This is a genomic window from Curtobacterium sp. 'Ferrero', assembly GCF_002412165.1.
In the GTDB taxonomy this organism is placed as follows: Bacteria; Actinomycetota; Actinomycetes; order Actinomycetales; family Microbacteriaceae; genus Curtobacterium.
Genome location: NZ_NXIA01000002.1, coordinates 336653 through 417749, shown reverse-complemented (window position 1 = coordinate 417749; position 81097 = coordinate 336653). Strand labels below are relative to the sequence as shown.

The window sequence follows — 81097 nt, the reverse complement described above, 5'->3', positions numbered from 1 at the left end:
ATAAATTGGCATTGACAATGTGCACGCTGTTGAGTTCTCAAGGACCAGACGCACTCCCCACTCGACCCCGAACACGAGGTTCCGCCAGAGAGGCACTTCCTTCCACCCCGAACACGGCACCTTGCGGTGGCGCTTCATCGGGGTGAGGTTGCTGCGAGCGGGACCCCGTCCGGACTGCATCGCCAGGTCTGTGACCCGGTGACCGTCTCGGCCGTTCCGTTCTCCGCCTCAGCGGCAACGAGTGATTACTCTACACACGCGTCGGGGGCCCCGCCAACCGTTGTCCATCCCGGGCGTGTCGCGGTGGCGGCCGCTGGCTGCGGCTCCGGGCGGATCGGCTCGGGAACGGCGAACGGCCCGCCCCTGGTACGGGTGCGGGCCGTTCGGCGGAGCGGGTCAGTGCTTCGCGATGACCGGGTTCGTCAGGGAGCCCAGGCCGGAGATCGTCACCTCGACGACCTCGCCGTCGCGGATCTCCCCGACGCCGGCGGGCGTGCCGGTGAGGATGACGTCGCCGGGCAGGAGCGTCCAGATCGACGAGACGAACTCGACGAGCGAGGGGATGTCGTGGATCATCTCGCTCGTCGAGGCCGCCTGACGGAGCTCGCCGTCGACGCGCGTCTCGAGGCGGATGTCCGACGGGTCGATCTCGGTCTCGATCGCCGGACCGAGCGGACAGAACGTGTCGAAGCCCTTCGCACGGGTCCACTGGCCGTCGCGCGCCTGCAGATCGCGGGCGGTGACGTCGTTCGCGATCGTGTAGCCGAGGATCACGCTGGCGAAGTCCTCGCGGGTGACGTTCTTCGCGAGCGACCCGATCACGATGGCGAGCTCGCCCTCGTGGTCGACGCGCCCGACCCCGGCCGGCAGCCGGATGGGGTCGTCCGGTCCGATCACGGTCGTGTTCGGCTTGAGGAACACCACGGGGTCGTCCCCGGAGCGTTCGTCCATCTCGGACGCGTGCTCGGCGTAGTTGAGCCCGACACCGATGACCTTCGAGCGCGGGATCACCGGGGCGAGGAGCTTCGCCTCGGCGAGGGGCACCCGCTCCCCCGTCGTCTCGAACCCCTGGTACATCGGGTCCCCCGCGAGCACGACGAGGTCGCGCTCGTCGAGGATGCCGTAGCGGGGGTCTTCACCCTTGCTGCTGAACCGTGCGATCTTCACCGTTCGACCCTACCGACGCCCGTGCCGCGATCAGGACGCGTCGGTCAGCTTGGTCATCCAGCCGTGCGGGTCCGCACGGCGGCCGTACTGGATGTCGGTGAGTTCCTCGCGGAGCGACATCGTGAGCTCGCCAGCGCCCTCGGTGGGCGAGCCGATCGTGAACCCGTCGCCGCGGAGCTCCGCGATCGGGGTGACGACCGCGGCCGTGCCGCACGCGAACGCCTCGGTGATCGAGCCGTCGGCGACACCGTCGCGCCACTCGTCGAGGGTGACCCGACGACGCTCGACGCGCAGGCCACGGTCCTCCGCGAGCTGCAGGATCGAGTCGCGCGTGATGCCCTCGAGGATCGAGTCCGAGTCGGGGGTGACGAGCGTGCCGTCCGACTTCACCAGGACGACGTTCATGCCGCCGAGCTCCTCGAGGTACTTGCCCTCCTGGGAGTCGAGGAACATCACCTGCTGGCAGCCGTGCTCGTACGCCTCCTGCTGGGGCAGCAGCGAGGACGCGTAGTTGCCCCCGGTCTTCGCCGCGCCGGTCCCGCCCTTGCCGGCACGGGCGTAGGTCGTGGAGAGCCAGATCGAGACCGGCTTCGGACCCGACGTGAAGTAGGCGCCCGCCGGGCTCGCGATGCAGTGGTACGCCACCGCCTGTGCCGCGCGGACGCCGAGGAAGGACTCCGTCGCGATCATGAACGGCCGGAGGTACAGGCTCGTCTCGGGCGCGGACGGCACCCAGTCGACGTCGGTCCGGACCAGCTGCCGGATGGACTCGACGAACGTCTCGACGGGGAGTTCGGGGAGCGCCAGCCGCCGCGCGGACCGCTGGAAGCGTCGCGCGTTGGCGTCCGGGCGGAAGCTCCACACCGAGCCGTCGGCGTGCCGGTAGGCCTTGAGCCCCTCGAAGATCTCCTGCGCGTAGTGCAGGACGCTCGCGCTCGGGTCGAGGGACAGCGGGCCGTACGGGTGGATCGAGGCGCCGTGCCATCCGTCGTCGAGCGTCCACTCGACGGTGGCCATGTGGTCGGTGAAGTGCTTGCCGAAACCCGGGTCCGCCAGGATCGCCTCACGCTCGGCCGCTGCACGACGCTCGGGGGACGGGGTGGTGGAGAACTCGAGCCCGAAGGCGGTGTCGGTCGACATGGGGGGTGACTCCTGTCAGGCGGTGGTGGTGCGTGCCGTGACCGCGGCGGCGATCGCGTCGCCGATCTCGGCCGTGCGACGCTGCGTGGTGCCCCGGTCGGCGAGGTCCTTCTCGACCGCCCGGGTGACCGCCGACGCGAGATCGCTCCGACCGAGGTGGTCGAGCAGCAGGGCGACGGAGAGGATGGCGGCCGTGGGATCGGCCTTCTGCTGACCCGCGATGTCCGGCGCGGAGCCGTGGACCGGCTCGAACATGCTGGGGAAGGTGCCGTCCGGGTTGATGTTGCCCGAGGCCGCCAGACCGATGCCGCCGCTGATCGCGCCGGCCAGGTCGGTGATGATGTCTCCGAAGAGGTTGTCGGTGACGATGACGTCGAACTTACCAGGGTCCTGCACCATGTGGATGGTGACGGCGTCGACGTGCTGGTAGTCCACCGTGACGTCCGGGTGCTCGGCGCCGACGGCCGCGACGGTGCGCTGCCAGAGCGCACCGGCGTTGACGAGCACGTTGCTCTTGTGCACGAGCGTCAGGTGCTTCCGGGGACGGCGCTCCGCGAGGTCGAAGGCGTACCGGACCACCCGCTCGACACCGTGGGCGGTGTTGAGCGAGACCTCGGTCGCGATCTCGTGCGGGGTGCCCACGCGGATGGCACCGCCGTTGCCGACGTAGGGTCCCTCGGTGCCCTCGCGGACGACCACGAAGTCGACCGCGCCCGGGGCGGCGAGGGGCGTGGACACGGCGTCGTACACCTTCGTCGGGCGGAGGTTGACGTAGTGGTCGAACGCGAAGCGGAGCTTCAGCAGCAGCCCGCGCTCGATGATCCCGCCGGCGAGCCGCGGGTCGCGCGGGTCTCCCCCGACGGCGCCGAGCAGGATCGCGTCGTGCGTCGCGATCGCCGCGAGGTCCTCGTCGGTCAGGATGTCGCCGGTGGCGAGGAACCGGTCGGCACCGAGGGAGAACGGGGTCTCCTCGACGACGAGGTCGTCCGACAGGACGGCGTGCAGCACCTTGAGCGCCTCGTCGACGACCTCGGGTCCGATGCCGTCGCCGCGGACGACGGCGAGCTTCACGGTCTGCGTCATCTGCCCGCTCCCCTACAGCGTGATGTCGATCTCGCGGAGCGAGGTCGCGTCGATGGTCGAGCGCACGTGCTCGAGGATCTCCGCGGGCACCGGCGAGTCGACCGTCAGGACGCTGAGCGCCTGACCGCCCGCGGCCTCGCGCGAGATCTGCATCGCGGCGATGTTGATGCCGGCGTCGCCGAACTCCTTGCCGTAGACCGCGACGATGCCCGGACGGTCGACGTACTCCATGACGACGTGGTGCCGGTCGAGCGGGACCTCGACGTCGTGGCCGTTGATCTCGACGAGCTTCTCGACCTGCTTCGGGCCGGTGAGCGTCCCGGAGACGCTGATCGCCGGGCCGTCGGACTGGGCACCGCGGATCGTGAGCACGTTGCGGTACTCGGGGCTGTCGGCGTCGGTGATGAGCCGCACGGTGACGCCGCGCTGCTCCGCGATGAGCGGCGCGTTGACGTAGGACACCTGGTCGCTGACCACGTCGGTGAACACGCCCTTGAGCGCGGCGAGCTTCAGCACGCTGACGTCGTACCCGGCGAGCTCGCCGTGGACCTCGACGTCGACGCTCGTGACCGGCGAGGTCGCGAGCGCGGTGAACACCTGGCCGAGCTTCTCGACGAGCGGGATGCCCGGGCGCACGTACGGGTCGATGACCCCACCGGCCACGTTCACGGCGTCCGGCACGAGCTCGCCGCCGAGCGCGAGCCGCACCGACTTGGCGACGGAGACGCCCGCCTTCTCCTGGGCTTCGTCCGTCGAGGCCCCGAGGTGCGGCGTCACGACGACGTTCGGGAGCGAGGTCAGTGCGTCGTCCTGCGGCGGCTCGGACACGAAGACGTCCAGCCCGGCACCGGCGATCGTCCCCGAGGTGAGGGCGCGGCGGAGCGCGTCCTCGTCGATGAGGCCACCGCGGGCGACGTTGACCACGAACGCGGTCGGCTTCATGAGCGCGAACTGCTCGTCGGAGATCATGCCGACCGTCTCCGGGGTCTTCGGCATGTGGATCGTCGTGAAGTCCGCGCGGCGGAGCAGGTCCTCGAGCGAGACGAGCTCGACGCCGAGCTGCTGCGCCCTGGCGGTCGTGATGTACGGGTCGTACGCGATCACGGAGACGCCGAACGCCTGCAGACGCTGCGTGATGAGCGCACCGATGCGACCGAGGCCGATGATGCCGACGGTCTTCTCGTAGAGCTCGACGCCGGTGTAGGCCGAGCGCTTCCATGCCCCGCCCGCCAGCGACGCGTGGGCCGCGGGGATGTGCCGCGCGAGGGAGAGGATGTGGCCGACCGTCAGCTCGGCCGCGGAGATGATGTTCGACGTCGGGGCGTTGACGACCATCACCCCGGCAGCGGTCGCCGCCTTGATGTCGACGTTGTCGAGGCCGACGCCGGCGCGGGCGACGACCTGCAGGTTGGGGGCCGCGGCGATCGCCTCGGCGTCGACCTTGGTGGCGGAGCGCACCAGGATCGCGTTCGCGTCGGCGAGCGCGGACAGGAGCGCCGGGCGGTCGGTACCGTCCACGTTCCGGATCTCGAAGTCGGGCCCGAGGGCGTCGACGGTGGCGGGCGAGAGTTCTTCGGCGATCAGGACGACCGGCTTCGGCACGACTGCTGTTTCCTCACACGAGACGGGCGGTATCCCACCATGCTAGCGAGGCGCGGGGGACGTTACGACCGCGCGACCGACGGGAGGCACGGTGCGGGCCCGCACCGTGCCTCCCGTCCGACCGCTGGTCGGGTCCGTCAGGACCCCACGCTCAACGTCGCGGTGACGTACTGCAGCAGGGTGAACCAGAGTGCGCTCACCGCGCAGAGCGCGGTGGCGAAGACCACCACGGTCCGACCGAGCGGCATCCGGCGGGACACCACGAGCGCGACGACGAACCCGATCGGTGCAATGAGCACGTCGAGCACGAGCGCCGGCCACGGGACCGACGTCTGCAGCGCGTCGGCGCCGTTCTTGGCGAGGAAGGCGTTGTTCTCCTGCAGGGTGCGGGAGACGCCGACGAAGTTGCCGACGGCTTGCCAGGTCACGTAGGCGAGCAGCAGCGCGGCGACCACCCAGACGACGATCCGACCGACCGAGAGGACACGGGGCACCGGCATCGTGTCGGCGCTCACCCGAAGCTCCTGGTCAGGATGAAGGGCCACGGGACGAGCACGACGGCGCCCACGAGCAGCCAGACGAACTTGGTGCGGTTCCGGCTGCGCTGCCCGAGCCACAGCGTCGCGACGAACCACAGCGCGGGTGCCGTGATCGCGAGCGCGCGCATGATCTCCGAGGCGACGTCGCCGACGGCGAGCACGCTCGCGCTGATGAGCCAGGCCACCGTGTAGAGCAGGTACAGCCCGCCGAGGACCCCGAACCCGATGAGTGGACCGGAGCCGAGCGGGGCGTCGTCGTCGCGCGCCGCACGCTCGCGGACCGCGACCGGGTTGTGCGCGGCGTCGACGTGGGTGGCGTCGTCGGCGTCACCCCACTGCAGGGCCTCGTCGTCCTCGTGGTCGACGGAGCCGTCCGGTGGTGATGCTGCCGTGGTCATGCCCCCGATTCTACGAGGCGTCGAGGCACCTCGCCGCCACCTGTGGACGAGCGTGGTCAGACGTCGGCGGACTCGGTCGCGAGCACGGCGGACACGACGTCGCGCACCGCCGGGAACAGCGGGTGGCTCTCCATGAGGCCGGTGAGGATCTCGGTCAGCGCGTGCGCGGTGGCCCCGGAGCGCAGCAGCGCGTGCAGCTCGATCGACTCGGGGTCGTCCTGGTCATCGAAGGCCAGTGCCGCCCGGACCGCCCCGAGCAGGTGGTCGACGGGGAGGCCGCGTTCGGCGAGCTGTGACGCCGGGCCGATGAAGCGCTCGCGCCGTCCGAGCTTGCGGAGCGGGTTGCGCCCGACCCGGATGGTCGTGTCCGGCAGGTGCGGGTTGGCGATCCGGGAGAGGTTCGCCGCGACGTAGCGGGCGTGCTCCCCCGGGTCGAAGCCGTGTTTGTCGACGAGGAGTGCGGTGGTCTCGGCGAGGACGCCGTCGACCTCGGCGCGGACCTCGCGGTCCTCGAGCGCCTCGCGGATGAGCCGGATCCCCCGGACCGACCCGTGGTACGCGGCGGTCGCGTGCGCCGTGTTGACCGTGTAGAGCTTGCGCTCGACGAACGGTTGGAGGTCGTCGACCCAGGTCACGCCGTCGATGACGGGCGGTTCGCTGTCGGAGGCGGCGAAGGGCGTCCGTTCGATGACCCACTCGTAGAACGGCTCGAGCACGACGTCGAGGCCGCCGGACTGCCCGAGGACGCCGGACTGGTCGGGGACGATGCGGTCGATCGCGCAGTTCGCGAAGACCGCCGCGACGTCGCGGTCCTCGAGCACGGGCGCCCGCCGGATGCTGGCGTGCAGCGAGTCCGTGGCGTTGAAGGCGTTCTCGCAGGCGACGATCGTGACGTCGCCGCGGTCGCTGCCCCGTGCGGCGAGGCCCTCCGCGATCACCGGGGCGACGAGGGGCAGCGTGCGTGCGCCGACCGCGGTCGTGACGACGTCGGCCTCGGCGATCGCCTGGACGACCCGCTCACGGTCGGTCTTGCTGTTCAGGGCGCGGAATCCGTAGACGAGGTGCTCGACCGGCATCTCGCCGACCTCGTGCACGACGAAGCGTCCGGCTTCGTTGAGGGCCGAAACGACGCGCTCGTCGACGTCGACGAAGGTGAGCTCGTAGCCGCTCGCCACGAGGAACTGGCCCACGAAGCCGCGCCCGATCTTGCCGGCGCCGATGTGGACCGCTCGTCTCGTCACCGCCATCGGACGATCATCCCATGCCGGTCGGTCCGGTTCTGACCACGGACGGCCGCCGACGTCGACGGCTGTCGCGGAACTGGCACGACGGCCGCGCGGGCGCGCCGATCCGCGGGACGGGGGCTGGTGAGGAGCTGCTGCATAACGTTCGGGTCACATCGAGAGGCGGCGGTGCAGGGTGCACCGCCGCCTCGTCATCGAGTGGTGTTGCGAAGACTACCGCGCGGCCGAGCCGTCGACGTAGTCGGCGTCGTTCGACTTCCACGCGAACAGCGCGCGGAGCTCGCGGCCGGTCGCCTCGATCGGGTGGCCCTCGCCCTTCGCGCGGAGCGCCTTGAACTCCGGCGCGCCGGCGTCCTGGTCCTCGATGAAGCGCTTGGCGAAGGTGCCGTCCTGGATGTCCTTGAGGACGGCCTTCATGTTCTCCTTGACCTCGGGCGAGATCACGCGCGGGCCGGAGACGTAGTCGCCGAACTCGGCCGTGTCGGAGATCGACCAGCGCTGCTTGGTGAGGCCGCCCTCCCAGATGAGGTCGACGATGAGCTTGAGCTCGTGCAGGACCTCGAAGTACGCGATCTGCGGCTGGTAGCCCGCCTCGGTCAGGGTCTCGAAGCCGTACTGGATGAGCTGCGAGGTGCCACCGCAGAGGACGGCCTGCTCGCCGAACAGGTCGGTCTCGGTCTCCTCGGTGAAGGTCGTCTTGATGCCGCCGGAGCGCAGGCCGCCGATGGCCTTCGAGTAGCTCCACGCGAGGTCCCAGGCGGAACCGGAGGCGTCGACCTCGACCGCGACGATCACCGGCACGCCGCGGCCCGCCTCGTACTCACGGCGGACGGTGTGACCCGGGCCCTTCGGCGCGACGAGCGACACGTCGACGCCCTCGGGGGCCTCGATGTAGCCGTAGCGGATGTTGAAGCCGTGGCCGAAGACGAGGGTGGCGCCGTCCTTGAGGTTCGGCTTGATGTCCTCGGCGTAGACGATGCGCTGCACCTGGTCGGGAGCGAGGATGACGACGACGTCGGCCCAGGCGGTCGCGTCGGCCGGGGTCAGGACCTCGAAGCCGGCCTCCTCCGCCTTCTGGCGGCTCTTCGAGCCCTCCTTGAGGCCGATCTTCACCTCGACGCCGCTGTCGCGGAGGTTGAGGGCGTGGGCGTGGCCCTGCGAGCCGTAGCCGATGACGGCGACCTTCTTGCCCTGGATGAGCGTCAGGTCGGCGTCGGCGTCGTACACGATGTCAGTCACGAGGGTGTGTCTCCTTGGTTCTGGTGGTCTGGTGGTGCGGCCGGGAGGCGCATGGCGGGCGGGCCACGTGCCTCCAGCCCGGAAGTCGGGTGCGCCTCAGCGCACGCGGTCGGTGATGCTCTTCGGCCCGCGGCCCATGCCGAGGAGGCCGGCGCGGGCCAGCTCCTTGATGCCGTAGGGCTCGAGCACGCGGAGGATCGCCTGGATCTTGCCCGGGTCGCCGGTCACCTCGACCACGAGCGAGTCGGTCGCCACGTCGACGACCTGCGCACGGAAGAGCGTGACGGCCTCGAGCACGGCCGACCGGGTCTGGTTGTCGACCCGGACCTTGACGAGCATGTGCTCGCGCTGGACCGACTGCGAGAAGTCGAGCTCGACGATCTTGATGACGTTGACGAGCTTGTTGAGCTGCTTGGTCACCTGTTCGAGCGGCAGGTCCTCGACGTCCACCACGACGGTGATGCGGGACAGGCCCTCGACCTCGGTGTTGCCGACGGCGAGCGACTCGATGTTGAAGCCGCGGCGGGCGAACAGACCGGCGACGCGCGTCAGCAGACCCGGCTTGTCCTCGACGAGCAGGGAGAGGACGTGGCTCATGCGGGGTCTCCGGTCATGTCGGCGTCCTCGACGTCCCAGCTGGGCGCGTGGTCGCGGGCGTACTCGATCGAGGAGTTGCCGACGCCCTGCGGGACCATCGGCCAGACCATCGAGTCGCGGCTCACGACGAAGTCGATCACCACGGGGCGGTCGTTCGTCTCGAGCGCGAGCTTGATGGCGTCGTCGACCTGGTCGGCGCGCTCGACGCGGATGCCGAGGGCACCGTACGCGTCGGCGAGCTTCACGAAGTCGGGCACCCGACGGGTCTGGTGGCCGGTCTCGAGGTCGGTGAAGGAGTGGCGGCCGTCGTAGAACAGCGTCTGCCACTGCCGGACCATGCCGAGCGACGAGTTGTTGATGACGGCGACCTTGATCGGGATGTCGTTGATGACGCAGGTCGCGAGTTCCTGGTTCGTCATCTGGAAGCAGCCGTCACCGTCGATCGCCCAGACCACGCGGTCCGGCTCGGCGACCTTCGCGCCCATGGCCGCGGGCACCGAGTAGCCCATGGTGCCGGCGCCGCCCGAGTTCAACCAGGCGTGCGGACGCTCGTACTGGATGAACTGTGCGGACCACATCTGGTGCTGCCCGACGCCCGAGGCGTAGATCGCCTCCGGGCCGGTCAGTTCGCCGATGCGGCGGATGATCGCCTGCGGCGCGAGGAGGCCGTCGGTCGGCTCCGCGAAGCCGAGCGGGAAGTCCTTCCGGAGCTGCTCGAGCTTCTGCCACCACGCGGACGTGTCGGCGCGGTCGGCGGCGGGGATGCCGTCCCACGCGTCGAGGAGGTCGGCCAGCACCTCCTTCGCGTCGCCCACGATCGGCACGTCGGCGAAGCGGATCTTCGAGATCTCGGCGGGGTCGATGTCGACGTGCACGACCTTGGCGTGGGGCGCGAACTCGTCGGCCTTGCCCGTCACGCGGTCGTCGAACCGGGCACCCAGGGCGATGATGAGGTCGCTGTCCTGCAGGCCGAGCACCGCCGGGACGGTGCCGTGCATCCCCGGCATGCCGAGGTGCTGCTGGTGCGAGTCGGGGAACGCGCCGCGCGCCATGAGCGTCGTGACGACGGGCGCGCCGGTCGCCTCGGCGAAGCGGAGCAGTTCGGCGGTGGCCCCGGAGCGGACCACACCGCCGCCGACGTAGAGCACGGGACGCTCGGACGCGGCGAGCAGCTGCGCGGCGGCCGCGATCTGCTTGCCGTGCGCCTTCGTCACCGGTCGGTAGCCGGGCAGGTCGATCTTCGGCGGCCACACGTAGGGCGCCGACTTCTGCTGCGCGTCCTTGGTGATGTCGACGAGCACCGGGCCGGGACGGCCGGTCGTGGCGATCTGGTACGCCGCCGCGAGGGTCGCCGGGATGTCGGCCGGGTCGGTCACGAGGAACGAGTGCTTCGTGATCGGCATCGTGATGCCGACGATGTCGGCCTCCTGGAAGGCGTCCGTGCCCATGAGGGTCGAGAACACCTGGCCGGTGATGGCGATGAACGGCACCGAGTCCATGTAGGCGTCGGCGATGGCGGTGACGAGGTTCGTCGCGCCGGGGCCGGAGGTGGCGATCGCGACGCCGACCTTGCCGGACGCCGAGGCGTAGCCCTCGGCGGCGTGGCCGGCGCCCTGCTCGTGGCGCACGAGGACGTGGCGGATCGTCGTGGACGCCATGAGCTCGTCGTAGAAGGGGATGATCGCGCCGCCCGGCAGGCCGAAGACGTCGGTGATCCCGAGGTGCTCGAGCGTCCGGAGGACGGCTCCCGAGCCGGTCAGGACCTCCGGCGTCCGGCGCGTGCCGGCGGCCGCGGACAGCGGGGTTGCTTCCGTGGGCATGAGGTGTTCCTTGCCTGGAGAGATGGCGGTGGTGCGGGTGTCGACGCTAGCCCGTGACCGCGCCCTTGGCGGCGGACTGGACGAGCTTCGCGAACTTCGCGAGGACTCCGCGGGTGTAACGCGGGGGCAGCGGGGCCCAGCCTTCGCGGCGGGCCTCCAGCTCGGCTTCGTCGACCAGTAGGTCGAGGGAGCGAGCCGCGATGTCGACACGGATGCGGTCGCCATCGCGCACGAACGCGACTGGACCTCCGTCCACCGCCTCCGGTGCGATGTGGCCGATGCACAGGCCGGTTGTGCCGCCTGAGAATCGTCCGTCCGTCAACAGTAGTACATCCTTGCCGAGGCCAGCGCCCTTGATGGCGGCGGTGATCGCCAGCATCTCGCGCATGCCCGGGCCGCCCTTCGGGCCCTCGTAGCGGATGACGACGACGTCGCCCTTCTGGATCCGCCCCTCCGTCAGGGCGTCCATCGCTGCACGCTCGCGGTCGAACACGCGCGCCGGGCCCTCGAAGACCGCGGCGTCGAAGCCCGCCGTCTTCACGACGGCACCCTCGGGGGCGAAGGAGCCCTGGAGGATCGTCAGGCCGCCGGTGGCGTGGATCGGCTGGTCGAGCGGGCGGAACACCTTGCCGTCGACCGCCGGCGGGTCGATCTCCGCGAGGTTCTCGGCCATGGTCTTACCCGTGACGGTCATCACGTCGCCGTGCAGCAGCCCGGCGTCGAGGAGCGCCTTCATGACGACGGGGATGCCGCCGTTCTTGTCGACGTCGTTCATGACGTACTGACCGAACGGCTTCATGTCCGCGATGTGCGGGACCTTCGAGCCGATGCGGTTGAAGTCGTCGAGGGTGAGCTCGACCTCGGCCTCGTGCGCGATCGCGAGGAGGTGCAGGACGACGTTGGTCGAGCCTCCGAGGGCCATGGCGACGGCGATGGCGTTCTCGAACGCCTCCTTCGTCAGGATCTGCCGTGCCGTGATGCCCTTGCGGAGCATGTTCACGACGGCCTCTCCCGAGCGGTGCGCGTAGTAGTCGCGGCGGCGGTCGGCCGACGGCGGCGCGGCGGAGCCCGGCAGCGACATGCCGAGGGCCTCGGCGACCGACGCCATCGTGTTGGCGGTGTACATGCCACCGCAGGCACCCTCGCCCGGGACGATGGCGCACTCGATCTCCTTGAGCTCGGCCTCGGTGATCTTGCCGGCCTTGCACGCACCGACGCCTTCGAAGGAGTCGATGATCGTGACCTCCTTGAAGGAGCCGTCGGCCTGCTTGACGTAGCCCGGCATCACGGAGCCCGCGTAGAGGAAGACACTCGCGAGGTCGAGGCGTGCCGCGGCCATGAGCATGCCCGGGAGCGACTTGTCGCAGCCGGCGAGCAGCACGGTGCCGTCGAGGCGCTCGGCCATCACGACGGTCTCGACGCTGTCGGCGATGACCTCGCGCGAGACGAGGGAGAAGTGCATGCCCTCGTGGCCCATCGAGATGCCGTCCGAGACGGAGACGGTGCCGAACTGGAGCGGGTACCCGCCGCCGGAGTGGACGCCCTCCTTGGCCCCCTGCGCGAGGCGGTCGAGGGAGAGGTTGCACGGGGTGATCTCGTTCCAGGAGGACGCGATCCCGATCTGCGGCTTCTCCCAGTCCTCGTCGCCCATGCCGACGGCCCGGAGCATGCCACGCGAGGTGGTTGCTTCGATCCCGTCGGTGACGACCCGGCTGCGCGGCTTCACGTCGATGTCAGGCATGGGGTGAGTCTAGGCGCAGTTGGGATACCACCGGGGCAACAACATGCGTCCGCATGCTGTCGGGAGGCCCGGATCGCGTCGGTCAGCGCACCGCGCGCGAGCGGGCGAGCTGCTTGAGCACCTCGGTCAGGGCGGCCGGGTCGGCGACCCGGTAGCGGGCGAGTGTGTCGCCCTCCCCCACCTTCACGCCGACGTCGCCGTCGCGCAGGACGCGGAAGCCGTCCTCGTCGGTGACGTCGTCCCCGGCGAAGAACACGGCGTCCGCGCCCCGGAGCTCACGGAGCCGGTCGATCGCGTCGCCCTTCGTGACGTGCCGGACGGCGAACTCGAGGATGTCCTTCCCGCCGCGCTCGAGCACGGCGTCGTCGACCTCGTGGGCGACACTGCTGGCCTCGGCATCGACCGCCGCTGCGGTCTCGGCGTCGACCCCCCGGGTGTGGACGCCGACGCCGGCGGGCTTGTGCTCGATCCGAACGCCCGGGTAGCGGGTCGCGACCTCGTCGATCGCCGCGCCGAGTCGCTGCACGCGGGCGGACTCGTCCTCGGTGAGGGCGTCCTCGTCGTGACCGTCGACCCGCCACTCGACACCGTGCGACCCCACGAGCGCCATGCCCTCGGGTGCCTGCGTGACCCGGGCGAGTCCGTCCAGGGAGCGCCCCGACACGAGGACGACCTCGGTGTCCCGGGCCCGCTGCAGGGTGAGGACGGCAGCCCAGGACCCGGGCAGCGCGCCGACCTTCGCGGGGTCGTCGGCGAAGGGCGCGAGCGTGCCGTCGAAGTCGAGGGCGACGAGCAGTCGCGGCGCAGCCGCGAGCGTCTCGAGGGCCGCCGACAGGGCGGACGGGTCGCTGCTCGTGTCAGGCACCACGGGCCTCCCGGGTGTCCTCGGCCGCACGCGCGGTCTGGGCGTCCTGGTCGAAGATCGACGTCGTGTCCTGCAGGTCCTCGACGTGCTCGTCACCCGGGTCGGCTGCGGCCGGGTCGAGCTTGGCGCGGCTCGGCGCGTGCCGGTCGAGCGCTTCGAGGAAGGAGCGCGACCAGCGCGCGACGTCGTTCTCGCGGACGCGCTTGCGGAGCGCGCGCATGCGCGTGGACCGCTCGCGGCGCGGCATCTCGATGGCGCGCTGGATCGAGTCCTTGAGCGCGCCGATGTCGTGCGGGTTGACGATCACGGCCTGCTTGAGCTCGTCGGCGGCACCGGTGAACTCGGAGAGGATCAGGACGCCGTCGTTGTCGAAGCGGGTGGCGATGTACTCCTTCGCCACGAGGTTCATGCCGTCGCGGAGCGCCGTGACGAGCATCACGTCGGCGGCGAGGTAGAGCGCCACCATCTCCTCGCGCGGGTAGCCGTGGTGCAGGTACGCGATCGGCTGGTGCCCGATGACCCCGAGGTCGCCGTTGATCCGACCGACCGTCAGCTCGATCTCGTCGCGCAGGGCTGCGTACGTGTCGACGCGCTCCCGGCTCGGGCTGGCGACCTGGATGAGGGTGGCGTCCTCGACCGCGACGCGTCCGTCCTCGACGAGTTCGCCGAACGCCTTGATCCGGTGCCGGATGCCCTTCGTGTAGTCGAGCCGATCGACGCCGAGCAGGACGGTCTTCGGGTTCCCGAGGCTGGCGCGGATCTCGCGGGCGCGCTCCTGCACCTCGGGACGGTGCGCGATCTCCTCGAACCCGGCGGCGTCGATCGAGATCGGGAAGTGCCGGGCCTCGACGTGGCGGACCGTGATGCCCTTGCGGCTCCGGGGCGCCGCGGGGTCGTCGACCGGGACGTCGATCGTCGAGCCCTTCGTCGTGTAGCCCTTGATGTGCCGGACGGCACGGAGGAAGTCGCTCGCGTCGTCGTGGCGCTGGAACCCGATGACGTCGGCGCCGAGCAGGCCGTCGAGGATCTGTGCGCGCCACGGCAACTGCGCGTAGATGCCGACCGGCGGGAACGGGATGTGGTTGAAGAAGCCGATCGTCAGGTCGGGGCGGGCCTCGCGCAGGAGTGCCGGCACGAGCTGCAGCTGGTAGTCCTGCACCCACACCACGCCGTCCTGCTCGGCGATCTCGGCGACCTGGTCCGCGAACCGCTGGTTCACGCGCTTGTAGGCGTTCCACCAGTCGCGGTGGTAGCTCGGGTGCTCGATGACGTCGTGGTAGAGCGGCCAGAGCGTGTCGTTGCTGAAGCCCTCGTAGTACTCTTCGACGTCGCCGGCGCTGAGCGGGACCGGCACGATGTGGATGCCGTCGTTGTCGAACGGGTCGACCTCGACATCGGGCTGACCGACCCAGCCGACCCAGGCGCCGTCGTTGGCCCGCATGACCGGCTCGAGCGCGGTGACGAGTCCGCCGGGCGAGTGCCGCCAGCCCTCGTTGCCGTCCTCGTCGACGACGCGGTCGACCGGCAGACGGTTCGACGCGACGACGAAGGCGTAGCGGGTGCGGTCGGTTCGGTCAGCAGCCATGGGGTGGTGGTGTCTCCGTTCGCCCGGGTCGGTGCACACCGGTGGCGGTGCACCGGGACGCCCCCGAAACTACCAGCGCCGCGCCAGCCGGTTCTCGGGAGCGGCGCTTCGTCCTGGGGAACGGGGTGGCCCGGCACAGTACGGTGGCGGGGTGGTGATGACGAGGGCGTGGCGGAACGGCACCGCGGCGGAGCGCGACTTCCCGGTCGCACGGGTCTCGGACCTCGTCGCCGGACCCGACACGTTCGTGTGGGTGGACCACACCGACCCGCGGCCGGAGGACCTCGCCGACCTCGAGGACGAGCTGGGGGTCCACGCGCTCGCGGTGGAGGACGCGCTCGAGGCCGGCCAGCGACCGAAGCTCGACCGGTACCGCGAGAGCCTGTTCCTCGTCGTCTACGACGTCACCGGGCGCACCGACGAGGGCGACCTCGTCACGCACGAGGTGAAGGCCTTCGTGACGAAGCGGGCGCTGGTCACCATCCACGGCGCCGACGTCGACCTCCACGACGTCGAGCACCGGCTCGAGGCGAACGCCGACATCGCGGACCACGGCGTCCCGTGGCTCATGTGGGCGCTCCTCGACACCGTGGTCGACCACGCGTCGGACGTCGTCGAAGCCCTCGACCAGCAGGTGAGCGCCCTCGAGGACGACCTGTTCGAGCACGGCAGCAGTCGCGAGCGGCAGATCCAGCGACGGTCGTTCGCGCTCCGGAAGCAGCTCGGTGTGCTCCGTCGCCTCGTGGTGCCCACCCGCGACAGCGTGACGTCGGTGCTCCACGGGGACGCCGACCTCGTCGTCGACGGCATCCGGCCGTACTTCCGCGACGTCCAGGACCACCTCGTGACGATCGCGGACTCCGTGGAGCAGCTGCGCGAAGCCGTCAGCAGCGTGCTCGACACGAACCTCGGCATCGCGTCGAACCACCAGAACGACGTCATGAAGAAGGTGACGAGCTGGGCGGCGATCATCGCGATCCCGACCGCCATCACGGGGTTCTTCGGGCAGAACGTGCCGTTCCCCGGCAACGGGACCTGGGGCGGGGTGGTCGCCTCGGTGGGGTTGATCGTGGCGTCGTCGCTCGTGCTCTACCGGGTGTTCAAGACCAAGGACTGGCTGTAGCTCCACCCGGTCTGCACGACCGAGGACCGGCCGGAGCCGCTCAGATCCGCAGCGCGAGCACGCCGGCCACCACCGTGAGCGGGGCGACGACGCACCCGAGCGCCATGTAGCGCCCCCACGACAGGTGCACACCCTCGGAGGACAGCCGGGCGTGCCAGAGCAGCGTGGCGAGCGAGGCCCACGGCGTGATCAGGCAGCCGGCGTTCACCCCGACGAGGAGCGCCGCGTACCGGAGCGCCTCGTGTCCGGCGGCGGGCTCGAGCACCAGGTAGGCGGGCAGGTTGTCGATCGCGTTCGCCGCGACCGCTCCGGCGCCGCCGAGCGCGAGCAGGGAGCCCGTGCCGGTGCCGCCGGGCAGGGCGTCGACGATCGGGTCGGTGAGCCCGGTGGTGTGCAGGGTCTCCACGACGACGAAGAGTCCGGCCGCGAAGAGCAGCGTCGACCACGGCACGCGCGAGATCCGGAGCTCCGACGGCGCCCGGAAGGCCGCCACGACGACGAGCAGCACCGCGGCGACGACCGCGGCGATCCACACCGTGACCCCGGCGGTGAGCGCGACGACGAGCGCGACGAGCACCGCCGACGCCGACCAGAAGAACACCGGGTCGGATGCCCGGCGGACCGGGACCGGCGTGTACCGGCCGAAGAGCTTCCCACGGAACACCACGAGCAGCACCGCGCACGGGATGACCACCCCGGCGAGCGCCGCCCACACCATGAGGCCCGCGAACGGGATCGGCCCGTCGAGCCCGATCCGGTCGACGGCGAGCAGGTTCGTGAGGTTCGACACGGGCAGCAGGAGCGACGCGGTGTTCGCGAGCCAGACGGTGGTCAGGGCGAACGGCATCGGCGGCAGTCCGACACGCCGCGCGAGCGTGATGACGATCGGGGTGAGGAGCACGGCGGTCGTGTCGATCGACAGGAACACCGTGCAGACCACGGCGAGCACGACGACCGCGGCCCAGAGGCCGATCGTCCGCCCGCCGCCGACCCGTGCGGCGAGGTCGGCGAGTCGGTCGAACACGCCGGCGTCCGCGGCGAGCTCGGCGACGATCGTGAGACCGAGCACGAAGCCCAGCACCGGCACGACGCGGTCGGCCAGCTCGACGAGGTCGGGCAGGGGCAGGAGCCCGAGGGCGACGCACACGGCACCGACCACGAGCAGGACTCCGCCGATGACGGCCTGACGCACGCTGACTCCTCACGAGCACGCCGGCAGGGTGACCGGCGGCGCTCCAATGTAGCGGCCGGTAGCGTGGCGGGGACGACGACAGGAGGAACCGGTGCGGAAGTTCATGTTCAGCGGTGCGGTGTGGAGCTCGATCATCAGCGGCTACAGCGTGTTGCAGACCACTCGACAGGGCCCGCGCGACTGGCGCCTGGCACTGACCTGGGTGGCGTGGCTCGCGACGACCATCGTGGCGATCGGCACGGTCGTCGAGGACGACCGCGCCGTCAAGGCGCGGCAGCCGTAGGTCGGGCACGCGACCAGCGGACGGACGGGAGGCCCGTGGCGACACCGCCACGGGCCTCCCGTCCGTCACACGGTCGCGCGGGTCAGCGCTCCGACGGCGGTTCCGCCGTGCGCAGCGGGCCCGTGAACATCGCCGAGCGCTCGTCGCCCTCGCGGAACAGCTGCGAGTCCCCCTCGGACGACCGTGACCCGCGACGCTGGCGTGTGGCGGCGCCCTCGGTGAGCTGGACGCGCTGCAGCGGGAGGGCGTCCGGGTGGGTGCGCTGGATCCAGGACACCATCTCCTCGCGGACGTAGCAGCGCAGGTCGAACAGCCCGCCCGCGTCCGGGGCGGAGACGAGGATGCGGACCCGCACCGTCCCGCCGACGGCGTCCGTGATCTGCAGCACCTTCGTGCGACCGTCCCAGATCGTGGAGGTCCCGAGGATGCGGTCGAGCTCCTTCCGCATGTCGCTCGGGCTGACCCGCCAGTCGAGGTCGAACTCGACGGCGCCGAGCAGTTCGCTGCCGGTCCTGGTCCAGTTCTCGAACGGGTTGTTCGTGAAGTAGGTGGACGGGAGCACGAACCGTCGGTCGTCCCAGAGGTGCACGACGACGTAGGTGAGGGTGATCGCCTCGATCCGCCCCCACTGCTGCTCGACGACCACGACGTCGTCGACGCGGATCGACCCGGAGAACGCGAGCTGCATCCCGGCGAAGACGTTCCCGAGCGTCGACTGCGCGGCGAGGCCGGCGATGACCGAGATGAGGCCGGCGCTCGCGAGGACGCTCGCCCCGGCGGCCTCGACGCCCTTGAAGGTGAGGAGGATCGCGCCGATGGCGATGATGACGAGGACCGCGACCGTGAGCCGCCGGATGATGAGCACCTGCGTCCGGATCTGCCGTGCCTGCCGGTTGTCCGGGACGTCGACGCGGAACCGGTGGAGGCCGAGGTCCTCGAGGAAGATCGCGAGCTCGCAGGCCAGCCAGCAGCCGAGCGCGATGGTGGCGATGAGGAACGCATGGGACACGTCCGCCCGCCACGACAGGTCGGAGCGGTTCGGCACGCTGGACGCGAAGGCGGCCCAGAGGAGCGCGACGAGGAGCACCCACCGGAACGGGTGCTTCACGCGCCGGGACAGCACGCTCGCCCAGCGTTCACGGCGGGCGAGGGAGCGGAGCGCGAGGTGCGTCACGAGGGCGGCGGCCGCGGTGATGAGCAGGGCGAACCCGATCGCGACCAGGAGTCGGAGGAGGATGTCCATCCCTCCATGCAACCAACGTCGCGTCGGTCACGCCTGGGTCCGGGACGGACGCAAGGCCCGTGGCGGTGTCGCCACGGGCCTCCCGTCCGTCGTCCGGTCGCGTCAGCGGACCGCGTCAGCTCACTTCGTGAGGGAGTCGACGTAGTCCTGGTGCTCGCCGGCCCACTGCTCGACGATGCCCTGGTACTCGGACTGGTCGGCGCCGGAGTTCACGAGGGCGTCCTCGAGCGAGTACAGCGTGTCGGAGTCCATCTTGAACGCCGCGAGCCACTTCTCAGCCTGCGGGAAGTCGTCGCCGAAGTCCTTCTTGACGACCGTGTGGATCGTCTCGTTGTCACCGAGGGCGCCCTTCGGGTCCTCCAGGTCCTTCACGTCGAAGGCGTTGTACGCCCAGTGCGGGCGCCACAGGGTCACGACGATGTCACTGCCGTCCTGCTCGGACTTCTTCAGCTCGGACAGCATCGCCGGGGTGGAGCTGGTGACCAGGTCCCAGTCCTCGAGGCCGTACGCGGACATGACCTTGTCCTTGACCACCGAGGTCAGGCCGGCGCCGGGCTCGATGCCGACGATGCGACCGCCGAAGTCGTCCTCGTGGGCCGCGAGGTCGGCGAGCGAGTCGATCGGGGCGTCCGCGTTGACCGTCACCTCGAGCGAGGCCTGGTCGTTCCAGGCACCGAGGTCGTCGAGGTCGTCGCCGTACTTCTCCATGTACGACTTGTGCGTGTTCGGCAGCCAGGTGTCGAGCACCGCGTCGTAGTCGCCCTGCGACAGGCCCTGGTAGGCGGGGGCGACGTCGGCGTAGTCGAGCGTGACGTCGTAGCCCTTCTGGTCGAGGACGTACTTCCACAGCTCGCTGGCCGCCGTGTCCTCGTCCCAGCCGTTGAAGACGACCATCTTCATGGCCTTCTGGTCGCCGTTGTCGACCGTGGCGGAGCCGCTCGTGGTGCCCGGGGGCGAGCAGGCGCTCAGGGCGAGCGCTGCGGCGGCGCCGAGGCCGATGGCGGACAGGATCTTGGTGCGGTTCTTCATGGGTTCCTTCCTGGTTCGGCGGGTGCTCCGGTCGTGCCGGGGCGGCCCGCCTGCGTCACGGTGTGCTGGCACCGAGGGCTGGGTGGGTCGGACGGGTGGGGTGTGCGGCAGGAGCACGTCAGGCGCCGACGGGTTCCGCCGGCTGCGGCGTGGACGCTCCGGCAGCCGCCTCGGGATGGCGACGGCGCACGATCCGGCGCGTCGTGCCACTGCGGTCGCCGCCGAACGCGGCGGTGACCCGGTCGAGCACGATCGCGAGGACGACGACCGAGACACCGGCCTCGGCGCCGAGGCCGACGTCGATGCGGTTCAGCGCGTTGACGACCTGCCCGCCGAGCCCCCCGGCTCCGACGAGCCCGGCGAACACGACCATCGAGAGCGACAGCATGATCACCTGGTTGACGCCCGCCATGATGCTCGGGCGGGCGAGCGGCAGCTGGATCTGCCGGAGGATCCGCCACGGGCTGGAGCCGAAGGCCGCGCCGGCTTCGACGACCTCGGCGCTGACACCCCGGATGCCGAGCTCGGTGAGCCGGACGCCGGGGGCGATCGCGAAGATCACCGTCGCGATGATCCCCGGCACCGCGCCGAGCCCGAAGAAGATGAGCGCCGGGATGAGGTAGACGAACGCCGGCGTGGTCTGCATGAAGTCGAGCACGGGCTTGATGACCCGGCTCGCCGCGTCCGACCGTGCGGCCCAGATGCCGAGCGGGATGCTCAGCACCACGGCCACGGCCGCGGCGACGAGCACGAGGGCGAGGGTCTGCATCGCGTACGGCCACATCCCGACCGCGGCGATGAAGGCGAGCCCGAGGAGGGTCCCGAGCGCGAGCTTCCAGCCCTTCGCCCAGAACGCGACACCGACCACGACGAGGGCGACCACCCAGGAGGGCGGCGCGGTGAGGAGGTACTCCATCCAGGCGTAGCAGAAGGACAGTGCGGCTGCGATGACGTCGAACAGGCCGCCGAAGTGGGCGGTGATCCAGGAGACGACGGCGTCGACGGCGTCGCCGAACGGCAGGCGGAACCCGAAGAGGCTGGTCATGCGTGTGCTCCCGTCTGGTCGTCGGCGGTGGTCGGGGCCGGATCGGGGGCGCCCGCCTCGGCGAGGGTGGCCTCGATGTCGGAGGCGATCTGCGTGACCGGTTCGAGCACCGGGATGGGCGTGGTCGTCGCCGGCACGTTCCCGAGCGCGGCGAGGAGCGTGACGCGCGGCACGACGCCGAGGAGCCGCCCCTCGTCGTCGACCACGGCGATCGGCAGCGGCGACTCGACCGCGAGCTCGAACAGGTCGGTGAGCGGCGCGTCCGGGGCGACCCGGGCGTACTCGGGGTTGACGATCGCGTCGAGCCCGCTGTCGCCGGCCTTGACCTGGCGCATCACGTGGCGGTCGCGGACCCAGCCCTCGAGCGTCCGTCCGCGCCCGGTGACGAAGACCGCCGCGGTCTGCAGGTCCCGCATGGTGCGCAGGGCTCCTCGGGGTCCGGCGGTGAGGGGGACGACCGCGCGGGCCGGTTCCATCACGCTCGCCGCGGTGAGGACACGGGCCCGGTCGACGTCCTGCACGAACTGGGCGACGTAGTCGTTGGCGGGGTCGGTGAGGATGTCCTCGGGCGTCCCGATCTGCACGATCCGGCCGTCGCGCATCACCGCGATGCGGTCGCCGAGGAACATCGCCTCGTTGAGGTCGTGGGTGATGAAGACGATCGTCTTGCCGAGCCGCTGCTGGAGGTCGACGAGCTGCTCCTGCATCTCCCGTCGGATGAGCGGGTCGAGCGCGCTGAACGCCTCGTCCATGAGCAGGACGTCGGTCTCCGCGGCGAGTGCGCGGGCGATCCCGACGCGCTGCTGCATGCCGCCCGACAGCTCGTCGGGCTTCGCGTCGGCCCAGCCGTCGAGGCCGACGAGGTCGATGACCTCGCGGGCCTTCGCGGTCCGGGTGGCGCGGTCCACGCCGTTCACCTCGAGGCCGTACGCGACGTTCTCGAGGACCGTGCGGTGCGGCAGGAGCGCGAAGTGCTGGAACACCATCGACACCCCGGTCCGTCGGACGGCCCGGACCTGCTTCGCGCTGGCGCCGGTGACCCGCTGGCCGCCGATCTCGACATCGCCGGCGGTCGGCTCGAGCAGGCCGTTCAGCATGCGGATGAGCGTCGACTTGCCGGAGCCGGACAGACCCATGACGACGAAGATCTCGCCGGGACGGACGTCGAACGAGGCGTCGATGACGGCGGCGGAGCCGAGCTCGCGGACCTCGTCACGGGACGCGCCCCCGTCCAGTCGGCGGACCGCTTCGGCGGCTCGGCGCCCGAACACCTTGTGCACGCCGCGGACGCTGACCGCCGCGGTGCCTCCGTCCGGTTCGGGCTGGTGCCGGGCGTCGACGGCCCGGTCCTCTGGTGGTGCGATGGACAACTGTGGGACTCCTCGCACGACCGCGGCGCAGGGCGCACACCGGTCGCGTCGTGATTGCGAACGGGTCGTCCGGCACGTCGCGGCACGACCACGTCGAGCCCGCGCAGGTGGCACAGGGCGAGCGGTCGCACGCAGGGACCACGCTCGGGGCGGTCCCGGTCCGGCCGACCGTACGGCCGCGGCGAGTGCTGTCCGCCGGGACGCGTTCTGGTCGTCGTGCCCTCCACCGTCGGCTGCGAGGCCACTGGCTGAAGGGACGCTCAACCGTAGCGACCCCGTGTCCCCCGATGCCACCCGCGACCCGGCCGGATCGGGGACCCGGTTGTCCCCCGGTCACGGCGTGTCGCCCACGCACATGGGGATCGACATCGTGATGCGGTCGTTACAGTCCAGGCGGCGCGCAGGGTCGGGTGCCGCCCCTGCGCGCCCGCACATGTAGCGTGGCGCGCATGACAGCGCAGAACGACACGGGCGCCCGACGCGCCCCCGCGCAGGACTTCTCGCACGAGCAGGAGGGCTACCAGCACGGTCTGAAGCCCCGGCAGTTGCAGATGATCGCGATCGGTGGAGCCATCGGCACGGGGCTCTTCCTCGGAGCCGGCGGACGGCTCAACTCGGCCGGCCCGGCACTCGCGATCACCTACCTGGTGGCGGGCGTCTTCGCGTTCTTCATCCTCCGGGCGCTCGGCGAACTCGTGCTGCACCGTCCGTCGTCTGGGTCCTTCATCTCGTACGCGCGCGAGTTCTACGGTGAGAAGTTCGCGTACGCGGCCGGCTGGATGTACTTCCTCAACTGGGCGATGACCTCGATCGTGGACACCACGGCAGTGGCCCTCTACATGCAGTACTGGAAGCCGTTCACCGCGGCACCGCAGTGGCTCATGGCGCTCATCGCCCTGGTCGTCGTGCTCGCCGCGAACCTCGTCGCGGTGAAGGTGTTCGGGGAGCTCGAGTTCTGGTTCGCGCTCATCAAGGTCGCGGCACTCGTGGCCTTCCTGGTCGTCGCGCTCGTCTGGCTGATCTTCGCGTTCCCGGTCGAGACCGGGGGCGAGGCGGTCCGCACCGGGTTCTCGATCCTGCAGGACAACGGCGGGGTGTTCCCGAACGGGCTGCTGCCCGCGGTGCTGGTGATCCAGGGCGTCGTCTTCGCCTACGCCGCCATCGAGCTGGTCGGCACCGCCTCCGGCGAGACGCAGGACACCGAGAAGGTCATCCCGCGGGCGATCAACTCGGTCGTGTTCCGCATCGCGGTGTTCTACGTCGGTTCGGTCGTGCTGCTGTCGCTGCTGCTGCCGTACACGTCGTACAAGGAGGGCGAGAGCCCCTTCGTCACGTTCTTCTCGTCGATCGGGAACCCGCAGGTCGGCCAGGTCGTCGGCTCGATCATGAACTTCGTCGTGCTCACGGCCGCACTGTCGTCGCTGAACGCCGGGCTCTACTCGACCGGGCGGGCGCTGCACTCGATGGGCATGAACGGTTCCGCGCCGCGGTGGACCACGAAGATGTCGCGTGGCGGCGTCCCGTACGCGGGCATCCTGCTCACGGCGGGCTTCACCGTCGTCGGCGTCGTGCTCAACTACTTCGTCCCGTCGCAGGCCTTCGAGATCGCGCTGAACGTCGCGAGCCTCGGCATCATCACCGCGTGGGGGACGATCATCCTGTGCCAGATGAAGCTCCGGAGCTGGGCGAAGCAGGGCCTCGCGAAGGAGCCGACGTTCCGGCTCCCCGGTGCCCCGGTGACCGCGTGGCTGACCCTGGCGTTCCTCGCCTCGGTCATCGTGCTCATGGCCATCGACTGGCCCGTCGGCACGTTCACGATCGCGTCGCTGGTGATCATCATCCCGCTGCTCGTCGTCGGCTGGTTCGTGCAGCGCGACCGGATCCTGCGCATCGCAGCGCTCCGGCAGGGCGTGACCGGACCGTACCCGGTGACCGGGCGCGACCCGGCGAACCAGGTCCGCCGGGCGTCGGAGGACCGACACGACGGCGACTGAGTCTGTCCGCTCGGCGCTCACCCGCCCGACGGCCCCGTGACGGGTCCGGCGCCCACCGATAGCATCGGCGAGTGCCGGACCCGTCGCTCGTTCCCTCCCTCGACCTGCAGCTGACCTGGCGCGGCACGTTCGGACGCATCCGGTTCTTCGACCACCGGGTGACCGCCGAGACGAGCTTCGAGCGGGACGCCCTGACGACCGTGCCGATGGCGTCGGTCCGCGGCTGGCGCATCGAGCCGTGCGACTTCGACGCGGTGTGCGTCGAGTTCGTCACCGACGACGACACCTACCGCGTCCTGCTCGACACGATCGACGAGCGCCTCGCCGACCACGCGCTCCGACGGGTGCTCGGCGCCCCGCTGCCGTCCGCGTCCTGACCGCCCCGGTCCCCGGTCACCGCCCCCGTCCGCCCGGTCGTCGCCACGTCTGTCCGCGACACGCCGGTCCGGCCTGCCGGGCACAGCAGGAGTCTGCTGGTGGACTGCTCGACGCCGCTCCCCCACGGCCCCGACGTCGACCGTGCCGTCGGACCGCGGGCCGGAGGGCCGAGCACCACCGGCACCGTCGTCGCCGGGCTCCGGGACGGATTCGGGTTCCGGCCCGCGGACCGGCGACGACGGACCGTCCCGCTGCGTGCACTCCCCACGGTCGCCACGCCGGCGGTTCGTGGCCGCACCGGACAGCGTGATCGCACGCGGTCACACCGTCGACGTGCGGGCACGTCCCGACGCGGCCAGGAGACGGACGGGAGGCACGCGCCGGCGCCGGCACGTGCCTCCCGTCCGGTGGACGGCGAGGCGTCAGACGAGCAGCAGGATGCCCGCGACGACCGACGCGGCGGCGATCGCGAGCGCGATCAGCAGGAGGACGAAGTGCACCCGCCAGAAGGTGGTGGGTCGTCCGGCTGCGTCCCGGGCGCGCGTGTCCGCGGCGACCCGCCGGAAGAAGCGGGGCCAGGCCACGACGTTGAAGAGGGCTCCGATGAACAGGACGACGGCAGCGAAGACGAGCACCGTCCAACTGTAGCCAGCTCGACCGCGGCCAGCCGACGACCCCTGCACGGCAAGGACGCACCGGGCCCGGCGGTGCTCGGCCGCCCCCAACGCGGCCGAGTCCCACCGACCTGTAGCACGTGCTACAGCACCCTACACGGTCGGTGGGGTCGGGTCGACCTCAGACGGTGTCGAGTGCTCGCTCCGCATCGGCGAGGGCACCCTGCTCGGACGGCGAGAGCGTGGACGAGGACGAGCGCAGACCGTCGTTGATCTCCACGATGACCCGGGTCAACTCGGTCGCCGGGTCGTCCGTCTCCGGGTACGCGTTGTCCGTGCCCACCCGCTCGTGCACCGACCGCAGCCGACGGAGGGCCCGACGGACGGCGCGCGCACGACGTGCCCGCCGGAGCCGGTGACCGATGACCAGCAGGAGCATCCCGCACGCAACGCACAGGACTGCGCTCGGCGTGGTGACGTCGTAGGGCGGCGCGAGCGCTCGGGTCACGTCGAGGTGACCGCGGACGTGCGCCACGTCCATCACGACGACGACCACCATGCGGACGAGACCGGCGACCCCGCCGAGCACGAGGACCGCGAGGCCGACGCTCTCGACCGGCCCCCGCGCCTCCCGGAAGCGCAGCACGCAGATCGTCCCCGTCGCGCCGAGGGCGACCCCGAGGTACGTGGTCTGCGCGATCGAGTACACCGCCGCGGCCGGTCGCGCTCCGGCGTCGAGCATGAACGTCGTGGTGGTCGGGGGCTTGTCGAGCACCGTGAACGCCACCACGACGACGGCGAGCACGACCAGGAAGACGGCGGTGATCGTGGTCCGCAGCCAACGGGGTGCCGACCCGACGGCCTTCGCGACGCCCCAGAGCAGCGTGCTCGTGCCGGCCACCATCAGGCAGTCCCCCACGAGCGTCACGACGTTGACGCCGCCGAGGAGCGGGTCGAGCCAGCGGTACAGGGGATCGACGTTCGTGACGATCGTCGCGGTGAACAGCAGGAACGTGACGGCGAGCGTGCGGTCCTGGCCGCGTTGGAGGACGAAGAGGGTGACCGTGCCGCCGACGAGGACGACGGCCTGGAGCACCGCCAGGATCACCCGAAGACCCCGCGGAAGGCGCTGGGCCGGTCACGGTGGGCACGGATCACGCCGGCGAGCCGGTCGGCGAAGAGCTCGGCCTCGTGCTCGTACGCGTTCTCGAACAGCCCGCGGGCCATCGCGCGTTCGACCTTGTAGCCGGGCAGGTCCGGGATGACGTCGCGGATGTAGGCGGACTGCGCCTGCGACTCCTGGTGGCGGTGCAGGACGTGTCCGAGTTCGTGGCCGACGACGAAGGCCCGGAAGGTCGGTGACGGGGTCGGCGAGATCATGACGAGGTGCTGGTGCTCGAGGGTCGCCACGAAGCCGCACACCGGCTCGCTCGCGAGGAAGTCCTCCTCGCGCACCACGATCGGCTTGCCGAGGATCTCGGCCGCAGCGGTCACGGCCGCGTCGACGTCGGTCCAGGTCGCGGCCTCCGCGCGCGCCCAGAACGCGTCGACGGGATCGGTGCTCACGCGACGCTCCCGCGCTGTGACTCCTCCTCGAGCACGGCCGCGATGCGCCGCAACGCGTCCGCGGAGAGCTCTCCCGGGAAGGTCCTGGCGGCGAACCCGCTCACCCGGGCCGAGCGCAGCGACCGGACGAGGGCGAGCTGCGCACTGATGCGGGCGGGGACCTCGCTGTCCTCGAGCAGGAACCGCTCGTCCACCTCGAAGAAGCCCGCGAGCAGCCGGAGGAGGCCCGTGTCGCGGTTGCGCCGACCGTCCCCGGAGAGCATGTAGGTCCACTTCGCCCGAGAGAGTGAGCCGCCGTGCTCGGCCACGTACTCCTCCACCGCCGCGAACGGCACCGGCACCCCTCGCTGCGACTCCTCGAAGTCGAGCAGCAGGTTCAGTCGGCGCGCGAGTTCCGCGGCGTCGAGCGCGCCACCCCGCTCCTCCACCATGTCGATCGGACTCCTCCCCGGTCAGCGGTGCACGACATGCTAGCGCCGGTAGCCTCGATCCGGTGACCCGTCAGCTGCCCGCGACCATCGCCGCACCACTCGAGCACGAGATCGTGGTCACGCGGTCGCGGTTCCTCACCACCGTCGCGCCGGTCGAGGACGTGGCGGACGCGGACCGGGTGATCGCAGCCGTCCGGAAGCGGCACTGGGACGCGCGCCACCACTGCACCGCGATGGTGACCGGTGTCCTCGGCGACCAGGCGCGGTCGTCCGACGACGGCGAGCCGAGCGGCACGGCGGGGGTACCCATGCTCGAGGTCCTCCGCCGTCGCGAGCTCACCGACCTCGTGGTGGTCGTCACGCGCTGGTTCGGCGGCGTCAAGCTCGGAGCCGGCGGACTCGTCCGGGCCTACTCGACCTCGGTGTCCGAGGCGCTCGACCGCGCGGAGCTCGTCGAGCGTCGCACGCTGACCCGGGCGGTCGTCTCGGTCCCGCACGTCGACGCCGGTCGGATCGACAACGTGCTGCGCGACTGGGTCCGGCACCACGATGCCGTGCTCGGGGACACGACCTACGGCGCCGGGGCCGCGTTCGAGCTCTGGGTGCCTGCGACCGGGCACGACCGACTGCGGACCGACCTCGCGGCGGCGTCGGCGGGCTCCCTCCGGCCGGTGTTCGGCGAGGACCGGGTCGTCGACGTCCGCCGAGCCTGACCCGACGCCTCCGACGCCTCCGTCCCGACGCGGCCGACCCGGCACCCCCGTCGGGATCCGTGCGGACGACCTGTCCACCCCCATGTAGCGTGTGGAACGTGAAACACCAGGACGCTCCCTCTCCACGACGACGCCGCACGGTCGCGGCGTCCACGGTCACCACCGTCGCGCTCGCGCTGGTCACGGCGCTGACGGGCCCGGCGAGCGCCGGGGCCGCCGAGCTCCCGAGCACCGCGGACGACGCGGCGAGCACGACAGCCACGGCACCGGCTGCGGCCCCGGCCACGGCACCGGCACCGGCACCGGTCACCGCACCAGCCATCGCACCAGCCACCGCTCCGGCGACAGCTCCGGCCTCGCCGGTGCCGCCACCCCCGACCAGCGCTGACCCGCACGCACGCGACGACGCTGCGGTCGCAGCCACCCTCGGCCTGGCCGTCGAGGTCGCGAAGGACGGCAACGGTCCCTTCACGACGACCGACGGCCCGGGCGGGGACACCGGCGACACGAACGGGATCGTGCGGACGCTCGACACCGTCACCTACCGGATCACCGTCAGCAGCAACGGTGGCACCAGCACCGACGAGCGCTTCACCGTCACCGCTCCCGCCGGCACGGCCTGGTCCGCCCTCCCGAGCTCCTGCACCGGTCCGGGCAGCGGCATCGTCGGCCAGGTGCTCACGTGCAACCTCGGCTCGGTGACCGAGGGCAGCACCGTCGCGACCCCCGTGGCGCTCACGGTGTCGGCGGACCTCCGGGCCGGCGACACGGTGGCGGTGCAGGCCGAGGTCACCGCTGACGACAGCGAGACCGTCCGGGCGACCTCGCCGTCGACGACCGTCTCGGCCGTGGCCCGGTACAACCTCAGCAAGGACCTCGTCGGCAGCCAGCTGAAGGCCGACGTGCTCGGACCCGACGGTCGGACGCGGGGGTTCCAGCTCGTCTACCCGATCTCGGTCGACTGGCTCCCCGTCGAACCGGGCGCGGGTCTGCTCGGCTTCGAGGGGAGCGCGGGGCCGATGCACTTCGTCGACGACGTCTCCCGGATCACCGGAGACCTGCCGTCCGGTGCCGTGCTCTTCGCCCCGAACCGGACCGCCTGCGGCATCAACGAGGTGAACGAGGTGCGCTTCTCCGGGATCCCGGGCGGACGCGGCGGCGGGGACGGCAACGTCGTCGACTCGGGGCGGATCACCTGCACGCAGTCGGCGCCGGGGCAGGACGTCGACGTCACGATCACCGACACCGTCACCGACCCCGCGCGGATCCCGACGAAGGGCCTGAACGGCAGCCCGCTGAGCGGTGGCCGGAAGAACTACGTCGTCACCGGGTACCTGAGCCTCTGGGTCCCCGACCTGCCGGCCGGCTCGTCGGTCACCTCGCAGAACACCTACCGTCCGCTCACGACCACGTCGGTCAGCGGCGCACCGAACTTCCCCGGCGGCACCGAGCCCACAGCGGACAACGTCGCGCGGCGCTCCCTCGTCGAACTCGCTCCGGGCAACGGCGGCAAGACGATCACCCAGGTCGGAGCCGACGGCGCGATCACCGCCGGTTCCGCCAAGGAGGGCGACCCGTGGGTCACACCCGGGCAGACGATCCGGAGCAGCGTCTCCGCGTCGAACCCGGGCCTCCGGTCACAGAACGCCGTGGTGTGCGACACCTTCGACCGCGCCACCCAGCGGCTGACGCGGGTCGCCGGCCGGTACACGGCGGTGACCTCGTCCTCCCCTGCGACGGTGCAGTACGCCGCGTACGACATGGCCGACCCCGCCGCCGGTCGCTCCGCCGACTGCGACGACGCATCCGGTCCCTGGTACGACGATCCGGCGCTGGTCCCGGGCGGCCCGGACGCCGTCGGGGCCGTCCGGGCGACGACGACCCTCACCGGTGGGACGAGCCTGTCGCTGTACACCTACACCCGGGTGCTCCCCGTGGCCGGCGGGACGCGCGTGTACGACTTCGGGCACCTGCGGTTCGGGACGGCCGCGTGGCGACACGACAGCGCCGACCCCGTCCTCGGCGCCGGGCCGCTCGCGGACAGTGTGCTCGTGACCGAGAACCGGGTCCGGATCGCGAAGAAGGTCGTCGACGACGGGTACGGCGCGGACGACACCCCGGACGAGACCTCCGTGGTCTCCGGAGGCGACCGGGTCGACTTCGCGCTGTACCCGAGCATCGCGAACGCCGGCGGGGACGGCAGCCCGACCACCCTGACGGTCGAGGACCTCCTCCCTGCCGGCACCGAGTACGTCCCCGGCAGCGCCTCCCCGTCGCCGACGGTGGACTCCGTGGACGACGACGGCGTGACCCGGCAGCGTCTGACCTGGGACCTGGAGGGCGTCACGCCGAACGGCGCGCTCGCGCCGATCACCTACACGGTGTCCGTCTCGCGGCTGACCCCCGCGGGCACGCTGACGAACGAGGTTGAGGTCGCGTCGCCGACGGACCGGTCGCCCGAGGCGGACCGGACGGCACAGCGATCCGTGCGCCTGGTCTCCCCCGGCGGGATCGCCGTCGAGAAGTCGGCCGTGCACCCCGTGGTCGTGACGGGAGACGACCTCGAGTGGACCCTCGGCTGGACCAACCAGGGTTCGACGGACGTCCACGACGTCGCGCTGGTCGACGTCCTCCCCACCGACGGCGACGGGCTCGGGTCGTCCTTCCACGGCAGCCGCTCACTCGCCGCCCCGGTGTCGGTCGATGCGGCAGCCGGGGAAGCCGTGCGGTACACAGCGGCGGATCCGTCCTCCGTCTCGCTCGACCCCGCAGATCCCTCGAACCGGGACGGCGGCGCGACCGTGTGGTGCACCGCCGACGCGTTCGGGAGCGCCGGCTGCCCGGCCGACCTCGCCGAGGCGTCGGCTTTCCGCATCGACCGGTCCGCCCCGGTCGCACCCGGCGCCACGGTCGTGCACCAGGTGGCGCTGTCGACGACGGGCCAGCAGCAGGACGACCGCTACACGAACCGCTTCGGACTCCGCGCGGCCGACCTCGCGCTCCCCGTGGTCTCGAACCGGGCGACCGTCCGGATCGTGGCGGGCTCCGTCGGCGACACCGTGTGGGTCGACGACGACCGCGACGGGCTGCAGGACGACGACCACCCGGCCGCCGGGGTCCGGGCCGAGCTCTCCGGGACGGACGACCGCGGGGCGCAGGTCACGCGTTCGACCGACACCGACGCCGCCGGGCACTACCGGTTCGACGACCTGCGCCCCGGCGACTACCGCGTCAGGTGGTCGGCGCCGGACGGCTTCGGCTTCACCACGGCAGGCGTCGGGGCCGACCCCGGGAGCGACGCCGACGCCGAGCCGACGACGGGCCGCTCGGACGTCGTGCACCTCGCCGTGACGACGGACGAGTCGGGCGCGACCGACGGCGTCAGCACCGACGACGACGTCGACGCCGGGCTCGTGGCCACGGCCGGCGGGTCGACCGGCACGCCGGGCGGATCGACGGGGACCCCGGGTGGGACGCCGGGACCGGGCAGCGCCGCAGGACCGGGCGCCGACGCAGGACCGGGCGCCGCCGCAGGACCGGCCACGGCCGACGAACCCCGGCGGCCGCACGGGAACGCGGACACCGACCGGACGACCGGTCTCGCCTTCACGGGAGCGGCAGGGCTCCTCCCGCTCGCGATGGCGGCAGCCCTGGCGCTCGCGCTGGGCGGTACGGTCCTCGTCCGCCGACGCCGACCCTCCCGGCCCGGAGCACGCGACCGGCGGGCCTGAGACCGGCCGACGGCACTGCGACCGGCGGCGGCACTGCGACCAGCCGAAGGCACTGCGATCCGGGCGGGGACGGGAGACCGACCCGGCACCGACCGACAGCGCCGACGCCCGAGCGCGGGCGGGGACCACCCCGCCCGCGCTCTCGTCGGTGCGGCACGACCCACTGCCGTCCGATCCGACGCCCTCGCGCACGTCGGGCGTGTCGAGTCGGCGGGGCGGGATCACCGGGGAACGACGAAGGCCCCGGTCCGTACGGACCGGGGCCTTGCTGGTGCGCCCCCTGGGACTTGAACCCAGAACCCACTGATTAAGAGTCAGTTGCTCTGCCAATTGAGCTAGAGGCGCATGGTGTGCAGTTGTTCATCGCCGCCGCACTTCCGTGCTGCAACGGGAAACAACAATAGCATGGCTTTCGCGTGCTCGAGACCACTCGGGCACCGGAACGAACAGGAGCACCATGACGGACCGTCTCGCGGCCGGCGACACCGCCCCCGACTTCACCCTCCCCGACCAGGACGGCGTGCAGCACGCACTGCACGACCTACGCGGGAAGAAGGTCATCGTGTACTTCTACCCGGCGGCCTCCACCCCGGGGTGCACCACCGAGGCGTGCGACTTCCGCGACAACATGTCGTCGCTGCAGGCGGCCGGCTACGAGGTCCTCGGCGTCTCGAAGGACGACCTGCCGGCGCTGAAGACGTTCCAGCACGAGCAGGCCCTCACGTTCCCGCTGCTCAGCGACCCGGACCTCGCCGTGCACAAGGCGTACGGCGCCTGGGGCGAGAAGAACAACTACGGGAAGATCGTCACCGGCACGATCCGCTCGACGATCGTCGTCGACGAGGACGGCACCGTGCAGCTCCCCCTCTACAACGTGAAGGCCACGGGGCACGTCGCCAGCCTGCGGAAGAAGCTCGGGCTGGTCTGATCGCCGGAGCGCACGCACTGGAGGCCCGAAGCCGGTCCACGGGACCGGCACCGGGCCTCCAGGCCGTCGCGTGCACGCGCGTCAGTCGTCGTCGCCGTCCTGCCGCACCAGGGCGGCCGTGACCGGCCGCGAGACCACCAGCGTGATGGCGAGCAGCGCGGGGACGAGCAGCAGCCAACCGAACCAGGCGACACGGAACACGCCCTGGAAGGCCCCGATCGCGAGGGCACCCTGCAGGACCTGCCAGACGATGATCCCGGAGCGCACCCACGGCCGTCGGTTCCGCAGCCCGACGAACAGCGAACCGAGCCACAGGGCGGCGATCGCGGTGAGGATCGTCAGGGCGATGCCGGACGCCAGGCTCGTCGCCGGCGAGGTGACGAGTTCGACGATCAGCCAGACGGTGACGCCGACCAGCGCGAGGAACTCGAGGCCGAGCAGCACCTGCAGCACCGTGATCGCGGGCGAGGGTCGTCCGGGGTCCGCGGACCCAGCGGGTGTGGTGTCGTGCACAGCGATCCTCCAGCGTCCGAACCCTTGATTTGCCCCTACCAGTATGGAACGATATTCGAGGTCGTTTGGACGGCACGATGTGGTGTGCGTCTCCCGTGGTTCGACGCTCCTCCCCCGAGCGTTCTGCGGGCGTCAGACTCGCTTCCAGCGGATCCCTCCCCCACGGGTGTCCCCTCATGCTCAGCATGCCCAGCGTTCCGATCCCCGAACCACGTCCACGGCTGCCGTTCGAGCATCGACATCAAGGAGCACCACACATGGACTGGCGTGACCAGGCAGCTTGCCTCACCGCGGACCCCGAGCTCTTCTTCCCGGTCGGGAACACCGGCCCCGCAGTGGACCAGATCGAGAAGGCGAAGTCCGTCTGCGCCCGCTGCACCGTCACCGAGATGTGCCTGCAGTACGCACTGGAGAACAACCAGGACTCCGGCGTCTGGGGTGGCCTCAGCGAGGACGAGCGTCGTGCGCTGAAGCGCCGCGCCGCCCGTGCTCGCCGCGCCTCCTGACGCATCGCTGACGAAGCCCGCTGCCCTCCGGGGCGGCGGGCTTCGTCGTGCCCGGGGCGCCGGTGGAGTCTCGCTCGCGGAACCAGGTTCCGGACACCGAACCGCGATTTTCCACGGTGTCGTGTCCGGAACCTGGTTCCCGGAGTGGGGCCGGCGCCTACGCCGCGGGCGCAGCCGTCAACCAGCGGAACGGGATCGAGATGCCGACCTCGGTGCCGCTGCCCGTGAGGGTGTGCCAGTCGATCGTGCCGCCGAGCTCACCCTGGATCAGCGTCCGGACGATCTGCGTGCCGAGTCCGGAGCCGACCTTGCCCTCGGGCAGGCCCCGACCGTTGTCGCGGACCTGGATCTCGAGGTGGTCGTCGTACCGGTCCGCGACGATCTCCACCTCGCCGTCGCGACCGTCGAGGCCGTGCTCCACCGCGTTCGTCACGAGCTCGGTGAGACCGAGGGCGAGCGGGGTCGCGGCCTCGGACGGCAGGACACCGAACTCGCCGGTCTTCTTCGGGTGCACGGTCGTGTTGTGCGACGCGGCGACCTCGGTGACGAGCTTGAGCACGGAGTCGAAGACCTCGTCGAAGTCGACGTTCTGGCTGAGCCCCGTCGAGAGGGTGTCGTGCACGACCGCGATCGCCGCGACGCGCCGCATGGCGTTCTGGAGCGACGTCCGGGCCTCGTCGGAGTGCGTCCGCCGGGCCTGGATGCGCAGGAGCGACGCCACCGTCTGCAGGTTGTTCTTCACCCGGTGGTGGATCTCCCGGATCGTGGCGTCCTTCGTGATGAGCTCGCGCTCCTGGTGCCGCATCTCGGTCACGTCGCGGCAGAGCACGACCGCGCCGATCCGCTCGCCGTGGTCGCGCAGCGGGATCGAGCGGAGGGACACCGTGACGCCCTTCGCCTCGATGTCCGCACGCCACGGCGCGCGCCCGGTGACGACGAGCGGGAGTGACTCGTCGACGTCGAGCTTGGCGCCGATGAGCTCGGTCGTCACCTCGGCCAGCGACTTGCGCTCGAGCTCCCCCTCGAACCCCATGCGGTTGAACGCGCTCAGGCCGTTCGGGCTCGCGAACGTGACCACGCCGTTGGTGTCGAGGCGGAGCAGACCGTCACTCGCACGGGGAGCGCCGCGGCGGGGCCCGGCCGGGGCGCCGAGGTCCGGGAAGTCCCCGGTGGCGATCATGCCGAAGAGGTCGTTCGCGCTCGCGGTGAAGTTGAGCTCCTGGCGGCTCGGCGTCCGCATCTCGTCCTGGTTCGAGTGTCGGGTGACGACGGCGATCGGACGGTCGGTGGTCTCGGCGCTCTTCGGGCTGAGGCGGCGGAGCACCGGGATCGCCCGCACCCGGGTCGGGGTGTCCTCGTACCAGTCGGGCTCGGCGGAGTCCACCACACGCGACGCGGCGAAGCACTCGGTGACCTGTTCGCGCCACTCCTCGCGGATCTCCTGGCCGACGATGTCGCGGTAGAAGAGCGTCGCGGCCGAGCTCGGCCGGGCGTGTGCGACGGCGACGAACGAGCCGTCCTCGGCGGTCGGCACCCAGAGCACCATGTCGGCGAAGGACAGGTCGGCGAGCAGCTGCCAGTCCCCCACGAGGAGGTGGAGCCACTCCACGTCCGCTTCGGAGGAACGGCCTTGTGCGAGGACGAGGTCACTGAGGGTCGACACGCGCCCAAGTCTAGGTGGCGCGGGGTGTGGACAGATCCGCGTTGTCCACAGGGCTCTCGAGTCGGAATGTCAGATGTTGCACACGCCCTACGCTCACCCGGACAGGAAAGGGGACGGGGTGGCGTGGGAAGCGATCCGACCGGACGTCGAGAGCGACGAGGGGCACGACGAGGGGCAGGGGGCCGGGCCGGCGACGGTCGGTGGAGATGACCGGGTCCGGTCGGCGGAACGGGTGTTGCACGCGGTCCCGGTCGTTCCGATGGACCCGGCACCGACCGCGGAACCACTGCCCGACCCCGAGGAGACCGCGCGCGCATTGGCCCTGTGCGTGGTCGAGATCCTCAGCGGCGCACGCGAGGTCGACAGCATCGCGCGGTGGGTCACCGACGACGTGCACCGGCACCTCCAGCAGCGGGCGGCCCTGACGGCGCGCAACCGCTCGGGACTCCGTCGGGCGGTCCGGCGGCCCTCCCTGCGGGCGGGCAGTGTGGTGGCGTGCAGTCCGGCGGACGGCATCGTGGAGGCGACGGTGGTCGTCCACGGTCGCAGTCACGCCCGGGCCGTGGCGATCAGGCTCGAGACGCGGAACGGCCGGTGGCGGGCGACGGCGGTCGGCGTGCTGTGAGGCGTTGACGGCTCCGGCGCACCGCGCCAGCGGGGTGCCGGCCGAGACGGGAGGTGGGCCCCACCCGCCGGTACCGGCGCACCGCGCCAGCGGGGTGCCGGCCGAGACGGGAGGTGGGCCCCACCCGCCGATACCGGCGCACCGCGCCAGCGGGGTGCCGGCCGAGACGGGAGGGACGGTGCCACCTGGCACCGTCCCTCCCGTCCGTCTGCGTCTGCGTCCGGTCAGCTCCGCTTCGCGGCGCGCCGCTCGGCGCGGTTGTTCGCCGCCGCCTGGCCGGAGGCCGTCGCCGCCGACCCGAACGCGGAGCCCTGCTCGGGGCCCTGCTCGGCTTCCGCCTCGGCCTGCGCACGCTGCGCGCGAGCCGTGGCGGCCTGCTCGAGTCGGCCCTGCTCGTCGCGGACCTCGACCTCGCCGTCGATGGACGGTGCGGAGTACTCGAGGCCCGCGGTCTCCTCCTCACCGAGGCCCTTCGCCTCGATGACCGCGTTCTCGCCGTCCGACTGGACCTGCACCTCGAGGTTGAAGAGGTACCCGACGGACTCCTCGCGGATCTGGCCCATCATGCTCTGGAAGAGTGCGTAGCCCTCGCGCTGGTACTCGACGAGCGGGTCGCGCTGCGCCATCGCACGGAGGCCGATGCCGTCCTTGAGGTAGTCCATCTCGTACAGGTGGTCGCGCCAACGACGGTCGATCACCGAAAGCACCACGCGGCGCTCGAGCTCGCGCATCGCCTCGTCGCCGAGGAGCTCCTCGCGCTTCTGGTAGGCCAGCTGCGCGTCGGAGAGGATCTCGCGGCCGAGGAACTCCCGCGTCGCCTTGCCCTTCGAGCCGGCCTCCGTGATGACCTCGTCGATGGAGATCGAGATCGGGAAGAGCGTGCCGAGCTCGGTCCACATGGCGTCGAGGTCCCAGTCGTCCGGGGATCCCTCGCCGGTGTGCGAGTCGATGACGTCGTCGATGACGCTCTTCAGGAAGGACTGCGCGCGGTCGTGGATGTCGTCGCCCTCGAGGATGTGGCGGCGGTCGCTGTAGATCGCCTCGCGCTGCCGGTTCAGGACGTCGTCGTACTTGAGGACGTTCTTGCGGATCTCGGCGTTGCGGCCCTCGACCTGCGCCTGGGCGGAGCGGATCGCACGCCCGACCAGCTTGTTCTCGATCGCGAGGTCGTCGGGGACGTTCGACCGCCCCATGAGGCTCTCGGCAGCACCCGAGTTGAACAGGCGCATGAGGTCGTCGGTCAGCGAGAGGTAGAAGCGGCTCTCGCCGGGGTCGCCCTGACGACCGGAACGACCACGGAGCTGGTTGTCGATGCGGCGGGACTCGTGGCGCTCGGTGCCGAGGACGTACAGGCCACCGGCGTCACGGACCTTGTCGGCCTCGTCCTTGATCTCGGCCTTGACGCGCTCGAACACGGCGTCCCACTCGGCCTCGTACTCCTCCGGAGTCTCGGTCGGCGAGAGGCCCTTGGCGTGCATCTCCTGCACGGCGAGGAACTCCGCGTTGCCGCCGAGCATGATGTCGGTTCCGCGACCGGCCATGTTCGTGGCCACCGTCACCGCACCGAGCCGACCGGCCTGGGCGACGATCGCCGCCTCGCGGGCGTGGTTCTTCGCGTTGAGGACTTCGTGCTTGACGCCCTTCTTGGCGAGGAGCTTCGACAGGTACTCCGACTTCTCGACGCTCGTCGTGCCCACCAGGACCGGCTGGCCCTTCTCGTGGCGCTCGGCGATGTCGACCGCGACCTGCTCGAACTTCGCCTTCTCGTTCTTGTAGACGAGGTCGGTCTGGTCGATGCGCTGCATCGGCTTGTTCGTCGGGATCGGGACCACGCCGAGCTTGTAGGTCGACATGAACTCCGCCGCCTCGGTCTCGGCGGTGCCGGTCATGCCGGACAGCTTCTGGTAGAGGCGGAAGTAGTTCTGGAGCGTGACGGTGGCGAGGGTCTGGTTCTCGGCCTTGACCTCGACGCCCTCCTTCGCCTCGATCGCCTGGTGGATGCCCTCGTTGTAACGGCGCCCCATGAGGATGCGGCCGGTGTGCTCGTCGACGATGAGCACCTCGCCGTTCATGACGACGTAGTCCTTGTCCTTCTTGAACAGCGCGACGGCCTTGATCGAGTTGTTCAGGAACGAGATCAGCGGGGTGTTCGCGGACTCGTACAGGTTGTCGATGCCGAGGTAGTCCTCGACCTTCTCGATGCCGGGCTCGAGCACGCCGACGGTGCGCTTCTTCTCGTCGACCTCGTAGTCCTCGCCGGGGGTGAGGCGCTTGGCGATCGACGCGAACTCGGTGAACCAGCGGTTGGCCTCACCCGAGGACGGGCCGGAGATGATGAGCGGGGTCCGCGCCTCGTCGATGAGGATCGAGTCGACCTCGTCCACGATCGCGAAGTAGTGGCCGCGCTGGACCATGTCGGACGCCTGCCACGCCATGTTGTCGCGCAGGTAGTCGAAGCCGAACTCGTTGTTCGTGCCGTACGTGATGTCGGCGGCGTACTGCTCGCGACGCTCGGCCGGCGACTGGTTCGCGATGATGCAGCCCGTCGTCATGCCGAGGGCACGGAAGACGCGGCCCATGAGCTCGGACTGGTACGACGCGAGGAAGTCGTTGACGGTGATGACGTGCACGCCGCGCGACGGGATCGCGTTGAGGTAGGCAGCGGTCGTCGCGACGAGGGTCTTGCCCTCACCGGTCTTCATCTCGGCGATGTTGCCGAGGTGGAGCGCCGCGCCGCCCATGAGCTGCACGTCGAAGTGGCGCATGCCGAGGGTCCGCTTCGACGCCTCGCGCACGGCGGCGAACGCCTCGGGCAGCAGGTCGTCGAGGGACTCGCCGTTGGCGTAGCGCCCGCGCAGCTCCCCGGTCTCGCCCTGGAGTTCCTCGTCGGTGAGGGTCGCGAAGTCGTCTTCGAGGTCGTTGATCGCCGAGGCGTACGCCTTCAGCCGACGGAGGGTTCGTCCTTCGCCGATGCGGAGGACCTTCTCCAGCACGTTTGCCACGTGAGCTCCTTACGAGGTCGTCTCGCGCCGTCTGCGCGATGCGATCAGCCAGTCATGCTAGCAACCCGGCGAACGGCGACGCTGGGAGCGGCACGGCCGTGCGCGGCCCGCGAACGGGCCGCGCACGGGTGGACGACGGTGGGACGCGGTCAGGCCGACGCGACCGCCGGTTCCGCTCCGGCACGCACGCCGGAGGCGGTGTCCTCGACCGCGATGACGCCGTAGTCCCAGCCCTTGCGGCGGTACACGACGCTCGGACGACCGGAGGCCGAATCGACGAACAGGTAGAAGTCGTGGCCGACGAGCTCCATGTGGTACAGCGCGTCGTCGACCGTCATCGGCGCGGCCTCGAAGACCTTCTCGCGGATGACCACGGGGCAGTACGCCTCGTCCTCGGGCTCCTGGTCCGCGTCCGGCTCGACGACCGGGACGGCCCCCGTCGCGACGGTCTGCAGGAGCTTGCCGTCCGCGGGGACGACGCCGAGGTGCTCGAAAGCGGCGCCAGACGCCTCACCCACCGAGGTCGGGCGGTGACGACCGCGGTGCACCTTGCGGCGGTCCCGCGCCCGACGGAGCCGTTCGGCCAACCGGGCGAACGCCAGGTCGAAGGCCGCGTACTTGTCCGACGCGGCCGACTCGGCCCGGACGAGCGGCCCGGGGCCGATCAGGGTCAGCTCGACGCGGTCCTCGCCGCCGCTGCCGCCGGACTTCTCGTTGTGACGGCTGATGCGCACCTCGAACGCGAGGGCACGGTCGGCGAGCGCGTCGATCTTCTCGGACTTCTGTTCGACGTAGGTGCGGAATCGGTCGGTGACCCCGACGTTCCGGCCCGTGATCGTCACGTCCATGTGGCGGCTCCCATCCACGCTCGGCGCGTCGCCTCCGTCCGGCGATCTCTGACGCCTTGTCGCGAGGCTAGACCCGCACCGCGCCCGTCGTCACGACATTTCCCGGTTCCCTGCACGACACCCACGAGACACTCAGCGCTCACCCGGCGTGCACCGGGGCGACACGGTCCTCGACGCTCGCGACCGCGACGCAGCGGACGACGGATCCGCCGGCCGCCCGGACCGCGCGGACGGCCTCGGCCATGGTGACGCCCGTGGTCACGACGTCGTCGACGAGCACGACGGTGCGGCCCGCGACGTCCCTGGCCACGAGCGAGCCGACCGTTGCCCGGACCCGTTCGGTGGCGGACCGCTCCTTCTGCCCGGTCCCGCCCCGGTCCCGACGTGCCCGTACGAGCGGTCGGCCGCGCGGGGCTCCCCCTCGACGCAGGAGCAGCACGACCGGGTCGAACCCCCGCCGACGGCGACCGCGAGCCGACGGCGGGACCCGCAGCAGCACGGTGCCCGGGGGCGCCTCCGCCAGGGCCCGGTGCACCAGTGCGGCGAACCGTCCGGCGAGCGGCCCGGCGACGTCGACCCGCGACCGGAGCTTGAGCTCGAGGAGCAGGACCCGCACGAGCCCCTCGTACTCGAACGCGACGTCGGTGCGGACCCCGCCGACCAGCCGGACCCGACGGGGCCGGTCCGCCAGGGCGCGCCGACAGTCCGCGCACACCGCGCGGTCCGGTGCCCCGCAGCCGACGCAGTCGACGGGAAGGAGGAGCCCGAGCGCGGCCCGCAGGGCCGCCGCCCAACGCTGCTCCGGATCGGTGCTCGCTGCCATCACACCAGGGTGGACCGGGCACCCACCCGACCGGCGGCCGACGTCGCGACCTGGGGACGAGCCTCCCGTCCGGGTCCCCTGTGCAGGAACGGACGCTGCCGGTGCGGACCGGAGACCGGACCGCGCGCCGGGCGGGGTCAGCGCTGTGTGCCGAGCACCGCGCACTCCACACCGGTCGACTCCCAGCCGCCGCCGGTGGACTGCAGGACGGCGCCGTCAGCGAGCCGGAGGAGCAGCGAGCCCCCGCTCCCGCCGACGATCGTCGTCGCGGTGCCGTCCGGCTTCGGCAGGGTCGAGGACTTTCCGCCGATCGTCGTCCGGACGATCTCCGGGCCGTCCTCCGTCTGCCCCACGGACGCGATGTCCGTGTCGCTGATCCACGCCGCGGACACGGCGTCGCCCGAGGCGGCCTGCACCCGGACCGGTGCTCCGAACGCCGTCGGGACCCGGTCCTGGTCGCGGATGATCGCCATGACGTACAGGGCCGGACCGTCCGACGTCTGCAGGAGCGCGAGCGCCCGGGTGGAGTCGCGCGACACCTCGAACGACACGAGCTGTCCCTTCGGCAGGGTGGTCGCGACCTGGTGCGGCTGCCCGGCGACCGAGTAGGACGTCACCTCGCTCGGGTCACCGCGGTCCGCCACCCACACCGACCCGGACCCGAGGTCGTCGACGGCGGGCGGGACCGTGTCGGTCCTGGTGTCGACCCGCAGCCGCGGCCGGCCCGACCGGACCACCCACACGCCGTCGGCGTTCTGCACGGCCGCCAGGGTGCCCGAAGCGCTCAGCGACAACGCCGTCGGGTCGAGGTCGGCGACCTGCGCACCGATGCCGCCGCCGAGCGAGGACACCGAGTCGCCGGAGGCGTACCCGGCCTTCGCGTTCGCGACCACGAGCGGCCGGGGGTCGACGTCCGGGTTCTGCTGCGCGTCCACCCCGCCCGACGAGCCGGTCTCCGGGAGGGTGATCGCGGCGCCCTCGATCGTCATCGTCACCGAGGAAACCGAGGCCACCGACGCCAGCGACTTCGTCAGCTGCGCGCGCATCCGCAGCTTGTCGGACGTGCTCGCCCGGAGCGCGTCGCTCGACAGGTCCACCTGCGCGGTGCCGTTGTCGATCGTCACGGCGTTCAGCGACAGCTGCGTCCCCTCCGGGAACGCGGTGACCACGGCGCCCTTCAGCCAGTCGGCGGGACCGGCGAGCAGTGCGCTGACGATCCTCGTGCTGACCGAGGAGCGCGCGAGGAACCAGCGCACGTCCGGGACGAAGAAGTCGTACGAGGGGTCGTAGAAGTAGAGCTCGTGCTGCTGGAACACCGACTCGAAGCGGACCGGCGACAGGATGATGCCGTCCGGGGCGTACGCGATCCGCCACTCGCCGTCCTCGCGGACGAACTGGTAGGTCAGTGTCGAGGTCGTCGGGCGGACGGCCTGCGTGTACTCCCCGTCCGAGTCGACCGTCGCGCTCGCCGTCAGCGTGTAGGTGAGCTCCCGTCCGCCGACGCGTTCGACCGAGCCCGACCCGTCGCTGATCGTCACGCCCTGGCGGGGGTTCCACTTCTGCGAGAACCCGGACGCCAGGAACTCCCGGGCGATGGCGTAGTTGTTCTGCGCACCGGTGGCGGCGGCGATGAACCCGCGCAGGATCGTCGTCTGGTCCGCGCCGTCGCTCGGCCCGTCCGGCCGGAAGTCGACGCCGGAGACCGATTCGTCCTTGATCGTCTGCCCGGACCGGACGTCGCCCGAGACGGGGATCGCGGCGCAGGCCGACACGGCGACGAGCGTGAGGGCGGCCAGGGCGACCGCGAGCAGCCGGCGCGGCCGACGCCTCGGGGCACGAGTGCGTGCGGGGGTCATGCGTCCTCCTCACGGACGGCGCGCGGACCTCGGTACGGCTCGTCGAGGTCCGGCAGCGGGATCGCCGACGTCGCCGTCGACGCCTGCTCGGAGCGGGGCAGGGTGAGCACGAACGCCGACCCCTCGCCCGGACGGGACCACACGTCGATCCGGCCGCCGTGCAGGTTCGCGTCGCCGAGACTGATCGCGAGCCCGAGCCCGGTGCCGCCGATCGTGCGCTTCCGGCTCGGGTCGGCGCGCCAGAACCGGTCGAACACCCGTGCGGCGTCCTCCGGCGGCATGCCGACACCGTGGTCCCGCACCTCGATCGCCACGGTGCGGGCGTCGCTGTCGACCACGACCTGCACGGGCTTCGCCTCACCGTGTTCGATCGCGTTCCCGACGAGGTTCCGCATGATGCGCCGGATGCGCTTGGCGTCGAGCTGCATGGTCGTGTGGCCGCCCGGCGTCTCGAGGACGAGCTCGACGCCCGCGCGGTCGGCGAGCGGACGGAACTCCTCGACGATGTCCGCGGCGAGCGCCGCCGGCACGACGGGCTCGGTGTCGAGCTGGACGGCCTGGGCGTCGTAGCGGGAGATCTCGAGCAGGTCGGCCAGCAGGAGCTCGAACCGCTCGACCTGCGCGTGCAGGAGTTCCGCCGACCGTCCGACCGAGGGCTCGAAGGCGTGTCGGGAGTCGTAGAGCATGTCGCCGGCGAGCCGGATGGTGGTGAGCGGCGTCCGGAGTTCGTGCGACACGTCGGACACGAAGCGCTGCTGCACCCGGGAGAGCTCGGCGAGCTGCGTGATCTGCCGGCTCACCGCGTCCGCCATCCCGTTGAAGCTCCTGGCGAGGGTGGCGATGTCGTCGTTGCCGCGCACCGGGATGCGTTCGTCGAGCCGGCCGGCCGCGATCTTCCGGCTCGTCTCGGCGGCTCCGCGGATCGGCACGATGACGAGCCGGACCACGAGCGAGGTGACGAGCGCGATGAGCACCATGAGGGCCACGCCGCCGATGGACAGCGTCTGGGACACGAAGTCGAGGGTCTGCTGCGCGTCGGAGAGGTCGTAGACGAGGTACAGCTCGTACTGCCCGGCGCTCGGGATCTGGAGTGTCGACCCGACGGCGAGCCCGGGCGACCGGCGCCCCTCGTCGTCGAGCTGTACGGGCTGCAGACTGAGCCGGCCGGTGTTCTTGCCGACCTCGCGCCGCAGGGCGTCGCTGATGACCGCGTCGGGGAACCCCGGCGTCACGATGGTCTGCAGGGTCTGCGACGTGGTCTGGTCCGGACTGCGCTCGATCGCGACCGCGGTCCCTCCCGGGCTGGTCGTGTTCGACAGGATCGCCTGCTGCGCCTCGTTCTGCAGCGTCTCGAGTTCGGACTGGTTGTTGTCCTCGCCCGCGGTCGCCGCGTCGAAGATGTTCTGCGCGACGATCGTGGCGCGCGCCGACTCGGACTCGATCTGGTCGCGGCGCTGGGCGTACACGTTGGACGAGATGCTCACCATGACGGCCGTGCCGATGACCGCGACCGCGAGGCCGGTGGTGAGGACGGTGATCGCCACCGACCGGAACATGAGGGACCGGCTCCACAGGTACCCGATGCCGCGCCAGCCGCGACGGACCCACCGGCGCAGCCGACGTCCGCTGCGGCCGAGGGGGCTCCTCGCCGCGGGGCGGGCTGCCGGTGGCACGGTGCTCAGGCTCCTCCGGCCCGGTAGCCGACGCCACGGACGGTGGTGACGATCTTCGGGTTGTCGGGATCGTGCTCGATCTTGGCGCGCAGCCGCTGGACGTGGACGTTCACGAGCCGGGTGTCGGCCTTGTAGTGGTAGCCCCACACCTGCTCGAGCAGCATCTCCCGCGTGAACACCTGGTTCGGCTTCTCGGCGAGGGCACGGAGGAGGTCGAACTCGAGCGGCGTGAGCGCGATCACGGCGTCGCCGCGGCGGACCTCGTGACCGGGGACGTCGACCGTCAGGTCGCCGACGTGCAGCACCGTGGAGTCGGACGACGTCGGTCGCAGCCGCGTCCGGATGCGGGCGACGAGCTCCTTCGGGTTGAAGGGCTTGACGACGTAGTCGTCGGCGCCGTTCTCGAGCCCGGCCACGACGTCGGCGGTGTCGCTCTTCGCCGTCAGCATGATGATCGGTGTGCCGCTCTCGGCCCGGATCCGCTTGCACACCTCGATCCCGTCGATGCCGGGGAGCATGACGTCGAGGAGCACCAGGTCCGGCTCGGTGGCGCGGAACGCGTCCATCGCCCCGGTGCCGTCGGCGCTGAAGTCGGGTTCGAACCCCTCGGAGCGGAGCACGATGCCGATCATCTCGGCGAGGGCCTGGTCGTCGTCGACGACGAGGATGCGCGGTGTCATGTGATGGGACTTCCGTACCTGTGGAGCGGGCGGTGCCGGTCCGACACCGCACCTCACGATAGCCGAGGCCCCGTCATGCGGGCTTTTCCGCCAGGATGGTGTCGACCGCGTGTCCGCTCGCGTGGTCGGAGCGAGGGGGTGCGGCATGACCGGCTGGCAGGTACCGGGGTCCGGTGGCGAGCAGCCGTCGGGCGCGGATCGGGACGGACGGCCTGGAGGCACGGACCGGCAGTGGACGCCGCCGCCGTCCCCGACGTGGCCGGGTCGCGGCGACGGCGCGTGGCCGGGTCCGCAGGGCGGCCCGCCGCAGGGCCCACCGCAGGGCGCACGGCCGGGAGCGCGTCCGGCGGTGCCGCTGCGCCCGCTCGGGCTCGGCGACGTCCTGTCGGGTGCGTTCACGGTGTTCCGGCGCAACGCCCGGGTCCTGCTGCTCTGGAGCTTCCTGCTCTCCGGGATCGTCGGCCTGCTCACCCAGCTCGTCAGCTCGCTCACGCGTGCGAGCCTGCAGACGCGGTTGTTCTCCGCGCTCGACGGCGGGCGCGACGCCGCGACGGTGGCGGCCGGGGCGGTGACGCTGTTCGCGCTCGTGTCGATCGGGCTGCCGTTCCTGTCGGGACTCCTCCGCGGGTTCCTCGTGGCACCGATCGCGGTCGACACCGGCCAGCGGGTGCTCGGTCGGCGCGCCACCTTCCGCGGGACCTGGTCGCTCCTCGCCGGACGACGCTGGTCGGTCGTCGGCTGGGTGCTCCTGCAGGCGCTCGCGGGCGTGGTGTTCGGCGGCGGACTGCTGGCACTGGGGGTCGGGTTCGTGGCGGCCCTCGCGGCCAGCCGGGCGAGCTGGGGCTGGTTCCTGCTCGCGATCCTCGTGCTCGGGCTCGGCGGCGGCGTCGTGGTGGTGTGGCTGACGACGCGCTTCGCGTTCACGGTCCCGACCATCGCGCTCGAGGGCCGGTCGGTCTTCTCGGCAGCGGCGCAGTCGTGGCGGCTCACCCGTGGTGCGTTCTGGCGCACGTTCGGGATCATGCTCCTGGTGAACGCGGCGTTCGCGGTCGCCGCCGGGATCGCGTCCTTCCCGCTCAGCGCCGGTTCGGCCCTGGTCGGCGGGGTGTTCGACCCGCTCGGGCAGACGTCCGCGTCGTCGGGCGTCGGCGCCGGTGCCGTGGTGCTGCTCGTGGTGGGCGCGCTCCTGGTGATCGCCGTCCAGTGCACCGCGGACGTGCTGACGGGTGCCGTCGTGACGCTCCTCGCGGTGGACCGACGGATCCGGACCGAGGGGCTCGACCAGCGGATCGCGGCGCACCTCGACACGGGAGACCCGGCCGACCCGTTCGCGCCGGCGACTCCGCTCCCGGCCGCACGGGGTCCGTGGGGTCCGTCGCCGCAGGGGTGGGTCGCGGGCCCGCAGTGGGGGGCGCCACAGCAGTGGGGACCGCCGCAGCAGTGGGGACCGCCCGCTCCGGAGCCGCCCCGGTGGAACGGACCGGACGGCACGCCGTGACGGCCGTCGACCCGGACCAGGCGCGGCGGCTGCTCGAGCGCGAACTCGAGCGCTCCGCTTACCAGGGGGCGCAGCCGACGTGGTGGGACCGGGCGTCGAAGGCCTTCCTGGACTGGTTGGCCTCGCTCCGTGCCGACGGGCTGGACTCGCCCGGCGTCGGCCACACGCTGCTCGTGGTCGCGATCGTGGTGCTCGTCGCCGTGGCGGTGCTCGTCGTGGTCGCCCGGGGGGTCCCGCGGCGACGCCTCCGGGTCACGGACGACGCCGTCCGCGGCGTGTTCGACGACGACGACACCCGATCGGCCGACGAGCTCCTGCGCTCCGCGGACGCGGCCGCGCGGAACGGTGACTGGAGCGCCGCGGTCCTCGACGGCTACCGGGCCACCGCCCGCGGCCTCGGCGAGCGCGACCTCGTCCCGGACGTCCCCGGGGCGACGGCCCGGGCGATCGCAGCCGCGGCCGCGCGGCCGTTCCCGGCACTCGCCGACGAGCTCGACACCGCCGCGCGCACCTTCGACGCGGTCCGCTACCTCGACACGCCGGCCGACCGCTCCGCCGCCGAGGCCGTGGTCGCGTCCGCCAGGACGATCGCCCGCACCCGCCCCGCGGCCGACCGGTCCGTGACGACCACGGCGGTGCCGTCGTGAGCACCGGGACCGTTCCCCGTGCCGGATCGACAGGGACCGGTGAGGGCACCGTCGTCCCCGGTCGCGTCCCCGGTCGTCGGGGTCGGGCCGCCGTCTGGGCCGGGATCGCCGTGGTCGGGCTCGTGCTGGCCGTGCTGACGGTCGCCGTCCGCGGGACCCCGGGGCCGTCCGAGCACGAGCTCGACCCGGCATCGACGACCGCGAGCGGGTCCCGGGCGCTCGTCCGGGTCCTCGAGCAGCGGGGCACGGCCGTGGACGTCGTGCGGGACGCCGACCGGACCGGCACGGGGACGGTGTTCGTCGACGACGGGGACGGCGTGCTCTCGGCCGCCGTCGCCGGGCGGCTCGTCCGGACCGCCCGGCACGTGGTCCTCGTGACGACGCAGCCGGCCGTGCTGCAGGCCGTCGGACTCGACGTCCGGGACACCCGCGCCGTGGACGACGCCGTGTCGTCCACCGGATCGTGCCCGATCCCCGCGGTGCGTGCCGCCGGGTCCGTGACCGCGACGGGGACCGGCTACCGCGTCGGCGCCGACGGGGACGGCGGTGCGCGGGTCGAGCGGTGCGCCCCGAGCGGCGACGGTGCCGACCGGGTGTGGGGCATCGTGCGGACCACCACCGCGGGGGGTGACGTCACGGTCCTCGGCACCACCGCCGCCCTCCGGAACGACACGATCACGACCGCCGGCAACGCGGGGCTGGCGCTCGGGCTGCTCGGTGGGGACGACCGCCTGGCCTGGTACGTGCCGACCCCCGGCAGCGCCGATGCCGCGACGACGCTCGGCGAGCTCGCACCGCCCTGGGTGCCGTCCGTCCTGCTCCTGCTCGCGCTCGTCGCGGTCGCTGGGGCGGTCTGGCGCGGCCGCCGCCTCGGGCCGCTCGTCGTGGAGCCGCTCCCCGTCGTCGTCCGTGCCGCGGAGACGACCGAGGGACGGGCGCGGCTCTACGCCAGGACCCGCGACCGCACCCACGCCCTCGACACCCTGCGGACGGCGGCCCTCTTCCGGATCGGCCGTCGCCTCGGACTCCCCCGCTCCGCGCACGTCGACGACGTCGTCCGTGCCGCGGCCCGCGCCACCGGACGTCCGGACCACGAGGTCGGCGCCGTGCTCGTCGGCGGCCCGACCGGCACCGATGCCGCCCTCCTCGACGGGGTGCACGCCCTCGACGACCTCGAACGCGCCGTCCACGCGGCGACGACCGGCACCGACCACCACGACCGACCAGGAGCACGACCGTGACCGACCTGCCACCGAACGACCACCAGCAGCACGCGCGGCCCGTCGCGACGACCGATCCGCTCCGCGAGGCGTTCGGACGTGTCCGCGCCGAGGTCGCCAAGGCCGTCGTGGGCCAGGAGGGCGCCGTGTCCGGCATGATCGTCGGGCTGCTCGCCCAGGGCCACGTGCTCCTCGAGGGCGTCCCCGGTGTCGCGAAGACCCTGCTGGTCCGGAGCCTCGCCGCCGCGATGTCGCTCGACACGAAGCGCATCCAGTTCACACCCGACCTCATGCCGGGCGACGTCACCGGATCGCTCGTGTACGACGCGTCCACCGGCACGTTCCCGTTCCGCGCCGGACCCGTGTTCACGAACGTGCTGCTCGCGGACGAGGTGAACCGGACGCCGCCGAAGACGCAGTCCGCCCTGCTCGAGGCGATGGAGGAGCGGCAGGTCAGTGTCGACGGGTCCGCCCGGGCGCTGCCGGACCCCTTCTTCGTCGCCGCGACCATGAACCCGATCGAGTTCGAGGGCACCTACACCCTGCCCGAGGCACAGCTCGACCGCTTCCTGGTGAAGCTCACGCTCGACGTGCCCCCGCGCGACGTCGAGTGGCAGGTCCTCCGTCGGCACGCGGACGGGTTCGTCCCCCGTGACGTCGCCTCCGCCGGGATCGCCCCCGTGGTCGGCCGGGACGAGGTCCTCGCCGCACAGCTCGCGGTCCGCGGGGTCGGTGCCCGCGACGACGTCCTCGCCTACGTCGTCGACCTGGCACGGGCGACCCGCCAGGCACCGTCCGTCCGGGTGGGGGTCAGCCCCCGCGGCGCGACCGCCCTGCTCGCGGCGGCGAAGGCGTGGGCGTGGCTCACCGGCTACGACGCGATCACGCCGGACCACGTCCAGGCCATGGTCCTGCCGGTCTGGCGGCACCGGCTCCGGGTCGCCGCCGACGCGGAGCTCGAGGGCGTGGGTGCCGACGGGGTGCTGCAGCAGGTCCTCGAGCAGGTCCGGGTGCCGATCTAGTGGCGCTGTCCGGTCGGTTCGTGGCGTTCCTCGCCGTCGCCGTCGTGCCCGTCGTGCTGCTCGGCACGGGGTGGGCGGGCGTCGCGTGGACGGTCGTGGTGCTCGCCGCCGCCGCGCTCGACCTGGTCCTCGCCGCCGACCTCCGGCGTGTGCGTGTCGACCGTCGGATGCCGCGGGTCGCCCGTCGGGGCACGGTCGCCGAGGGCACGCTCGTGCTCGCGAACGACGGCGGCCGGCCGCTCCGCGCCGTGGTGCGGGACCTCTGGGAGCCCTCCGCCGGTCACGGGCCGTCGCGGGCCCGGCTGACGGTGCCCGCGGGGGAACGCCGGACCGCGCGGGTCCGGTTCGCTCCGTTCCGGCGCGGCCGTCGTCGGAGCGCCGGCGTCGCGGTCCGCGCGTGGGGGCCGCTCGGGCTCGCTGCTCGGCAGCGGGTCCTCGCCGCACCTGCCGAACTCGTCGTGACCCCGCCGTTCCGGTCGCGCCGGCACCTGCCCTCACGGCTCGCACGACTCCGCGAGCTCGACGGCGAGACGACCCTGCAGCTCCGCGGACACGGCACCGAGTTCGACTCGCTCCGGGACTACGTCCGCGGTGACGACGTCCGGTCGATCGACTGGCGTGCCACCGCACGCCGACAGGACCTCGTGGTCCGCACCTGGCGGCCGGAGCGCGACCGCCGGGTGGTGGTCGTCGTCGACGCGGGTCGTGCCGGGGCCGGCCGTGTCGAGGACGAGCCGCGCCTGGACACCTTCATCGAGTCGGCCCTGCTCCTCGGTGCGCTCGCGGCGGCCGCCGGTGACCGCGTCGACCTGGTCGTGCTGGCCGACACGGTCCGCGAGCGGGTGGTCGGCGCGACCCGGTCGGACGTCGTGCGCCGGTTCGGCGAGGCGCTCGCGACGGCGGAGCCCGACCTCGCCGCCACCGACTGGGACGCCGTGCCCGCCGCCGTCGATGCGGTGACGACCTCGCGCGCCTTCGTCGTCCTGCTGTCGAGCCTCGACTCCCCCGGGGCGTCCGGTGACCTGGCGGCGGTGCTCCCCCGGCTGACGAAACGGCACACCGTGGTGGTCACGAGCATCACCGACCCCGCCGTGACGGCGACCGCTCGCGGTGGTGCCGAGCCGGTCACGCGCCCGGAGCGGGCCGCGCGCGCTCGCACCACGGGCCTCCCGTCCGCCGCGCAGCGGGACGTCTACCGCCGTGCCGCTGCCGAGCGCTCCCTGCTCGACGCCGACGGCATCGCGGACGTCGCACGACGGGCCGGCGCCGAGGTCGTGAGCGGTTCCCCCGCCGACGTGCCGCCCCTCGTCGCGGACGCCTACATCCGGGCGAAGGCCGCCGGCCGCCTCTGAGGCGTCCCGCGCCGCCCGACCGTCAGCCGGCGGTCAGTGCGGACGCACCCCGCTCGAACTCGTCGAGGTCGCCGCGCTCGCCCGCCCGGAACGCCCGTCCGCCGACGACCCACTGGTACACCAGCACGGCTGCCAGCGCGACGGTGCCGATGCCGATCTTCACCGGCCACGGCCACGGCTGGCGGGTGACGACACCCTCGACGAGGCCGGACAGGAGCAGCGTGAGGGTGAGGCCGATCGCGATGCTGATGAGCGCCCGTCCGTCCTCGGCGAGGGCCTGGGCACGGGTGCGCGCCCCCGGGGCGATCCACGACCAGGCGATCATGAGTCCGGCCGCGCCGGCGGAGAAGACCGAGTACAGCTCGAGCTGGCCGTGCGGGGCGATCCAGAGGAAGAAGTCGCCGAGCCGTCCCTGCGAGTGCATGATCGCCGCGGACACACCGAGGCCGATCGCGTTCTGTCCGATCGTGTACGGCACGAACAGCCCGGTGATGCCGAAGGCCACCATCGTCGCCGCGATGTACGCGTTGTTCGTCCAGACCTGTGCCGAGAACGCGCCGAGTCCGTGGTCGGAGTAGTAGTCGACGAAGTCCTGGGTGGCGTAGCGCCGCAGGGCCTCCGGCGTGCCGAACGTCTCGACCGCGCCCGAGGTCGTGCTGATCCAGGTTCCGACGACGACGGCGATGAGCACCGTCGCGAGCCCGACCCAGAGCGTGGTCCACCGGATGCGGTACAGCGCAGCCGGCAGCTGCCGGGCGAAGAACGCGCCGAGGGCCGACACCGGGTCGACCGGCGTCCCGGTGAAGCGCAGCCGCGCACGGAAGAGGGTGAGCGACAGACGGTCGCCCACGGCCGACCGCGGTGCTGAGCGACGGAGCCGTGCGAGGTCGGTGGCCGCCGCCTGGTAGCCGGACACGAGCGCGTCGACGTCCGCTCCGGTCGTGTGCCGCGCCCGTGCGACCCGGTCGAGCTCCTGCCAGCGCTCGCGGTGCACGGCGGTGTACGCGTCGAGGTCCACGGGTCCCCTCCCCTTGCGGTCCGGCGCCGGCGCGCGGCGCACGCGGTGGTGCGACAGAATGATCCCATGTCGGAGCCCACTGCGTCGCGGGACCTCGCCGACGCGCGGTTCGTCCGGTCGCTCGACGACACCGCCGACGAGCTCGTGGTCGGCGAGGCCGTCGCGCTCGACGTGCAGCCCGCCGGCATCGTCCTGCGGTTGGCGGCGGCGCTCCTCGACGCAGTCTGCCTCGTCGTGCTGTTCGTCATGCTGCTCGTCGGGATCGCCCGGGTCCTGCCGCGCGACGTCGACACCGGGTGGATCGCCGCCCTGCGGATCGTCGTGCTCGTCGGGGTCCTCGTGCTCGTGCCGGCGGCGGTCGAGACGATCACGCGTGGCAAGAGCGTCGGCCGGTTCGCCGTCGGCACCCGGGTCGTCCGCACCGACGGCGGCGCGATCGGCTTCCGGCACGCCTTCGCCCGCGCGCTGGTCGGCGTGCTCGAACTCTGGGGCACCGCGGGCGGGCTGGCGGTCCTCGTGGCGCTGTTCGGCTCCCGACCGCGCCGCCTGGGCGACCTGCTCGCGGGGACGGTCGTGCAGCACGAGCGCCTCCGCCGGGAGCGTCCGACCACGGTGCTCATGCCGGCCGAGCTGGCACGGTGGGCGGCGGTCGCGGACGTCGGAGCGCTGCCGCAGCGGCTCGAGAACCGCCTCGGCGCGTTCTTCCGCGGTGCCGCCGACATGCGGCCTGAACACCGCGCCGCCACCGCCGAGGCCCTCGCGGCGGCTGTCGCTGCGCACGCCCACCCGGTGCCGCCGGTGCCGGCCGAGGTCTTCCTGGCGGGCGTGGTGGCACTCCGGCGCGACCGCGACGAGCGGGCGCTCCGGACCCGGGCGGCGACGATCGCGGCGGCGGCCGCGACGGCGAGTGCCCGGCCGCCGGGCTTCCCGCGCTGACGGAGCGCCGACGCAGTGCTGACGCGGCGCAGACGCGGCGCAGAGGCAGGACGGCTGGACGGCGGCGACCCGCCCGGCAGCGAGCCGCCGGCCGCGTGTCAGTACCGGTAGTGGTCCGGCTTGTACGGACCCTCGACCGGCACGCCGATGTAGGCCGCCTGCTCCGGTCGCAGCGTCGTCAGCTGCACGCCGAGGGCGTCGAGGTGGAGCCGCGCGACCTTCTCGTCGAGGTGCTTCGGCAGGACGTACACGCCCGTCGGGTACTCGTCGCGCCGGGTGTGCAGCTCGATCTGCGCGAGGACCTGGTTCGTGAACGAGTTGCTCATCACGAACGAGGGGTGCCCGGTGGCGTTGCCGAGGTTCATCAGGCGACCCTCGGACAGCACGAGGATCGAGCGGCCGTTCGGCAGCCGCCACTCGTGCACCTGCGGCTTGATCTGGACCTTCTCGACCCCGGGGAGCGCCTCGAGTCCGGCCATGTCGATCTCGTTGTCGAAGTGCCCGACGTTCGCCAACACCGCGAGGTGCTTCAGCGCCAGCATCTCCTCCACGCCGACGACGCCGAGGTTGCCCGTGCAGGTCACGACGATGTCGACCTCGCCCGCGACGTCCGCGAGCCGGGCCACCTGGTGGCCGTCCATCGCCGCCTGGAGCGCACAGATCGGGTCGACCTCGGACACGATCACCCGCGCCCCCTGCCCGCGGAGGGCCTCGGCCGCGCCCTTGCCGACGTCCCCGTACCCGACGACGAACGCGACCTTGCCGCCGATGAGCACGTCGGTCGCACGGTTCAGGCCGTCGGGGAGGGAGTGCCGGATGCCGTACTTGTTGTCGAACTTCGACTTCGTGACCGAGTCGTTCACGTTGATCGCCGGGAACCGGAGCTTGCCCTCGCGGAAGAGCTCGTAGAGACGGTGGACGCCCGTGGTGGTCTCCTCCGTGACGCCCTCGACGTCCGCCGCGATCCGGGTCCACCGGTCCGCGGAGTCCCCGAGCGACGCGGCGACGGTGTCGAGCACGATGCGCCACTCCGCGCTCGCGTCCGGCCCGGCCTCGGGGACACGGCCGGCGGCTTCGGCGTCCGCTCCGGTGTGCACGAGCAGGGTCGCGTCCCCGCCGTCGTCGAGGATGAGGTTCGGTCCGGCCCAGTCCGCCCCGGCGGCCGCCGCCTCGGCGCTCCAGTCGAAGATCCGGTCGGTGCACCACCAGTACTCCTCGAGCGTCTCGCCCTTCCACGCGAAGACCGGGACGCCCGCCGGCGCGTCCGGGGAGCCGGTCGGGCCGACGGCAACGGCGGCCGCTGCCTCGTCCTGCGTCGAGAAGATGTTGCAGCTGGCCCACCGGACCTGCGCACCGAGCGCCACGAGGGTCTCGATGAGCACGGCCGTCTGCACGGTCATGTGCAAGGAGCCCGCGATGCGCGCGCCGGCGAGCGGCTGGGTGGGACCGAACTCTTCGCGGAGGGCCATCAGCCCGGGCATCTCGTTCTCGGCGAGGCGGATCTGGTGCCGTCCCGCCTCGGCGAGCGCGAGGTCGGCGACACGGAACGGCGTGGCGGTGCGTGCATCGGCGGACATGCGGTCAGTCTCGCACGCGCGCGTCCGCGCGCGGTGTGCGCGACGCTGTGCGACGCGGACGGTCGGGAGGCACGGTGCGGGAGCCGAAGTCGGTCACGCGGGCAGGGCCTCCAGGCCGGAGCGTCAGTCGGTCTCGCGCAGCGGCTCGCGACGGACGACCCGCCACCCGCGCGGCACGCGCAGGCGCGCGGCGTGCCGCGCGCAGAGGTCGTACCCGTGCGGCTCCACCCGGGTGGACAGGGGCCCGACGACGACCATCGAGTCGGCGTAGTCGTACGTGAGGGTCGCCGACGCGCTCGCGCCACAGGCGACCTTGCTGCAGATCCGTACGTCCATACCGGTACCGACCCTACCGGGTGCGCCGACGGCGACCCGGCGCGCGTACCATGACGGGATGCGCCGCAAGCCTCCGCTCGTCACCCCGGTCGCCCGCGGACGGGGCCGCTCCCGGCACGGCCGCGGGGGTCGCTCCAGCGTGACGGGGCCGGACCTCGCGCCGCTCGTCACGCGCGCGGAGACGTTCGACCGCATCGTCGGCGACACGGCGCACTACCTCGTCCAGCTGTGGCCGGAGGAGCTCGACGGCGTCGTGTTCCAGGTCGCGGACATGCCGACGGACCCGACCCTGCCGACCAGCATGCCGCGGTGGCGGGTCGACCGGGCCGGCCGCCGCGTGACGCTCTTCCGGATCCCCGTCGAACGGGTGACCCGGAGCCCCGAGAAGGACGACGTCGACCGGCGCATCGTCGTCGAGACGGCCGTGTTCCGCGCCGTGGGCGAGCTCATCGACAAGGACCCCTGGGACCTGGCACCGGACCGCTACCGGCACTGGTGACCCGCGCGGCGGCCGCCGCTCTGCCCGGCCGCCGCTCTCCTGCTCAGGGGTAGACGCGCACCGGCGTCGACACCTCGGTCGCGGGGCGGATCGGGAACCCGGCGATGCCGTCGTCGTTCTGGTACGTCACCCCGGCGACGAGGCCCGACGCCCCGGTGATCGTCAGCTGCGTCGACGTGGGCACCCCGACCGTGGCGGTGCCGCCGGCGACGACGGACACCTCCTGGTCGTCGTCCCCCGACCGGATCGTGACCGTGGCGTCGTCCCGGGTCGGGTTGACGATCGTCATCCGCGCGCCGGACGCCGGAGCGACCGCCGCGGTGACCTCGTCGCCGAGGGGCTCGGCCGAGGCGAACCAGCCCAGGTCGGTGGCGTCGTCCTGCGTCGGCGTCGTGGTGCGGACCCCGGCCACGATCGGCTCGGTCGCACTGAGCGTGAACGAGTAGCGGCCGTCCGGGAAGTCGTCGAGCGGCACGTCCGTCACCACGCCGGGCTCCGCCGTGGCGTTGACCGTCGAGCCGCCGCCGTCCGCGGTCGTGATGCCGAGCGTGACGGACGCGGTCCGGGTCCCCGGCACGAAGATGCGCACGATCGGGGCGGCGTCCTCGGTGTCGCTGCCGCGCTGGGCGGCCTCGGTGCCCTCGAGCACGACGCCCGGGACCACCTGGGTGCGCGACGGCGCCGCACCGCCGGAGACGATGTCGAAGCCGCCGGGTGTGAGCGTCCGGACGACGGTCTCCTGCATGTGGGCGACGATCTGTCCGCCCGACGAGACGACGTGCACGACGGTGGACCCCTGGTCCGAGACGAACCCGGACAGCGGCACCACCTTCTGGCTGTTCGGCGCCACGACGATGCCGGTGGTGCCGGGGGCGCTGACCGTGCCGGAGCCGTCGTAGACCGTCAGGTCGACGGTCGCGTTGACCTCGGTGGGGTTCGACAGGGTGATGAGGCTCGTCCGACCCGTCTCGGTCGAGCCGCCGACGAGCCACGTGGACTGCGCCGGGTCGTCGCACGACGCTGCGCCGACGCCCACGAGGTCGCCGCTCGAGACGCTCTGGTAGCTGCTGCCCGCGACCTGCGGGGTCGTCTCCCCCGCAGGCGCCGTGAGCAGGCGCGGGTCGCTGCCGCCGGTCGTCGAGGACCCGAGCTCGGACTGCTCGACGGTCGACCCCGTCGTCGCGGTCGCGATCGTCGCACGACCGACCGGGGTGGCCTTCGTGGCGTCGTTGCCGGCGTCGTCCGAGAGCCGCAGCGCGTTGCCGGCGCAGACGCGCTCGGCGTCGGCCGGGACCGGTGTGACCGTCTGCCCGGCCGGGCGCCCGGGCGTCGCGGACGTGCCGATCGCGTGGGCGACCGTGACGGTGCCGGCGGCGACGACCACGGCGACGGCGGTCGCGGTCCCGCGGACGATCCACCGCCGGACGGTGCCTGGGGTCCTGGGGCTCATTCGTCACGCTCCTCGTCGAAGGTGGACGCGGGTTCCTCGGCCTCGATGCGGTTCGACGTCGCGCGACGGCGACGGGGTGCGGTCGGGACCGCCAGCAGTGCCGCCGCGCCGAACACCACACCGAGCACGACGAGGTAGAGCACGTGCGTCGCCTGCGCTGCCGCCGACCCGGTGCGGGTGCGGTCGACGTCGCCGTCGTAGTGGAACAGCTGACCGGTGTTCGTCTCGCCGATGCTCGTGAACAGCGCGCTCTGCCCGATGGCCCCGGCCGCACGGTCGTGCACGGTCTGGGCACCCGCGTCGTCGGCGGGCGCGTCCTCGAGCAGGACGAAGCTGACGCCGAGCGTCCGGAGCGCCTGCCGCGGGTCGTAGCCGCTGCGGCTCGCCAGGTTGCCGGCCAGCGTCGTCAGTTCGGCACCGGACCGGGTCAGGGTCAGGGCCGTGGAGTCGAGCGTCGACTGGTCGTCGAGTGTCGCCCCCTGGCCGCGTTCGAGCGACACGGAGAGCGAGCCGTCCGACTGCGGGTCGACCACCAGGGTGCCGACGTCCGGGTTGGCCTGGGCCTCGGCGTTGACGTAGGCGCTGAGCACGCGGCCCGTGGTGGGCTGGATCGCGGCGGTGCCGAGGTAGAACGCGGCGAAGGCGGGCGCCACCGTGACGCCGGTCAGCACCGCGGCGACGAGCCCGGCGGCGGGCGCGGCCTTCGGCAGCACGTCGATCCCGATGCAGGCGGCGGTCACGATCCCCAGCCAGTACACGCTGAGGCCGCTCCCGGGCCACACGATCGTGGTGGTCGACCCGACACCGGTGACGGTGACGTGGGTGGCCGCGAAGGCCGTGGCGTACCCGAGCAGCGCGATGACGAGCGCTGCGCCGGCGACGCCCCAGCGGTGCCCGAGCAGCGAACCGATCGCCGCCACGGCGACGGGCAGCGCGAGCACCGCCATCACGACGGGCAGCAGCCCGACGAGCACCGCGATCGACGACGTCGCGGGCAGCCAGCCGCTCCAGTCCGGCACCGGCTGCCCGATCGCGAGTTGGAACGCCGACGGGGCGCGCGTGGCGGACGGGACGCCCGGGTCGGCGAACACCGCGAGCGGGTTGCCGCGACCGAGCTGGACGAGCACGAGCGGCAGGAACAGCACCGCCGCGGGCACCGGGATGAACACCCGCCGGTGGGCGCGCCGCCAGCCGACGACGACGGACACCAGCCAGGCCACGAGGAGCACCGGCAGGAGCGACGGCGCCGACGCCGCGACCACGGCGAAGAGGATCGAGGCGCCGGACGCCCAGGCCCACGAGCGGTGCGCCTCGAGCACGGCGAGGAACAGCCAGGGCAGGAGCAGGTGCGCGATCACGGCACCGAGGTGTCCGCTCGTGACGGCTCCGACGAGCGTCGGCGCGATCGTGTACAGGGTGGCGCCGACGACGGGGACCCAGACGCGCGTGGTGACCTTCCGCACGGCGAACCACGCGCCGAGCGCGGACACCGGGAACGCGAGCAGCATCACGAGCACGACCGACGTGGACGGCGACCAGAACGTGATCGAGCCGAGGACCGCGAGCACGGCGGCGAACGGGTCGCTCGGTCCGGTGAAGCCCGTCCCGATCGAGTGCCAGCCGTAGCCGACGTTCTGCCAGAGCCGTCCGACCGTGGTCGAGAGCGGCAGGAGTCCGCCGCCGGTCAGCGCCGGGGAGCCGAGCAGCGGGAAGAGCGTGACGACGCTGAGGACCGCCGCGGCGAGCACGACCCACACGCCGCCGTCGCCGAGGAACGACGCACGGGCGATCGGGGCGTCCTCGACGCGGGCGAGCTCGACGTCGCGCGAGGTGAGCCGCCGTTCGTGCACGCGGCGCCAGCTCACCCGGAGCGGCTCCACCGCGGCCCATCCCACCTTGCGGTTGCGCGCGAGCACCTTCCGTGCGCGGCCGACACCGCCACCGAACACGACGGCGAAGGCTGCGGCCAGCTCACCCCCGACGGCTGCGGGGTGCTTCGCGACGAGGTGCCCGACCGCCCGCCCGACGGCGAAGGGGACGAGGGTCAACCAGTGCAGCCACAGGAGCCCGGCCGGGGCGTAGACCATCCGGCGGTGCAGCTGCGCCTGCCGGTGGAGGCGCACCCGGCGCCGTTCGGAGAGCCGCTTCCGGCCGAACTCCTCGATCGGTCCGGCGCTCGTGACCCGGGCCTCGGGGACGACGGCCACGCGGTGACCGGCGAGCCGCGCGCGCACGCAGAAGTCGAGCGCGGCGTCGACGTCGGGCAGCGCCGGGTCGAACCCGCCGAGCTGGTGCCAGACGGAGCGGCGCACGAGCATGCCCGCGGCCGCGACCGCGAGGACGTCGGTGTGCCGGTCGTGCTGGCCCTGGTCGAGCTCGTCCTGGACGAGCACGAGCGATCGGCCGAACCTCGTCATGCTCTCGCCGAAGTCGCGGATCCGGGACGGGTCGTCGTCGTGGACGAGCTTCGGGCCCGCCACCACGACCGACGGCGCGATCTCGACGGCGGTGAGGAGTTCCTCGAGCGCGGTCGGCATCGGCGCGTTGTCGTGCCCGAGCAGCCAGAGCCACTCGTCGACCGGTGCGTCGGCGACCGCCGACGGCGCCTCGCGCTCGCCGGCGGCGACCGCCTGGCCGAAGGGCCGCCCGGCGGGCAGCCGCACGAGCTCGGCCGACCCGCCGAACGCGAGGTCGGCGGTGGACCCGTCCGAGGACCCGACGTCGACCACGACGAGGTTCTCGGGGTGCCTGGTCTGCTTCGCCAGGGCGTCGAGCGTGCGGTCGAGTCGGTCGCCGCCGTCGGCGGCGACGAGGATCGCGGTGACACGGGGCTGGGAGGCGCTGGGCTGCATGACGCGCGTCACTCTACGGTCTGGAGGCGCGCCCTCCGTCGCGGACGGCGGCGCGCCGTGAACCTGTGGGAAGGGTCAACGCAGGATGCGTGACGGACGCCCGCCGCGCCTCCCGTCCGACGGGTGGTCGGTCAGGCGCGACGGCGCAGCTTGCGACGCTCGCGCTCGGACAGGCCGCCCCAGATGCCGAAGCGCTCGTCGTTCTCGAGCGCGTACTCGAGGCACTGCGACCGGACCTCGCACGAGGTGCAGATCTTCTTCGCCTCGCGCGTCGAGCCGCCCTTCTCGGGGAAGAACGCCTCCGGGTCGGTCTGTGCGCAGAGGGAGTCGGCCTGCCAGGCGAGCGGGTTCTCCTCGTCGTCGATCTCAGCACGACGGACCCCGGGGACGCCGAGCGCCACGGGGTCGACGTGCCAGTCCTCCGGAACACCGGCGCTGAAGTCGGAACCGTTCACCCTGATCACCCCTGACGTCTCGGTGACGAACCACGACGGGTTGCCGTCGCTGCCTGTAATTACAGCGGTGTGATTCGCCGGAGTCAAGTCGCGGATCATAGAAGCCGCTGACCGTCGCGGCGTGTCATGTCCCCCGTACGGGCGTGTCGCTCGCGTTCTGTCGGGGTTTCGGGGGACATCACGGTACCGGTCAGGACACGCTGCGGCGCGCCTCCCACGCACTCGACACCATCTCGTCGAGGGAGTGCCGCATGGCCCACTCGAGGTCTCGCGCCGCTGCTTCGCCGGTCGCGACGATCCTGGCCGGGTCGCCCGGTCGACGCGGCGCGACCTCGGGCTCGAAGGCGATGCCCGTCACCTTCGCCATCGCGTCCATGATCTGGCGCACGCTCACCCCGTCGCCGCTGCCGAGGTTGTAGGCGCGCTCGAGCGGCTCCCCCGCCTCGAGCTTCCGAGCGGCGACCGCGTGCGAGTGCGCCAGGTCGGCCACGTGCACGTAGTCGCGGACGCACGTGCCGTCCGGCGTCGGGTAGTCGTCGCCGTTGATCCGCGGCGTCCGGCCGGCGAGCAGGGCGTCGAAGACCAGCGGGAAGAGGTTGTGGGGGCTCGCGTCGTACAGGTCGGGCTCGCCGGAGCCGACGACGTTGAAGTAGCGCAGGGAGGTCGTGGCGAAGCCGCGGGCGACCTCCATGTCGCGCAGGAGCCACTCGCCGATGAGCTTCGACTCGCCGTACGGCGACTCGGGGGCCTTCGGGGTCGACTCGACCACGGTGTCGACGTCCGGGGTGCCGTAGACCGCGGCGCTCGACGAGAACACGACCTTCGTGACGTCGTGGTCCGCCATCGCCCGCAGCAGCGTCGTCATGCCGGTGACGTTCTGCTCGTAGGTGTGCAGCGGACGCTCGACCGAGACCCCCGCGTACTTGAACCCGGCGACGTGCACCACACCGGTCACCCCGTGCTCGGCGAGCGTGCGCCCGACGAGGTCGCCGTCGAGGATCGACCCCTCCACGAACGGGACGTCCTGCGGCACGAACGCCCGGAACCCGCTCGACAGGTCGTCGAGCGCGACGGTGTCGATCCCCGCCGACCGCAGCGCTCGGACGACGTGGGACCCGATGTACCCGGCACCGCCGGTGACCAGCCAACTCATGCTGGTCACGCTAGCGGAAGCGGGTCACCGTCCGGGACCGGGCACCTGCGTGTTCACGCTCCCGTCGCGATGAAGACGGTGGAGGTCAGCCCCGAGGCCGCGTCCGCCTCCACGGTGACGTCGCCCTCGTCGGGCGTGACGTAGCACGACTCGCCCTTGCGGAGGAGCGTCGCCGACGTGGCACCGACCAGGGTCACGACGCCCTCGGTGCAGATCGCGATCGAGGGTCCGTCGAGCGGTGCGACGCCGCCCGTGCTCAACCCGACCGGCTTGCCGTCGCCGGTGACGCGGACGAGCGCGAAGCCGACGCCGTCCGGCGCGAACCGGTCCACCCCGGGGGCCAGGTGCTCCGGCTCGAGGACCGGTGCCGGGTACGCGGTGAAGTCGAGGACGCGCAGGAGCTCCGGCACGTCGACGTGCTTCGGGGTCAGGCCGCCGCGGAGCACGTTGTCGGAGGGGGCCATGAGCTCGATCCCGAGTCCGTCGAGGTAGGCGTGGATGTTCCCCGCGGGCAGGTACATCGACTGCCCCGCGGCGAGCGTCACCCGGTGCATCAGCAGCGACACCACGACGCCGGGGTCGCCCGGGTAGGCGGCGGCCAGGTCGCGCACCGTCCGGGTGTTCGGCGTGGCGACGTCGTCGGGCAGGGCCGCAGCGAGGTCCCCGGCGGCCCGCACGACGGCGAGCGCGCCGTCGTCGGCGGTCTCGAGCCAGCGCACCGTGTCCTCGAGGCCCTGCGCGAGGTGGACCAGGAGCGGACCGAGCCGCCCGGAGCCGGCGTCGAGGAGCTCGACGTCGGCACGGGTCTCGTCGACGGGGCGGAACCCGCTCAACGCCTCGAAGCGCTCGCTCAGCGCGACGACCAGCTCGGGCTTCGGGAACGGGTCCTTGTAGTTGCGCGCCGGGTCGTCGACGGGGATGCCGGCCGCTTCCTCGCGCTCGTACCCCTCGCGCGCCTGCTCCGGCGTGGGGTGCGCCTGCAGCGACAGCGGTGCCGCCGCCGCGAGCACCTTGAGCAGGAACGGCAGCCCCGTGCGCCCCTGGCCGAGCGCGGCCTCGGGCTCCGCGGCGATCCAGTCGAGCAGGGTGTCCGCGCCGCCGACCATGGCCGGGTTGACGACGACGCTCGGGCTGCCCGGGTGCGCACCGAGCCACAGCTCGGCCTGCGGCGCGCCGGTGACGGTCCGCCCGACGAGCTCGGGGATCGCGGTGACGGAGCCCCACGCGTAGTCGCGCGGGGTGTTGGTGATGCCGAGGAACATGCGGTGAGCCTACCGGCGCTGCCCCTAGGATCGACGGCGATGCACGCGACGCGAACCGCCCGGACGGCACAGCCCGCCGGCGCGGTGGACCCGGACGGCACGCCGGCGGTCCGGCACCGGGCAGCACGCCCGGACGGCGGGACGCGCTGGGACGTCCAGGGGTTGCGGGCGTTCGCCGTCACCGCCGTGGTGCTCTACCACCTGTGGCCGAACCGGCTGCCCGGCGGGTTCGTCGGCGTCGACGTGTTCTTCGTGATCTCGGGCTTCCTGATCACCGGCCACCTGCTCCGCGAGCTCGAGGCGACCGGCCGCATCGGCCTCGGCGCGTTCTGGACCCGTCGCGCACGCAGGCTGCTCCCCGGCGCGTTCACGACGATCGTCGTGACCGGCGTCGCGGTGCTGCTCGTCGCCCCGGTCTCGCTCTGGGGCCAGTGGGGTCGGGAGCTGGTCGCGGCGACCGTCTACGTGCAGAACTGGCAGCTCGCGGCCGACGCGGTGGACTACCTGGCGCAGTCGAACCAGGCGTCCCCGTTCCAGCACTTCTGGTCGCTGTCGGTCGAGGAGCAGTTCTACATCGGGCTGCCGCTGCTGCTGCTCGGGGCCGTGTGGGTCGCCCGTCGTCTGCGGCGTGCGGGAGCGCGGCCGGTGACCGTCGCCCGTGTGCTGCTCGGTGCGGTCGCGGTCACGTCGTTCGCCTGGTGCGTGCTCGAGACGCGGACCGCGCCGGGCGTCGCATACTTCTCGACGGCCACCCGCGCGTGGGAGTTCGCGCTCGGCGGCCTGGTGTCGACCATCCCGCTCGGTGTCCCGCGCACGGCCGTCGCGCGGACGATCCGCGTGGTCGGCGCCTGGTCCGGCGTGGCGCTGCTGCTCGCCGCTCAGGTCGTGATCACGCCGACCGTGCCGTTCCCCGGCGTCGCCGCCGCGCTCCCCGTGGTCGGCGCCGGCCTCGTGGTGCTGTTCGGCGCACACGGCGCCCTGCAGCCGCTGGGACGGGTGGCGCCGGTCGCGTTCACCGGGCGGATCTCGTACGCGGTCTACCTGTGGCACTGGCCGGCGGTCGTCCTGGTCCCGTTGGCGACGCGGCACGAGCTGACCACCCTCGACAAGGTGGCGATCGCGGTGGGGTCGTTCGTGCTCGCGGCCGTCACGACGCTGCTGGTCGAGGAACCGCTCCGCGGAGCCCGGTGGTCGCGGCGGCTCCGACCGCGCCGGGTCGCGCTGTGGGGCGCGGTGGCGACGGTCCTGGTGGTGTCGCTCGGCGCCTCGACCCTCACCGCAGCGCACGTGCAGCAGGTGCAGGCGGCGCGCTTCGCGGACGAGCTCGCGAACGGCGACGTCCGGTGCTTCGGAGCCGCGGCGGAGATCGGCAGCGCACGCCCCTGCGTCAACCCGCGCCTGGCCGACGTGCGGGTGCCGGCACCGGCCGCGGCCGTGCAGGACGACGCCAACCGCAGCGCCTGCTGGTCGAACGACACCCCGACGTTCAAGGTCTGCACGGTGGGTCGTGCGACGGGGTACTCGGAGCACCTGCTCGCGATCGGCGACTCCCACAACAACGTGCTCGTCGACGCCTACGAGCGCATCGCCGAGACGCACGGCTGGCGCATCGACATCGCCGGGCACCTGAGCTGCTACTTCACGACGGCCCGGCAGCAGGACCTCACCGACGCCCGGGTGGCCACGTGCGACCAGTGGAAGCAGAACGCGATGGCGTACGTCCGATCCCACCCGGACCTCGACGGCCTGCTCGTGACGCACTCGACCGGCAACAGTCCGGTCATGGTGCCCGCCGGGTCGACGAACGACGCGACCGTCGTCGACGGGCTCGTCGGTGCCTGGCGGACCGCGACGGACCTCGGCATCCCGGTCATCGCCCTCCGGGACAACCCCGCGGCCGAGTCCGACACCCTGGTGTGCGTCTCGCAGATGTCCGGTCACACCACCGGCGCGTGCGACACCCCACGCAGCACGGCGCTCGCCCAGTTCGACGGCTCGACCCAGGCCGCGGCGCGTCTCGGGCCCCTCGCGCACGTCGTCGACCTCACCCGGTACTACTGCACCGCCACGGTCTGTCCCGCCGTGATCGGCGGAGTCGTGGTGCACCGCGACCCGACGCACCTGACGAACACCTTCGCGAAGACGCTGGCGCCGTACTACGGCGCCGCGATCGCCGCAGCGCTGCGGAGCCGGACCGGGTGATGCGACCCCGGCCGCCGCGGTCGCATCGGCCGGGACCAGCCCGTGCCCAGCACGCCGACGGGTACCCTGACCCCGTGACGAACACCTGGCCGCTGGCACGCGGGACCGTTCCCGAACGCGAGGCCTTCGCGTTCGCCGCCACGACGCTCGGCGTGGTGTTCGCCGGCGACGCCGTGCCGAACACGCTGACGTGGGTAGGGGCCGGCATCGTGTGGGCAGCGCTCGCCGTCTGGGGTGCGACCATCGTCGTGCGGGCGAAGCCAACGATCGCCAGGACCCCGCGTTCCCTCTGGCTGTTCCTCGGCTGGTGCCTGCTCTCGCTCCTCTGGTCGCACTGGCGCTTCGCGACGCTGCCGAGCATCGTCGTGCAGGTCATCTGCGCCGGTGTGGCCTTCACGGTCGCCTCGACGTTGACCTGGCGGCGCATCCTCGACGCGACGAGTCTCGCGATGCGCTGGGTGCTCATGCTGTCACTCGTCTTCGAGGCCTTCGTCGCCGTCGTGGTCCGGCACCCGATCGCGCCGGTGTGGACGGACTACGGCGACCGGAAGATCCCGGACGCGTTCTACTTCTCGCGAGCCGAGCTGTTCACCGGCGGGCGGATCCAGGGCCTGCCCGGCAACGCGAACCTGCTCGCCATGGTCGCGTTGCTCGCGGCGATCGCCGTCGCGGTGCAGTGGGCGGAGGGGCGCATCCGGCGGGCGCGGGCGATCGGCTGGCTCGTCGTCGCGGCCGTGGTGTTCCTGCTGACCAGCTCGTCCACCGTCGCCGTCGCGGCGGTCGTGGTCGTCGTCGTCCTGTTCGTGGCGCGGTGGATCCGTGCGACGCCGACCGAGCAGCGCACGCCGCGGTACCTGCTGCTGGCCGCGGGCGCCGTCGTGGTCGGGGCGGTCGGCGCGCTGGCCGTCGGACCGGTGTCGGAGATGCTCGGCAAGGGCACGGACGCGACGGGACGTGGTGAGATCTGGGCGAAGGTGCTCGGGCTCGTCGACCAGCACCCCGTCCTCGGTTGGGGCTGGATCGGCTACTGGTGGCCGAGCATCCCGACGCTCGCCGACCTGGCGCACCGGAAGGGCGTGACGTACCTGCAGGCCCACGACGCCTACCTCGACGTGTGGATGCAGACCGGGATCATCGGCCTGGTGCTGTTCGCCGTGTACGTCCTGACGACGCTGCAGCGCGGTTGGTCCGGGGCCACCCGCATCGGCTACGACGCCCGGCTGGAGCAGCGGACGTTCGACCCGGTCTCCCTGTTCCCACTGCTCGTCGTCGTCGCGCTCCTCGTCCAGTCGGTCGCCGAGTCGCGGCTGCTGTACCAGGGCAACTGGATCCTGTTCGCGCTCATCGCGATCAAGTCCCGCATCGTGCTCGTCGGTGACGAGCCCGTCTCCGTCGGGGACGGGCCGCGCACCCCGCCGGCGCGACGCGAGTTCCGCTGGGCCGCACCCGAGCGCAGCTGACGGTCGCGAACCCGACCCGTGCACGGCCGACCCGCGGACGGTGTGCCCGCACGCGGCGTCGGTCAGCGCAACCGGTCGCAGGGCACCTCGGCGCCCCACGGCGCGATCTCCACGCGGACCACCTGGAGCCGGGGATCGGCTCGGCACTCCCGCTCGGCCGCCGGGATCTGCGGCGCCCACTCCGGTCCGGCACTCCGGCGCGTGGTCGCCGGCGCCAGGGACACCACCGACGACGCGACCACCGCGGCGACGGCGCACCAGCCGACCGCCGCCACGACCACGCGCAGCAGGACGGACGACGGCCGGTCCCGCTGCGCCGGGTCCGTCGTCACGCCGCTCCCCCACTGGACGAGCACCCCCGCCGCGAGCGCCACGGCCGAGACGAGCAGGAGCCCGGCACCCGCGGCGTACCGGAGCGGCGGGTCTCCGACCATGCCGGCGGACAGGTGGGCCCACGGCCGCTCGGAGGTCCCGTTCGCGATGATCGCGGCCACCCACACCACGAGCGAGCCGACGGCGAGCGCCACGACGAGGAACCGGGCGCGCCACGTCCCGACGAGCACCGCGGCCGCCAGCATCCCGACGACGACGAGGGCCGGGACGACGAGCACGGACCAGCCGTGGGTGAGCACGGCCTCGACCGCGGTGCCCACGCGCGCGTTCCAGGCGCCGGCGAAGGGCTGCAGCAGGTACCCAGCCACGAGGTCCTGCCACGACGGGGACCCGGGCTCCGAGGTGCGCACGGAGCTGACGCTCGTGACGACCTGGGCCGCCCCGGCGACGAGCGCGGTGACCGTGACGGGCAGGGCGCGCAGGTCGGGCCGGCCGGACGCCGCCCTGCGGACCGGGAGCCACGCGAGGGCGAGGAGCGGGAGGAACAGCACGGTCTGCGGCTCGGTCAGCACCGTCAGGGCCGTGACCGCCGCGAGTGTTCCGGCTGCCCACCAGCTCCGCGACCGGTGGGCGAACAGCCACGGCGCGAGGAGCATGCAGTACCAGTGCAGGTTGGCGACGTTCCCGCTGATCTCGACCGGTGCCAGCGGCAGGACCGCGGGCACCGCGGCGAGCAGGAGCCGCAGTGGCCACGGCCGGAGGACCTGGCGGGACAGGACGAACACGAGCGCCGCGATGCCGCCGACGAGCACGCAGGCCGTGGTCGAGACGACGAGGGCGTAGGCGGGGACCGGCAACGCCCAGGCCAGGTCGACGACGAGCCGGGGCAGCACGTGCAGGTACCCGGCGTAGGGGTGCAGCAGGTCCCACGGTCCGAGCGCGACGCGGTCCCGGAGGAAGATCCCGCCGTCCTCGGCCCACACGGTGCGGCGCGTCACGGGTCCGAGTCGCCACCACGCGACCGCAGCGACGGCGAGTCCGACGAGCACGGCGGCGACGGCGCTCCGCACCGGCCGCCCGTCCCGCACCGGCCGCCCGTCCCGCACCGGCCGCCCGTCCCGCACCGCCCGCTCGTCCCGCACTCCTCGAGGCTACGGTGAATATCGCGGATCGTTGATGACGACACCCGCTCGCGCCCGCTCGGGGCGGACCTGGGAGCGGGCGCACGGAGCAGCCGTCCCCGTGCGGGAAGATGGTCGGGTGACCGACGGCCGACTGACCAGACGCGTGCTCGCGCGCCGGTACCTGTCGGCCTGGATCGGGTTCTCCGCCGGGGGCCGGTTCAGCCAGGCGCTCGCGACCACGATCGTCCTGTTCGCCTTCGGTGAGCCCACCGTCACCGCGCTCGTCGGTGCCGCCGGCGACTGGGCCGTGCTCGTCACGCTCGTCGTGCTGGCGGGGCTGAGCCTGCTCGGGCAGCGGTACCGCATCGAGTGGCACGGGGTGCTCCCCCTGTCACTGCTCGCCTTCGTCGGGTACTGCGCCCTGAGCGTGCTCTGGAGCGGCTACTCGTGGGTGGCCCTCCGCGGCCTCACCGCCACCGTGTGCTTCATCGGGCTCGGGCTCTACCTCGCGCTCGGCCGCGACCTCGTGCAGGTGATCCGGGCCTCCGGCGACGCGTTCCGGATCCTGCTCGTCGCCGCGCTCGGACTCGAGGTGCTGTCCGGGCTCGTCCTCGACACCCCGTTCCCGGCCTTCGGCATCCGCGGCGACATCGCGTACGGGGGTCCGATCCAGGGCATCGGCGGCACCCGCAACTTCATGGGGTTCATCGCCGCGATGGCCCTCGTGACGTTCGTCGTCGAGTTCCTCACCCGTTCGGTGACGGTCTGGCGGGCCGTCGCGTCGACCGCCCTCGCCGTGATCGCCCTGATGCTCGTGCAGTCCCCCATCACCGGGTTGGCGATGATCGCGCTCGCCGTCACCGCCCTCGCACTGTGGTCGCTCCGGCACGCCCGGCCGGCGGCGCGGCCCGTCGTCAACGGGGTCCTCGGTGCGGCGGTGCTGCTCATGCTGGTGGTCGGCGTGATCGCCCGGCGGCGGGTCCTCGCCGAGATCGGTGCCGCCGGCGGCACCGCCACACGACTCGACCTCTGGGCGCAGATCCGCTCCCTGACGGCGCAGTTCCCGATCCAGGGGTGGGGGTGGGTCGGCACCTGGCCGCAGGAGGCCGTCGTCCCCTACGTGACGTTCATCGACCCGGCCGGCCAGCGGTTCACGTCCGGACTCAACGCGTTCGTCGACGCGTGGCTCCAGATCGGCCTCGCCGGCACGATCATCCTCGGCATCACCGCGCTGCTCGCGTTCGCCCGGGCCTGGGTGACCGCGACGACGTTCCCCGGGGTCGCGTACGTCTGGCCCGCAGCCGTGCTCGTGCTCCTCGGCGTGACGAGCACCGCGGAGAGCTACCTGCTGCACGGCGCCGGGCTCATGGTGTTCGTCACGGTGCTGGTCGTCGCGGCGCGACGCCGCTCCTGGCGGCGGCACCTGAGCCGCGTCTGACCAGCGCGACCGGAATGCAGGCACGACCCGCCTGGAGGCGCGACCCGGCCCCGCCACGCACGCCGCGCCTCCAGGCGGTCACCCTGGCAATCCGCCGCCGTCACTTCCGACGTGTCGGAGGGTGCACCTAGACTGCGGGAGGCCGTCAGGGGGCGGCCGGGGAACCACAGGGGGAACCATGCGCCTGCGTCGTCACGCAGCACTCGTCCGCATCGCGCTCACGACGGCCGTGGCCGTCGTCGTGGCCGGCCTCACGGTCGTCGCCCCGGCGACCGTCGCGCAGGCCGCGGCACCGGCCACCGGACGGTACACGCCGATCACGACCACACGCGTCTGGTCCGGTGGACTGACCACCACGCCGAAGGTCGTGCCGATCGCCGGCCGCGCCGGGATCCCGACGACCGCCACGGCCGTCGTCGTCAACGTCGAGGTCAAGGCACCGACCGCCGCCGGGTACCTCCGTGTCACCCCGGCTGGCCGGGACGCGACCGTCGCGACGCAGGACTTCGCGGCCGGGCAGACGATCGCGAACCTCGTCACCGTCAAGCTCGCGGGTGGCGGGATCCAGGCGAAGGTGTCCCGCGGCAGCGCGAACGGCTACTTCGACGTCGCCGGGTACTACGCCGACGGCTCCGGTGCCACGTACACGCCGCTCGACGCCACACGGGTCTTCGGCGGGAAGGTCGGGACGACCCCGACCAAGGTGACGCTCGGCGGTCGGGGCGGGGTGCCGACGAACGCCACCGCCGTCGTCGTGAACACGCAGGTCTCCGGCCCGACGGCCGCCGGGTACGTCCGGGTCACGCCCGCCGGTCAGGACCCCGGCGTCGTGACGCAGCTGTTCGGGGTCGGCCAGTCGCTGTCCAACCTCGCGATCGTGAAGCTCTCCGGCGGTGCCGCGCAGGTGAAGCTGTCGAAGGGCTCCGCGACGGTGTACCTCGACGTCGCCGGCTACTACTCGGCGTCGACGACCGGCTCCGTGTTCGTCCCGATCGACACCACGCGGGCGTACGGCGGCACGATCGGGACGACCTCGCAGACGGTCCGGCTCGCCGGGACCGCCGGGGTGCCGGGGACCGCCACCGCCGTCGTCGCGAACGCCGAGATCACCGGGCCGACGAAGTCCGCCTACCTCCGGGTCACCCCGGCCGGAGCGGACGCGCAGGTCGCCACGCAGCTGTTCACCCCCGGCAGGTCCGTCGCCAACCTGGTGATCTCGAAGGTCACCGGTTCCTCCGTCGATCGTCGGGTGCAGGTCAAGGCATCGGCCGGCTCGGCGGTGCTGCACCTCGACGTGGCAGGGTACTTCCTCGACGGGTCGAGCGGGTCCGGGTTCGGGGCGGACGTGTCGTGGCCGCAGGGCTCCTCGTCGTCGCGGTACCCGGCGGACCAGGCGTTCGGCGTGGTCGGCGTGAACGGCTCGCTGCCGAACCAGACGAACGGCTCGCTGGCGCCGCAGCTGGCCTGGGCCGCGGGATCGGTCGGCGGGACGTCACAGCCGCGCACGCAGCTGTACGTGACCGCGGCGAACCCCGGTCGCGCCGCCTCGGTGTGGCCGTCGTCGAACTCCTACCCGGCGGGAACGGCGGTCGCGAACCCCTACGGCACGTGCACGGCGAACGCCTACACCGCCGCGTGCTCGTACATGTACGGCTACGCGCGGGCCTACGACGACGTGTACTCGCGCGGGGTGTCCTCGCCGGCTTCCTACCGCTGGTGGATCGACGTCGAGACGAACTTCTCGTGGCTCGGCGCCGGCGACGCCTCGGACCACCAGACGCAGAACCGCGCCGACGTCGAGGGCATGGTCGCCGCCCTCCGCGCGGCCGGGGTGAGCACCATCGGCATCTACTCGACGAAGTACCAGTACGCCCAGATCGTCGGGACGGTCGCGTCGTCGTCTCCTCTGTACCGGCTGCCGAGCTGGATCGCCGTCGGGAACGACGGTGCCGCGGCCGCGCAGTCGGCGTGTGGCGCGGGTGGGCTGACGGCCGGGAGCCAGGTCCGGATGACGCAGTTCGTCTCCGGCGGACAGGACTTCGACGTCAGCTGCGTCTGAGGCGCGCGGGCGGTGCCGGTCGGGGCCGCGGGTTGACTGCTGCTCGTGTGCCGATGTGCCGGTGTGCCGCGTGCGTTCGAACCCATCGCACGCGCAATAGGAGGCCGATCCGCTCGTAGGGAGCCGGAAGGAACGGGCAACCACGAGCGAATCCGCCAACCATGAGCGAAACCGCTTGCACCGAGCAGGCCGCGAGCGGGGGACGGACGCACGCCGCGCCTCCCGGCCGACCGCTCACCCGAGCGTGTGCGTTCGAACCCATCGCGCCCGCAGTAGGAAGCCGATCCGCTCGTAGGGAGCCGGAAGAAACGGGCAACCACGAGCGGAACGGGCAACCACGAGCGAAACCGCCGACCACGAGCGAAACCGCTTGCACCGAGCAGGCCGCGAGCGGGGGACGGACCCACGCCGCGCCTCCCGGCCCCCTCGCTCACCCGAGCGTGTGCGTTCGAACCCATCGCACCCGCAATAGGAAGTCGTTCCGCTCGTAGGAGGCCGGAAGAAACGGGCAACCACGAGCGAAATCGCCAACCACGAGCGAAACGGCCAACCACGAGCGAAACGGCCAACCACGCGCGGAACGGCCAACCACGCGCGGAACGGCCGACTACGCGCGGGAGCGACGTCCCCGGCCGAAGCGGCGCTCGATGCCCCACTGGGTGACGCGCAGCATGGCCTCCCCCACGATCGAGCCGCTCATCTTCGACACGCCGTGCACGCGGTCTCGGAAGCGGATCGGGACCTCGACGATCCGACCGCCCTGGGCATCCACCCGCAGCGTCATGTCGACCTGGAAGCAGTACCCCTTCGAGTCGATGCCGTCGAGGTCCATCGCCGCGACCGCGGACGCGCGGTACACCCGGAACCCCGCGGTGACGTCCCGGACGTCGATCCCGAGCACGAACCGGGCGTACGTGTTCGCGCCGCGGCTGAGGACCTCACGTCGGAGCGGCCAGTCGACGACCGAGCCACCCGGCGTCCAGCGGGAACCGATCGCGAGCAGGACGTCGTCGGAGGACCGGACGGCCTCGATCATCGCCGGGAGCCGGTCGGCGGGGTGCGACCCGTCGGCGTCCATCTCGACCAGGAGCGGGTAGCCGCGCTCGAGCCCCCACCGGAAGCCCTCGACGTAGGCGCTGCCCAACCCGAGCTTGCCGGCGCGCTGGAGTAGGTGGATGCGTTCGTCCGCGGCGGCGAGACCCCGGACGATGTCACCGGTGCCGTCCGGGCTGCCGTCGTCGACGACGAGCACGTGCGCGTCCGGGACCGCCTCGGTGATCGCCGCCGTGATGGCGCGGACGTTCTCCGCCTCGTCGTAGGTCGGCACGACGACGAGGGCGCTGGCGCTGTGGGTCACCGGTTCTGCAGCCGCCGCTTGATCTTGCCCGCGACGCTCCGCGGTCCCTCGGTCCGGAGGTAGTGCACCGCGCGGCCGAGGTCGTGCCGCACGCCGTAGAGCTTCTTGCGGTCGGGCACCCGGACGCGCATCTGGTGCGGTTCGAGCGAGGTCTGCGGATCGCGGACGGTCTTGTCGGCGGCTCGGATCGGGTTGCGGCAGAACTCGACCAGCGGCGCGAGGACGTTCTCCCAGGTGAACTGCTCGCGGACACGGTCGACGTTGCCGATGAACTCGGCGCGGGCCTTCTTGTCGAAGAGGGCGGTCTCGAGCGCGTCGGCCAGGCCGTCGACGTCCTGCTCGTGCACGGCGACACCGAGCCCCTCGGCGGCGACGAGGTCGCCGAAGGAGTCGCCGGCCGTCGTCACGATCGGCAGCCGGGCCCACAGGTAGTCGAGGATCCGGGTGCGGAACGAGAACGTGGTCTCGAGGTGCTCGTAGTGCGTCGAGACCCCGGCGTCGGCCTCGAGGAGGTACGCGCCGCGCTCCTCGTAGGGGATCCACGACTCGTTGAAGAACACGTGCTTGCCCGTCAGCCCGAGCGCGTCCGCCTCGGCACGGACCCGCGCGACGATGTCCATCTCGGGCACGTCCGGGTTCGGGTGCTGCACACCCATGAAGAACAGCTTCACGCTGGGCTTCTTCGCGGCGAGCTGCCCGATCGCCCGGACCAGGGTCAGCGGGTCGAACCAGTCGTAGATCCCGCCGCCCCAGACGACGAGCTTGTCGTTCTTGCCGATGCCGGGCACGACGCCCTTGACGCGCTGCACGTCGTGCACGGGCGGGGTCGACGACAGGCCGAACGGCACGACACCGATGAGCGAGCGGAGGTCGGGGTCGCGCGAGTACGTCCGTGCGTTCACGCGGCCGGAGCCGGCGAGTTGCCCGAGCCAGAACATGCGCTGCCGCTCCGACGCGCAGATGAAGTAGTCGCCGAGCTCGAGCTGGTGGTTGAGCGTGTCCGAGGCGTCGAGGATCTGGCGGTTCCACTGGTCGACGTCGTCGCTGCGGCCCTGTTCGAGCTGCTCGAGGTGCAGCGGGTCGTAGACGTCCACGACGAGGATCTTGCGGGTCGACTCGAGGACGGGGAACAGCCGCAGCGCGTGGCCCTGCACGACGATGACGTCGGCCCAGGCCTCGTGCTCGACCATCTGACGCGGATGGCGGTGCGGGACGGTGACGACCTCGTACGCCGGGTCGATCTGCTCCGAGCGGGTGAGGCTGACGACGCGGACGTCGTGCTCCTTCGCGAGCTCCTTCGCCATCCGGGTGGCACGGATCGCGGGGCCGGCCATCTTCTCGCCGATCGCGTCGCCCGTGATGATGAGGACCCGGCGCCGGGTGCCGACCTCGAGCACACCGAGCGAGTGCACGATCTTGTCGTAGCCGGCGAGGTAGTTCTCGATCGGGTACGCCGGCTCGTCGCGGTTGCCGAACAGGCGCAGGAGCTCGCGGTCGCTGCGGACCCGCGTCGCCTGGATCTGCCGGCGCGACTCGGTCATCGACGGCAGCTGCTCGACGAACTGGTCGACGCCGTAGATGCCCGCCATGCTCGTCTTCGCCACCGGGATCGTCGGGACGCTGTCGTCGCCCGGGTTCCGGAGGTCGAGCTCGGTCGAGTCGAGCTCCCCACGGCCGACCGCACGGCGGACCACGAGTGCGAGCGAGCCGGGCAGCGCGGCGGCGAGCTGCTCGTCGCCGAGGTTCTTGTACAGCGTGAAGAGGGCGTTGCGCTCGAGCAGGTAGGTCTCGCGGAAGTCCCCGAACTTGTTCATCGAGGCGTGGTGCTTGTGGAACGCGACGGACTTCGGCTGGTAGCGGAAGCGCCAGCCGAGCAGGTTGAGCCGCCACCCGAGGTCGACGTCCTCGTAGAACATGAAGTAGCGGTCGTCGAAGCCGCCGAGCTGCTCGAACAGGTCCGCGCGGATGAACATCGCGGCGCCGGTGCCGAACAGCACGTCGGTCTCGCTCTCCCAGCGGCCGATGTCCGGCGACCCGGCGAACGGCTTGTAGCCCATCCCGTACCAGGTCATCGCGGCCTCGGTGAAGTCGACGTTGACGCCCTCCCAGTCGAGCACCTTCGACGCCACGGCGCCGATGTCCGCGCCGGAGGCGAAGGTCGCCATCGCCTCGCGCACCCATCCGGCATCGGGACGTGCGTCGTTGTTCAGGAACGCCACGATCTCGCCGGACGCCTTCGACACGCCGAGGTTGCACCCACCGGTGAAGCCGAGGTTCGCACCCGCGTCCACGAGCGTGAAGTCGAGGTCGGACGCCTTCAGCCGTCCGAGGTGCTCCGGACCGGAGCCGTTCTCGACGACGATCACCTCGAGCCGGTCCTGCGGCCAGTCCTGCTTGCGGAGCTCGGCGATGCTCGTCAGGGTGTCGTCGGTGCCCTTGTAGTTGACGAGGACGACGGACACGACTCCAGGCTTGCGCTCGGTCACGCGGTTCCCTCCAGCAGCAGCCGCGCCCAGCGCGCGGTTCGGTGGCTCGGCCGCGGGGTGCCGTCGGCCGTTGACACCATACAAGGGACGCGGCACGCGGCTCCTGTGGGTCCGCCCATGTCGTGCAGAATGGCCGGGATGACCCGTTCCGACTTCTCCCCTGCCCTCGCGTCCTCGCCGGTCGCCGACGACCACCGGGCGATCGCGGCCGGCGAGCACACGACCGGTCCCCGCGGCACGGTCCGGTTCGCCGTCTCGACCGCCGACCCCGACGAGGGCAAGGGCGACCTGTTCGTCGCGCTCGGCCTCGCCCGGGCGCTGCGCGACGCCGGCTGGGGCGTGGCGATGTGGCCGATCGAGCGCTGGGCGGAGGACGTCCCGGACGACACGACGGTGCTCGTGTCGATGCTCGAGTCGTTCGTGCCCGGCAGGGTCGGCACGGGCACCGCCCTCGTCGCCTGGGTGCGGAACTGGACCGAACGGTGGGCGGAACTGCCCTGGCTGACCGAGTTCGACGCCGTGTGGGCGTCCTCGTCGGCCGCTCGGGACGCCCTCGCCGCCCGGCACCCCGGACCCGTCGACGTCGTGCCGATCGGTGTCGACGCCGAGCTGTTCACGGACGGGCGCGGACCGGACGAGGGACCGCGCACCGACCGTGCGGTGACGACGGTGAACTTCTGGGGCGTCCGTCGCCGCGTGCAGGACGTGCTCGCCGAGGTCCGCCCCGCCGAGCCGATCGTGTGGTTCGCCGCGGGCGTCGACCACGTGGAGGACACCGAGGGCGTCGAACTCCGGCCGGCGGTCCCCTACACGGCGCTGCCGGCCGTCTACCGGGCGGCGGCCTTCGTCGTCGACGACGTCATCGCCCCCGCGGCGGCCTACGGCACCCTGAACTCGCGCCTGTACGAGTCGCTCGCGGCGGGGGCGCTGCCGGTGACCGACTGCGCGCTCGGCCTCGACGAGCTCGGTCTCGGCGAGGTCCCCGTGTTCACGGACGCCGCAGGGCTCGAGCGGGCGCTCGCGACGTCCCGAGCGGACCGTGACGCCCTCGTCGCACGGCTGCGTGCCGTGGTGCTCGAGCGCCACACCTTCGCAGCGCGTGCGGAGCAGGTCTCGCCGCTGCTCGAGGCCAGCGTCCGGGCCGCTGCCCGGGCCGCCGAGACGCGCGGCGACTCCCGCGCGCCGTGGCTGCGGTGGGCGGCCGCCGAGCGCGCCCGCCTGCTCGCCGTCGAGCACGAGCGGGACCTGCACCTCGCCGGCGTCCACGACATCAACGAACGGCTGCAGGCGTCCGAGGCGGCGGCCGCGGACTTCGCCGCAGCGCTGGAGCGCGCCGCGTCGGAGCGCGACGCGATCGCCGAGCGCTACGAGACGCTGACGCAGAGCGCCGAGTACCGGCTGCTCCACCGCGCCGGCGGCGTCGCGCGCGGGCTGCGCCGGATCTCCGGTCGCGGCTGAGTCCGCGCGCCGCCCCTGCGGCGAGCACCGACGACCAGCGCACCGGGCCGTCCGCGGGCGGTCGCGTGTGTCGGTCTGCGGCACCGCCGCCACGGTGACCGGACGACGGACGGGAGGCTCCCCACCAGCTGGTGGAGAGCCTCCCGTCCGTCAGGGGGTCGCCCCCGTCGTCAGCGGACCGTCACGGTCTTCGTGCCGAAGTCGACGTACCGACCTCCGGGCAGGTCCTGGTACCAGACCCGCACCGTGTGGGTGCCCTTGGGCACACCGGTGAGCGTGGCGTCGAGCCCCACGTCGGAGCCCCAGCCCGGGTAGGCCCGCTCGACGTCCGAACGGGTCCCGTTCGCGGTGCCCGCTGCCGCGCCCTTGCCGTCCAGGTGCAGCTTGTACCGCACCGGCGACTGCGTGTCCGGGTCGATCGCCCAGCCCGTCACCCGGATGGTGCCGGTGCCGCCCGTCGCCGTGTCGAACCGACCCTTCACCGGTCCCGAGGACGTGGTCGGCTTCGGGGTGGCGCTCGGCGTCGGGGTGCTCTCCGTCGGCTTCGTGGTCGACGGCTTCGTGGTGGACCCGCTCGTGGTCTTCCCGGACACCGTGACCGACTTCGTCCCGAACGAGCGGTAGGTGCCGCTCGGCCGGTCCTGGTACCAGACCGTGACGGTGTGCTTGCCGGCCGCGACACCGGTCACCGTCGTCGACAGCCCGACGTCCGAGCCCCACCCGGGGTGCACCCGCTCGACGTCGGTCCGGGTCCCGTTCGCCACGCCGGCCTGTGCGCCGACGCCGTCGATGTGCACCTTGTACCGCACCGCGTCGTACACGTCCGGGTCGATGGCCCAGCCCCGGATCGAGACGGCGTTCGTGCTCCCCGTCACGCCGTCGAAGTGCCCGTACACGGCGCCCTTCTTGCCGGTCGACCCGGTCGTCGGCGCGGTCACGGTCGTCGACTTCTCGGCGACCTTCTTCCACACCGAGCCCGGCTTGTCCTGCGTCCACAGCGAGACGGTGCGCGGACCGGGCGTGACGTTCGTGATCGTCTTCGTGAACCCGAGGACCTGACCGACGCCGGGGTAGACCCGGGCGACGTCGGACCGCGTCTGGTCGGTGTTCGCGGAGATCGCGCCGACACCGTCGACCTGGACCTTGTACCACGCCGGCGTCGACGAGTCGGGGTCGAGCACCCACCCGGAGACCTTGATCGTCTCCGAGCCGCCCTGCACCGTGTCCAGGACGCCCTTCGGCGGCGCGCTCGCCACCGTGACCGAGTTGCAGCCGAGCAACGAGTTCGCCCCCGCACCCTGGTTGATCGCGAAGGTGCACACCGAGTGGCTCCCGATCGCGATGTCGGAGAGCACCGCGGAGAAGCCGTGGTTCGTGTTGTTCGAGCCGAGGCTGCCGGCGAGGTCGGAGCGGGACTGGTCCGCCGTGACGGTGCGCTTGCCGACGCCGTCGACGTAGAACGCCACGCGGAGCGGGTTCGTGGTGTCGGGGTCGACCGCCCAGCCGGTGACGGTGACGTTCGTCGAGGCCGCGGTGACGGAGTCGACGTTGCCGTACGGCGACGAGCCTCCGGTCGGCGATCCGAACCAGTCGGTGTACATCCGCCAGAAGTTGCGGTTGCCGTACGCGGAGCAGCTGTCACCCGTGCCGTACAGGTTGTTCATCGCGGCGGTGTTCGGGACGTACGGCGTGTAGATGTACAGCCCGGCCGTCGCCTGGTTCTGGATGTAGACGGTCTTCCGTCCGCAGGACGCGTTCGGGTTGTACAGGATCGAGTTGTTGCGACCGGCCTGGTACGCCCAGTAGGTCGGCGAGGCCTGGTAGCGCTTGAACTGGAGCGCCGCGGCGTACACCTGCTGGCCGAACCCGAAGTACGCCGGGTCGCACGGGGCGGTGTCCGGGCACGCGAAGCCGGTGGCGTGCAGGTACATGTAGCTCGTCGGCGAGCTCGTCGTGACGATGCCCTGCTCCTTCTGCAGCAGCACGAGGAGCACCTTCTGGCTGATGCCGCACGCCGCACCGACCTGGGCGATCATCGTCGCGGCGCTCTTCACCCCGCCGCCGATCGCGGAGCAGCGACCGGAGACGGCGGCGATGCTGCTCATGTTCTGCGAGAAGTTCTTCAGGCAGGCCGGCCCTCCCGACGCCTGGCGGCAGTTCGGCGCGACGCTGTTGAGGAACGACTGCACCGAGGAGGCACTCATCGCGGACCCGTTGTAGAAGTTCGCGTCGCTGATGATGTTGCCGGGGTCGAACGCGCCGGCCGACGCGGCCGAGGCCGACCCGGTCGTGGTCTGCTCGGCCGCGATGGTGCCGAACGTCAGACCGGTGACGGCGACCGCGACGGCGACGACGAGCGCGAGCGCCGAGCGCAGTGGCCGACGCCCCCGCCCGCGGTTTCGGATGGACAGCATCACGGCACCTCCGCCGTCATCGGGTCGGACGTGGTCGACTTCGACCCGACCGAGTACTTGAGCGTGATCGACCAGGTGCCGGTGGACACCTGGGACGCGGGGAACGCGACCTGCGCGCAGTTGACCGAGCTCGCGCTGGCCTGCGCCGAGCTGGTGAGGGTGCGGGACACGCCGCCCTTCGTCGCGACGAAGGTGCACGTGCCGGACGTGTCCGTGGTGCCGGTGACGAGGCCGCCGGCCTGCAGGGTCCGGCTGCCGGTGTCCCACCCGGCGTACGAGACCAGCGCGGTGGCGGGGTACTCGCCCGCGTCGGTCTCGGGCTGGGTGGTCGATCCGGTGCCCGGGAACGCACCCGGGGTGTCGGAGTCGCCGGGGTCCTGGTCGTCGCCGCCTTGGCCGGAGCCCGAGCCGCCGGAGGCCTGTCCGGTCGGGGTCGAGGCGTCGCCCGAGGGCGCGGACGACGGGCTCGACGTGGCGGACGACGACGCAGACGCCGAACGGGTGGGAGCGGGAGTGGGATCGTCGCCGCCGGCGGAACAACCCGCCGCGAGGAGACTGAGCGCACCGACCACCGCGAACGCAGCGATCGGCCGTGATGCGAAGTGCATGCTGACGGGCCGTCCTGTGGATGTTGACAAGGGTCCGGGTTGCGTCAACGGTAACCCGAAAGTGAAGCTTGAGGGTTGATATCGCCGATATTCACCCCCGCTCGGGGGTGCGCGACGGCTGTCGTCCAGTCCGTCGTGCGCAGCCCGCCCCGCAGGCCCGCCGAGTATGCTGTCCCGGTCCTGCCCCCACGAACGAAGAGACACATGGTCGATCAAGCCCGCATGGCGGCGCTCGCGAAGGAGCCCCTCGTCGTGGTCGGCGCTCCGACGAGTGCGATCCGAGGGACCTGGCGAGAACTGCGCGACGTGTTCCGGCAGCGCGAGATGCTCGGCATGCTCGTGCGCCGCGACCTCAAGGCCCGCTACAAGGACTCGGCGCTCGGGTTCGTCTGGACGCTCGTCCGGCCGCTGACCCAGCTCCTCATCTACTACTTCGTGATCGGGCAGGTGCTCGGTGCCGCGCACGGCATCGACAACTTCGCGATCTACGTCTTCACGGGCCTGGGCGCGTACACGCTCTTCAGCGAGATCGTCGCCGGCTCGACCGGCTCGATCGTCGGCAACAGCGGCCTGATCAAGAAGGTCTACGTCCCGCGCGAGGTCTTCCCGCTCGCGAGCGTCGGCGCTGCCCTGGTGAACTACGCCATCCAGTTCGTCATCCTGCTCGTCGCGACGCTGGTCCTCGGCCGGTTCCCGCTGCACGAGGGGCTCGTCTACCTGGTGCCGTCGCTCGCGGTGATCGTCGTCTACGGCGCCGCGATCGGGCTCGTGCTCTCCGCGCTCAACGTGTACCTGCGCGACGTGCAGTTCGTCATCGACGTCGGGCTCATGGTGCTGCTGTGGGGATCGCCGATCGTGTACTCGTACTCGATGGTGCTGAAGGAGCTGCACGCGCAGTGGCTCCTGACGCTCTACACGAACAATCCGCTCACGCTGTCCGTCCTCGGCATGCAGAACGCCATCTGGCTGCACGACCCCGCGACCGTCGTCTACCCGGGCCACCTCATGACCCGGCTCGGCATCGCGTTCGTCATCGGCGTCGTCTGCCTCCTCGGGGCGCAGCGGATCTTCTCCCGCCTGCAGGGCAACTTCGCGCAGGAGCTCTAGACCATGGCCATCAGCACCCCCGTGACGCCGACGACCACCGCCGCGAGCACCGAACGGCCCGACGTCATCGTCGTCGACCACGTCCGCAAGCGCTTCACCGTCCGCAAGGACAACACGATCCGGGAGCGCATCGTCACCCTCGGCCGCGCCGGCCGGAAGCACCGCCAGGACTTCTGGGCGCTCGACGATGTCACCGTGTCGATCCAGGCCGGCACCACGGTCGGGCTCATCGGGCAGAACGGCTCCGGCAAGTCGACCCTGCTCAAGGCGATCGGCGGGATCATCCAGCCGACCTCCGGCACGGTCGCCCGACGCGGCCGGCTCGCCGCGCTCCTCGAGCTCGGCGCCGGGTTCCACCCCGACCTGTCCGGCCGCGAGAACGTCTACCTCAACGCCAGCCTGCTCGGGCTCAGCCGACGCGAGACCGACGAGCGGTTCGACGACATCCTCGCGTTCTCCGGCATCGGCGACTTCATCGACACCCAGGTGAAGTTCTACAGCTCCGGCATGTACGTGCGTCTCGCCTTCGCGGTGGCCGTGCACACCGACCCGGACGTCCTGCTGGTCGACGAGGTCCTGGCGGTCGGCGACGAGGCGTTCCAGCGCAAGTGCCTCGACCGCATCCGCTCGTTCCAGGAGCAGGGCAAGACGATCATCATCGTGACGCACTCGCTCAGCCAGGTGCAGGAGATGTGCGACCGCGTCGTCCTCCTCAACAAGGGCAAGGTCCTGCACGACGGCGACGCGGTGCAGGCGGTCAGCAAGTTCCGCGACGTGCTCGAGGAACGACGCTCCGGCGAGCTCAGCGCCGACGTCGCGGTCGGCCGCGGGACGGTGCTCGGCGCCACGGTGACCGCCGAGGGCAAGGAGCACCGCGCCCCCGTCACGCCCGGCGACGACCTCGTGGTCGACATGGAGTTCGAGC

The 81097-nt window shown here is 72.1% G+C and carries 66 protein-coding genes and 1 tRNA gene (1 of these 67 only partly in view); 23 read left to right on the top strand and 44 right to left on the bottom strand.

What is annotated here, in order from left to right:
* Window positions 1-396 precede the first annotated feature (396 nt).
* The 13 genes from Csp2054_RS04020 to otsA form a co-directional block, all read right to left on the bottom strand.
* Window positions 397-1167, bottom strand: a complete 771-nt coding sequence (locus Csp2054_RS04020) for a fumarylacetoacetate hydrolase family protein (RefSeq protein WP_096897989.1) — start codon at window positions 1165-1167, stop codon at window positions 397-399.
* 30 nt (window positions 1168-1197) lie between these two features.
* Window positions 1198-2307 carry a branched-chain amino acid aminotransferase gene (locus Csp2054_RS04015; RefSeq protein ID WP_096897988.1) on the bottom strand — a complete coding sequence of 370 codons (1110 nt, stop codon included), beginning with the start codon at window positions 2305-2307 and terminating at the stop codon, window positions 1198-1200.
* 15 nt (window positions 2308-2322) lie between these two features.
* Window positions 2323-3390, bottom strand: a complete 1068-nt coding sequence (locus Csp2054_RS04010; RefSeq protein WP_096897987.1) for a 3-isopropylmalate dehydrogenase — start codon at window positions 3388-3390, stop codon at window positions 2323-2325.
* A 12-nt stretch (window positions 3391-3402) separates the two neighbouring features.
* On the bottom strand, window positions 3403-4992 hold the full coding sequence (serA, locus tag Csp2054_RS04005; protein ID WP_096897986.1) for a phosphoglycerate dehydrogenase: 1590 nt from the start codon (window positions 4990-4992) through the stop codon (window positions 3403-3405).
* 137 nt (window positions 4993-5129) lie between these two features.
* On the bottom strand, window positions 5130-5507 hold the full coding sequence (locus tag Csp2054_RS04000; RefSeq protein ID WP_096897985.1) for a hypothetical protein: 378 nt from the start codon (window positions 5505-5507) through the stop codon (window positions 5130-5132).
* Window positions 5504-5929 carry a hypothetical protein gene (locus tag Csp2054_RS03995; protein ID WP_096897984.1) on the bottom strand — a complete coding sequence of 142 codons (426 nt, stop codon included), beginning with the start codon at window positions 5927-5929 and terminating at the stop codon, window positions 5504-5506. Before Csp2054_RS03995 ends, Csp2054_RS04000 begins: the two co-directional genes overlap by 4 nt.
* Before the next feature lie 56 nt (window positions 5930-5985).
* The gene (locus Csp2054_RS03990) at window positions 5986-7176 is read right to left on the bottom strand and encodes a mannitol-1-phosphate 5-dehydrogenase (RefSeq protein WP_096897983.1); all 1191 of its coding nucleotides are present in this window, start codon (window positions 7174-7176) and stop codon (window positions 5986-5988) included.
* Window positions 7177-7386: 210 nt separating this feature from the next.
* Window positions 7387-8412, bottom strand: coding sequence for a ketol-acid reductoisomerase (ilvC, locus tag Csp2054_RS03985; protein WP_096897982.1), 1026 nt, complete (start codon window positions 8410-8412; stop codon window positions 7387-7389).
* A gap of 96 nt (window positions 8413-8508) precedes the next feature.
* Complete coding sequence (ilvN, locus tag Csp2054_RS03980) at window positions 8509-9009, bottom strand: acetolactate synthase small subunit (RefSeq protein WP_022904394.1); 501 nt, start codon at window positions 9007-9009, stop codon at window positions 8509-8511.
* Complete coding sequence (locus Csp2054_RS03975) at window positions 9006-10829, bottom strand: acetolactate synthase large subunit (protein ID WP_096897981.1); 1824 nt, start codon at window positions 10827-10829, stop codon at window positions 9006-9008. Before Csp2054_RS03975 ends, ilvN begins: the two co-directional genes overlap by 4 nt.
* 46 nt (window positions 10830-10875) lie before the next feature.
* Entirely contained in the window at window positions 10876-12570 is a 1695-nt protein-coding gene (gene ilvD / locus Csp2054_RS03970) for a dihydroxy-acid dehydratase (RefSeq protein WP_096897980.1), read from the bottom strand.
* 82 nt (window positions 12571-12652) lie between these two features.
* Window positions 12653-13435, bottom strand: coding sequence for a trehalose-phosphatase (gene otsB, locus Csp2054_RS03965; protein WP_255252599.1), 783 nt, complete (start codon window positions 13433-13435; stop codon window positions 12653-12655).
* Entirely contained in the window at window positions 13428-15020 is a 1593-nt protein-coding gene (otsA, locus tag Csp2054_RS03960; protein WP_096897978.1) for an alpha,alpha-trehalose-phosphate synthase (UDP-forming), read from the bottom strand. The genes otsB and otsA overlap by 8 nt, the downstream gene beginning before the upstream one ends.
* Before the next feature lie 157 nt (window positions 15021-15177).
* On the opposite strand from otsA, the gene Csp2054_RS03955 reads away from it, so the two are divergent.
* A complete protein-coding gene (locus Csp2054_RS03955) occupies window positions 15178-16143 on the top strand; it encodes a magnesium transporter CorA family protein (protein WP_255252605.1) in 966 nt (321 codons plus the stop codon).
* A gap of 40 nt (window positions 16144-16183) precedes the next feature.
* On the opposite strand, the gene Csp2054_RS03950 is transcribed toward Csp2054_RS03955, so the two are convergent.
* Window positions 16184-17335, bottom strand: coding sequence for an SLC13 family permease (locus Csp2054_RS03950; RefSeq protein WP_096897976.1), 1152 nt, complete (start codon window positions 17333-17335; stop codon window positions 16184-16186).
* Between the two features lie 91 nt (window positions 17336-17426).
* Here Csp2054_RS03950 and Csp2054_RS03945 point away from each other — a divergent pair, with 91 nt between their 5' ends.
* Window positions 17427-17618 (top strand): hypothetical protein, encoded by a 192-nt coding sequence (locus Csp2054_RS03945; protein ID WP_022904226.1) that lies wholly within the window; start codon window positions 17427-17429, stop codon window positions 17616-17618.
* An 82-nt stretch (window positions 17619-17700) separates the two neighbouring features.
* On the opposite strand, the gene Csp2054_RS03940 is transcribed toward Csp2054_RS03945, so the two are convergent.
* The 4 genes from Csp2054_RS03940 to Csp2054_RS03925 all read right to left on the bottom strand — a co-directional run bounded on the left by Csp2054_RS03940 (window position 17701) and on the right by Csp2054_RS03925 (window position 22299).
* On the bottom strand, window positions 17701-18861 hold the full coding sequence (locus Csp2054_RS03940; protein ID WP_176491545.1) for a mechanosensitive ion channel family protein: 1161 nt from the start codon (window positions 18859-18861) through the stop codon (window positions 17701-17703).
* A 120-nt stretch (window positions 18862-18981) separates the two neighbouring features.
* Window positions 18982-19890, bottom strand: a complete 909-nt coding sequence (locus Csp2054_RS03935) for a glycine betaine ABC transporter substrate-binding protein (RefSeq protein ID WP_096897975.1) — start codon at window positions 19888-19890, stop codon at window positions 18982-18984.
* 118 nt (window positions 19891-20008) lie between these two features.
* Window positions 20009-20935, bottom strand: coding sequence for an ABC transporter permease (locus Csp2054_RS03930; protein WP_096897974.1), 927 nt, complete (start codon window positions 20933-20935; stop codon window positions 20009-20011).
* Complete coding sequence (locus Csp2054_RS03925; protein WP_096898033.1) at window positions 20932-22299, bottom strand: glycine betaine/L-proline ABC transporter ATP-binding protein; 1368 nt, start codon at window positions 22297-22299, stop codon at window positions 20932-20934. The genes Csp2054_RS03930 and Csp2054_RS03925 overlap by 4 nt, the downstream gene beginning before the upstream one ends.
* 455 nt (window positions 22300-22754) lie before the next feature.
* Between Csp2054_RS03925 and Csp2054_RS03920 the strand changes: the two genes are divergently transcribed.
* On the top strand, window positions 22755-24299 hold the full coding sequence (locus Csp2054_RS03920; RefSeq protein ID WP_096897973.1) for an amino acid permease: 1545 nt from the start codon (window positions 22755-22757) through the stop codon (window positions 24297-24299).
* Between the two features lie 71 nt (window positions 24300-24370).
* On the top strand, window positions 24371-24676 hold the full coding sequence (locus Csp2054_RS03915; protein ID WP_096897972.1) for a hypothetical protein: 306 nt from the start codon (window positions 24371-24373) through the stop codon (window positions 24674-24676).
* Window positions 24677-25099: 423 nt separating this feature from the next.
* Here Csp2054_RS03915 and Csp2054_RS03910 read toward each other — a convergent pair whose 3' ends face one another.
* The 4 genes from Csp2054_RS03910 to Csp2054_RS17985 all read right to left on the bottom strand — a co-directional run bounded on the left by Csp2054_RS03910 (window position 25100) and on the right by Csp2054_RS17985 (window position 27288).
* Window positions 25100-25312, bottom strand: coding sequence for an SCO4848 family membrane protein (locus Csp2054_RS03910; protein ID WP_096897971.1), 213 nt, complete (start codon window positions 25310-25312; stop codon window positions 25100-25102).
* A gap of 160 nt (window positions 25313-25472) precedes the next feature.
* Entirely contained in the window at window positions 25473-26399 is a 927-nt protein-coding gene (locus Csp2054_RS03905) for a hypothetical protein (RefSeq protein WP_096897970.1), read from the bottom strand.
* The gene (locus Csp2054_RS17990) at window positions 26396-26857 is read right to left on the bottom strand and encodes an ImmA/IrrE family metallo-endopeptidase (RefSeq protein ID WP_176491544.1); all 462 of its coding nucleotides are present in this window, start codon (window positions 26855-26857) and stop codon (window positions 26396-26398) included. The genes Csp2054_RS03905 and Csp2054_RS17990 overlap by 4 nt, the downstream gene beginning before the upstream one ends.
* Window positions 26854-27288 (bottom strand): hypothetical protein, encoded by a 435-nt coding sequence (locus tag Csp2054_RS17985; RefSeq protein ID WP_176491543.1) that lies wholly within the window; start codon window positions 27286-27288, stop codon window positions 26854-26856. Before Csp2054_RS17985 ends, Csp2054_RS17990 begins: the two co-directional genes overlap by 4 nt.
* Before the next feature lie 62 nt (window positions 27289-27350).
* Between Csp2054_RS17985 and Csp2054_RS03895 the strand changes: the two genes are divergently transcribed.
* Window positions 27351-28001, top strand: coding sequence for an IMPACT family protein (locus Csp2054_RS03895; protein ID WP_096897968.1), 651 nt, complete (start codon window positions 27351-27353; stop codon window positions 27999-28001).
* 98 nt (window positions 28002-28099) lie between these two features.
* Window positions 28100-31732, top strand: coding sequence for an SdrD B-like domain-containing protein (locus Csp2054_RS03890; protein WP_141399112.1), 3633 nt, complete (start codon window positions 28100-28102; stop codon window positions 31730-31732).
* A gap of 269 nt (window positions 31733-32001) precedes the next feature.
* On the opposite strand, the gene Csp2054_RS03885 is transcribed toward Csp2054_RS03890, so the two are convergent.
* Window positions 32002-32077, bottom strand: a tRNA-Lys gene (locus Csp2054_RS03885).
* A 112-nt stretch (window positions 32078-32189) separates the two neighbouring features.
* Here Csp2054_RS03885 and bcp point away from each other — a divergent pair.
* Entirely contained in the window at window positions 32190-32660 is a 471-nt protein-coding gene (gene bcp, locus Csp2054_RS03880) for a thioredoxin-dependent thiol peroxidase (RefSeq protein WP_096897966.1), read from the top strand.
* Between the two features lie 81 nt (window positions 32661-32741).
* Here bcp and Csp2054_RS03875 read toward each other — a convergent pair whose 3' ends face one another.
* The gene (locus tag Csp2054_RS03875) at window positions 32742-33173 is read right to left on the bottom strand and encodes a hypothetical protein (protein WP_096897965.1); all 432 of its coding nucleotides are present in this window, start codon (window positions 33171-33173) and stop codon (window positions 32742-32744) included.
* A gap of 257 nt (window positions 33174-33430) precedes the next feature.
* Between Csp2054_RS03875 and Csp2054_RS03870 the strand changes: the two genes are divergently transcribed.
* A complete protein-coding gene (locus tag Csp2054_RS03870; protein ID WP_022904217.1) occupies window positions 33431-33679 on the top strand; it encodes a WhiB family transcriptional regulator in 249 nt (82 codons plus the stop codon).
* A gap of 157 nt (window positions 33680-33836) precedes the next feature.
* Here the strand turns inward: Csp2054_RS03870 and Csp2054_RS03865 are convergent, their stop codons facing one another.
* Entirely contained in the window at window positions 33837-35342 is a 1506-nt protein-coding gene (locus Csp2054_RS03865; RefSeq protein ID WP_096897964.1) for a sensor histidine kinase, read from the bottom strand.
* A 118-nt stretch (window positions 35343-35460) separates the two neighbouring features.
* On the opposite strand from Csp2054_RS03865, the gene Csp2054_RS03860 reads away from it, so the two are divergent.
* On the top strand, window positions 35461-35967 hold the full coding sequence (locus tag Csp2054_RS03860; RefSeq protein ID WP_096897963.1) for an Rv3235 family protein: 507 nt from the start codon (window positions 35461-35463) through the stop codon (window positions 35965-35967).
* 224 nt (window positions 35968-36191) lie between these two features.
* On the opposite strand, the gene secA is transcribed toward Csp2054_RS03860, so the two are convergent.
* The 6 genes from secA to mtrA form a co-directional block, all read right to left on the bottom strand.
* Window positions 36192-38969 (bottom strand): preprotein translocase subunit SecA, encoded by a 2778-nt coding sequence (gene secA / locus Csp2054_RS03855; protein ID WP_096897962.1) that lies wholly within the window; start codon window positions 38967-38969, stop codon window positions 36192-36194.
* Between the two features lie 149 nt (window positions 38970-39118).
* Complete coding sequence (gene hpf, locus Csp2054_RS03850) at window positions 39119-39817, bottom strand: ribosome hibernation-promoting factor, HPF/YfiA family (RefSeq protein ID WP_096897961.1); 699 nt, start codon at window positions 39815-39817, stop codon at window positions 39119-39121.
* A 139-nt stretch (window positions 39818-39956) separates the two neighbouring features.
* Window positions 39957-40640, bottom strand: a complete 684-nt coding sequence (locus Csp2054_RS03845) for a ComF family protein (protein ID WP_096897960.1) — start codon at window positions 40638-40640, stop codon at window positions 39957-39959.
* Window positions 40641-40777: 137 nt separating this feature from the next.
* Window positions 40778-42496, bottom strand: coding sequence for a GerMN domain-containing protein (locus Csp2054_RS03840; protein WP_096897959.1), 1719 nt, complete (start codon window positions 42494-42496; stop codon window positions 40778-40780).
* The gene (mtrB, locus tag Csp2054_RS03835; protein WP_255252598.1) at window positions 42493-44169 is read right to left on the bottom strand and encodes an MtrAB system histidine kinase MtrB; all 1677 of its coding nucleotides are present in this window, start codon (window positions 44167-44169) and stop codon (window positions 42493-42495) included. The genes Csp2054_RS03840 and mtrB overlap by 4 nt, the downstream gene beginning before the upstream one ends.
* Window positions 44170-44174: 5 nt before the next feature.
* A complete protein-coding gene (mtrA, locus tag Csp2054_RS03830; protein ID WP_096898031.1) occupies window positions 44175-44849 on the bottom strand; it encodes an MtrAB system response regulator MtrA in 675 nt (224 codons plus the stop codon).
* Between the two features lie 349 nt (window positions 44850-45198).
* Between mtrA and Csp2054_RS03825 the strand changes: the two genes are divergently transcribed.
* From Csp2054_RS03825 to Csp2054_RS03805, 5 genes are read left to right on the top strand one after another with little or no spacing between them, the layout of a single operon-like run.
* Window positions 45199-46347 carry a proline-rich domain-containing protein gene (locus Csp2054_RS03825; RefSeq protein WP_096897958.1) on the top strand — a complete coding sequence of 383 codons (1149 nt, stop codon included), beginning with the start codon at window positions 45199-45201 and terminating at the stop codon, window positions 46345-46347.
* Window positions 46344-46994: a DUF4129 domain-containing protein gene (locus Csp2054_RS03820; protein ID WP_176491542.1), complete on the top strand. Its 651-nt coding sequence runs from the start codon at window positions 46344-46346 to the stop codon at window positions 46992-46994. Before Csp2054_RS03825 ends, Csp2054_RS03820 begins: the two co-directional genes overlap by 4 nt.
* Window positions 46991-48235 carry a DUF4350 domain-containing protein gene (locus Csp2054_RS03815; protein ID WP_096897956.1) on the top strand — a complete coding sequence of 415 codons (1245 nt, stop codon included), beginning with the start codon at window positions 46991-46993 and terminating at the stop codon, window positions 48233-48235. The genes Csp2054_RS03820 and Csp2054_RS03815 overlap by 4 nt, the downstream gene beginning before the upstream one ends.
* Before the next feature lie 5 nt (window positions 48236-48240).
* A complete protein-coding gene (locus Csp2054_RS03810) occupies window positions 48241-49236 on the top strand; it encodes an AAA family ATPase (RefSeq protein WP_096898030.1) in 996 nt (331 codons plus the stop codon).
* Entirely contained in the window at window positions 49236-50588 is a 1353-nt protein-coding gene (locus Csp2054_RS03805) for a DUF58 domain-containing protein (protein ID WP_096897955.1), read from the top strand. Before Csp2054_RS03810 ends, Csp2054_RS03805 begins: the two co-directional genes overlap by 1 nt.
* A gap of 22 nt (window positions 50589-50610) precedes the next feature.
* Here Csp2054_RS03805 and Csp2054_RS03800 read toward each other — a convergent pair whose 3' ends face one another.
* Window positions 50611-51606: a stage II sporulation protein M gene (locus Csp2054_RS03800; protein WP_096897954.1), complete on the bottom strand. Its 996-nt coding sequence runs from the start codon at window positions 51604-51606 to the stop codon at window positions 50611-50613.
* A gap of 66 nt (window positions 51607-51672) precedes the next feature.
* Here Csp2054_RS03800 and Csp2054_RS03795 point away from each other — a divergent pair, with 66 nt between their 5' ends.
* Window positions 51673-52542 carry an RDD family protein gene (locus Csp2054_RS03795; protein ID WP_096897953.1) on the top strand — a complete coding sequence of 290 codons (870 nt, stop codon included), beginning with the start codon at window positions 51673-51675 and terminating at the stop codon, window positions 52540-52542.
* Between the two features lie 98 nt (window positions 52543-52640).
* Here Csp2054_RS03795 and ahcY read toward each other — a convergent pair whose 3' ends face one another.
* Window positions 52641-54119: an adenosylhomocysteinase gene (gene ahcY / locus Csp2054_RS03790; RefSeq protein WP_096897952.1), complete on the bottom strand. Its 1479-nt coding sequence runs from the start codon at window positions 54117-54119 to the stop codon at window positions 52641-52643.
* 123 nt (window positions 54120-54242) lie between these two features.
* On the bottom strand, window positions 54243-54455 hold the full coding sequence (locus Csp2054_RS03785) for a DUF3499 family protein (RefSeq protein WP_096897951.1): 213 nt from the start codon (window positions 54453-54455) through the stop codon (window positions 54243-54245).
* A gap of 58 nt (window positions 54456-54513) precedes the next feature.
* Here Csp2054_RS03785 and Csp2054_RS03780 point away from each other — a divergent pair, with 58 nt between their 5' ends.
* A complete protein-coding gene (locus Csp2054_RS03780; protein ID WP_096897950.1) occupies window positions 54514-54954 on the top strand; it encodes a metallopeptidase family protein in 441 nt (146 codons plus the stop codon).
* A 43-nt stretch (window positions 54955-54997) separates the two neighbouring features.
* Here Csp2054_RS03780 and Csp2054_RS03775 read toward each other — a convergent pair whose 3' ends face one another.
* From Csp2054_RS03775 to manA, 5 genes are all read right to left on the bottom strand, one after another.
* On the bottom strand, window positions 54998-56404 hold the full coding sequence (locus Csp2054_RS03775; protein WP_096897949.1) for a DUF5719 family protein: 1407 nt from the start codon (window positions 56402-56404) through the stop codon (window positions 54998-55000).
* Window positions 56401-59256 carry a glycosyltransferase family 2 protein gene (locus Csp2054_RS03770; protein WP_141399108.1) on the bottom strand — a complete coding sequence of 952 codons (2856 nt, stop codon included), beginning with the start codon at window positions 59254-59256 and terminating at the stop codon, window positions 56401-56403. Before Csp2054_RS03770 ends, Csp2054_RS03775 begins: the two co-directional genes overlap by 4 nt.
* 131 nt (window positions 59257-59387) lie before the next feature.
* Window positions 59388-59720: a WhiB family transcriptional regulator gene (locus Csp2054_RS03765; protein ID WP_411897134.1), complete on the bottom strand. Its 333-nt coding sequence runs from the start codon at window positions 59718-59720 to the stop codon at window positions 59388-59390.
* A 181-nt stretch (window positions 59721-59901) separates the two neighbouring features.
* Entirely contained in the window at window positions 59902-60864 is a 963-nt protein-coding gene (galE, locus tag Csp2054_RS03760; RefSeq protein ID WP_096897947.1) for a UDP-glucose 4-epimerase GalE, read from the bottom strand.
* Window positions 60865-60917: 53 nt separating this feature from the next.
* Window positions 60918-62126, bottom strand: a complete 1209-nt coding sequence (gene manA / locus Csp2054_RS03755; RefSeq protein WP_096897946.1) for a mannose-6-phosphate isomerase, class I — start codon at window positions 62124-62126, stop codon at window positions 60918-60920.
* Between the two features lie 39 nt (window positions 62127-62165).
* On the opposite strand from manA, the gene Csp2054_RS03750 reads away from it, so the two are divergent.
* On the top strand, window positions 62166-64328 hold the full coding sequence (locus Csp2054_RS03750; protein ID WP_096897945.1) for an acyltransferase family protein: 2163 nt from the start codon (window positions 62166-62168) through the stop codon (window positions 64326-64328).
* Window positions 64329-64402: 74 nt separating this feature from the next.
* Complete coding sequence (locus Csp2054_RS03745; RefSeq protein ID WP_176491541.1) at window positions 64403-65788, top strand: O-antigen ligase family protein; 1386 nt, start codon at window positions 64403-64405, stop codon at window positions 65786-65788.
* Window positions 65789-65850: 62 nt separating this feature from the next.
* Here Csp2054_RS03745 and Csp2054_RS03740 read toward each other — a convergent pair whose 3' ends face one another.
* Window positions 65851-67263, bottom strand: a complete 1413-nt coding sequence (locus tag Csp2054_RS03740; protein ID WP_096897943.1) for a hypothetical protein — start codon at window positions 67261-67263, stop codon at window positions 65851-65853.
* A 118-nt stretch (window positions 67264-67381) separates the two neighbouring features.
* Between Csp2054_RS03740 and Csp2054_RS03735 the strand changes: the two genes are divergently transcribed.
* Both Csp2054_RS03735 and Csp2054_RS18470 read left to right on the top strand, forming a co-directional pair.
* Complete coding sequence (locus Csp2054_RS03735; protein ID WP_096897942.1) at window positions 67382-68683, top strand: O-antigen ligase family protein; 1302 nt, start codon at window positions 67382-67384, stop codon at window positions 68681-68683.
* Between the two features lie 178 nt (window positions 68684-68861).
* Window positions 68862-70742 carry a hypothetical protein gene (locus Csp2054_RS18470; RefSeq protein ID WP_255252597.1) on the top strand — a complete coding sequence of 627 codons (1881 nt, stop codon included), beginning with the start codon at window positions 68862-68864 and terminating at the stop codon, window positions 70740-70742.
* Window positions 70743-71349: 607 nt separating this feature from the next.
* Here the strand turns inward: Csp2054_RS18470 and Csp2054_RS03725 are convergent.
* Together Csp2054_RS03725 and Csp2054_RS03720 are read right to left on the bottom strand one after the other, a co-directional pair.
* Complete coding sequence (locus Csp2054_RS03725) at window positions 71350-72099, bottom strand: polyprenol monophosphomannose synthase (RefSeq protein WP_096897941.1); 750 nt, start codon at window positions 72097-72099, stop codon at window positions 71350-71352.
* Window positions 72096-74585, bottom strand: a complete 2490-nt coding sequence (locus Csp2054_RS03720; RefSeq protein WP_096897940.1) for a glycosyltransferase — start codon at window positions 74583-74585, stop codon at window positions 72096-72098. Before Csp2054_RS03720 ends, Csp2054_RS03725 begins: the two co-directional genes overlap by 4 nt.
* 138 nt (window positions 74586-74723) lie before the next feature.
* On the opposite strand from Csp2054_RS03720, the gene Csp2054_RS03715 reads away from it, so the two are divergent.
* The gene (locus Csp2054_RS03715; RefSeq protein WP_176491540.1) at window positions 74724-76043 is read left to right on the top strand and encodes a glycosyltransferase; all 1320 of its coding nucleotides are present in this window, start codon (window positions 74724-74726) and stop codon (window positions 76041-76043) included.
* 170 nt (window positions 76044-76213) lie between these two features.
* On the opposite strand, the gene Csp2054_RS03710 is transcribed toward Csp2054_RS03715, so the two are convergent.
* Together Csp2054_RS03710 and Csp2054_RS03705 are read right to left on the bottom strand one after the other, a co-directional pair.
* Entirely contained in the window at window positions 76214-78457 is a 2244-nt protein-coding gene (locus Csp2054_RS03710; protein WP_141399106.1) for a hypothetical protein, read from the bottom strand.
* Window positions 78457-79065, bottom strand: a complete 609-nt coding sequence (locus Csp2054_RS03705; RefSeq protein ID WP_096897937.1) for a hypothetical protein — start codon at window positions 79063-79065, stop codon at window positions 78457-78459. Before Csp2054_RS03705 ends, Csp2054_RS03710 begins: the two co-directional genes overlap by 1 nt.
* 204 nt (window positions 79066-79269) lie before the next feature.
* Here Csp2054_RS03705 and Csp2054_RS03700 point away from each other — a divergent pair, with 204 nt between their 5' ends.
* Window positions 79270-80172, top strand: coding sequence for an ABC transporter permease (locus Csp2054_RS03700; RefSeq protein WP_096897936.1), 903 nt, complete (start codon window positions 79270-79272; stop codon window positions 80170-80172).
* Window positions 80173-80175: 3 nt separating this feature from the next.
* Window positions 80176-81097, top strand: the 5' portion of a protein-coding gene (locus tag Csp2054_RS03695; protein ID WP_096897935.1) for an ABC transporter ATP-binding protein. 308 nt of this gene lie beyond the right edge of the window; the window shows 922 of its 1230 coding nt (coding positions 1-922); it begins with the start codon at window positions 80176-80178; its stop codon lies off the right edge, out of view.

What these genes read in the sequence shown, in the direction of transcription:
- Csp2054_RS03775 (WP_096897949.1), bottom strand. Translation starts at nt 56,404, where the DNA reads ATGAGCCCCAGGACCCCAGGCACCGTCCGGCGGTGGATCGTCCGCGGG.
- Csp2054_RS03935 (WP_096897975.1), bottom strand. Translation starts at nt 19,890, where the DNA reads ATGAAGAACCGCACCAAGATCCTGTCCGCCATCGGCCTCGGCGCCGCC.
- Csp2054_RS03705 (WP_096897937.1), bottom strand. Translation starts at nt 79,065, where the DNA reads ATGCACTTCGCATCACGGCCGATCGCTGCGTTCGCGGTGGTCGGTGCG.
- Csp2054_RS03930 (WP_096897974.1), bottom strand. Translation starts at nt 20,935, where the DNA reads ATGACCAGCCTCTTCGGGTTCCGCCTGCCGTTCGGCGACGCCGTCGAC.
- Csp2054_RS03845 (WP_096897960.1), bottom strand. Translation starts at nt 40,640, where the DNA reads ATGGCAGCGAGCACCGATCCGGAGCAGCGTTGGGCGGCGGCCCTGCGG.
- Csp2054_RS18470 (WP_255252597.1), top strand. Translation starts at nt 68,862, where the DNA reads ATGCGCCTGCGTCGTCACGCAGCACTCGTCCGCATCGCGCTCACGACG.
- hpf (WP_096897961.1), bottom strand. Translation starts at nt 39,817, where the DNA reads ATGGACGTGACGATCACGGGCCGGAACGTCGGGGTCACCGACCGATTC.
- Csp2054_RS03990 (WP_096897983.1), bottom strand. Translation starts at nt 7,176, where the DNA reads ATGGCGGTGACGAGACGAGCGGTCCACATCGGCGCCGGCAAGATCGGG.
- galE (WP_096897947.1), bottom strand. Translation starts at nt 60,864, where the DNA reads ATGAGTTGGCTGGTCACCGGCGGTGCCGGGTACATCGGGTCCCACGTC.
- Csp2054_RS03940 (WP_176491545.1), bottom strand. Translation starts at nt 18,861, where the DNA reads ATGGACATCCTCCTCCGACTCCTGGTCGCGATCGGGTTCGCCCTGCTC.
- Csp2054_RS03995 (WP_096897984.1), bottom strand. Translation starts at nt 5,929, where the DNA reads ATGACCACGGCAGCATCACCACCGGACGGCTCCGTCGACCACGAGGAC.
- ilvN (WP_022904394.1), bottom strand. Translation starts at nt 9,009, where the DNA reads ATGAGCCACGTCCTCTCCCTGCTCGTCGAGGACAAGCCGGGTCTGCTG.
- Csp2054_RS04015 (WP_096897988.1), bottom strand. Translation starts at nt 2,307, where the DNA reads ATGTCGACCGACACCGCCTTCGGGCTCGAGTTCTCCACCACCCCGTCC.
- Csp2054_RS03770 (WP_141399108.1), bottom strand. Translation starts at nt 59,256, where the DNA reads ATGCAGCCCAGCGCCTCCCAGCCCCGTGTCACCGCGATCCTCGTCGCC.
- ahcY (WP_096897952.1), bottom strand. Translation starts at nt 54,119, where the DNA reads ATGTCCGCCGATGCACGCACCGCCACGCCGTTCCGTGTCGCCGACCTC.
- Csp2054_RS03700 (WP_096897936.1), top strand. Translation starts at nt 79,270, where the DNA reads ATGGTCGATCAAGCCCGCATGGCGGCGCTCGCGAAGGAGCCCCTCGTC.
- Csp2054_RS03955 (WP_255252605.1), top strand. Translation starts at nt 15,178, where the DNA reads ATGACGAGGGCGTGGCGGAACGGCACCGCGGCGGAGCGCGACTTCCCG.
- Csp2054_RS03710 (WP_141399106.1), bottom strand. Translation starts at nt 78,457, where the DNA reads ATGCTGTCCATCCGAAACCGCGGGCGGGGGCGTCGGCCACTGCGCTCG.
- Csp2054_RS03750 (WP_096897945.1), top strand. Translation starts at nt 62,166, where the DNA reads ATGCACGCGACGCGAACCGCCCGGACGGCACAGCCCGCCGGCGCGGTG.
- Csp2054_RS03785 (WP_096897951.1), bottom strand. Translation starts at nt 54,455, where the DNA reads ATGGACGTACGGATCTGCAGCAAGGTCGCCTGTGGCGCGAGCGCGTCG.
- Csp2054_RS03840 (WP_096897959.1), bottom strand. Translation starts at nt 42,496, where the DNA reads ATGACCCCCGCACGCACTCGTGCCCCGAGGCGTCGGCCGCGCCGGCTG.
- Csp2054_RS17985 (WP_176491543.1), bottom strand. Translation starts at nt 27,288, where the DNA reads ATGGTGGAGGAGCGGGGTGGCGCGCTCGACGCCGCGGAACTCGCGCGC.
- Csp2054_RS03795 (WP_096897953.1), top strand. Translation starts at nt 51,673, where the DNA reads ATGTCGGAGCCCACTGCGTCGCGGGACCTCGCCGACGCGCGGTTCGTC.
- Csp2054_RS03780 (WP_096897950.1), top strand. Translation starts at nt 54,514, where the DNA reads ATGCGCCGCAAGCCTCCGCTCGTCACCCCGGTCGCCCGCGGACGGGGC.
- Csp2054_RS03870 (WP_022904217.1), top strand. Translation starts at nt 33,431, where the DNA reads ATGGACTGGCGTGACCAGGCAGCTTGCCTCACCGCGGACCCCGAGCTC.
- manA (WP_096897946.1), bottom strand. Translation starts at nt 62,126, where the DNA reads ATGTTCCTCGGCATCACCAACACCCCGCGCGACTACGCGTGGGGCTCC.
- Csp2054_RS03975 (WP_096897981.1), bottom strand. Translation starts at nt 10,829, where the DNA reads ATGCCCACGGAAGCAACCCCGCTGTCCGCGGCCGCCGGCACGCGCCGG.
- bcp (WP_096897966.1), top strand. Translation starts at nt 32,190, where the DNA reads ATGACGGACCGTCTCGCGGCCGGCGACACCGCCCCCGACTTCACCCTC.
- ilvD (WP_096897980.1), bottom strand. Translation starts at nt 12,570, where the DNA reads ATGCCTGACATCGACGTGAAGCCGCGCAGCCGGGTCGTCACCGACGGG.
- mtrA (WP_096898031.1), bottom strand. Translation starts at nt 44,849, where the DNA reads ATGACACCGCGCATCCTCGTCGTCGACGACGACCAGGCCCTCGCCGAG.
- otsA (WP_096897978.1), bottom strand. Translation starts at nt 15,020, where the DNA reads ATGGCTGCTGACCGAACCGACCGCACCCGCTACGCCTTCGTCGTCGCG.
- Csp2054_RS04010 (WP_096897987.1), bottom strand. Translation starts at nt 3,390, where the DNA reads ATGACGCAGACCGTGAAGCTCGCCGTCGTCCGCGGCGACGGCATCGGA.
- Csp2054_RS03715 (WP_176491540.1), top strand. Translation starts at nt 74,724, where the DNA reads ATGACCCGTTCCGACTTCTCCCCTGCCCTCGCGTCCTCGCCGGTCGCC.
- Csp2054_RS03920 (WP_096897973.1), top strand. Translation starts at nt 22,755, where the DNA reads ATGACAGCGCAGAACGACACGGGCGCCCGACGCGCCCCCGCGCAGGAC.